This is a genomic window from bacterium, assembly GCA_030647555.1.
In the GTDB taxonomy this organism is placed as follows: domain Bacteria; phylum Patescibacteriota; class Andersenbacteria; order UBA10190; family CAIZMI01; genus CAIZMI01.
In genome coordinates, this window is record JAUSJG010000008.1 from 57,197 (window position 1) to 172,539 (window position 115,343).

Annotated in this window: 93 protein-coding genes and 1 riboswitch; of the genes, 46 read left to right on the forward strand and 47 right to left on the reverse strand. The window is 42.1% G+C overall.

From position 1 onward, the window contains the following. The first annotated feature begins 3 nt into the window (after nt 1–3). Both Q7S57_02400 and Q7S57_02405 read left to right on the forward strand, forming a co-directional pair. A complete protein-coding gene (locus Q7S57_02400) occupies nt 4–1,110 on the forward strand; it encodes a hypothetical protein (protein MDO8512097.1) in 1,107 nt (368 codons plus the stop codon). A gap of 109 nt (nt 1,111–1,219) precedes the next feature. Continuing rightward, entirely contained in the window at nt 1,220–2,605 is a 1,386-nt protein-coding gene (locus tag Q7S57_02405) for a Glu/Leu/Phe/Val dehydrogenase (GenBank protein ID MDO8512098.1), read from the forward strand. 95 nt (nt 2,606–2,700) lie between these two features. On the opposite strand, the gene Q7S57_02410 is transcribed toward Q7S57_02405, so the two are convergent. The 6 genes from Q7S57_02410 to Q7S57_02435 form a co-directional block, all read right to left on the reverse strand. Further along, on the reverse strand, nt 2,701–3,096 hold the full coding sequence (locus Q7S57_02410; protein ID MDO8512099.1) for a four helix bundle protein: 396 nt from the start codon (nt 3,094–3,096) through the stop codon (nt 2,701–2,703). Between the two features lie 54 nt (nt 3,097–3,150). Then, nucleotides 3,151–3,864, reverse strand: coding sequence for a polyprenol monophosphomannose synthase (locus tag Q7S57_02415; protein MDO8512100.1), 714 nt, complete (start codon nt 3,862–3,864; stop codon nt 3,151–3,153). A gap of 60 nt (nt 3,865–3,924) precedes the next feature. Then, nucleotides 3,925–4,989, reverse strand: coding sequence for a hypothetical protein (locus Q7S57_02420; protein ID MDO8512101.1), 1,065 nt, complete (start codon nt 4,987–4,989; stop codon nt 3,925–3,927). 1 nt (nt 4,990) lies between these two features. Beyond that, nucleotides 4,991–6,154, reverse strand: coding sequence for a hypothetical protein (locus Q7S57_02425; protein ID MDO8512102.1), 1,164 nt, complete (start codon nt 6,152–6,154; stop codon nt 4,991–4,993). Nucleotides 6,155–6,169: 15 nt separating this feature from the next. After that, nucleotides 6,170–7,756 (reverse strand): lipid II flippase MurJ, encoded by a 1,587-nt coding sequence (locus tag Q7S57_02430; protein ID MDO8512103.1) that lies wholly within the window; start codon nt 7,754–7,756, stop codon nt 6,170–6,172. Nucleotides 7,757–8,136: 380 nt separating this feature from the next. Continuing rightward, entirely contained in the window at nt 8,137–10,230 is a 2,094-nt protein-coding gene (locus Q7S57_02435) for a glycosyltransferase family 39 protein (protein MDO8512104.1), read from the reverse strand. A gap of 170 nt (nt 10,231–10,400) precedes the next feature. Between Q7S57_02435 and Q7S57_02440 the strand changes: the two genes are divergently transcribed. From Q7S57_02440 to Q7S57_02450, 3 genes are all read left to right on the forward strand, one after another. After that, nucleotides 10,401–12,929 carry a hypothetical protein gene (locus tag Q7S57_02440; protein MDO8512105.1) on the forward strand — a complete coding sequence of 843 codons (2,529 nt, stop codon included), beginning with the start codon at nt 10,401–10,403 and terminating at the stop codon, nt 12,927–12,929. Nucleotides 12,930–13,036: 107 nt separating this feature from the next. Then, complete coding sequence (locus Q7S57_02445) at nt 13,037–13,186, forward strand: hypothetical protein (GenBank protein MDO8512106.1); 150 nt, start codon at nt 13,037–13,039, stop codon at nt 13,184–13,186. 113 nt (nt 13,187–13,299) lie between these two features. Continuing rightward, on the forward strand, nt 13,300–15,555 hold the full coding sequence (locus Q7S57_02450) for a hypothetical protein (GenBank protein ID MDO8512107.1): 2,256 nt from the start codon (nt 13,300–13,302) through the stop codon (nt 15,553–15,555). A gap of 283 nt (nt 15,556–15,838) precedes the next feature. Here the strand turns inward: Q7S57_02450 and Q7S57_02455 are convergent, their stop codons facing one another. The 5 genes from Q7S57_02455 to Q7S57_02475 are packed head-to-tail and all read right to left on the reverse strand — an operon-like array spanning nt 15,839 to nt 25,337. Continuing rightward, nucleotides 15,839–17,371, reverse strand: a complete 1,533-nt coding sequence (locus tag Q7S57_02455; protein ID MDO8512108.1) for a DUF2079 domain-containing protein — start codon at nt 17,369–17,371, stop codon at nt 15,839–15,841. A gap of 5 nt (nt 17,372–17,376) precedes the next feature. Beyond that, on the reverse strand, nt 17,377–18,858 hold the full coding sequence (locus Q7S57_02460; protein MDO8512109.1) for a glycosyltransferase family 39 protein: 1,482 nt from the start codon (nt 18,856–18,858) through the stop codon (nt 17,377–17,379). Next, the gene (locus tag Q7S57_02465) at nt 18,851–20,332 is read right to left on the reverse strand and encodes a glycosyltransferase family 39 protein (protein ID MDO8512110.1); all 1,482 of its coding nucleotides are present in this window, start codon (nt 20,330–20,332) and stop codon (nt 18,851–18,853) included. The genes Q7S57_02460 and Q7S57_02465 overlap by 8 nt, the downstream gene beginning before the upstream one ends. Continuing rightward, nucleotides 20,332–23,109, reverse strand: coding sequence for a hypothetical protein (locus Q7S57_02470; GenBank protein ID MDO8512111.1), 2,778 nt, complete (start codon nt 23,107–23,109; stop codon nt 20,332–20,334). Before Q7S57_02470 ends, Q7S57_02465 begins: the two co-directional genes overlap by 1 nt. Nucleotides 23,110–23,123: 14 nt before the next feature. Beyond that, nucleotides 23,124–25,337 (reverse strand): hypothetical protein, encoded by a 2,214-nt coding sequence (locus Q7S57_02475; protein MDO8512112.1) that lies wholly within the window; start codon nt 25,335–25,337, stop codon nt 23,124–23,126. Between the two features lie 280 nt (nt 25,338–25,617). Between Q7S57_02475 and Q7S57_02480 the strand changes: the two genes are divergently transcribed. Then, on the forward strand, nt 25,618–26,271 hold the full coding sequence (locus Q7S57_02480) for a hypothetical protein (protein ID MDO8512113.1): 654 nt from the start codon (nt 25,618–25,620) through the stop codon (nt 26,269–26,271). Between the two features lie 266 nt (nt 26,272–26,537). On the opposite strand, the gene Q7S57_02485 is transcribed toward Q7S57_02480, so the two are convergent. From Q7S57_02485 to Q7S57_02500, 4 genes are read right to left on the reverse strand one after another with little or no spacing between them, the layout of a single operon-like run. Next, complete coding sequence (locus tag Q7S57_02485; protein MDO8512114.1) at nt 26,538–28,049, reverse strand: hypothetical protein; 1,512 nt, start codon at nt 28,047–28,049, stop codon at nt 26,538–26,540. Between the two features lie 34 nt (nt 28,050–28,083). Next, entirely contained in the window at nt 28,084–29,064 is a 981-nt protein-coding gene (locus tag Q7S57_02490) for a GDP-mannose 4,6-dehydratase (protein ID MDO8512115.1), read from the reverse strand. A gap of 2 nt (nt 29,065–29,066) precedes the next feature. Continuing rightward, nucleotides 29,067–29,450, reverse strand: coding sequence for a DUF2304 domain-containing protein (locus Q7S57_02495; protein ID MDO8512116.1), 384 nt, complete (start codon nt 29,448–29,450; stop codon nt 29,067–29,069). After that, a complete protein-coding gene (locus Q7S57_02500; GenBank protein MDO8512117.1) occupies nt 29,447–30,148 on the reverse strand; it encodes a glycosyltransferase family 2 protein in 702 nt (233 codons plus the stop codon). The genes Q7S57_02495 and Q7S57_02500 overlap by 4 nt, the downstream gene beginning before the upstream one ends. Nucleotides 30,149–30,239: 91 nt before the next feature. On the opposite strand from Q7S57_02500, the gene Q7S57_02505 reads away from it, so the two are divergent. From Q7S57_02505 to Q7S57_02530, 6 genes are all read left to right on the forward strand, one after another. Next, nucleotides 30,240–32,357 (forward strand): hypothetical protein, encoded by a 2,118-nt coding sequence (locus Q7S57_02505; protein ID MDO8512118.1) that lies wholly within the window; start codon nt 30,240–30,242, stop codon nt 32,355–32,357. Next, a complete protein-coding gene (locus Q7S57_02510) occupies nt 32,342–33,541 on the forward strand; it encodes a glycosyltransferase family 4 protein (protein MDO8512119.1) in 1,200 nt (399 codons plus the stop codon). Before Q7S57_02505 ends, Q7S57_02510 begins: the two co-directional genes overlap by 16 nt. Next, the gene (gene asnB, locus Q7S57_02515; protein ID MDO8512120.1) at nt 33,541–35,433 is read left to right on the forward strand and encodes an asparagine synthase (glutamine-hydrolyzing); all 1,893 of its coding nucleotides are present in this window, start codon (nt 33,541–33,543) and stop codon (nt 35,431–35,433) included. Before Q7S57_02510 ends, asnB begins: the two co-directional genes overlap by 1 nt. Beyond that, complete coding sequence (locus tag Q7S57_02520) at nt 35,430–36,536, forward strand: glycosyltransferase (GenBank protein ID MDO8512121.1); 1,107 nt, start codon at nt 35,430–35,432, stop codon at nt 36,534–36,536. The genes asnB and Q7S57_02520 overlap by 4 nt, the downstream gene beginning before the upstream one ends. After that, complete coding sequence (locus Q7S57_02525) at nt 36,526–37,269, forward strand: DUF2334 domain-containing protein (protein MDO8512122.1); 744 nt, start codon at nt 36,526–36,528, stop codon at nt 37,267–37,269. The genes Q7S57_02520 and Q7S57_02525 overlap by 11 nt, the downstream gene beginning before the upstream one ends. A gap of 107 nt (nt 37,270–37,376) precedes the next feature. Further along, nucleotides 37,377–37,991, forward strand: a complete 615-nt coding sequence (locus Q7S57_02530) for a class I SAM-dependent methyltransferase (GenBank protein MDO8512123.1) — start codon at nt 37,377–37,379, stop codon at nt 37,989–37,991. Nucleotides 37,992–38,031: 40 nt separating this feature from the next. Here the strand turns inward: Q7S57_02530 and Q7S57_02535 are convergent, their stop codons facing one another. Genes Q7S57_02535 through Q7S57_02565 form a run of 7 tightly spaced genes read right to left on the reverse strand, consistent with a single transcriptional unit; the run spans nt 38,032 to nt 45,921 of the window. Further along, complete coding sequence (locus Q7S57_02535) at nt 38,032–39,570, reverse strand: PfkB family carbohydrate kinase (GenBank protein ID MDO8512124.1); 1,539 nt, start codon at nt 39,568–39,570, stop codon at nt 38,032–38,034. A gap of 50 nt (nt 39,571–39,620) precedes the next feature. Continuing rightward, on the reverse strand, nt 39,621–40,919 hold the full coding sequence (locus Q7S57_02540; protein ID MDO8512125.1) for a glycosyltransferase: 1,299 nt from the start codon (nt 40,917–40,919) through the stop codon (nt 39,621–39,623). Then, a complete protein-coding gene (locus Q7S57_02545) occupies nt 40,916–41,629 on the reverse strand; it encodes an FkbM family methyltransferase (protein MDO8512126.1) in 714 nt (237 codons plus the stop codon). Before Q7S57_02545 ends, Q7S57_02540 begins: the two co-directional genes overlap by 4 nt. Nucleotides 41,630–41,673: 44 nt before the next feature. Then, nucleotides 41,674–42,972, reverse strand: coding sequence for a TIGR04372 family glycosyltransferase (locus Q7S57_02550; protein MDO8512127.1), 1,299 nt, complete (start codon nt 42,970–42,972; stop codon nt 41,674–41,676). Next, a complete protein-coding gene (locus Q7S57_02555; protein ID MDO8512128.1) occupies nt 42,962–44,242 on the reverse strand; it encodes an ABC transporter ATP-binding protein in 1,281 nt (426 codons plus the stop codon). The genes Q7S57_02550 and Q7S57_02555 overlap by 11 nt, the downstream gene beginning before the upstream one ends. Before the next feature lie 3 nt (nt 44,243–44,245). Continuing rightward, a complete protein-coding gene (locus Q7S57_02560; protein ID MDO8512129.1) occupies nt 44,246–45,076 on the reverse strand; it encodes an ABC transporter permease in 831 nt (276 codons plus the stop codon). Continuing rightward, a complete protein-coding gene (locus Q7S57_02565; GenBank protein ID MDO8512130.1) occupies nt 45,073–45,921 on the reverse strand; it encodes a glycosyltransferase in 849 nt (282 codons plus the stop codon). Before Q7S57_02565 ends, Q7S57_02560 begins: the two co-directional genes overlap by 4 nt. A gap of 125 nt (nt 45,922–46,046) precedes the next feature. On the opposite strand from Q7S57_02565, the gene Q7S57_02570 reads away from it, so the two are divergent. Then, nucleotides 46,047–46,943 (forward strand): hypothetical protein, encoded by an 897-nt coding sequence (locus Q7S57_02570; GenBank protein MDO8512131.1) that lies wholly within the window; start codon nt 46,047–46,049, stop codon nt 46,941–46,943. Here Q7S57_02570 and Q7S57_02575 read toward each other — a convergent pair. From Q7S57_02575 to Q7S57_02595, 5 genes are read right to left on the reverse strand one after another with little or no spacing between them, the layout of a single operon-like run. Then, the gene (locus Q7S57_02575) at nt 46,940–48,025 is read right to left on the reverse strand and encodes a zinc-binding dehydrogenase (protein MDO8512132.1); all 1,086 of its coding nucleotides are present in this window, start codon (nt 48,023–48,025) and stop codon (nt 46,940–46,942) included. The two genes, Q7S57_02570 and Q7S57_02575, sit on opposite strands and share 4 nt — an antisense overlap. Further along, nucleotides 47,965–48,618: a class I SAM-dependent methyltransferase gene (locus Q7S57_02580; GenBank protein ID MDO8512133.1), complete on the reverse strand. Its 654-nt coding sequence runs from the start codon at nt 48,616–48,618 to the stop codon at nt 47,965–47,967. The genes Q7S57_02575 and Q7S57_02580 overlap by 61 nt, the downstream gene beginning before the upstream one ends. 38 nt (nt 48,619–48,656) lie before the next feature. Continuing rightward, nucleotides 48,657–49,547 carry a sugar nucleotide-binding protein gene (locus Q7S57_02585; protein ID MDO8512134.1) on the reverse strand — a complete coding sequence of 297 codons (891 nt, stop codon included), beginning with the start codon at nt 49,545–49,547 and terminating at the stop codon, nt 48,657–48,659. Beyond that, a complete protein-coding gene (locus Q7S57_02590; protein ID MDO8512135.1) occupies nt 49,531–50,205 on the reverse strand; it encodes a class I SAM-dependent methyltransferase in 675 nt (224 codons plus the stop codon). Before Q7S57_02590 ends, Q7S57_02585 begins: the two co-directional genes overlap by 17 nt. Next, a complete protein-coding gene (locus tag Q7S57_02595) occupies nt 50,202–51,188 on the reverse strand; it encodes a GDP-mannose 4,6-dehydratase (GenBank protein ID MDO8512136.1) in 987 nt (328 codons plus the stop codon). Before Q7S57_02595 ends, Q7S57_02590 begins: the two co-directional genes overlap by 4 nt. A 125-nt stretch (nt 51,189–51,313) precedes the next feature. Between Q7S57_02595 and Q7S57_02600 the strand changes: the two genes are divergently transcribed. Further along, nucleotides 51,314–51,697, forward strand: coding sequence for a hypothetical protein (locus tag Q7S57_02600; GenBank protein MDO8512137.1), 384 nt, complete (start codon nt 51,314–51,316; stop codon nt 51,695–51,697). Nucleotides 51,698–51,739: 42 nt separating this feature from the next. Here Q7S57_02600 and Q7S57_02605 read toward each other — a convergent pair whose 3' ends face one another. From Q7S57_02605 to Q7S57_02625, 5 genes are all read right to left on the reverse strand, one after another. Next, nucleotides 51,740–52,834: a transketolase C-terminal domain-containing protein gene (locus Q7S57_02605; GenBank protein MDO8512138.1), complete on the reverse strand. Its 1,095-nt coding sequence runs from the start codon at nt 52,832–52,834 to the stop codon at nt 51,740–51,742. After that, the gene (locus tag Q7S57_02610; protein MDO8512139.1) at nt 52,827–53,813 is read right to left on the reverse strand and encodes a thiamine pyrophosphate-dependent dehydrogenase E1 component subunit alpha; all 987 of its coding nucleotides are present in this window, start codon (nt 53,811–53,813) and stop codon (nt 52,827–52,829) included. The genes Q7S57_02605 and Q7S57_02610 overlap by 8 nt, the downstream gene beginning before the upstream one ends. Before the next feature lie 2 nt (nt 53,814–53,815). Further along, a complete protein-coding gene (locus Q7S57_02615; protein MDO8512140.1) occupies nt 53,816–54,820 on the reverse strand; it encodes an SDR family oxidoreductase in 1,005 nt (334 codons plus the stop codon). A 266-nt stretch (nt 54,821–55,086) separates the two neighbouring features. Then, nucleotides 55,087–56,376 carry a nucleotide sugar dehydrogenase gene (locus Q7S57_02620; GenBank protein MDO8512141.1) on the reverse strand — a complete coding sequence of 430 codons (1,290 nt, stop codon included), beginning with the start codon at nt 56,374–56,376 and terminating at the stop codon, nt 55,087–55,089. After that, nucleotides 56,373–57,311: an SDR family oxidoreductase gene (locus Q7S57_02625; GenBank protein MDO8512142.1), complete on the reverse strand. Its 939-nt coding sequence runs from the start codon at nt 57,309–57,311 to the stop codon at nt 56,373–56,375. The genes Q7S57_02620 and Q7S57_02625 overlap by 4 nt, the downstream gene beginning before the upstream one ends. A gap of 311 nt (nt 57,312–57,622) precedes the next feature. Between Q7S57_02625 and Q7S57_02630 the strand changes: the two genes are divergently transcribed. The 11 genes from Q7S57_02630 to Q7S57_02680 all read left to right on the forward strand — a co-directional run bounded on the left by Q7S57_02630 (nt 57,623) and on the right by Q7S57_02680 (nt 73,117). Then, nucleotides 57,623–58,789 (forward strand): hypothetical protein, encoded by a 1,167-nt coding sequence (locus Q7S57_02630; GenBank protein MDO8512143.1) that lies wholly within the window; start codon nt 57,623–57,625, stop codon nt 58,787–58,789. A gap of 32 nt (nt 58,790–58,821) precedes the next feature. Beyond that, entirely contained in the window at nt 58,822–59,556 is a 735-nt protein-coding gene (locus tag Q7S57_02635) for a glycosyltransferase family 2 protein (protein MDO8512144.1), read from the forward strand. Beyond that, the gene (locus tag Q7S57_02640) at nt 59,553–60,131 is read left to right on the forward strand and encodes a methyltransferase domain-containing protein (GenBank protein MDO8512145.1); all 579 of its coding nucleotides are present in this window, start codon (nt 59,553–59,555) and stop codon (nt 60,129–60,131) included. Before Q7S57_02635 ends, Q7S57_02640 begins: the two co-directional genes overlap by 4 nt. A gap of 801 nt (nt 60,132–60,932) precedes the next feature. Next, a complete protein-coding gene (locus Q7S57_02645; protein MDO8512146.1) occupies nt 60,933–61,970 on the forward strand; it encodes a virulence RhuM family protein in 1,038 nt (345 codons plus the stop codon). A gap of 278 nt (nt 61,971–62,248) precedes the next feature. Continuing rightward, nucleotides 62,249–62,557 carry a hypothetical protein gene (locus Q7S57_02650; protein ID MDO8512147.1) on the forward strand — a complete coding sequence of 103 codons (309 nt, stop codon included), beginning with the start codon at nt 62,249–62,251 and terminating at the stop codon, nt 62,555–62,557. Beyond that, entirely contained in the window at nt 62,547–64,634 is a 2,088-nt protein-coding gene (locus tag Q7S57_02655; GenBank protein MDO8512148.1) for a hypothetical protein, read from the forward strand. Before Q7S57_02650 ends, Q7S57_02655 begins: the two co-directional genes overlap by 11 nt. A 338-nt stretch (nt 64,635–64,972) precedes the next feature. Next, nucleotides 64,973–69,397 carry a carboxypeptidase regulatory-like domain-containing protein gene (locus tag Q7S57_02660; GenBank protein ID MDO8512149.1) on the forward strand — a complete coding sequence of 1,475 codons (4,425 nt, stop codon included), beginning with the start codon at nt 64,973–64,975 and terminating at the stop codon, nt 69,395–69,397. A 101-nt stretch (nt 69,398–69,498) separates the two neighbouring features. Next, nucleotides 69,499–70,620 carry an ATP-binding protein gene (locus Q7S57_02665; protein ID MDO8512150.1) on the forward strand — a complete coding sequence of 374 codons (1,122 nt, stop codon included), beginning with the start codon at nt 69,499–69,501 and terminating at the stop codon, nt 70,618–70,620. Between the two features lie 63 nt (nt 70,621–70,683). After that, a complete protein-coding gene (locus Q7S57_02670) occupies nt 70,684–71,526 on the forward strand; it encodes a hypothetical protein (GenBank protein ID MDO8512151.1) in 843 nt (280 codons plus the stop codon). A gap of 63 nt (nt 71,527–71,589) precedes the next feature. After that, nucleotides 71,590–71,892, forward strand: a complete 303-nt coding sequence (locus Q7S57_02675; protein ID MDO8512152.1) for a hypothetical protein — start codon at nt 71,590–71,592, stop codon at nt 71,890–71,892. Between the two features lie 235 nt (nt 71,893–72,127). Next, nucleotides 72,128–73,117 (forward strand): virulence protein RhuM/Fic/DOC family protein, encoded by a 990-nt coding sequence (locus Q7S57_02680; protein ID MDO8512153.1) that lies wholly within the window; start codon nt 72,128–72,130, stop codon nt 73,115–73,117. Between the two features lie 301 nt (nt 73,118–73,418). Here the strand turns inward: Q7S57_02680 and Q7S57_02685 are convergent, their stop codons facing one another. From Q7S57_02685 to Q7S57_02700, 4 genes are all read right to left on the reverse strand, one after another. After that, entirely contained in the window at nt 73,419–73,982 is a 564-nt protein-coding gene (locus Q7S57_02685) for a hypothetical protein (GenBank protein ID MDO8512154.1), read from the reverse strand. 108 nt (nt 73,983–74,090) lie between these two features. Beyond that, nucleotides 74,091–76,043: a prenyltransferase/squalene oxidase repeat-containing protein gene (locus Q7S57_02690; protein MDO8512155.1), complete on the reverse strand. Its 1,953-nt coding sequence runs from the start codon at nt 76,041–76,043 to the stop codon at nt 74,091–74,093. Between the two features lie 3 nt (nt 76,044–76,046). Beyond that, nucleotides 76,047–76,607 carry a DUF4430 domain-containing protein gene (locus Q7S57_02695; GenBank protein MDO8512156.1) on the reverse strand — a complete coding sequence of 187 codons (561 nt, stop codon included), beginning with the start codon at nt 76,605–76,607 and terminating at the stop codon, nt 76,047–76,049. An 80-nt stretch (nt 76,608–76,687) separates the two neighbouring features. After that, a riboswitch (cobalamin riboswitch) is annotated at nt 76,688–76,824 on the reverse strand. Between the two features lie 137 nt (nt 76,825–76,961). Then, nucleotides 76,962–78,608 carry a DUF2079 domain-containing protein gene (locus Q7S57_02700; GenBank protein MDO8512157.1) on the reverse strand — a complete coding sequence of 549 codons (1,647 nt, stop codon included), beginning with the start codon at nt 78,606–78,608 and terminating at the stop codon, nt 76,962–76,964. A 134-nt stretch (nt 78,609–78,742) separates the two neighbouring features. Between Q7S57_02700 and Q7S57_02705 the strand changes: the two genes are divergently transcribed. Continuing rightward, nucleotides 78,743–79,207, forward strand: coding sequence for an isoprenylcysteine carboxylmethyltransferase family protein (locus tag Q7S57_02705; protein MDO8512158.1), 465 nt, complete (start codon nt 78,743–78,745; stop codon nt 79,205–79,207). Nucleotides 79,208–79,321: 114 nt separating this feature from the next. Here Q7S57_02705 and Q7S57_02710 read toward each other — a convergent pair whose 3' ends face one another. From Q7S57_02710 to Q7S57_02735, 6 genes are all read right to left on the reverse strand, one after another. Continuing rightward, complete coding sequence (locus tag Q7S57_02710) at nt 79,322–79,669, reverse strand: hypothetical protein (GenBank protein MDO8512159.1); 348 nt, start codon at nt 79,667–79,669, stop codon at nt 79,322–79,324. Further along, the gene (locus Q7S57_02715; GenBank protein MDO8512160.1) at nt 79,666–80,523 is read right to left on the reverse strand and encodes a hypothetical protein; all 858 of its coding nucleotides are present in this window, start codon (nt 80,521–80,523) and stop codon (nt 79,666–79,668) included. The genes Q7S57_02710 and Q7S57_02715 overlap by 4 nt, the downstream gene beginning before the upstream one ends. Further along, nucleotides 80,520–82,022, reverse strand: a complete 1,503-nt coding sequence (locus Q7S57_02720; protein MDO8512161.1) for a flippase — start codon at nt 82,020–82,022, stop codon at nt 80,520–80,522. Before Q7S57_02720 ends, Q7S57_02715 begins: the two co-directional genes overlap by 4 nt. 12 nt (nt 82,023–82,034) lie before the next feature. Then, nucleotides 82,035–84,398: a hypothetical protein gene (locus Q7S57_02725; GenBank protein MDO8512162.1), complete on the reverse strand. Its 2,364-nt coding sequence runs from the start codon at nt 84,396–84,398 to the stop codon at nt 82,035–82,037. Then, complete coding sequence (locus tag Q7S57_02730) at nt 84,395–85,564, reverse strand: glycosyltransferase (protein ID MDO8512163.1); 1,170 nt, start codon at nt 85,562–85,564, stop codon at nt 84,395–84,397. Before Q7S57_02730 ends, Q7S57_02725 begins: the two co-directional genes overlap by 4 nt. Before the next feature lie 601 nt (nt 85,565–86,165). Next, complete coding sequence (locus Q7S57_02735; protein ID MDO8512164.1) at nt 86,166–86,906, reverse strand: SIMPL domain-containing protein; 741 nt, start codon at nt 86,904–86,906, stop codon at nt 86,166–86,168. 75 nt (nt 86,907–86,981) lie between these two features. Here Q7S57_02735 and Q7S57_02740 point away from each other — a divergent pair, with 75 nt between their 5' ends. The 4 genes from Q7S57_02740 (at nt 86,982) to Q7S57_02755 (ending at nt 93,334) form a co-directional block, all read left to right on the forward strand. Further along, a complete protein-coding gene (locus Q7S57_02740; GenBank protein ID MDO8512165.1) occupies nt 86,982–88,721 on the forward strand; it encodes an FAD-dependent thymidylate synthase in 1,740 nt (579 codons plus the stop codon). 179 nt (nt 88,722–88,900) lie between these two features. Further along, nucleotides 88,901–89,674, forward strand: a complete 774-nt coding sequence (locus Q7S57_02745; GenBank protein MDO8512166.1) for a helix-turn-helix domain-containing protein — start codon at nt 88,901–88,903, stop codon at nt 89,672–89,674. Between the two features lie 2,715 nt (nt 89,675–92,389). Beyond that, complete coding sequence (locus tag Q7S57_02750; protein ID MDO8512167.1) at nt 92,390–92,734, forward strand: hypothetical protein; 345 nt, start codon at nt 92,390–92,392, stop codon at nt 92,732–92,734. Between the two features lie 351 nt (nt 92,735–93,085). After that, nucleotides 93,086–93,334 carry a hypothetical protein gene (locus Q7S57_02755; protein ID MDO8512168.1) on the forward strand — a complete coding sequence of 83 codons (249 nt, stop codon included), beginning with the start codon at nt 93,086–93,088 and terminating at the stop codon, nt 93,332–93,334. A 168-nt stretch (nt 93,335–93,502) separates the two neighbouring features. On the opposite strand, the gene Q7S57_02760 is transcribed toward Q7S57_02755, so the two are convergent. The 4 genes from Q7S57_02760 to Q7S57_02775 are packed head-to-tail and all read right to left on the reverse strand — an operon-like array spanning nt 93,503 to nt 96,641. Further along, entirely contained in the window at nt 93,503–93,691 is a 189-nt protein-coding gene (locus Q7S57_02760) for a hypothetical protein (protein MDO8512169.1), read from the reverse strand. Nucleotides 93,692–93,731: 40 nt separating this feature from the next. Continuing rightward, nucleotides 93,732–94,826, reverse strand: coding sequence for a glycosyltransferase family 4 protein (locus Q7S57_02765; GenBank protein MDO8512170.1), 1,095 nt, complete (start codon nt 94,824–94,826; stop codon nt 93,732–93,734). 7 nt (nt 94,827–94,833) lie between these two features. Then, nucleotides 94,834–95,817, reverse strand: coding sequence for a glycosyltransferase family 2 protein (locus Q7S57_02770; GenBank protein MDO8512171.1), 984 nt, complete (start codon nt 95,815–95,817; stop codon nt 94,834–94,836). 59 nt (nt 95,818–95,876) lie between these two features. Beyond that, complete coding sequence (locus Q7S57_02775) at nt 95,877–96,641, reverse strand: PrsW family glutamic-type intramembrane protease (protein MDO8512172.1); 765 nt, start codon at nt 96,639–96,641, stop codon at nt 95,877–95,879. A gap of 79 nt (nt 96,642–96,720) precedes the next feature. On the opposite strand from Q7S57_02775, the gene Q7S57_02780 reads away from it, so the two are divergent. The 4 genes from Q7S57_02780 (at nt 96,721) to Q7S57_02795 (ending at nt 102,018) form a co-directional block, all read left to right on the forward strand. Next, on the forward strand, nt 96,721–98,106 hold the full coding sequence (locus Q7S57_02780) for a SpoIID/LytB domain-containing protein (GenBank protein MDO8512173.1): 1,386 nt from the start codon (nt 96,721–96,723) through the stop codon (nt 98,104–98,106). A 165-nt stretch (nt 98,107–98,271) separates the two neighbouring features. Next, on the forward strand, nt 98,272–99,423 hold the full coding sequence (locus Q7S57_02785) for a glycosyltransferase family 4 protein (GenBank protein ID MDO8512174.1): 1,152 nt from the start codon (nt 98,272–98,274) through the stop codon (nt 99,421–99,423). Continuing rightward, nucleotides 99,420–100,859, forward strand: coding sequence for an oligosaccharide flippase family protein (locus Q7S57_02790; GenBank protein ID MDO8512175.1), 1,440 nt, complete (start codon nt 99,420–99,422; stop codon nt 100,857–100,859). Before Q7S57_02785 ends, Q7S57_02790 begins: the two co-directional genes overlap by 4 nt. Further along, nucleotides 100,849–102,018, forward strand: coding sequence for a glycosyltransferase (locus tag Q7S57_02795; protein MDO8512176.1), 1,170 nt, complete (start codon nt 100,849–100,851; stop codon nt 102,016–102,018). The genes Q7S57_02790 and Q7S57_02795 overlap by 11 nt, the downstream gene beginning before the upstream one ends. A gap of 52 nt (nt 102,019–102,070) precedes the next feature. Here the strand turns inward: Q7S57_02795 and Q7S57_02800 are convergent, their stop codons facing one another. Beyond that, the gene (locus Q7S57_02800) at nt 102,071–102,547 is read right to left on the reverse strand and encodes a hypothetical protein (protein ID MDO8512177.1); all 477 of its coding nucleotides are present in this window, start codon (nt 102,545–102,547) and stop codon (nt 102,071–102,073) included. 213 nt (nt 102,548–102,760) lie between these two features. Here Q7S57_02800 and Q7S57_02805 point away from each other — a divergent pair, with 213 nt between their 5' ends. The 12 genes from Q7S57_02805 to Q7S57_02860 all read left to right on the forward strand — a co-directional run bounded on the left by Q7S57_02805 (nt 102,761) and on the right by Q7S57_02860 (nt 115,261). Further along, the gene (locus tag Q7S57_02805; GenBank protein MDO8512178.1) at nt 102,761–103,894 is read left to right on the forward strand and encodes a glycosyltransferase family 1 protein; all 1,134 of its coding nucleotides are present in this window, start codon (nt 102,761–102,763) and stop codon (nt 103,892–103,894) included. A gap of 12 nt (nt 103,895–103,906) precedes the next feature. Next, complete coding sequence (locus tag Q7S57_02810; protein ID MDO8512179.1) at nt 103,907–104,788, forward strand: glycosyltransferase family 2 protein; 882 nt, start codon at nt 103,907–103,909, stop codon at nt 104,786–104,788. Next, nucleotides 104,752–106,185, forward strand: a complete 1,434-nt coding sequence (locus tag Q7S57_02815; protein ID MDO8512180.1) for an O-antigen ligase family protein — start codon at nt 104,752–104,754, stop codon at nt 106,183–106,185. Before Q7S57_02810 ends, Q7S57_02815 begins: the two co-directional genes overlap by 37 nt. A gap of 107 nt (nt 106,186–106,292) precedes the next feature. Further along, a complete protein-coding gene (locus Q7S57_02820; protein ID MDO8512181.1) occupies nt 106,293–107,288 on the forward strand; it encodes a glycosyltransferase family 2 protein in 996 nt (331 codons plus the stop codon). Nucleotides 107,289–107,301: 13 nt separating this feature from the next. Then, nucleotides 107,302–108,105 (forward strand): glycosyltransferase family 2 protein, encoded by an 804-nt coding sequence (locus Q7S57_02825; protein ID MDO8512182.1) that lies wholly within the window; start codon nt 107,302–107,304, stop codon nt 108,103–108,105. Further along, a complete protein-coding gene (locus Q7S57_02830; protein MDO8512183.1) occupies nt 108,092–108,811 on the forward strand; it encodes a segregation/condensation protein A in 720 nt (239 codons plus the stop codon). Before Q7S57_02825 ends, Q7S57_02830 begins: the two co-directional genes overlap by 14 nt. Then, nucleotides 108,804–109,403, forward strand: a complete 600-nt coding sequence (locus Q7S57_02835) for an SMC-Scp complex subunit ScpB (GenBank protein ID MDO8512184.1) — start codon at nt 108,804–108,806, stop codon at nt 109,401–109,403. Before Q7S57_02830 ends, Q7S57_02835 begins: the two co-directional genes overlap by 8 nt. Beyond that, nucleotides 109,400–110,326: a serine hydrolase gene (locus Q7S57_02840; protein MDO8512185.1), complete on the forward strand. Its 927-nt coding sequence runs from the start codon at nt 109,400–109,402 to the stop codon at nt 110,324–110,326. The genes Q7S57_02835 and Q7S57_02840 overlap by 4 nt, the downstream gene beginning before the upstream one ends. A gap of 19 nt (nt 110,327–110,345) precedes the next feature. Next, on the forward strand, nt 110,346–111,422 hold the full coding sequence (mraY, locus tag Q7S57_02845; GenBank protein MDO8512186.1) for a phospho-N-acetylmuramoyl-pentapeptide-transferase: 1,077 nt from the start codon (nt 110,346–110,348) through the stop codon (nt 111,420–111,422). 274 nt (nt 111,423–111,696) lie between these two features. Next, a complete protein-coding gene (ftsW, locus tag Q7S57_02850) occupies nt 111,697–112,806 on the forward strand; it encodes a putative lipid II flippase FtsW (protein ID MDO8512187.1) in 1,110 nt (369 codons plus the stop codon). A 203-nt stretch (nt 112,807–113,009) separates the two neighbouring features. Further along, entirely contained in the window at nt 113,010–114,206 is a 1,197-nt protein-coding gene (locus Q7S57_02855) for a UDP-N-acetylglucosamine--N-acetylmuramyl-(pentapeptide) pyrophosphoryl-undecaprenol N-acetylglucosamine transferase (GenBank protein MDO8512188.1), read from the forward strand. 809 nt (nt 114,207–115,015) lie between these two features. Further along, nucleotides 115,016–115,261 (forward strand): hypothetical protein, encoded by a 246-nt coding sequence (locus tag Q7S57_02860; GenBank protein ID MDO8512189.1) that lies wholly within the window; start codon nt 115,016–115,018, stop codon nt 115,259–115,261. The last annotated feature ends 82 nt before the right edge of the window (nt 115,262–115,343 follow it).

A 115,343-nucleotide genomic window follows, 5' to 3' on the forward strand; every position in this document is an offset into this window, starting at 1 on the left:
CCGGTGGCGCGTTTACTTCGAGAGATGGGGCACGATGTTTCGGTATGCTTGCAGACTGGGCAATCGGCTTACGATTCGTGGAAGTCGAGTGGCAAGGTTTGGCAGGAGCTCAAATGGTTCGATGTCGCCGGAAAGAGCGGTGCATGGCCGCAGCTCAAGTCAACGTTTGATGCAGTGCTTCTGGCAATGTCGCCGGTCATTGGAGCCAATTCTGAGATCGGTGCGTTGATGATGGCACATGAAGACGGGGTTCCGGCTTTTGGGGTATCGGATTTTCCGGGGAGTTTGCGGAATCCGGGCTGGCGTGATTATGTTCGTCACTTGACCACGCTTTTCTCCCCGATGCCCGAACCGAATTTTCCTGGAAAGTGTGTCGTCTCCGGCTGGGGTGCGTTGGAAAAATGGCGCAACAAAGATGTTGGCGCCATGGCTTATGCTACACGTCTCAAGCTCGGTATCGGTCATGAACCGGTGCTGTACGTTTTCTTTTCTCCGGAGCGCGAATCGCCATTGGCCTTGGAACACTTGGCGATTTTAATTCGAGAAGTGGATATCGACGGCATTACGATAGTGGTCAATCGTCACGGGCGTGAAAAAAGTACGCCCGTTGATGGGAACGCTCGAAGATTCCGAGTGGCGCTTTGCTTGCTTGGTGAAAATAATCGTGTTTTCGATAACAGCCCGGAGTATTCCGAATTTCTCAGTTTGGATGAACGTTCGATTTTGCCACAGTTTCGACCGGATGAGTTTCTTGAATATCAGGAGGCCTTAACTTTGGCCAGAGGAAATGGGGTTGCCCTAACGATGTTCGGGACGGATGGTTTACTCGCACCGTATCTGGCTTCGAGTGGGATTCTTTCGGTGTGCTGGCTTGATCCTGTTTATGGTGGTGCCGTTCTAAAACGTGAGAAGCAAGTTGAGCGGCTCGATTTGCCTATCCTTTGGCAGCCGACGAATGATCTGGATTTGCTCACATGCATCGACAGTGGGTTGCGTGGACGTTCCGATGCACGTGAGAAGCAGATTGAATTGTTAGAACAACAGTATCCGTTTCCGAAATCGTCTGCACCGCAGATCATCGTCGACGAGATCTTGCGACAACTGGGTTAGTTTGTAAGATGTCTGACACCTTCAACTCGTTCTTTATCCCGACACATGCGTGTCGGGATTTTTTTGTTAAGTTTTGCGAACCTGTGTCCGATCACGGAACGGAGCAATCTTGCTCCGTTCCATGATCGGTGTTGGTTCGTTGCTGGCAGAAAAAGAAATAAAGAGTATAACTAAGAACATGACTAACAAAATTTCTCCTCTAGAATCGTTTCGAACAACTCTAAGAGAAGTCGGTGGCAAAATGAATTTGCGCAAAGATGTAATCGAAATATTAAGTTATCCGCAACGGGTGATAGACGCGTATATTCCAGTTGAAATGGATAACGGGTCGATGCGAATTTTTCACGGGTATCGCGCGCAGCACCAAAATGCGCGTGGGCCATATAAGGGAGGCATTCGTTTCCACCCGGATGTAGATGAACAAGAAGTGCAGGCATTGGCGGCTTGGATGACCATGAAAACAGCAGTTGTAGATATTCCGTTCGGCGGTGCAAAAGGTGGTGTGGCTTTGAACCCGATGGAGTTGTCGGACAGGGAATTACAACGTCTTACTCGGGCCTTTGTGCAAACATTAGGTGAAGCCATTGGTCCAAACGTTGATGTGCCGGCGCCGGATGTAAATACGAATGGGCAAATTATGGCGTGGGCGGCGGACGAGTACAGTCGTCTGCATCAAGGGGCACCGCACGTTGAAGCAACTTTCACGGGTAAGCCTATTTCGGTGGGTGGTAGCTTGGGCAGAGAAGAAGCAACCGGTTACGGCGGAATCTTGGTTTTGCAAAACTTCCTGACGCGCAAAAATATCGCCAAGGACGGTCTAAAAGTGGCAGTACAGGGTTTCGGCAATGTGGGTTCCTATTTCGCGCGGTTTGCCCATAATAACGGCATGCACGTGGTGGCGGTTTCCGACTCGCGTGGTGGAATCTATAATTCCGATGGCCATGATGTTGATGCGGTGGTGGCCGGTCAAAAACGCGCCGGTCATTTGGAAAAGAATGTTTGTTATCCGCGGATTGGTGTTGCTGAAGCGGGTCAAAAAGCCAGCGAGTGTTCTCCGATTACCAACGCGCAATTGTTGGAATTGCCAGTAGACATTTTGGTGCCGGCGGCATTGGAAAATCAAATTACCGCCGAAAATGTCGAAAAAATTCAAGCAAAGATAATTATCGAGATGGCCAACGGACCAATTACGCCGGAAGCGGATGTGATTTTAGCGCGTCGTGGCATTATTGTTATTCCCGATATTTTAGCAAATGCCGGCGGCGTCACAGTCAGTTACTTTGAATGGGTACAAAATTTGCAGAATCTTTATTGGACCAAGGAAGAAGTGAATTCTCGGTTGGAACAAAAAATGGCCACTTCATCAAATGATGTTTTTGATATTGCCGATAAAGAAAAAGTTACAAACCGCGAAGCGGCATACCGAATTGCTCTGGCACGCGTTCAAGAAGCGATGGTGCTTAAGGGTTGGGTACCGGCGCAGGTGAAGGGGTAAGGATAGAAGATTTTTTGGGTTTATTAACCTTTGGTTTCTTTGGGGTTGTTACGCTTACCTCTTTGTATATGGTATTTAGTATATAGTATATGGATTTATTGACTCTGTTCTGGTTTTGAGTTTGAACTCCTTATTAGGCCGTTTATTAGTTTTGACACATCAACGGTTTTCTTTGCGATGGTGTTAAAATCATCCTTTGTTATATAACCCAAATCTCGACAAATGATGTATTGGTTTTGAAGTTCTGTTAGGGATCCTTTTGCAATCGCATAAAACTGTTGTTTGTCTCGTTTTGTGTTTCGACTAAATCCTTCGGCAATGTTAGAAGAAACAGATACCGCGGCTCTTCTCATTTGACTAGTTAGTCCAAATATTTCTTCTTTTGGAAATGATTTGGATATTTTGTAGGTCATTAGCACTAATGCGTGGCTTTCTCTCCAAGCATCTAAATGCGTAAAAGATGTGATTTTGTTTGTGTTTGATAAATCCATATACTATATACCAAATACCATATACAAAAAATTTTATTGAGCAGTGGATGCTGTTTATTTTAGGTGGTGTCTATTGAACCGAATCGCCCACACCAACCACAGAGCCTCCCAAATTATTGACTTACTGATTTTTGATTTGCCTACTCTTCTATCAATAAACACGATTGGCATTTCGGAAATTTTTGCTTTGAGGGCGGATGCACGGGAATTCATTTCAATTTGAAAACCATAACCATCGGCATGAACGGTAGCAAGATTCATTTTCTTCAACAACTCTGTTCTCCAGCACTTAAAACCGCCTGTGAGATCCGAAATTGGAACGCCAGTTACTAGGCGTGCATAGATATTGGCCCACTGGCTTAAAAGCCTGCGATTGGTTTTCCAGTCGGAGACTTTTCCACCTTGCATATAACGTGAACCAATAACTAAATCGGTGGTTTTAATTTTATTTACAAATCGCAGGATATCGTTTGGGTCGTGCGAAAAATCCGCGTCCATCTGGATAATTGTATCGGCACCACGATTGATCGCCTCTTGAAAACCGGCCAAGTATGCACGCCCGAGACCCTCTTTTTTCGCGCGATTAAACAATGAAACTGGAGGAAATTTTTGTGAATAAGATTGAACGATTTGGCCGGTACCATCGGGTGAAGAATCATCAACCACGAGAATTGATAGGTCCGGAATCTGTAATCCAATAATTGTCTCAATTAAATTACCGATATTTTCCTTTTCATTATATGTCGGTATTACAACTGTAGTTTTCATTTGAGAGAAAAGGTTAATAATTCCATATACTATATACTAAATACTATATACAAATATTGATTAAATCAAACTTCTTGTTTTTAACGCGCTGACTAATTCCGCAAAAACCGTATCGACAGGTATCGTGGCAACGCAACTTTTGTCGGATTGTCGGCCTGGTTCTTGCCAGGATCGAAATTTGGCAGATTTGGCTTCAGTAGAAGAAAGATTCTTGCAAGGTTTTTCGCGTTTAAGAAAACATGGTTCATTGCATGTCGGTCCTCCGATTGTAACATGGTATTTCTTGGGGTCAGATATATGCGGATTCAGGAAGAAACTTGGCGCGGCACGATGTAATGGTTGCCCACCGTAGAGACAAATTGTCTGCAGTCTTGCTGAAGCGGCAAAATGCAACGGGGCGCTCATAACACCAATACCGATATCGCAAGAGCCGGCGAATGCGATATTTTCGCGTAGCGTTAATCCTCGGTCATCATATGTTTTAGGATATTTCGCACCAAACCAAATTGGTGTAATTCCTAATTCGTTTTTAATTTTATTCTCCAGTTGAGCTGTTTTTTCCGGATCCCAACCGCGCATTGTTTGGCCGTTGATGCTTTCCAGAAAAACAATCCGGGGTCCGGGAAATTGTTCCGCGACTCTTTTGCCGACTTTCCAATCTTCTTCCGACCCGTAAAATGGGTAATTTCCGTAAGAAATATTTTTAAGTCCAAGGTGTTCAAAAACTTTTTCTACCGGATTATCAAAAATTCCTAAACCGAAATCCAGTTCGGCGACCAAATCGTAATTTTTTTTTACGGACTCATAATGTTTGGGACTCCATGTTGGGTAAGATTTTCCGCCTTCAACGCAAATGGCGCCTTCAAGGGACAATTTTTTATCGTGCCAATGAATCAGATGATCGATATGTGGATTTTCTTGCATCAGGGCGATACAGAAACCGTCTTGATTTCTCTCGCCCCAACGCCCTTTTTTGTCTTTATAACCCCAGGCGGTGACTAGAGTGATTTCCGCCTCCGGATATTGTTGTGCTAAAACTTCCAAGGCCGGACCAACTAAAAAAAGGTGGTCGCCCATATTGCCAACGTGTTTAAGTAAAATTTTCCGCGGTGAATTTTCCAGCATATTATTTTTCCACAAGTACGTTATTCACCCAATGAAATTCGGGGAAGTTTTGAACTTCATCTTTCTTGATTAAATCGACGAGTTTTGTAAAACGCGTCACGGTGTTTTCAAAATTGTAAGAAAGAATACGGTGTCGGGCGCGTTCGGTTGTCTCGCTGTAAAAAGAATTATCACCCAATAGGTGCGTACCAAGCTTGATTGCTGTGTGAAAATCTTCTACGTCACGCACCATAAGTTCCGGAAAAAGTTCCGTTTGCGCGTCGCTGGGGCCACCAATTGAAGCCGTGCCCACCGCGGCGCAGTCTGCTTGCACCCGTCCGCGTGTCCACCACGTATCCATATTTAACACAATTTTTACTCCGGCCAAATATGGCAGATATTGGCGCCACGGACGGAAGGGAACGATCTCGTGGATGGTGCCTTTGAGTAGTTGGGTGTTTAACGGCGAATCGGGCGTGGCAGTAACGTGAATAATACTGTCGCGGAATTGGCGTTGAATTTCTTTGGCCGCCAGATGGCCGGCTAAAATATCCGGACGGGAAGTTTCCCCGGCGATAAAAATAATCGATTCTTTGTCTGCCGGTTCGCGCCAAGATTTTTGGGCATATTCGGCCGGGTAGGGTTGGGGAATATAAACGACAGGTGTTTTCGTAAGTGATTGTTGGTAGGGAACTGTCGCTCGCACAATCGAAAGAACGGCATGGCAGGAGTTGTAAAATTCAATTAAAGAAGAAAGATGTTCCGCGCCTGAACGCCACTGATCGCGCAATTGTCCGAATGGTTGCGTTGGTACGCCGACAATCACCATTGCCGGATATGTTGCACGCAAGCGTTTCACGAACTTCGCGAGCTCGTTGCCGCGTTTCCAGTCGTACACAACTAACAATGTGTCAAAATTTTTGAAATAACCAAGAGAATAATTTCCCCAGGTGGCGAGTAGTCGCCAATGCAAACGTTGGTACAAACCTTGCAAAACATTTCCATCCAGTTGTCCTAAAATTGCACCAGTGAGGGGAACATGTTGTCCATTAAAGGCTGTTGTGTAAGAACCAAAAGAAGTGGGATCGATTTCGGAAAGCGGATCGCCAAGATAGTTAGGATGTTCTTCGGAAGGAATCCAAATTTTATGGCTTTTAGTGGTGTATTCTACGCAGGCAAATTTCATAGGATTGAGTTAAAATTATTTTCGCTTAATTGCATAATACATTATTTCGCGAATTGTGCTGAATTCCGGCACGCGCAGCACATAGGCGGTAACTAAATAGGCCGTTAAGCCGAAAGTCGCACTACCCAGAATTGTCACGATATCGTTGGTAATGCCTGAAGTGAGTCCGCTGAAAATATGGCGACCCAGATAGGTGCCGGCAAACAGAACCGCACCGCTGATTAGTATTTTAAATAAACTGGTATCGGCAAAAATTGTCCAAAGATGCGGGACGCGTTTTGAAAGCCAGATCGCGTAAAGCGACGTTAAGATAAACGGCGAAATCGCGGAACCTAATGCCAGTCCTTTTACACCTAACCGCGGAGCAAACACGTAAAAAAGTACCATGGTTAAACATTGCGTAATTATTGTGACAACAACAGAAACGCGCGTCACTTTCATCGCGAGCGCAAGGTGACCGAGCAGTGAACTTAAGCCGTTTGCTAGAAGACCGAGTAAAAGAATTCCCAAAACGGCGGAGGTCATGCCCGTATCGATGGTGGTGAAAGAACCGCGTTCGTAAAGTAAACGAATGACGTTGGTGCGAAGAAGAACGATACCAATTGTAAGCGGAATGCCGAAGAAAACCATAAAACGAAACGCTTGTTTTGTTGTTTTTACAATCTCACTTTCCAAACCCGTGGCGACCGCGCGCGAGAAAGCGGGGAACGAAACAACAACAATGTTGGCAAGAAAAAGACTGTTGGTCATCTGAGCAATTTTGTCACCAAACTTAAGCGCCGAAAGGGATCCCTCCGGAAAATGGGAAACCAAAATGCGATAAACAATTCCCGCGCCTTGCGCGGCGATGATGCTTAAAATAAACGGAGAAACCAAAAGCAGTACTCGAATTAGGTCTGGATCGGTGAAAGAAAGAGTTGGGCGATAGGGCACGCCTTCACGATAAAGTGCCCAAAGAATTAATGATAATTGTAAGAGCCCGCCGATGAGCGCGCCAAACGCCAAAACGATAATGCCGTAGCGATCGGTCAAAAAGACGACGAAGAAAAAAGAAAGAAGTGGAGAAATGAGGCGCGCTGCCGCCGGCAAACCGAAAATGTGCAACGAATTAAGCATTGATGCGCCTAAGTCTAAAAGCATCGTAAAAAAGAAGGCGGGCAACATGACGCGTAAAATTTCCACCGTGACGTGGTGTACCTCCGGCGAAAAACCGGGAGCAATAAATGAAACAATCGGATTGATAAACAATTCCAAGATAATCAAGGCGACCGTAAAAATAATCGCCGAGACATTAAATAAATTATTCGCCAGTTTCCAGGCGCGGTCCTGCTGGCCACCGGTTAAATATTCGACAAAAATGGGCAAAAAAACGGAAGTGATAGATCCACCGAGTAAAATTTTCGCCAAAAGTTCGGAAGTTCCCTGCGCCATAAAATAGGCGTCCGTACTACCGGAAGCGCCGAATTTATAGGCAATGGAAAGTTGCAGCAAAAAGCCCGCCAAAAGCGCTCCAACAGTAGAGATGCCGATGGCACCGCCCGCCCGCGCCGCCTTGAAAAGCGGGGGCGGTTTTATGACTGATTCCGTTGTGCGTGAATCCATGAGTAACTGTTGAATAGAATAGCCCAAAAAGGCCCAAAAGTCTATTGAATTAAGGCTTGTTTTGAGTGTTTTTTGGGTCACACGCAATAGTGGGATACTGGAATAAACAGAATTAGCGTCAAACCACAGAAGACGGCGTCGTTACCCTCCTTTTTCAAATTGCACACGCTTTGGCGGTGTTTCGCCGATGCTCAAAGGGCGAGGGTGGATTAAGTTAAAAAACTGCGATGTTCTTATTGTCACAATCCCTCCCCGCCTTTAGTCCATCAGGGCAACACCGCCGAAGTGTGTGCAACCTTTAAATAAAGGGAGGAATTGCTGTGTTTACCTCAAATGACCCACTATTGCGTGTGATCCTGTTTTTTTGGTAAAAAATGTTCTCATTCTTTTTTGTTGGCAGGATTGGAAATTTCGATGATCTTATTATTTTCCGGCATGTATTTGAAAAGGTAGGTTTTTTCATCAATGTCTTTTGGAATAATATCCGTATAGGCGACGCGAATCGAAGCATCGCGATATAAAAGGTTGATCGCCGCAAAACCTAAATTTTGTTGTTTGTCTTTTGGAAAATTCAGAAAATAAAAGCGGCTGTTGGCGGGGACGGTGGAGTGGTTGGCACTAATTAGCGTTAGGGCGCTCATTGTGAGCGCGGATTGTTGGCGCGCAAGCAATAAATCCGGATGTCGATTGATGAATATAAAAGATTGTGCGCCGGCAAAAAATATAAGAATGATTACGGCGATTTGCTTGAATCTGTTGGGGATGTTTATTTTTGGAAGAAGAGATTGAAAAAATATTCCAAACGTTAGGACTAATCCGATAAGAGGGAAATAGAGCCATCGTTCTTGCCGTTCGTTGAGTAAAATAAGAAAAGGGATACTCATTAGAATATAGAGGCCTACAGAAAACGTGGCGTGCTTGGGACGTTTAATAAGGGTGATGATTAATAATAGAAATACCGCGCTGATTAAGAAAAGAAGATAAGGTGGCAAATTTAGCGACCAGCCTTTGAGAGAAGTGGCTTGTTCGTAGTAATTACTGATTTTTTGGGATGCCGGGATAACGGTAAAAATGCCTCTAAACGAAAACGCAAGTGATGTTTTTAGGTTTCCGGCCATTACGGCGGGATTAAAAGATGTCTTGTATGACGGGTCGAGATAAGCTGTTTGCATTCCGGGATCGTTTAGCATTGCCGTATGGATGGTTAAAATAATGGCGGCAACAGCCAAAAAAGGAGCTAATACGCGCATCTGTCGACGCACGAAAAATAAAAAAGAAAGTTTGTCATCAATCGCGAAACAAAACAGCGGTATTAAAGCCAGTAGGATAAAGGAGTTTTCTTTGGATAAAAGAGCGAATGTAAAAAATACAAGGCTCCAAATTAAATAATTATTGCGCCGGTTTTTCCAATAGGCGCCAATCGAAAGAAGGGTGGCAAGAATAAAAGTGGTCGCGAGCACTTCTTGGATGGAACTAAGCCATGCCACAGTAATCCAAATTGCCGCGTGCGTGGCCCAGAATATTGATAAAACGATAGAGAGACGTCTTTTAAGGAAAAAACGGAAAAGCAAATACACAAGCGCGCCGTTGAAGGCGTGGATCAGGTTGTTGAATAAATAATGTGGCCAAGCCGTTAGTTTTGCTAACTGATAGAGCATTGCGGGAATAATGGAATTGGTGATAGGGCGGTAAAAGGCGATTTGTGACTTAAAGTCGGAATGAGTTGGTTCAACAAAACCGCGATCCGTGAAAAGTAGGGCCGGATTGTTTTTTAATAATACGCGCGCTCTTTCCAGTAAAACAAAATCATCTTGTCTGAAATAAAGCGTCAGTGTTGGTAAAAAGATGATAAAAATTACCGTAAATACTAAAAAAACGGGTTTTAATTCGGGTAGTAACATTTTTTTTAGGCTAATCTGTTCAGTCTCGGCAGGCTTTTTTCCAAATAGCCAAAAAAATGGAGCAATGATTAACAAAGCCAGCGCCAAAGCAAGGGGTGGAAATTGCCGTAAATATATATAAATCAGACCGTAAAGAGGTGGAGAAGAATATGCCGTAAAAGCAAGGTCGCCGTAGGAAGGTTGATTTTTCTGAAAAATTTGTCCTTCCGGATATTTTTGACTGTCTATTTGGTATTGCAGAGCGACGCAATCTTTTTCGTTTAGTGTTGGAGCAGAAAGTTCAAAATAGATGTTCTTTCTACTGATTGGCTTAAAACTAAATACTAATTTGTCATCTCTTTGTGCATTGCCGAGAGTGCTATCGATTTGTCTTAATACTAAACTATCGTTTGATGTTTTCTTTATTGACAGTCGTATCGGGGTGTTATCGGGTAATACTTTTTTATTTATTTTAACTTCTATTCCCGAGATGTAACCCGCGGGGACGTGTATTGTCTGTCCAATTCTTGATTCACCAAAAACTTTTCTGACGTGGAGATTGTTTTGATCTGCTTCGTTAGTTTGGGAAATCATGGAAATCGGTTTCCACACAAATAGAAACACTAGCGCAAAAAATAGAATTGTATAAATTATTATTCTAATTTTACGGCTAATCATATGTGGGAAGTTTATCTGTAGATGAGCATATATTCAAGCTGTAAAAGCGAGACACATATTTATAAATAATCTTGTATAATCAGGGCATGGTTGATGCGGATACAGTTTACGGTCAAAGAAAATCAAATTGGGTTTGGGTAATTATGCTTGTTTCTGTTTTATTGTTTGCGGGCATATTGATTTTTCAGACGCGAGAAATAATTGTTAATAATCCGATCATAAGTGAAGGCGTGGCGTATGCGCCGGTTGGTACGGGGAATGGGATTGATGTTTATGATAATCAAGCGTTGGTTCAAGAGTTTATCGCGACGGAAACAGAAATAACGCATATTTCCGTTGGTTTGAAAAATTTCAGAGGTGCAGATGCTGGTTCTTTCGTTTCTGTGGGGGTTTACGATCATGAGGGTGTTTTGTTGGGAAAAGAAGAGTTGCAAATTTCCGAATTATGGTCTGATGATTTTACTAGGTTCAAAGTGTCGGCCAGACTATTGATTGGCGGGAGGTATAATATTTTAATAACAACAAGGGGCGTTGGGGAGGAAAAAGCGTTAAGTGCTTTCTATGAACCCAAAATTTACTCACTTCCGGGAGTTCAATTATTTTCCAAATCAGGGGAAAATGGTGCAAGTCGGCAAATAGTTGGTCATATCGGTTTCAAAGTTTTGCGCGAATCGACTCCTTCAGTACTTTGGCATATTGTATTGCGTGGGTTACAGTATCGCGTACTACTTTTTTACGCATTATTAATTCTAATAGCGACGCTTATTCGTCCAGTTAGAATATTTATAAAAAAAGTAATTACGACACAACTGAAGTTGAGTGTCGCGACGTTATGGTTTAGTAAGCGCGAAATATTTTCTGTTTTGTTTCTTGGAGTAGTATTGGCCGGAATTGTAACGGCGCCATATTACTTACTATTAAATAAAATGGATTCGATGGGGGATGTTCATCGTAACTTGCTTTTTCGCGCGCTTGGGCGGGAATCAATTCTGAAAGACGGAACGATCGCGCAATGGGACCCTTATACTTGCGGTGGTGTACCACTTTTGGCCAATATCGAATCGGCACATACGGATCCTTTTTTCTTGCTCTCATTGGTATTTGGTGAAAATTTAGGATTGCGTTTGTCGGTGACGCTGACGCTCGCATTCGGTTTTTTTGGAACGTATTTATTGGCGCGTCGTTTTCTTGGGGTAAATAAATTACCGGCGATATTGGCGGGAGCAATTTATTCTTTCTCCGGTTTTCAGATGTTGGCGTTTTCTACGGGTGTTTTTGCGTGGATTCCTGTCGGATTAATTCCATTGTTTGTATATTTTTACCTGCGAAGTTTGGAAAAAAATATTTATTTAATACCCACGGCGGGAATGTTGGCATGGATCTTTTTAGGTGGCGGACCCCATATGCCTGTTTTTGCCGTGATTTTAGTAGGTCTTTTGGCGATTGGCGTTGCGATTGGTTTTCGAAGCTTACGACCAATACTGATGTTGTATCTTGTTTTGATTACGGCCGGCTTGTTCTCGGCAGTGAAGTTATTGCCGGCCGTGGAGTTGGTAGTAATTTTTGACGCCTTTAATCGTTTACCTTCGTTTATCGCGTCCCTCTCATGGTTGCCAAAAATGTTTATTGATCGCCACCAGGACGCTTCTTTTGCCTGGCATTACGCGTTAACGGGAGAAAATTATCGCTGGTCGGAGTTTGGCAGTTATGTTGGTTTAGTACCGGTATTGTTATTTTTATTTGGCTTGCCGTTTATCGTGCGAAAGAAAATGGTTCTGGCGTGGTTAATTATTGGCTTGATTATTCTTGTAATGGTATTTGGATTTTTCCCATGGACGTTAATTCAGCAAATACCTGTTTTGAAAGAAATTGTCCGCAATCCCCAGCGACTGCGCAGTATTTTCTTTTTGCCGTTTGGATTGCTTTGTGCGTATGGGCTAAACGCGGTATCCGAAAAGTTAATTAAGAAAACTTTAATCCGGAACATTGTTGTTGGGCTGGTGGTTCTTTTTGTAATCGGTGATCTGTTTGCCGTTGGCGCGCCAAATTTTTACAATTTATTCAATTTATCCCGGCCCAAACTTGAGCGACAGGAAAAATTTGTGCGTTTGAATGGCGGTTATACTGATGAAGATAGTAGTTATTATAAGGCGGGCTATTTGAATTATCTCGCGCGGGAGGGGACGACGGATTTGTGCGTCCCCAATATGGTGATTAATAGGCCGATGATGGCTTCGGGTAAAGGAACCACGAGTAAAACAAGACCCTATAAAGGGGAAGCGTATATTCTCAATTCGGATGTAAAGGCGGATGTTGTTTCTGTTTCCCCGACAAAAATTATCGTACAAATGGAAAAACTTGAGCGGGATGGTTGGCTGGCCATCAATCAAAATTATTATCCCGGTTGGAAGACGGTGCCGAAAAGGGAAGTAGCACAAAAAAACGGTCTTGTGGCGGCGCGCGTGCTTATGAGTGATAAAAAAATTGTTTTTAAATATTTTCCACTTTCTTTTTACGTTGGTTTTTGGATTTCTTTCGTATCGGTGTTAATTGCAGGGGCTGTTATGTTGCAACGATTTTTCTTATTCCGAAAGAATAAGTTTCGTAACCGCTAACAGGTCGAGAGATTTGACGTAACGGCCACATCGGAGGTGGTGCTCTTCGTCCCGCGAAACCTTGGTGAAGTGGGATCAGCACCTCGTGCCTGCCCCTCGTAACTTTAGTGAAGTGGGGCGATGTGGAAGACGGTTCGTATCTCGACGCGCTAACCAACGCCACCTCCGAAGAAGAGCAAGGTCGGACTGCCGAGCGGTCCGACCTTAATTGGTGGCAACGTGTCGTCGGCCAATGCGGGTCGGACCTTTATGAATAAAAGTCCGACCCGATAACCTGTGAGGGGTTACCAAGTTTATTAATTTGTTTTACCGGAGAGATTCTTTGCCTATACAATCCTCGCGGTTCGGGCTATGTTTTAAGGGCAATAAAATGCTGAAGAAATTTACCGAAGATAAGTATATTATGCTCGCGGTCGCGGTATTGATTGCCGTGGTGGTTGTATTAGGGATTATATTTCTTCCTCTGGGTGAACAAACTCGTTTTGTTGTTCGCGTGAAAGACAGCTTGATCAAAGAAACGCTTGTTCCGTCTGCCGAATATAAACAAGAATTTAAGGCACCGGTAAAATCGGTGCGAGGACTTACTTTTTATTTTGATAAAATCGCTAAGATTGCTGGCGTAGAACTGCAGATATTGGACGAGGGTGGAAAAATAATGGCAAGTTCCCGCAATGCTAAAATAACATATACGGAAGTGCGAACAGACGCGAGTTTCCGTTTTCGGAAGGTTGATTTGGAAAAAGATACAAAATATTTCATTCGACTAGCTAATCATGGGACAAAGCCGGTTAACTTGTGGTCGCGTGATGTAAACGGAGAAAATTTGATCGCATTTTCAATTTTGTCTCCCGCGAAAATTGATTTTCGATCGAGCGCCGGCGCGCTTACGGGGGTAATATTTTTGCTGGGGTTGGCTGTTGTAAAATTCATAAATGAAAAATATAGATTAGTTGGTACTATTATTCTCTTGGCGGTGATTACACCGCTGGCGTTGGGTGGTTTTTGGAAAATGGATAAGTTTGGGATTTCTGATTGGGATTATTATATGTCAACACACAGTGCTTACCGGCAGGCAATTTTAACCAATCACGTTTTTCCGTTTTGGGAGCCGTATACGGCGGGTGGAACAGCCGGCTTAGCTGATCCGGAGTTTCCTGTTTTATCGCCATTATTTATTCCGGAATTGATTTTTGGGGTGCCGATTGGAATAAGAGTGGCAGTAATGCTTTCTGTTTTAGTGGGCGGGCTGGGAGTATTGGCGTTGTCGAGGAGTGTGAAATTAAGTCTTGAGGCCTGTACGCTTACGGCAATCGGCTATATGTTCGGCAGTGTTAATTTGTTGGAAATTGTCGAGGGGCACACCAACATTTATATGGCGATGTGGATACCATGGATTTTTTGGGCGTGGTTAATGATGATTCGTGGAAATAAAAAACCAATTATTTGCGGAATATTTTTGGCGCTGACTTTTTATGGCGGGGGAATTTATTTGCTGATGTATACGGTGGTTGCTTTTATCGGGTTGGGATTATTCACAAAGAAGCCATTACGGACATTTGGGCTGACGGTAAAAGCGGGTTTGTGGGCGCTGGGGCTTTCGGCGTTAAAATTAATCCCGGTCTTTTTGTGGTTGAAAAATTATCCGGATGCGATGTACGCGAGTTCCGTAAATACGCTACCATGGTTAAAGCAAATTTTTCTAGAGCGAATTTCTCACGGGGCGCAGGCAATTTTTAATCAAGGAGGAGGTTGGCACGAATATGGCGCATATCTTGGGTATTTTTTACTGGTGCTGGCTTTGCTCGGGCTTCTTCGATTACGTACTCAAAAGTTTGTTAGATTGTTGAGTATTGCCGCGGTTGTCGCTGTTTTGATTTCCGCGAGCGGGCCACTGTTTAAACCGTTCTTTGATATATTTCCATTTATTCCTCGTTCGAACATCTCGCGTTTCGTGTTGTTTGCGGTTATTCCCCTAGTATTACTGGCCGGGTTTGGCGTTGATTTGATCAGAGAAAAAATCAAGTTGGGAAATATCCTGGCACTGATTATTATTGGTTGCGTGGCAGTGGATTTAATGAGTTTCTCGTATCTGCTTTCTACACAAGCATTTGTCTTGGATCCAATCGTTATTTCCACAAAGTCGGCATATCCAATTGAGTTTACCGCTGACAATTATTCAACGACGACTGTTGATGTGAACGGGAATGATGTTAAGTATTCACGTTCATATGCCGCATTTTTGGCCGGTTATGGATCTACGACCTTCCCATCTGTTTTAGGACCCGATGCGCGCGTAAAAACCATTCAGGATGAAAAACATCCGTATTTGGAGTTGGAAAACGGGTGGGGTGAGGCGAAGTTGCTAAAATGGAGCCCCAATTCGGTGATAGTGGCCGTGGATGTAAAAGAGAGTGATAATTTGATTATCAATACCAACTTTGCGCCCGGCTGGTACGCGAATGGTATGCCAGCGAAGGATATTACCGGACGTGTTTCAACACGGATTTCGTCGGGGCAATCGGAGGTTCGATTTGAGTATATTCCCCCCGGATTTTTTACCGGAGTATTGATTACTCTTTTTACACTTGGCTTGGTGGGATATTTCAGAATCAGGAAGAAAAAATAAGGATCACACGCGATATTGAGTTAGATACAATCAATTGACCGATATTTTTGTCATCTCTTGTTTTGTAATAATGACCAATACCCAATACTCAATGACCACTGAATAACCAATGCGTTAATGACCACTCTAGATACGAATACCGTGATAACAAAACGTCCGCATAGTAATTGGTCATTTAGCTTAGTGGTCATTCAGTGGGTATTGGGTAGTGGTCATTGGACATTATTTGAGAATAAAAGAAACAGAGGGATTATCAGGAATAACCACGCTTGCGTATGTTACATTAATCTTCTGTATCGGGTGTGGAAGGATTATTTTTCGGTGCGGAAGATTCACTCGCAGAAATGCGTTTAAAAATATATGTTCCGTCGCCACTCCAAACTTGCGAAAAATTTTTATCGTTTTGTAAAACAGTGATCTCATGTTCCATTGATCCTTGCTGGAGTGGCCATGAACTAACGAATTGACTGACAATCAGCCACTGGGTTGAGCTATTTATTTCCGGATATAGTTGGAGGTTCCGGCGGTTGGCAAAACGCGCCGTAAAACCACTGGAGACGGCCACTGTATCGTCGGTCGGAATAATTTCCAATGCTTTTGTTACCGCCTCGTTGTGTTTAGTAATAAGTTCCGTTGGCATAATGTGTCTGGCACGCGCCCGGTAGAGGGGCGCTTTTTTATCACTCCACGCGTTTTTTTGCACGCTGAAAATCAGAAGGGCGCAAATAATTACGACAAAAACATTTTTAAGTCTATTCAGGCGTACTTTATTTAATAGCCAAAACAAATAGCTAATCGAATAAATTCCGCCAATCGCCAACAATGGAAGAATGTTGCCATTGGAATAATTGTTGATCAACCAGCGATATTCGTTGGGGCTGGCAAAACGCGAATAAAAAATTGTTAAACCGGAAAGATACGTAAGGGGCGTAAAGGCCGGTAAATAACCGAATGATGAAAAAAGCGTATTGATTGTGTTTCGTTTTGTTTCCGTATCGGTCATATTTTGAAAAATGGCTTTCGGGTAGACAAAAAAACCGCGTACAACACTATAAGGATCTTTATTGCCCGTATCGAGGTAAGTAAGCGCGTCACCACCCCTGGTCCATTGGGGCATAATGATGTAAGCGACCACGCAAAAATAGGTGAAGGAAATAATCATCACGCTTAGCCAGATGAGTATTTTCTTTTTGTCGAAAGACTGTTTGCGTATTCGTGCGCGAACGAACACACCAATTTGTTGAAGGAAATAAAACAAGCCGAGCATAAAAAAGATCGGTGGCGCGTCTTCGCGGGTAATAAGACCAAGAACAAGTGAAATCCAGAAGAGAATTTTTTTGTCAAAATGCCAAGCGTAAATAAACCAAAGAATAATTCCACCGGTTAAAACCGACGGATGGAAATCAACGTTAAGAGCGTATTGTGTGCCGATAAATGCCAAATAGGCGTAGAGAAAAGCCAAGCCAAGTAGGGAACTGTTAAGAATTTTTTGCGCAATTTTATAGAGTGGATAGCCGGACAGAGTGACGACCAATACCTGCGCGACCAATAAAACGCGTGCGTCGGGAAACAAGCGATAAATCGGAGCAAACAACGCGATAATAAAGTGCGCGTGGTCGCCCCACATCACCATATTTTTAAATGTATTAAACGGGAGACGGAAGTGACTTAGGTTAAACAAAGCTTGCGCATAGGCACCTAAATCCAAACCTGTTTCAAATAAACGGAAATTGGAAAAAACCATTTGCAAATAAAGCACGGTGAAAATTCCGATTAAGACAAACGCGACGGTGTTGAAAATTCGGTGGCGGTTCATTGTCCTTAGTCTTTTGGCCAATCAATTGAACCCATATCGTTTGTCGGAGTAACACGGAAGTTTTTCAGGTATGGACATACTTCATTTGGTAAAATTTTATCATTGGGCATTCTGTAACTAATAAGCCACCGTACATCTTGTTTACGCTTAGCAACCCTAATTTGGGGGTTGCCGTCGGCCAGGTAATACAGTCGATTGCGAATGTGAACATTGTTAGAGAATATTTGATCGAGAGAACTTATGCAACCAATTAGTGGTGCGGTCGCCACGCGTCCGGAGGCGTATTCAAAACGGCTGGTGCCGATAATTGGAAATGTGTCGTTGCTCCCACTTGTTGCCAAGAAGGGAATAATTATTAGCGATAGATTTGTAATAATAAGAACGACTGACAGGATTACTGCAAATGAATAGCTGATTTTTTTGCGGAGTCGTCCGATTATTTCTCCAAGACCGATTCCCGCCATAAGCCAAGTGCCCAGTGTAATAATGATAAAGTAACGAATGGCGTAATACTCAATCATATAGACAAGGACAAGATAACTTATAGAAAGGCCGATGAGCCAACCCGCCATCGCGAATTTGTGTTTGCTGAAAATAAAGCCGAAAATTATCAATAATAAAAGAATGATGGTGATTAGCAGTGCCATGCTGTCATTAAAAGTTCGTGCCGTGTATTGCGCGATAAATAGCGAGCCGGAAAGAAAACGCGGGGCGATTGAAAATAATTCACTTAATCTTGTAGAAAATAGTCCGGCAGTTTTCTCGATATTTCCTTGATCGAGATTGTTGATTAACAGATTAACAAATTGAACACAAAATATCGCCCAGAAACCGATCAAAAAAACAAAAGTTTTGGCAAAAAGTTGTTTAATTTTTTGTAACGAGAAATTGGGTACCAGTTTGATAATCCCGAATACGCATAAAATCGCTGTTAGTACCGGTAAAAACAGAATATGCGTGCTTAGGCCGAATCCGGCAGAGATGCCCGCCAAGAGTGGAGACCAGTCTGTTTTTTTACGAAATAAGTAGATTGTGAGGATAGCGAAAAAAGGCAGGAGGGTGATTGCCCAACCGATGCGCATTTCGGACCAATAAATAGGAGAGAATGCAAGGGCGATGAGTCCGAATAGGCCGGGGATTTCCCCAAAAATTTTAAGAAGGACATCGTAGGCAAGCCAAAAAAATGCAATTGAAAAGAGGAGAGCAATAATGCGCAGTGACAAGGTATTGTGACCGAAAACAAAAACAAACGGAATCCGCAAATAGTCGATCCAGACGCCGATATATGATCTTTCACCTTGAATAGCCGGTTTGGTTTTGTTGAGTAATTCTTGGACATTGTGTCCCTCATCGCCTTCGTCTCCTAGTAGTCCCGGTACACTGGAAAGATACGCGGAGTTTGTGACGAGAAATAAGCCGAAAATGAATAAAACAACCCATTGTCGTAAATTTAATTGTTTAATTGTGCGGGAAATATAATTAAGCATTGTTTTTGTTTTTTGGTTTTGGCGGAATATATTCGTCGTTTGGAATCACAATGAAGTTTCGAACAGTGGGACAAACTTCGCCCGGGCGAAGTTTTGTCGGATCGTCCAAGTCGCGTGGCCCGCGGTAATCGACAAACCACTTCGCTTTTTTTCGTTCGTCGGCAACTTTGATATGCTGATCCGCTTCGCGTAAAAATTTCAAACGGTTACTAATCTTCGGTTCTTCAGAAAACACAAGCCCGATATTTTTTACACAGTTCGCCAACGGCTGGATATCGGCAAAGTGACCGGATTTGTCCCAAGAATCGCCGGAATCTTGAAAATTAAGAGTGGTACCACCGGTTTTTTCGTAGGGAACGAACACGGCGCGGTATGTCCAAAAGGATAACAGTATCGCACAGAGGAATGAAATGGGAATTAATACCTTCTTGCTCTTGAAAGTATTTAATAGAACTTTGCCGAAGCCTAATCCCGCCAGACCCCAAAGCGCTATCGTTGTCACGTGTAAATAGCGAGTGCGAAAGTAGCTTACCATTATTACGGTTGCGACAATGGAAATAACAATCCCAATCAGCCAATATAAAGCGACTTTTCGATGGGGTTTGATCAGTAACGCGCAAAAAACAAAAACAAGCAGTAAAAAAATAATAATCCGGGCAATGTCGTGAGAGACATCACCGACATATTCACCCCAATAGCTGATTCCTGAAAAATAATTAAAAAGCGTCGGGTACAGAATTTCAAGACGCCCGATAATTAGCGAAAAATGGCCAACGCGCGCGCTCTCCACGCTCATTTCCAACATAATGGCAAGCTGTAATCCAAAACCCGCTAAAAAACCAATCAAGGTGGGCCACCATGTAAAAATCTTTTTTAGATCGCGATATTTTGCCAATAGATACGCGCCAAAAATGCCGGCTATCGGCGCAGTAAAAGTAACGTGCGTACTAACACCAAGGCCGGCGATTAGTCCGGCAATGACAGGCTTGGAACGAAAATTTCTTGTAAGAACAAAAAGCAATAGAAACGCAAAAAACGGTAGAAAGTTAATCGGCCAGCTGATGCGCTGGTAAAGAATGTAGGGTGGGGAGAAAAAACAGGCAACCATCACAAAAAATGCCAATCGAATGTCAAAAATACGGCGGAAAACAAAATAAGCCAGCCAGAACGTAACGCAGTTGGCAATTATCAAGGGAATGCGCATCGCGAGCGCGGTTTCGCCAAGCCAAAGCACAAAGGGTAATCGAACATAATCACTCCAGAAAGCGACATATGATTCACGGCCGATGATAAATGGTTTTTTGTCCTGAATATGATCGAACACGCTTAATCCTTCATATCCCTCGTCGCCGACGAGGCCGGGAAGGGTGGCAAGGTGATATGTTTGGACGAAAAGAAAAAGAAAAAACAGAAGCCAAATCGAAAAACGCAACCAAAACTTGCTTGAAAATATATTGTTACAGGCGATATTCATTATTTTCGTTTGTTTTTGTTAAATTTTATTCCCGCAAAAACGAGTAATGAGATGAACAAGCATATCCATGAAATTATGCTGATCTTTATTGCCTGTAATGTTTTTATAGGAGTGTACTTAAAAGTTACCGTATGTTCACCGGCGGGAACGATAACGCCACGGAAAATCCATTCGGACGGGAAAATTCTTGTTTCTTTGTCGTCAATGTAAGCGTGCCAATCCGGATAATAAGTGTCGCGTAATAATAGAAATCCATCGCCTGCATTCTTTGTTTTTAATACTACTTCATTTGGTTGATAGGAAACAAATGAAACTTCTCCGGGGCTCAAGGTTTTGTTTTTTAACAGGGTGTCGTCTTCAACAGGAACGGCATCGGACGGTTTTTGCGCATTGAACAAATCGGCGCGCGCGCCATCGGAATGCGTTACTGATGAGACACTAGTAACAAATTGCGCTCTTGGGGCAGTTTCAAGATTTTTATAAAGTCGCACCGTTTGTCCTTCTGCTTGATTTTCTTGAAGCAGTTCCGTGTTTTTAAGGTTGCCCAAAACGCGATTATTTTGATATGAACCCAATAAGTAGCCAACGCCAAGGCGATTTAGTAATTCACGTCGTTTTTCGAGGAATGGATTAAAACCATCCGCGTTTTCATTTTGATCGCCGATTTCATATAAATAGCGTTTTACTTCTCTTAATTGCAGTGCGCCAAGCCATTGTGTGCTGGGGATGCCCTTACTTGCGCCGATATGTGGCGAAAGAATATCTTGGGAAAGTTTGATGCGATTAAAATCCGCATAGAGCGGTGTTAGCGCAATATCGGGTTCCACGGCCGTCTTGAAAGTGGGTGTTTCACACTTGTCCTGAAAACAGAAGCTGGCGTGGCCACCGGGCAAATAATTGAGTTCACTATTGTTGGGAAACCCGACATACGTTATCCATGGTCCGGTTTTAATTTCTTGTTGAGAAAACGAAACAGAAAAAATATGTCCCGTTGCGTTTTTAAATGTTTTTGGAAAAATAATTTCCAACGGTTTGGCAGAGTTAATGTTTATCGTTGAAATATTGATTGTCTGTGCTTCTTTTGTATTATCGTCCTGAATTTGTAAAACAATGTTGGTGTTATTTTGTTGTCCCTTACTCCAGCGTAAATCCAGGGTGATACCACATAGTTCTGATTCTGTGCCGGTGAATGTTTGTTTAACAATTACTCCTTGATCGAGGCGTTTAAACTGGTGGAACAGTTGCTGTGGTTCTTGGTCTAGCGACAAATCGCGTTGCGTGAAGAGGCGCGGTCCCCATGCCGGTTGGTTTTTCAGGATGGCTTCGGATTTTGTGACAAGAAAAGGCTGACTAAACGGCACGCTGACGTTTCTGGTTAAGTTGGGGATGAGAATTTCTGCTGTCGCCAAAATCATCAATAAATAAATTTGTTTTTCCGAAATTTTGCGTCCCAAATAAATTATAAAAGGAATAGTAAGGAAGGGGATTAGTGTGCGGAAATAATTTTGAATGAGATTAGCTTTTACTTGCGAACGAATGCTTGTCGGGATACTTAGTAAACTAAAATAAGTAATCGCTAAAATAATTAAAATCCCCGCGACCAACATAATTGTTCTTTTCTTTTTGTTGGCGCGTATTAACGCTTCTGCGCCAAAAGCGCCAAGAAACGAAAAGGCGATTATTAATAGTAGAATCCAGCGGGCGGGAATTCCCAACGAATCCAGCCAATGGTTTTCCACCAAATAGCGATAGAGAGGCGATGATTCTCCCGTAATCATTAATAAGGAAAGAATTGAAAGAAGAATTACAAACAATAATGACCGCTTCGGCATGCGTCTAATACTGAATAGTCCTACGAGAATAATTGAAAGAACGGTTAGGCCGAGCCACGAACTTAGTTCAGTTTCGTTTTTGGCGCCGATATAGTTTTCGTGATAACCAAAGCTATGTGGAAATATCCAAGAAGAAAGGTGTGAAAAAGGAAGATTGAATTCGTAGAGTTCGGCAGGTAACATGGCGTCCGCACGGTCCGAAAAAGGAACGATGGCGAGTGTAGGGGAGATTTGCATGTATGCCAGCAGAATCGTGAGGACGGCGGCGGGTACCAGTGGGATTAAACGCCACACGGTGGTTTTTGGCGCCACGGCAAAATGTGCAATTGCATAGAGAACTAAAGCAAAAGTGCTAATCAACGCCGCTTGTGGCTGACCAAGCAAGACTTGCAAAGCGATAGCGATGCTTAAACCCAGCAACGATTTATAAGATTTATTTTTCAACCAATTGCCGAGCAACCACAAACAAATTGGTGTCCAGGCCAGTGGGAGTAAAACGTTAGTGAGATAATACCGACCGACAAAAAAGCCTGTTCCGGCAAAAATAAAAGCACCAAAGGAGGCAGATTGTTTTTGAAATTTTTCTTGTCTCAAGAGTAAATACATTCCAACCGTCGCCAAAATGGTATGCAAAAATAGCGAAATATTTAATGTGATAACTCCGGGCAAAAATTCGCGTAAAACTAGATGCAATGGGTAAAAGAAACCAAGATGCGAGATTGCGATGAGTGGATAACCCATTTGCAGTTCCGGGGCCCACAACGGCAGATGGCCCGCTCGCTGATAATGCGCAAACATATCCTCAATCGGCGCGGTGATAAACGTCATATCGAAGTCGTAAAAAAGTCGGCCTCTTAACCAAATAAAAAAGAAGGGAATTAGTACGATTAGCACAGTACCAATTATTGTTTTGTTGCGGTTAAAGAATGATTTTAGTTTCAACATCGTTCTTGAGTCAGTTAGAAAGTAATTTCCTTCATTTTGTCACGATGGACGGTGTAGATCATAACACGACTGTCTCCGTAAATTGTGTCATAAGTATGCAAACGTTCAAAGACATCGGGGAATCGCTGGGTGATTTGCCAGTTTTCCGGACGATTTCGTTCCACAAGATATTTGATGTCGTTGCTTTGGATCCAATCCAATTCTTGTTGTGCGATGTTTTCATTGTTTTTTGGCGAGAAAAACTTTCTTCGTTCACGCGACAGGTATATTTGAATTGACTGTTCCTCCTTGGTGCGAAAGGCGACAATGCCATACTGACTACGTAAATATCTCACGGCTTGAATCATCACGCTTGTATCCTGCGAATGATTGTTATATTTTTCAAGGCGCCCTTTCAACGAATCGTGGCCGTCGACGTAAAAAAAGCCGGCCAGCAAACCGATAACCGACAAGGAAATGGAAATCGATAAAAAATTGTTTTTCTGTTTCCAAAGTTGATAAACTCCGGTTGCCATAAAAAACGCTGAAAAGGGGATAATCTGCAGATAATACCGAGATTTTGGAATAATAAGAGTAATAAAAAAAATCTGGCTGATAATGATCAGGAGGATTACGGCCGTTGTTTTGGCGTTTCTTTCTAAAAGCCAGGCCAGCCCCACACCACACAGAAACAAAGGCAGTCCCGCCACATAAGTGCGTGCAGGGATACTGACGCTTAGGACGAGCATCAATACGATTAATAAGGAAGGGGCGCCCAAGGTCAAAAAATTAAAGAATTTTTGGAAGTTTGCATTTCGGTTGCGAAACGCTAATAAGGAACCGGCAACAAGGCCGCTGACCATACTTAACACTGCATGTCCGCTTTTACCGGTCGTCACCCACCAATTCCAAACATATGAATTTAATCGGGAAAAATTCGCGATCAAAACTTCTTTGGAATAGGCAAGCGATAGACCCTGGTCGTCGTTTATGTCTGAAAGCGTTCTTATACCGGAATGTCCCGACCAAAAATATGAAATTTGCGGCAATCCCACTATTCCAATGGTGATTGCCAACAACAGTAATATTTTTTTTAACGGCAACCTCTCTCTGACAAACAATGCCGGATATAATACAAGTGCCAATAAAGCGCCCTCGTACCTTGTTAAAAAAGTTAAACCAAGAAGGATGGCGAAAATTGCCTGACGGCGCAGATTGCGGGCGTATAAAAATGAAAGCAAAGAGGCGCATGTCGTAAACGCATAAAGTGAATTAGCCAAACCATTCGGCGCTTCCCAAATGAAATCTTGGTTGACGGCAAGCAGTAATCCGGCACCAAGGGCGATTGCCCATGGCAAACGAAAATATTTGGCAATAAAGGTAATCAAGGCCACTGTTCCGGCCGCGGCCATAATGCCGATCCACCTGGACCAAAGAAGTGGATCGGCGGTTATAAACCCAGGGATAGCTAAAATGGACAACAAGGGCCCCTTTCTGGGGTCGGTGGCAAAAAAATCTTCAAAATGCAGGAGTGCTTCGGTTTTTGAAAGATAATTGAAGGCATCACCGCCAAAAACTCCTTCAATTAGTCGTGTGTAGGGGGCGTGCAAAATGATCGCGAGTAAAATTAATCCAATAGTTGGTAATATGTAAATCATCCATGATTTAGTTTTATTTTTTAATAAATGTGTCGCGACAAAAAGCAATGGTAAAAATATCGCGGCAAAAATGGCGGGCCGGTTTTGTTTAATTGATTTGTCAGTAATACGGCTCCAGACGATTGCCGCTTTCCAGAGTGGCATTTTTTCGTTCAGTCGGAAGGCAATATCGCCGTAGGAATTATTACCACTGACAAGCATATTGCCTTTGTCGTATCTTCTTGAATCCGGTTGATAATGAATCAAGATCGCCGACTCTTTGTTGATTTCTGTATCGGTTTTCAAAACCAGAGATTGTGTTCCTTGGGGCAACGGTTGGCTAAATTTAATTCTGACCCATTGTGGTTTGGGCGATATTTGTGCCTGGGTACGGCCTAATTCTTTTCCTGCGGTATCGTCCAGAATTATCAAAGAGGGATGTTTTGACGTTCCGCTGATCATTATGTCTAGAGAGTCCGTGGTGTAGTCACTGTTGACGATTTGCCCTACGGTGGAAGTGCCAAAAACTCTTCGGATGTATTTTGAATCCAAATGCGGTAAATTGTTATCGTGTTTTAAATGGAAAGGCGTTAACAAAATTACAAGAAGCACGCAAATAGGTAGGAGGCACAAAACAGTCTTCCATATTCTGGTGCGTTGGAATGGTCGAGTGGTAACAATTTCCATGAAAATGATATGCTTACATAATGCTGAAAATAAGTAATTTGCGGAAGGGTGTGGAGTCAATCTACCTCCCTTTATCCAAAGGGGTGCGGCGGATTCCACGAGAACATCCAGTGGATGTTCGAGAGGGTGCCAGCACGGGAGGGATTACGTCGCAATTCCCTCCCTTATTCAAGGGAGGGCGGGGGTGGGTTATAACGTACATAGTATGAAACACACCAACCTCATCCTTAGAATAGTAGCCGTCCTCGTCATCATCCTCGTCTGGGGCACCGGCGTAAAAATCGCGTACGATAGATATTCGCAATGGCTGAACACTATTGTCGAAACAACGGTCTATCGTTCTCCAACGCGAATCGACTCAAGTTCCGAATATGCAGTTTATGAAAAACGTAACGCGTCGCAGACGTTCCATTTTGACAATCCAACCAACATTGAAAAAATTGCAATACCGGTGATGTTGCCGAATAATGCGAAAGACAAACAGAGATTAAACGTGACAATCAAAAAAGATGATATGACCGTAGTGGAAGATTATGTTTTTGAACTTACGGCCGGCAGAAATGATCTCACGTTGCAACCAACTAAACAATTTTTATCCGTAAAAGATCTGCGCGTAATTTTTACCACGCCCGGATTCAATGATATTGCAAAAGCCCCGCGTGTTTATCGAGAAGAAGGCGGTAATATCGCCATGCGGTTTTATTCAAGCGCCGTCAGGAGAGATATCATCTTCAAAAAATCGGCTACGCCAAAAGATTATGTCGGTTGGTACAAGTTGGCTTTACTTGCTGGACTTGTCGTGATCTTTCCCGTTGTGCTTATTGATCCGCTGATTCGAAATAATAAGCGTGGCGATTAGAAACAGTCCTCCAAAAATTGTTGCGGCAATAAGGGCGCGGGCACCGGGGACGATGTGTAATTTTGGGACAATCGGGATCACTATTGCTGTCGCTAAAGCAAAAGCGGCAATATAAAATAAAGACCAAAGGTCACTGATTAGAATTGCAAAAATTAGCAACGTGGCACCATAAAACAAAATTGAGAGATTGTTGATGTAGCCAAACCAAAACGCAACCGCGGAGAGTAGGAGAAGTAATGCAACAAATTGAAAAGCAATATTTAATATCAGTTTGCGCATAATGTGGCAGGTTTAATTTTTATTTGTTCTGCGTTTTGAGCTTGTTTAACCGGTAGTTCATAGATGACCGCCTCTTCCGTATCGTAAACCTTTTTGAATAACAATGGATTTGTTTCGTATGCCGTAGACATAGTCTCGAACTTTTTGAAATATAACATATACGTGGCACTGGATTGGGTCAAAAGATTCATTACGTCCGCACAGGAATTTTTATTCAAATATCCGCCATTCGTTGTGCCTCGATCCGTGAGGACTGGAAGCCACCTGATAACGCCATCTCCCAAAGAATCGTTTTGTGCGATCACTGCGTTGCTCGGCAAGTTCTGTTTTATCCATCCAAAAACTTCAACTTGATTTGGTTGAAGTTGCTGATAGGTTTTGTCTATTCCCGGGTTGGCAAAATAAGCGCCTGCGGTATGCCAGCCTTGGAAAATGGCAACGGCTAAAATAACGGTAAGTACCAAGTAGCGCAACGGGCCAAAAGCAAATGCAGTTTGAAGAACCTTCCAAATACCAATTGATCCGAAAATAATTATGGAAATAATTGCGAAAGGGAAAAATCGACTTTCCAAAATTCCTATTCCAAGCAAGGAATTAAAACCGAGAACAATCGACAATGCTCCAAATGTCACCAAATATAGACGGAAAAATTTTGATATAGAATTTAGACGAGAAAAAATTATCAAACCGATTGGCGTAAAGGGAACAATTATTCCGATTTGGGATTTTAGTATTTCAGAAATGGTGCGAAAAACGTTAAATTCTGTTTCTAGTGCGATGTAGGAAGGCCAGCGCTTGAAAGCAATAAAGAGAAGGATCAGTAACAGCGCGGAGGCGACTGAAACGGTAACGCGCTTCCAGGTACAAGCGGTTTCGTTGACACGATCTAATTTTGAAAAAATATACTGTGGCAGGGTGATTACCAGTGCTAATGCACAAACAATAAATGTTCCCGGGTGCGCGAACCACATCGCTATGAGTGACAGTCCAACTCCAATTTTTGATTTTGCATGCAATTTTTCAAAAAACAAAAGCAGAAAAATCATACTCCACAGTTGAGGCATAAAGCCAATTTGAACAAACGATAAGACACCGACTACGGATATCGACCAAAAGACCATTCCGATAAAAGCGGGAATCAAACCGGCAAATTTTCTTAGTAAATAGCCCAAAAGCAGTCCTGTGAGAAGGTGACCAAGCGCCATCCAAATCATAAAGCGTTGAGGCCAGGAGAACGGCAAAAAACGAGCTAGCGCAAACAGGCTACTGGATAGTCGGTAAGTTGTTTTAAAAGGTGCAAACCTGTCTGCGACGGTGCTAAAGGGTGGTGCGGAAATTGGATAGCGCGCATTTTGGATGTGTGTTGGTGCATCGTTCCCAAGCGGTAGTTTTGAGGTTAGGGGGTATTGAAATGAAAAAACAGACAAAATTATAATTGCCACCAAAAAAAAGCCGACATTAGTGCTGTGTGTGAATATTGTTTTAATAGCTTTTTTCACGAACAATTTTGCGGTAAAAAACGAGGTGTGTGGTTCAAACGGTAATATGATTATTTTCCGTACAGTATTTGGTAACTTTCGTGATAATATTATCAATGTTGCTTTGTGGCGCAAAATTCAACAGCTTTTCAATTTTATCGGTATTGGGTTCTCTGCGCTCGGCGTCTTCAAAGCCGACTTTGTACGCCTCATTGTAGGGAATGAACAGTTTAATGCTTTTACTTCTCGTGTAATCAATAATTTTGTCCGCCAGTTCCTCTATTGTAATTACTTGTTTACTGCCAATATTATAAACTTCTCCGTTTGTCTGCTCATTGTCCATTAGAAGTTGCATCGCCTTAACGACATCTTTTACATAAATAAAACAGCGGGATTGTTTGCCGTCGCCATGAATAGTAAGAGATTCATTTCGCAAGGCTTGCTTAATAAAAGTTGGGATGACCATGCCGTAAGCGTCTGTTTGTCTTTCGCCGACGGTGTTGAAAAGACGAACCACGGTAACGGGTAGTTTTCTCTCATTGAAGTAGGCGAACGACAAATATTCATCGAGTGCTTTCGAGCAAGCATAAGACCAGCGACTTTTGATTGTTTCACCCATTCTTAAGTCATCGTTTTCCGCTGAAGGCTTTTGGCTGTTCTTTCCATATACCTCTGAAGTAGAAGTAAGAAGAATTTTTTTGTTATACTTACTCGCAATTTCCAGCAGTTTCGCGGTGCTGTCAATATTATTTTTGATTGATGAGACAAGGTTGTCCATTATGTTTTTAACGCCAACTGACGCCGCAAGATGATAAATCGCGTCTACGGATGCCACTAGACGATCGAGGTCGGGAGATTCTGAAAGTTCGCCCGCAACAAAATGAAACATTGGGTTGTCTTCCAGATGCGCGATATTGGTCATTGAACCGGTTGACAGGTTGTCGATGGCAAATACTTCGTGATCCAAGTTCAATAAGTGTTCCGCAAGGTGGGACCCGATAAAACCGGCGCCACCTGTGATAAGATATTTATGCATAATCAATTTTTGGGTAAATTATTTTTTGCTAAATCCGCTTTTAGAATAGCATGTTCTTGCGCAAGCGCGCGAATTTTTTTATCGTAGCGGGAAAAAAGAAGGGAAAAATGAATGGCCAAAAGAAATAGACCGATGACCATTGCGAGAAGTAGCATTGCGGGAGCATAGGCAATACCGATGGTTTCGGCTAAATAATCCATTAGGCCTTCAAAAATAGAAAGTACGACCATAGTAAGTGCCACGATAAACCAAACAATGGAATACCCTTCCTTTAGTCTGCCTTGCTTAATCAGGAAGATTATGAAAAAAAAGAGAGCCAAACTGCCGATAATTGCGATAATTTGTAATCTTGGTGGAATTGAACCTTGGAACGCGAGGGAAATCATACTCTAGGATGTTTAATTGCGCTGATAAGAATGGCGATGGAATTAGATGCGACAAAATAGGCTGCTTTTATTGGTCTTACAGAAGACACACCACCTTGTCGTTCTTTCATAATAACTGGAATTTCATTGAGGCGAAACCCTCTTTGAAACATCATAACGATCGATTCCGGTTCAGGAAAATCAGTGGGGTAGTGTTTTGCCGCGTAGGCAAGGGCTTGTTTGTTGTATAGGCGAAAACCGGAGGTTGAATCAGAAACGTATTTTCCGGTGACTATGTAAATTAAGAAAGAGAAAATTCTTATACCTAAAATACGCATCGGAGAAGAAGTAAAACCCTCGCGCTTAAGAAAGCGACTGCCGATTACCATATCCGCTTTGTCATTATTTAACACTTCTAATAGGTTTGGTATAAAAACAGGATCGTGTTGTCCGTCTCCATCCACTTGCATCGCAATATCGTAGTTGTTTCTGTGAACATAAGTAAGCCCTGTGCGCATTGCACCGCCGATTCCTAAATTGATTGGTAGATCTAGGAGTGTGATGTTGGGAATGGATAACGCGATTTCTTTTGTCTTGTCCGTAGAGGCATCGTTAACCACAATAATGTCTCCCTGTGGACAGGACACTTTAATTGCATCAATAGACGCTTTGAGGCATTTTTCTTCGTTATAGGCCGGAATGATAATCGCAATCTTCATATTCAGTAGTATAGGACAATAGTTGGTATTGTATAGTGTTTTTGTTTCGTTTCTCCTTTAACTATTGGGGCATTGTTGGTATAAATAACGAGTGAGTAATTATTACGATATTTTGAAAAGAGTTTTTAAGCTCAATGTGGTGGTTTTTTCGCTTTTTGCCCTTCTTTTTGTGTGGACGCGTTTTATTGAGATTCGTTTGATCAACTATGTTTACTCATTTATTGTGCTGTTCATAACGTTGGCGCTTGGTGGAATCAACTGCGTTCTTCTTTTACAGTGTTGCGTTAAAAAAACATTTAACTGGTTGGAATTTATAAATATCGCCAGTATAAGCGGTTTGCTTATAATGCCGGCATTCTATTTTCTGGAAATAACTTTTCTTGATAAAGATTACATTTGGCTTCCTGTAATCAATACATTGTTCTTGTTTATTGCTGTTTTATTTTTTTGCTTAAAGGGAAGAGCGTCATTTATTGAAGAAGACAATAAGGCTGATCAAGAAAGTGTAACAAAGTCATATTTATTGTTTGGAGTTATTGCGGTGCTATTTTTCATAACTGTTTTATTAATAATTACTTCGTATTTTCCGCTACTTGAGCAAGACCCTTATCATTGGATGAATAAGTATAGAGAATTGTTTGTTGACGGAAAATTGGCACCTTTAGTTGATAGGCCACTTTTTTTAGTTTTGACGAGAATCTTCATAAATACTGCTCGAATTGATACATACGCGTATTTTAAATATGTTTTGCCGTTGCTCTCTTGTCTTATTCTTATCCCAACATGGCTTGTGGCGAGCAGATTTAAAAGCAGGCTTCATCAGCTGGCGATATTAGTAATTCCGTTGGCAAGCCCATCAACAATTCTCTATCAAATTACTCCAATGCCGCAAATGATAGCGATAATAGCAACATCAAATTTTATTTTTTGGTTATTGTATTCTCGATTAAGCGGAAATAGATATTTTTACTATCTTGCGGGGTTTTCTATTTTTCTAGCCAGTTTTTATTATGAAATGGCTGTTATTATATTCTTAATTTGGATATCAGTAACGATAATTAATGATAGAAAAAAAATCACCTTTATTATTAATTCAAACAAACTCACGGTTTTTTTATTGATGATTATTCTTTTGCCGTATTATAATTTTGTAAATAATTTGTTAATTTTTGTCATTTTTTGGATAAATAAAGTTTATCATTCTATACTACTTTTTCAGATAAATTGGCTGTTTCCGGCGTTTTACGAGAATGTGGATCAAAATCAAATGGGTTGGCCTGGTTTTTTGGGTGTCAGTAAGTATTATCTTTTTTATGTGGGCCCACCACTTTTATTTACTGCCGGAGTTTTTTGTTGTTTTTTCCTTTTTAGAGCGTCCTTTCGTCGTCGAGTATTGCGTAGTAGTGTTGGTAGTCCTGAAGCAGTAATATTGTGTCTTGGGTTTGTAACATTTTTTATTATCTCGGATGTGTTGCCAAGAATTGCCAATGTCGCATTGCTTCCGGAAAGAGCTTGGATCTTTGGAGGTATATTCTTATCGGCTTTTGTTGTAGGAACAATGAAACATTCCGAAGATAATCATTATCATAATCATAATCATTATTCTATTTTGCTCGTATTTTTAACATTGATAAGCGTCGGAGCAGCTATTTATATAAACGATCTTAAAAAATATGTTGTTCCCGATTATCAGTTGCAATCGGCAGAATGGATAAAAAATAATTTGTCAGGAAGAAGAGTTATTTTATCTGTTGGTAATTATAATTTACTAAGGTTTCATGCAAATTCAGTTATGTATAATATGCCAGCGAATTTCTATTGTGACAAAGAGTTGGAACAATCGGAAAATTTATGGCGTATAGTTGAAAGTACTAACCCTGTGTTTTTTCCCAAAAAAATTGTGGCACGTCAGACACTTGGTAAACTTGAAAATTATCTAACGCAAACCAATTCAGTTGATTCGGGTAAATTACATAGTATAATTGATGAAAATGTTAACGATTTGAAAAAAGGAATTGAATTGCGAGAAGGTTTGAAAAAGAATGTATTCATATATTACTATAGCGACGATCCGCGTAATCCTTACGCTCAAAGGCCTTATCGCGAGATGACGGCGCAGTGTTTTCCTCTTGTTTTTGATACGAACAGCGACGCATATGAGAGGATATATTCAGATCAAGACAGGGTGATAATATGGCGCGTGAAATAAGGGGAATCAGTATGGATGAGAAAAAACAAAACAAGAGAATTCTTGTTTTTTCGCCTTTATACCCCCCGCATATAGGCGGGTTACAGTCGCATGCAAGAGAATTTAACAAGTATTTGTCTATGTTGGGTTACGATATTACCGTTTTTACACCACAATTACCGTTTAGTGCTAAAAACGAGGAGTTGGTTTGTGAAAATAATTCTTCGCGTTGCGTAAGGGTAATCAGGTTTCCGGCATTCGAATTGATATCCAATTATCCGGTGCCCAAATTTTGGCAACCGCTTTTTTGGCGTCAGGTGGCAACCGTACGAACTAATAAATATTCAATAATCATTTCGCGCACGAGATTCTTTTTCTCATCCTTGCTGGCTGGCTGGTACGCCAAAACAAACAAGGTTAGATGGGTACACATAGAACACGGTTCGGATTTTCCCAAGCTTGAAAGTGTCTGGAAAAATTTTGTCGCTGTTTTGTATGATAAAACATTGGGGAAGTTGGTGCTCTGGAGCGCGGATGTTGTAGTAGCAAATTCTCAAGCCTCGGCCGGTTTTGTTAAAGAAATGGCCGGGCGAGAGTGCAAATTTATTTATCGAGGAGTAGATAAAGCAGAGATATCTGTAACCGGTCCTGTTGCTTTGAATTTGCCACAAGGGTCGTTATTGGTTGTTTTTGTCGGGCGTTTAATTTCCGGTAAGGGTGTTGCTGATCTTTTAAATGCGTTGAAAGTTATTGATCGCAAAGAAGTATTTTGTTTTATTGTGGGAGATGGTCCGCAGACCAACGATTTGAAAAGTATTGCTCAAGGTTTGGGGTTGGACAAGGTAGTCTTTTTGGGAGAAAAGGTGCACCATGATACTATTGCCTTAATCAAGCGGGCGGATATTGTAATCAACCCCAGTTATACAGAAGGTCTACCAACATCGATAATCGAGGCGGCGCTTTGTGGTAAGGCGATTATTGCGACGGACGTCGGCGGGACGAAGGAGATCGTCGATCACAATCTTAGTGGGCTTTTGTATAAACCAAGAGATGTATTTGCGCTTGTAAGCTTGTTGCGTGATTTGTTGGATAATCCTGCGAAAAGGGAACGTTTGGGTAATGGTGCGTTTCAGAAGAATAAAGACTTATTTGACTGGGAAAAAGCATCTTTGCAATATGTTCAACTTTTTAACACAATTGAATAATGTGCGGTATAACGGGGAAAATTAATCTTTCAGGAAAGGCAGTGCTTCCTGACGATATTGAAAAGATGAACGAGGCGATTAAACATCGTGGTCCGGACGATGGTGGGATTTATATTTCTCCTAAAAAGAATGTCGGTTTGGGACACCGGCGATTATCAATCATTGATCTTTCCCCGCTTGGCCATCAGCCGATGCGCTATTTAGATAGATATTGGATTGTTTTTAACGGCGAAATATATAATTTTCAGGAAAAAAGAGATCTTCTTGAAAAAGACGGATATATATTTAAATCAAAAACTGATACGGAGGTAATTCTGGCGCTTTATGATAAATACGGAAAAAATTGTCTTGAACATTTGCGGGGCATGTTTGCTTTTGCGATTTATGATGAAAAAGAAAATACGATTTTCTGTGCACGCGATCGGGTGGGAAAGAAGCCTTTTAAATATTATTTGGATGATAAGGTATTCATTTTTGCTTCGGAGTTAAAGGCAATTCTTACTCAGAAGGATTATGAAAAAAAACCGGATTATGTCGCGATTCACCATTATCTAACCTTACAATATTGTCCCGCACCATTAACAGGATTTAAAGATATCAAAAAACTTGAACCAGCGCATTATCTTTTTATTGATCTGAAGACGAGGAAAGTTGAAATTAATAGATACTGGATCTTGGATTACACGCAAAAACTGAATTTGTCCGAGGCAGAATGGAAAATTAAGATAATGGAAAAACTTGAGGAATCTGTTCGGCTGAGGATGATTTCGGATGTTCCGTTGGGGGTGTTTCTCTCTGGTGGCGTAGATTCCAGTGCAATAGTCGGGCTGATGAGTAAAATAAGTGATAGGCCGGTAAAAACATTTTCCATTGGGTTTAAGGAGCAAAAATATAATGAACTTTCATACGCAAAAATTATTGCTGACAAATTTAAGACTGATCACAGGGAATTCATAGTTGAAGCCAAGGCGATAGAAATTCTTCCGATGTTAATTAAGCAGTATGAAGAACCATATGCCGATTCAAGCGCAATTCCGACATATTACGTAAGTAAATTGACGCGTGAGCACGTAACCGTAGCTCTGAATGGTGACGGCGGCGATGAAAACTTTGCCGGCTATGGCAGTTATCGGTATTTCAAAATAACTCTTTTTTATGATAAATTCCGTTATTTTCATAAGTGGGTGGTTTTGCCAATTGCAAAGATTTTGTCAGAAAATATTAAAAGTGATCTGACACACAAAATCTATCACTTCGCAAAAATTCTATCTCAGGAACCGTCAAGACGATTCACTTATTTTATGTCACATTTCGATAGTGAAATGAAAAAAGAATTATATACTGACAATATGAAGAAATTAACTGTCGGCCATGATTCCTTTGACATGCTGCCGCACAAGATATCAGAGGCAAAAGTTGTTGATCCTCTAGATTGTGCCATGTGTATGGATTTGAGCAGTTATATTCCGGATGGGCTAATGGTAAAAGTTGATATTGCCAGTATGGCAGTAGCGCTAGAGGGTAGATCTCCTCTGCTTGATCACGAATTTATTGAGCTTGCTTGTCAGATACCTAGTACCCTAAAACTGAAGGGGCTAAATAAGAAAAAATATATTTTTAAAAAAGCGCTTGAAGGATTTATCCCAGATGAAATACTGAATCGTCCCAAAATGGGTTTTGGTATTCCGCTTGATATTTGGCTTAGAAGTGACTTGAAGAAGTATACATATGATAATTTGCTTTCGGAGCGCGCAATTAATCGCGGAATCTTTAAGAGAGAAGAGGTGAAGAAGATACTGGATACGCACACAAAAACAACGATTAACAAGTGTTATCAGATCTGGAATTTATTGGTTCTCGAGCTTTGGTTTCAGGAGTTTTTTGATCAATGAAAAAAAAGGTTTTACATCTTATTACTGGTTTGGGAGTAGGTGGGGCAGAGATGATGTTGCTCAGGACGCTTCCTTTGCTACAGACAACTTTTGACAACGAGGTTTGTTGCGTCATGGGCAGGGGGCCTGTTGGTGAAAAAATAGAAGAAAAAGGAATTTCAGTGCATTATCTGGATCTTGGGAAATATAATTTCCCCATAGTAGCCTGGAGATTTGTTAAAATATCTAAACAGTTCAAATCGGGTTTGTTGGTTACCTATCTTATTCATGCCGATATCTTTGGAAGAATTTTGGGGAGATTGGCAGGTGTTAAAAAAATAATAAGTAGTCAGCGTGGTTTTTATGTGCAATGGAAATTTCTTAAGAAAATAGACAAGTGGACAAGCTTTTTGGTTGCCAAGTATTTTGTTCAGACAAGTTTTGCCAAAGAGGTGCTAATGAATGAATTATCTTTGTCCGCGGATAAATTTGTGGTTATTCCCAACGCTATTAAGCTTGTTGAATACCAATTTAATTTAGATGTCGAAAAAAAGAAAAAAGAACTTGGGATACCCAATGATAATCTTTGCATTATTTGCGTGAGTAATTTAAAACCGGAAAAGGGTTATGAAGAATTGTTGGAGGCGTTTGAAAGTGTGTATTCACGGAATAAAAAAATAAATCTCCTTGTCGTTGGCAGCGGTAAAGAAATGACCAAATATCTAAATCAAATTGAAAATTATTCTTCAGGGAACAACATCATTTTCCTGGGACAGAGAAGTGATGTTAAGGAAATTTTGAGACTAGGAGAAATATTTGTTCTTGCGACATACTCAGAAGGAATGAGTAATGCTATCCTGGAAGCCATGGCGAGCAAATTGGCGATCATTACTACGGATATTGAGGTAAATAGAGAAGTGATAAAAGATAATGTATCCGGGCTACTTATACCCCCAAGAGACGCGAAGAGTATTGAGGAAAAGATTGATTTTCTTGTTGGAAATTATGAGAAACGCAGAGAATTGGGTGAAAACGCCTATCGTGAGGTGTTAGAACGATTTGAATTAAATAAGGTGGTTGACCAAATTAAGGATAATTATGAGCTCGTTCTGTATGGGCGCTAAGTACGTTATTCGTTTAGATGACATTTGTCCCACAATGAACTGGGATAATTTCCTAAAACTAGAAAGTATTTTTAGAAAATATAATGTCAAACCAATTATTGGCGTCGTGCCGGATAATGTGGATAAAAAATTAATGGTACAACTGCCATTGGAAAATTTTTGGTCCATAATTAAGGGATTATTGCAAGAAGGATGGGTGGTCGCCCAGCATGGTTATCAGCATAAATACATTAATCAAGAAGGAGGCCTACTAAAAATTAGCAGACAAAGTGAATTTGCTGGCTGTTCTTACGATGAACAACTGATCAAAATACGGGCCGGTAAAGAAATATTGGAACGCGAATTAGACACAAAGATTGAATGGTGGATGGCTCCGGCACACAGTTTTGACGAACAAACTTGTAACGCGTTAAGAGAGGTGGGATTTAAATACATAACGGATGGAATTGCAGTGTATCCTTTTAAGAAGTTTGGTCTTATTTGGGTACCGCAGCAATTATGGAGACCCAGGAAGAAACTGATTGGTGTGTGGACAATATGTGTGCATCCGAACACAATAGATGATATTTACATACAACAACTGGAATTTTTTATCAGGAAAAATATAAATAATATTCACACTGATTATGCAAAGTTAGTTGTTAGCGGTAATAGTAATATAATAAATAAGGTATACAGATATTTTTGGACCATAGGGTTTAGATTATATAAACTTTTAATCAAAAAAACATGAGCGAAAAATATACGCGGAAAGACTTTTTTTATACAGATCCTGCCGCATATGACAACAGAGTAAAATTACCCATTGAAAATTTTATAGCCTCTTGTTGGAATCCAATTTTGTTAAATTACTTAGAAAAAGAAATAAAAGACGGGATCACCGTTGCAGATTTAGGTTGTGGGACGTTTATTCATACAAAACATATGGGTATGGCCGCACGTGTTTACGCAGTCGATATTAATCGCGAAATGTTAGATTATGGAATGCCAAAAATCGAGACGATTAAAGAAAAGGTAACTGTGCTTTGCGAAAGTGGAACCAAAACCAGTATTCCCTCCGATTCTTGTAATTTGGTTTGGATTGATGGTTTGTCTGAATTTATAAATTTGTCTGATCTTTTTATTGAGGTGAGAAGAATTTTAAAAAAAGACGGAAAGTTTATAATTTTATATCCAAACTTGTTGCATCCAGAAAATATTATTGTGGTCGCTTATTATTGGTTTCTAAACCGCGACGGAAAAAAATACAGAACTATCTATGAGTTTAAAAAAACCGGTATCGCAAACGGTTTTGGCCTCATTGATTTTCAAAGCACGGCGGTATTTATCTATTTACCGGGATTCATTCAAAAATACCTCTTGGGACTATGGGGATTTATGACAAAACTATATCAGCCATTTCAGAAAAAGTTTCCAATTGGAAATAATATCATTTGCACCTTTGTTAAAAGATAATTATTTATGAAGTGGCCAACTTGTGGATTAAACGAAGATATTATTGGTTTAGTAATCGTGTAATAAATTTTAACAAGTCAATTTTTTTGACTGTTTCGCGGTTACCGACAATTTGTACGGCCATTGCGCCAACGGCATTACCAATGAATGCCACCATATCGTGTGGTAGGCCAGCGGCATAGCAGGGTGCGGCAAAGGCGAAAAAGGCATCTCCAGCACCGACTGGGTCGACCACATTGGTGGCCAGTGCCGGTGTTTCCATAAAGCCATGTTTTTTTGAAAAGGAAAGTGAACCTTTTGGGCCACGTGTCGCTAAAAGCATCTCGCAATTCATTGTTGACTGTGTTTGTGATACTAGTTTGGATAAATTACTAAAACGATCATGTGTGGCGTATCTCAATTCCATTTCATCAATGCAGATCATGTCTGCGTGAGGATATTTCGTAATTAGATTGAAACCGGTATTGGCGCTATTAGTCTGAACATTTAGTGCGAGTTTTTTAGCAGTATTACAAATAATATTAATTAAATTTGGCGTGATAAAACCATGGCCAAAATCGTTGATGATTATAAGATCGAATGATTTCGCGTTTGTGACAAGATATGAAGCGACATCGGACTCGATTTTTTCGGATATCGGGTTATCGTTAAAAAAACAAATTTCAAAAAGTTTTCGATTGTGGGCATCGCTTATATAGCGTCTCTTGGTTGTTGTTTCAGCATCCTCGCGATAAAAGAAGTTTAGTTTAATTTCGGGGTGCATTCTTTCGCGAATGAATTGTTCTCGGGAGTTTAATCTGCCAAGAATGGTAAGTAGCGAGACGTTATTGCAAATATTGCTCACGTGATTGGCTGTTGCTAGTACTCCGCCAGCAAAAGATTCCTCGGAAAGATACTTGTTGGTTATAATGGGTTCCTTGCCCGATTTATTAAGAGGTTGACAATAGTGGTATTCATCAATGATTGCGTCGCCAATAACCAGGATCCTAAGATTATCAATTTTTTTCATCTCGTCTGAAATTATTGCGGCTGTGTAACGTTGTGAAAAATCTCTCAAGAAGATGCGTTGTTCGGGTGAGTAAACATCCAAATAATTATTGATGAGTTTGGATGAGCTGAATGATTGGTCGTCTGTAATAACAAGTTTTCCTCCAATCGCCGTTATGTTTTTTTCATCTTCAGATATTTGTCCAGTAACATCTTTCGATTTTTCTTTGTAATCCGGTCCTTTGGCGTAAAAATTCGGACGAACTTGTTTTATAATATTTTCTGCCGTTGCTTCGTTTACCACAACAACAAAATCAATAACGGAAAGTGCCGCCAGGGTTTCAGCGCGAATAATTTGGTTGAAAATAGGCCTGCCAGGGCCTCTTTTAACAAATTCGTCTGCCGTAAGCGAAACAATGAGAACGTCTCCGAACTTTTTTGCGGATTGAAAGTGTTTAATATGGCCGGGATGAACCAGGTCGAACACGCCATGGCAGTGCACAATTTTTTTATTTTGCTGTCTTAACGAGTCGGTAATTCCGGCTATTTGATCAAAATCTTTAATTTTCTCCTCGAGATCCTGATTGGTCATGTTGTGGAGGATAAACAATAGGGACAATTTAGGCAATAGTGCATGAAACGCTATAATGACACGAAAACTTCGTGTATTTTTAGGCAGCGATTTTGTGCCGTATGATCTCGTAGTGTTCTTCTTTTTCCCGCATCGGCAATTGCCTGCCTTTGTTTTTCATCGTGTAGTAAAAAATTAACTTTCTCAATTGCTTCGGGGATAGATTCATAACTTACGATTTCTCTGTCTTTTTCAAAAAGCGAGGCAGCTTCGTTTGCTCTGTCTGTTAATAAACAGGCACCCATTCCAGTGGTTTCAAAAGTTCTAATATTGGCGAATTCTGTTTTATCAACACGATGTCTGTTAAAAACAATGCGGGAATTATAAATAAGTTCGAAATAATCCATACCAAAACGAGGGGGAAAACAACGTTCCGGATAAAGAGAACTTAAGGGTTTGTGTTTTTTCCAGTTAAATAAACAAGAACCGGACGGATCTTGTTTTTTGCGGATTGAATAACCAATGAGGTGTCCGATTCGTTCATCGTGTCGTGAAATTTTTAATGATAGAAAAAAATTGAGGGTGTTCAGGTCAAGATGTGTTAGTAAAGAGGCGGCTGAGCGAATTAAATTTGTTTTTAATGAAAGTGTTTCTTCTTTAGTCCAGATTTGCAGCGGTGTTTTGTTGAGTAGTTCTTTTAGATCAAAGTATCGATCTCTATGCTCGTCGATTCCATAGCCAGTTGTTCCTGGGAAAATAAAATCATTTTTTTTGTGTGAAACATTATTTGGGATTATACGTTCACTAAGCGTATCATCAAAACATAAATGATTTAAATGACTGTGTATGCCGATTTTTTCGAAAGAGTATTTTAGGGCTGGGTAGGTACAAAAAATCAGGTCGAGATCATTGAAGTCGGAATATTGATGATTTCCGTTCAACTCGTCACCCCACAAGCCCGTAATAATTTTTACAAACGGGAATAGTTGTTTAATGTTTTTTCTAAGTGCATGTGTGATCGTGAGAAAACCGCCTCTTTCAAAATAAATAATGTCAGGACGATAGTATTTGATTTGCATAAGAAAAATATCGGTCAAAGAATATTTTTTAGAAAAAGTAGTTAATCCGGCGTTTTCTTGTATCCATTGCTCTTGTAAAAGTGTAAAATCTGGAACGACGTCAATTGCTTGATTACCAAGATTTTGTATATGAGTTGACCAGCTACCTGGTGTTAAAAAACCGGATGTTTGAAAAGCAGATAGAGTGCTAGCATAATCCTTTGAGTTGGTACTTTTTTCGTTAAAGTATTTGTTAAATGAAAATAGGTATGGTTTTGCCGCACAGACGCGCATGATAGAATAATTCTTCATTGAGCGGATTGATCAAAAAAGAAGACTGAATTTACGGTTTTAGCAAATGGAATGTAGGCTTGGCCAACAAGAAACCTGGTAAGTTCATCGTTTAAAACTTCAGTTAGCGGCAAGTTTCCACGGCCTTCCGGTCCAAGGCATTCGGCGACAATTATTTTTGGTCGATATTTCTCCCAATTGTTTGAAGAAAGAGCGTTTAGTTCTCCCCCCTCAATATCGATGGAAAGAAAGTCGATTGTGGTGTCTGGTGGCAGATGTTGAAAAAAAATATTTTCCAATGTTGTCTCATTAACGCTGATAATACGATCAAAATTGTATCCCTGGTTTTTGCGAAATTCGGCCATATTACTATCAAGAGTGTTTATTGCTCCATGGCTTCCATTAAACCGATAAAAATTCGTCACGCCCGTGTTTTTTCCAACTGCAAAATGCAAATTAACGTCACGCCGACGGCAGGTTTTGAACTTCTGGATAGTTGATTCATTTGCATCAACATTGATGCCTCGCCATCCTTTTTTATAAAATAAATACGTATTTGATATTTTTTTGGGGTGATAAGCGCCAATATCTACAAAAAAACCCTTCTTCTGATTTTCAAAAACTCGTGCTAAAATCGCATCTTCACCGTCTTGGGAATAAAACTTTTTGGCAGGACCTTTTATAGTATCCCATGTTTTTCCAAGCACTGTTCTAATTTTTTTTGTATTCATATATTAAGTATTATTTATTAAAGTTTTTAATAGCAATAAGAACCTTAGTTAACTATTTTAAGAAAGGAAGATTCCAGAAGTCCCTTGTGTTTCATTAAAAAATTTTGGCTAATACGAGATTTTGCGTATTTTAACCAGCCATTTGGATCTAATTGATTAAAAAGTTTTTGTTCATTTGTGATTGGTAATAATTTTTCGTTAGAAGAAATAAGTTCTTTTAGACCGGTTAAAATCTCTTCTGATGAAGCGTTAATAGCCATGAATTTATCTTTTGGAAAAATTTCATTGTATTTATCTGGTAAACTATGATAAAGATTGGCTTGGTCGACAAAGTCAAGCAATTTGCCTGTAGTATCGGCGATTAATGTCGGTATTTGAATACATGATTCTGAAAATGGGGGCTTAAAAATATGCCACGAATTAAGAAAAAGACAAGGAGTATTAAAGCAATCCGCCAAATAAGAAATACCAGAACCGGCCGTAATGGCTAGTTTGGCCAGACAAAAAAGGGAGAGGTCGTTTTGAAAGTTCGCTTCGTTGGAATTGGCGTAGTTGTAGATATTATATTGTTTAAAAATTTCCGGCATTTTTTCGCGACCGACAAATACTATAAAAAAGTTATTATTTAATAAATAATTGATAGCTGGTAAATACGTATCAGGGTTGGTCACGCAAGCTGTCGCGTTAACAATGTCTGTTTTAATGTGAATGAGGGCGATCTTCTTATTTGTCGTATCAAAAGAGCCGTTAAATTTTATTTCCTTGATGTGGGATCTTAATAAAAAAAAATTGGGGGTTAATGAACGTCTTCTGTACCAATCAATCCAATATTGATGAGTTTCTTTTTTTGAAACTAGATATTGATTAGTTTGCCAACGAGGTGGCAAAGAATTGTGCTCGCGATCAGGTAAATACCACTTACAGCGAGAGAGCCCAGCGTCTAGTGTGATATTTCTGTAGCGCATAAGCATCGGCAAGATCAAACAATAAAAAATATTAGATGAGGAAGAAAAAGCAAAAAGATTACCATACAGTTTAACAATAGTACGACAAAAATCATTATTTCTTCTAATCATAATATATTTAATTTTTGGATTCAGTTCTTTTAAAGTGCGTGCACGAAAAAAATTGTCTAATACGGGAATATTGTCTCCAACACCATCCGCAATGTTGAATAGAAAACGATAATTAGTTTTTAAAAAGAATACGTAAAACGGCCAATAAATAAAGAAAAGATATTTTGAAATAAATGGCGCAATAGTTACTTCAAAGTAATACATTAATAAAATAATTATGCGACTTGGTAGTTTTTTAAAAAAAGATTTATTAATTTCAATTTTCATAACCATTGATCTTCCATGAATGATCGGCGACGATTAGGTTTTGTTTGCCCGCAATGTGGCCGGTTCCAAAGTAGTCTCCCGGCTCAACAGAAAACATTCCGGCCTGAAGGATATAGTCTTCAACCTCCTCTCCAGATCTTGTGGTAACAAGTAAACTGTAATAAAAATCCCCACTATTCAATCCTAGTTGAGGAATAATACACTCAATTTTGCCATGACGCGGGATCGTTTTTAAATGATCATTGCCTAAGGTAGCAAGAGTATTAAAGTTGGTAAGTAAAGTATTGTGTGCGGTAAAAACGCAAAAACTGAATGAAAAATTTGAAGCGTCTATTTCATCTCGCTGGTTATACAGAGCGACGATTTTCATGTTTTCTCCTGATATCACTTGCGTTACTCTTCTATTGGATCCGTTTTCAACCCAGGTTTCAGTAAAACGAATTCCGCCACGGCCTTTGCGGTCGTGACGATCATTCAAACTTACAGAAAGCGAGTTTTTTATTCTCGAAATATATAAATCTATTATTTTTCGTGATGCTCCGTCAGCAATTAATTCGCCTTTGTCAAGCAGAAGGCACCTATTGCATAGCAGTGCCAAACTTTCTAATTGATGGCTTACATAAATTACAGTGCGTCCGTTGGCGGCAATATTATCCATTTTTCCCAGACATTTTTTTTGGAACTCAATGTCACCAACAGACAAAACCTCGTCTACTACGAGGATTTCGGGGTCAAGGTTGGCGGCAACCGCAAAAGCTAAGCGCGTATACATACCGCTCGAATATCTTTTAATGGGGGTGTCAATAAATTTAGTTATTTCAGCAAATTCAACGATTTCATCAAATTTTTTATCAATTTCCCGTTTTTTCATGCCCAATACCGAACCATTGAGATATATATTTTCCCGTCCGGTTAACTCCGGATGAAACCCTGTTCCGACTTCCAATAAACTGGCGACTCTTCCGCGCATAATGATTTGTCCGTAAGTGGGATCGGTAATTCTACTTAGTATCTTTAGTAAAGTACTTTTACCGGCGCCATTGCGACCAATAATACCGACAGCTTCTCCGCGTGCGATTGAAAACGAGATGTCTTTAAGTGCCCAAAAATCTTCAGTTTTTTTATTTTGGTTTTTGAAACCGCTTTTTAGGTAATTAAGAGGTTTTTTAATTGTGTGCAATAGTGAATCGCTTAGGGTGTGATACATTTCACGGTGTTCACCGATTTTGTATCGTTTTGCGATTTTTTCAGCGGAAATAATTGGTTCCATAAATCAAATAATGTCGGCAAAGGATCTCTCTTTGTAGCGAAAATACAAGAGTCCAACGAAGAACAATATCACGGCGCTTAAGAAAGAAATAAGCAATATGGGGGTGTCAAATGGTTTATTAAGGATTGCCGAACGAAAACCCTCGATGACGCCTGTCATTGGGTTAAACGCAAGAAGCCAACGCCAAGTTTTTGGTACGATTGTGACGGGGTAGAGAACAGGACTGACGAACATCCACAATTGAACCAGAAACGTAACAACATAACGAAAATCTCTGTAGGCGACTGTTAGGGCGGAAAGAATCAGTCCAACACCTAAAGCGGATCCAATCATAATAATAACAAGAAGGGGTAATAATAAAATGCCAAGAGTTAGACTAATTTTATAATAGAAAAGCATTGCTATTAAGATGATAAAGGAAATACAGAAATCGAGCAGTTCTACACCAACAACAGAAGATGGAATAATTATGCGTGGAAAATACACTTTTGTAATAAGACGTTCATCTTCGATAATACTGGTGCCTGAAAAACGGATTACGTTGGAAAAAAAAGTCCAAGGAAGTAAACCGGAATAAACAAAAATTGGATATGGAACCGAATCTGATGGTATTTTTGCTAGAGTTCCAAAAAAAATGCTAAAAACCACCATTGTGAGAAAGGGTTGTATTATCGCCCATGTCGCTCCGATTGCAGTTTGTTTGTAGCGTACCTTAATATTGCGTAAAGCAATAAAGAGTAGTAAATCACGGTAATAAAACAGCTCGTGCAAATCAAACGCGGCGAGGCCACGTTTAGCTTTTATTATATAGTAACTTTTTTCTTTATTGTTCATAAAACAAAACTGATAATGTATCTTGCGAAGATGTATAATCGATATCGACGATGCCATTTATGTACGTATTTTTCAGGAAAAATATCTCTATAAAACCCAGTTCGCATTTTTTGGGTTGCCAGTTTTAAACTGCTAAAATATTGTTTTATGTCATATCTTAGCCCGCCTGAAAAACTTTTTTCCACTAACCGCCAAGCAACCGCTTTTTCCGAAGAGTAACACACGCCATGTTTTAAACCTATGGCTCGTATTGCAAAAATATCACTGCATGGGCCTAATTCTAAAGGGAAACCAGCTATTTCTTGTAGGGCCGATCGTCGATAAATCGTTGAGGCACTCCATGAATGCGAGGGTGGTTCTATTTCCAAGCATTCTGTTAAATATACAGTGGGTGGCGCAAAGCGTGCAGTTTTCCATTTGCGGACTGATGCGATACTTATTTTTTCATCCTTTTCGTTAACGGTAACCATATCGCCGAAAACGATACCTGCCTTCGGATATTGATAAACCAAATTTATCGCTTGCTCAAAAAAACCGGGTAATACATAGTCATTGGCAGATGCACCGTAAACATAATCCGTGTCGAGTGACTGCCAACCTTCCTGCAGAGATGCTAACACCCCCTTGTTTTTATTGTGGCGTATCAACTTAATTTGAGGATATTTATTGATATATGTATTGATAGTGATGATACTGTTATCGGTTGAACAGTCATCAATTATCAGAAATTTGTCAGGGGGGGTTGATTGCCTCATAATTGCTTCAATGGCGCGTCCAATTGTCGTCGCGTCGTTGTAATTGGGCATAAAAATCCCGAGCGTTGGCTTAGGATGAATAATAGACATATGGGAATGATAGTGGATTCCTATCGTCTGGCAAGTGTGAGTCCTTTTTTTGGCAAGCCTTATCTTAATAAATTATCATAAATAGTGTATTATTGCTCTATGTATAAATTATCAAAAACCTGAATATGGGTCTTGCGTTACCGGCTTTAAAGTATCTCGTAGAGGAGTATAGGAGAAAACCGTTTCCTGGTCCTATTTTGACGCTAGGAAGGCAATGTATTTATGCTACTGAAGGTGAGATACGTCAGTTATTGATCGAGATGGAAGTAGTGTTAAGAGAACCACCTATTGGGATACAGCGAAATACTAACATCACGGCCTGGAAGAATATTCCATATGCAAAATATGCCAGTGACCAGCTTTTTTTTGGATTGTTGACTGGTCAAAATGTAGAAACTTTGGATATTTCAAATTATGAAGATGCTGAATATGTTTGGGATTTAAATCAGCCGGTCCCAGCGGAATGGCGCGGAAAATTCGGAACAGTTATTGACGCTGGCACGAGCGAGCATATTTTTGATGTACGACAGAATTTACAAAATGTTAATATTTTGCTCAAAAATGGTGGTAGATTATTTCATTTATCACCCGCCAACAATTATATGGAGCATGGATATTATCAGTTTAGTCCTGTAGTATTTCATGATTATTATGGTGTAAACGGATTCGTTGATATGCGATGTATTCTGGTTGAACAACGACCATGGGCATTAATGCGCGGGCATTGGCAAAAATGGGATTGGAGTACCAAACGTCCGGCGACGAATATTATTTCGCATCAAATGCTAGAAGTTTTTTTTACAGCTGAAAAGGTGTCCAATAGTACGGTTGACAAGACTCCACAACAAGGGTTTAGTTACGAAATTTCCGATTTCAGCAGGACGCGAGCCGGTCATTTGGGTGGTTTGAAGGCAAAATTATACTATTTTTTGCCGCAAAGTTTAGTAATATTAGCTAAACGTCTACTTGGTTTTGATAAATCCGTAAAGCCGTGGGGCCTTCGCTTTCGCGGTAAACTCTAGAATTTTATTAGTATACGTCCCGCTTTTCCCGTAGCGAGTTCGGAGAAGGCTTCGTTTATTTTATAAAAAGAGAAACAGTGTGTGATTAGTTTTTCGAGCGGAAGGATCCCACTCCGAAAGGCTTTTGTATAGATAAGTAAGTCACGTTCAGGTATTGTGTCGCCTCCCCAAGTTCCGATGACTTTTTTACCCTTTATAAATTCGAAAGGTGTAAGTTCGATTTTAATACCATCCTTTACATTACCAGCAATAGCCAGTATGCCATGCGATTGAAGAGCCGCAAAAGCTGTTTCCATTGTCTCTTTTGTGCCGGCTGCTTCTAATGCATAATCAACTCCTTTGGGTAGAATGTTTTGTATTTGTGATAATGTGTCGCCCTTGCTTGCGTTAATGGTATGCGTGGCTCCGATTTTTTTTGCAAATAATAATTTTTGATCTGTGATATCGATAGCAATAATAAACTTACACCCCGTCATTTTTGCCGCCATAATTGCCGCGGCGCCTATTCCACCCACGCCAAATATTGCAATAGACGATCCTTTTTGAGCTTTTAACGTGTTAATTACCGCCCCCGCACCTGTTGGTACGGCGCACCCTAAAAGTGCGGCAACGTCGGGTGAGATATTTTTTGAAATCTTGAAAACACGATTTTCTGAAACAACTGTATACTCGCCAAGCGTCGTAATAGCACCGGCATTTAGCAAAATTTGGTCTTTTGAGTAGGTTGACGAAGGTACGTCGATTCCACGTCCTTTTATCCAGCTTAGAACAACATAATCACCGTTTTTGACTTTTTTAACGCCAGAACCGATTTTTTGCACAATTCCCGATGCTTCATGTCCCATTAAATGGGGAAGATATTTATCTGTACCTTTATAACCGCGTATTTCGTTGCGTTGGCTGCCGCAAATGCCACTATAAAGCACTTTTACAAGAACTTGTCCTTTTCTTAGTTCTGGGACTTCTATTTCCTCGATGACGAGGGGTTCGTTAAGTCTATAGAGAACAGCCGCCCTGGTTTTCATGGAATAAACCAGTAGTAGTCGCCGGTATAGCCCACTTCCGCGAATAATTTTTGCCATTCGGGAACGCTCATGTAAGTGAGAGCAGTTAGGTTCCACATATCCATGCGTTTTTTTTCTTCCTCGGTTCTATAAGCGTCAACCGTAATAAACGCGTTTTTTTTGCTCACTCGCTGTATTTCTCGCAATGCTTGTTTGCATTCGTCGAGGGGCAAGTTGTGGATAGTGTTAACCGAAATTACGAGATCAAAGCTTTTATCCGCGTATGGTAGCTTTTTTGCGTCCGCAACCTTAATAAATGGTTTGATGTCTGGTAAAGCGTTTTCGATCGCATACTCAGAAATATCTATGCCGGCAACAGTGATTCCCGGGATTAATTCACGAAAGTCGTGTAGCATAAAACCCTTCGCGCAACCGACATCAAGAAGACTGCTTTGTCCTGTTAATTGGTATTTTTTTTGGAAATCAGGAACCACCGGTTGCCAGAAGCGTGACTGGTAGGAAAACCCTCCGTAGCCAAATCGTCTTTCGCCATCAAAATATTCTTTATCGAAGCGACGGCCAATTTTTCGATCTGCCTCGGTTTTTTCCTGGGCACGTTCGTCGAGGTTTCTTTTGGTTTTTGGGTAGTTTGCTAGTAGATCTATTTCCATAAAAGTGGGCTGAATGATAAGACGAGTGTCATTTTACACTAATTCGAATAATTGCAGAATACGTCCGAGGCTTTAGTGAAACTAATGCCCGGGAGGGCAGTTTCAATTTTTTGTGTTGAGAGGGAATTATATAATGGTCTCTTTTCCAATAAGTCCAAACTTGAGGCAGAGACGCGCTCAATTAATTTTGAGGGTTTGTTTAAAAAAGTCGCGAATTCCGTCGCAAATTCAAAGTAGTTTTTGATTTCTGGTCCTGACAAATGGAATATTCCAAACTGCTTATTTACGATTAGTAGTTCGATTATTTTTATCACGTCTTTTATATATATCGGTGCAATAAAAGAATCACAGATAGCTGATATTTTTTGATCATTTTTCCAAGACTGGTACCATGATGAAAAAAGAGATTTATCGGTTGGGTCGGTTCCATAAACTTTTGTCATTCTAATAATAAAAAATTCATTAAATGTTTTTTGAATCATCTCCTCCATTGTTGCTTTTTGACGCCCGTATTCCGTTATGGGGCAAACCGTGTCGGTTTCGACGTAATCTGGTTTAGCACCGGAAAAGACCATATTGGATGAAAGATAGAATGGTATGCCACCACTTTCTTTGACGCTTTTCAAGAATAGCTTTACCGCGTCCACGTTTATTGCCCGTGTTTCAGTTGGATGTGATCTGCAAAAGTCGATGGAGCCAAAATTATTACAAAAAACATAGTAAGCACCTTTAGAGGAAAATGCCGGAGCATATGTGTTGGGGTTTGCTAGATCCATAAAAAAAGTCCCCGGTGTTTTTATTTCACGGTTATTATAATAACTGCCCGCGGTGTTATATCCTCGCAGGGTTAGGTAATGATACAAATTCGTGCCGATGAACCCATCGGCACCGATGATTACAATATTTTTCTTGTCAGTGTTTTGGACCAATGCCTATCGCAAATAGATAATGCGCCATACCCGAAAAACCCGTATGTACAACTTCATCGTTCATGGAAAAAGTTAATACGTTATTAAAAAATTGTTGCATTAGATTTTTTAATTCTACTTCTCGTTTGCAATTGATGTGACCCTCCTTGCTTGGCTTTGAAGCATAGATTTGCGATTCTTTGCTGGGGGTGCCTAAAACCAAGATGCCATGCCTGGTTAAACTTTTGCAAATATTTGTCAGAAATATTTTTTCCTTCGATGGTTTTATGTGCTCTAAAACATCCAGTGTGTATGCTCCATCATATTTTTTATTTAAAGGATTTTTTAGGATGTCGTGAATAATAAATTTAGCATTGGAAATATTATTATTTACTTTTTTTGCGTTCTCTATAAAAAGGGGATCAAAGTCATACCCGTCCAAATTGCCGACGCAAGTACTGATTAGTCGTGAACCAAATCCATCGCCACAACCGATATCGGCGACACTTTTTTTATTATTAAGTATTTTGGATACAAATTTATATCGCGACAGTGTAAATAAAATATGTTTCGGGTCGTTGAGCCAAAGGTACGAAGAGGTCAAACCCATCAGGCCGGGGCCAAATTGATTCTGGTGTTCTAACTGGCCATTATATTGAGGTTCTTTGGTTGTTTTCATGGTCGATGAATATATTCCAATGGTTGTTTTTGAATTTCTGCCCAATATTTTTCCACCCAGGTGATCGTTTCTTCCAATCCTTCGCGTAACGGCACGGTGGGATACCAGCCAAATTCTGTGTGTGCTTTTTGTGAATCAATAACATAAGCTTTGTCTTGTCCAAGTCGTTCGGCAACCATTTCTGTCGATTCTTCAAAATTCTTTCCCATTATTTCGCAAATTGTGCGCACAACATCTTTGACTGCCGTACCGGCATCGGGAGACAGGTGGTAAATCTCTCCAGGTCGACCCTTGAACATGCCGTCAATATAACCTTGTGCCACGTCATGGATGTGAATATATGATTTAACGGCACTTCCACCGCCGTGAAGTTGTATTTTCTTGCCGGTTTTTAGATAAATTACGGAACGCGGGATGATTTTAAAAAGTTGTTGGTGAGCGCCATAAACATTGGTGGCGCGCATTAACACGGCTGGAAATTGAAAATTCTTATAAAAAGTCATGATGGAAAAATCCGCCGCGGCTTTGGAGGCGGCGTAGGGTGTGGTGGGATTCATACAGGCATTTTCTTTTACCGATCCTTCGCATGTGCCGTAAACCTCGGGTGAAGAAATGTGGGCATATTTTTTGAGCGATTTTAGATCTTTCAGAAAATTTACTAATTTGGTGAGCGCAACGACATTGGTCTCAAACCATTGTTCCGGATGTTGCCAGCTGGGCGCGACCTCGCTAAGTGCCGCAAGATTTATAATATATTCAGGCTTCTCTGTTTGTAAAAGATCGCAAAGTATTTGCATATCTTTGTTAAGATCCATACTAAAAAAACGGAGTCTTGAAGTATCTTTTTGCAGATAAGGCAAGAAAAGTGGGCCTTTCATTTCACGGCTGATGCCGATAATTTCGTTTTCTGAATTCTCCAAAAGCTTGTCTACGACGAAACCGCCGGAAAATGAGTTACAACCAATAATCGCAATTTTGCTCATGTATGGCAGTCTATTTTGCTTGCAGGATAGTGTCAAATTGCGGGTGGTTGACGTAAACGGCGCTTTGTTTTTAACTTGGAGAGCGTTCGTGTTTTTTTTGATAACCTGAAAAAAGGATTTATACGATGCAAAAAGGAACGTTGGTTGTCAACCAGTCGGAGTTGGACATGCTTGAGTGCTTATTTTGCCGCCACGTTTTTGACCGGGCGCGGCAGGAATTGGGGATGGGAACGAACGATTGTTCGGATCTGCCCGACGATGAAATGTTGAATTTTGTCGGAGAAATGTCGCCATACATCGGATGTACGTTGCGACAAGGGTATAGGGATTTGATTGAATATCTTTTACAGCTTGAGGGAATGGATCCTTGTGAAGCCAGCCAGCAGGCGTACGGTTTATCGGACGTCGAAATTGCTCAAGGAATTAGAGATATTGCGAGCGAGTTTGATGATTTCTCAGATTGGGTGGCGCATTTGTCACCAAGAGCGCGCGCGGCACTTAGCGTTTGAAGGGCTGTGGTCCGGGGTGAAACAACCCCGGCATTTTTTTGTTTAAAACGGGCCGGAAAAAGTCGGATCGGGGATGTCGTGGGGAAGAGGGGATTCTGTTGTTTCTTCATGAAATTCTTTTGTCAGCGGTGTGGGATCTTTTTTGAGTAATCGAAAAACACTCTCTGATATTTCCTTGTATGTCGGGTAATAATTTTTACTTAATGCAAAACTGGTGGGTGCCGGATAGTTGGGACAGGCGACAATTACCGGTGCCGCAAGAAGTTGCCCGAAAATGTTTGTGGTAATTTCCGCGACAATATTTTCGGCGATGCTTCCCGTTTGGGGGGCGTTATCAATGACAACGACACGGCCGGTTTTCTTGATCGAAGAAAAGATTGTTTCTTTGTCTAGTGGTCGAATTGTTCGCAAGTCAACAACTTCAGCACTAATGCCGTGTTTGGCCAGAACATCCGCTGCGCGCAATGTTTCAATTGTCGGATAAGAATGAGCGACCAGTGTAACATCGGTGCCTTCTCGTGCGATTTTTGCCTTTCCGAGTGGTACTTGATACATCTCTTCCGGCACAAAACCTGTGATATTGTGAATCCAGCGGTGTTCTAGAAAAATGACCGGATTGTTGTCTTGGATGCTGGCCAAGAGGAGTCCTTTTGCGTCATATGGGGTAGTCGGCATAACAACTTTTAATCCCGGCACTTGGGCAAAAAGTGCTTGTAGGCTTTGGGAGTGTTGCGGGCCTTGTCCCCAACCCATTCCGATCATCATTCGGATAACAATCGGAACGGTTTTTTTGCCGCCGAACATAAAATGCCATTTGGCGGCATTGTTGATAATCTGATCAAGAGAAAGCAGGGAAAAATCGGCGCGTTGGTGCGTTAAAATGGGGCGTAGTCCATTCAATGCCGCACCAATACAAATACCGGTAAGAGCGTTTTCGGAAACAGGCATATCGAATACACGGTCTTTGCCGAATTTTTCGCGCAAACCAAGTGTCGTTCCAAAAATACCTTTTGGATCGGGTACGCCTTCCCCGATAATAATCACACGACGATCAGTGGCCATTGTTTGGAGGGTGGCCTCGCGGATGGCCTCACTGACTTTAATAGTGGCGCGCGGGTTGGTTGTTTGTTCAGCCATAACAATTTTCAGGGGTTAAGGGTTTGTTTGGGAAGGCGCTTTGTTTTGCATAAATTAGCGCCGCCTCAATTTCCTGCGCGATAGCGGTTTTTGTGTTTTTTAGTTCGCTGTCATTAATAAAACAGTTATTAAGGGCATATTGTTCGATTTTTTCTAACGGATCATTTTTCTTCCAATTTTTAAATTCCTCTTCCGAACGGTAGCCGATATTATTGTCAAAATTGGGTCCACAATGTTCGCGCCAGCGGTATGTTGAAAATTCCAAAAAATGGGGACCTTTTCCGGATCTAATTTGTGTTACGGCGGTTGTTGTTTTTGAATAGACCTCGTAAGCGTCGTTGCCATTTCCCTCAAGTGTTTGTAGGCCATGGGCACTGGCAATATCGACGATTTTTCTTTTTGATTGTCTCTCGTTGAGAGGAGTGTAAACCGAGTACAAATTATTTTCACAAATATAGATAATTGGTAATTGATGCAGGACGGCGAAATTCATACTCTCGTGTAGCACTCCTTCCTCTGTTGCGCCATCGCCAAAAAAAACCGCCGTTACGCTTGGTTCGCCGCGTAATTTTGCCGCCCAAGCAAGCCCTGTGGCAATCGGAATAGTACCGCCAACGATCGGTGTAGAGCCGATAAAATTGATTGATAAATCGATGAGGTGTTGTGACCCGCCGATCCCCGCACAGCAACCGGTTTCTTTTCCATATATTTCGGCAAACATTTTTTTCAGATCTCCGCCTTTGGCCAAATAATGACCGTGGGCGCGGTGGGTGCCCATGACGTTGTCGAATGTGTTTAACGCCATGCAGGCTCCTGCCGGCACCGCTTCTTGACCGGTGCAGAGATGCATGGGGCAGCGAATTTCTTTTTCAGAGTAAATCGCAGCCATTTTTTCCTCTGCCATTCTAATTCGTGCCGTATGATAAAAAAGTCGACGAATAATCTCAATGTCTTTTATTGTCGGTACAAACGAAGACATTTTTATCGATTCTCGTTTTTTAATATATACTTTTGCATTGTTTTTATGTTGTAATAACGAGGATTGGAAAGTGCTTCAGGAATCAAATTGCCTTTAAAAGCGTTAACTAAATCTTCAATTGCGTCTTCCACTGTCCTTTTTGCGGAAAAATTCAGTTCCTGTTTGATTTTTGAGGAATCGACGCGATAAGATCGTTTATCGGCAGTATCTTGTTTTGTTATCGTAACGTGTTCGCCAACAATTTTCTTGGTCATAGCGGCAATTTCATTAAGCGGGTAATTTTCGTAACCGGCATTATAAACTTTTCCCGCAATTTGTTCTTTCGGGAATGATAGTGTTTGCACATATAGGTCAGTCATGTCTTCGATGTGGATATTGGGGCGCGCTTGCTCTCCGCCAAAAACAGTGATCACACCTTTTTCTATTGCGTGGCACGTTAAAATATTTACAGTAAGATCAAGACGTAATCGCGGTGAATAACCACAAACTGTGGCGGGGCGTAAAACGAGCACCGTAAAATCATCGCTATTTAAGGGCAAGAGATAACGCTCGCAAAGTGCTTTGTAGCGCGAATAATCGGTAAGTGGTTCTAGTGAAAGATTTTCGGTGACTTTTTCTTCCTCTTTTACGCCATATACGCTGGAACTACTTGCATAGATAAAACGCTTGACGCCTATTTGCTTAGCTAAATCAAAAAGCTGGATACTGGCGTCGTAGTTGATAGATTTTCCCAAATTAGGATTCAGTTCGAAACTGGGATCATTGCTAATACATGCGAGGTGAATAACGGCGTCAATGTTTTGAAGCGCGTCGTGAACAACTTTTTTGTCGCGCAAATCGCCTTTAATTTCGTGCAGTTTAGGATCATTTTTTACTGCGGCAAGCGTGTCGCCATAAAGGTATAAATCTAGAACTGTAACCTCAAAATCCGCCTTTAGTAGTTTGGGGACTAAAACCGATCCGACGTATCCGGCACCACCAGTAACGAGCACCTTCTTTATTTGCATGTCATTTCTTATCATATTTTGCGGCAAATATTCATTAGTTTTTTGGGTGTTTTGTTGTAGGTTTTCGAATGCGTCAAGGTGCACTGCAATTTTTTCCGCCAATATGCAAAAATCGATTGTTTTCGCGTTATCGTTTTGAGAAGCAGTGGAATCGAAAAGTTGCTGTATTTGGGCGCGGTATTTGGCTATTAGGCTTTCTTGCATAGCAATAAAAATTATGAGTCGTTCCTCCAGACTAAGCAATTTCTACCCTAGTTGTAGTTAATTTACAAGTTTTTGTAAATCAATTGTTTGTTGGATAATAATTTCGGGTAAAGAGATTTAATATCGATAATAACACCTTGTTTTCCGGAGCAATTTTTGATTTGTTTTTCCATCTCTGAAAATTTCTTGTGCGGTGTTGCGACGATGATTGCGTCGAAGTGATTTGAAAGTTTATCGATAGAGGGGATTTCAAAATTGCGTTTGATTGTTTCTGAATCCAAAAGTGGCTCAAATCCAATTACTTCTGCTCCTAATTTCTTTAAAACTTTTATTGTGACTCCGATTTTTGAATTTCGATAATCTTTTACGTTTTCTTTGAAGGTTAGGCCCATCACTAAAATTTTGGCGCCTTTGATTTCTTTTCCAGCTTTTTTGAGGCCATCTACTGTTAATTGGGCGACATATTCGGGCATATAATCATTTATTTTACGCCCCGCGGTGATTATTTGGGGCTGATGGCCAAGTTGTTTTGCTTTGAAAACTAAATAGTAAGGATCAATGGAAATACAATGTCCGCCAACCAGACCCGGGGTGAATTTTAGAAAATTCCACTTGGTTCCTGCTGCTTCTAGTACGTCGCTGGTGTTGATATCCATCTTATGAAAAATCAATGACAGTTCGTTCATTAAGGCGATATTGATGTCGCGTTGAGTGTTCTCGATAACTTTTGCGGCTTCGGCGGTTTTAATGTTGGGGGCAATATGTACGCCGGCCTTGCAAACTTTTTTATATGTAGTAGCAATAATTTTTGTCGATTCCGGTGTATCACCCGAAACGATTTTGACTACCTTTTCCAGCGTATGTTCTTTGTCTCCCGGGTTAATTCTTTCCGGTGAGTAGCCGACATTGAAATCCTTTTTCCACTTCAGCCCGGATATTCTTTCCAGAACCGGGACGCAGTCTTCTTCTGTCGCACCCGGATAAACTGTTGATTCATAAACGACAATGTCGCCTTTTTTCAGGTTTTTTGCCACTGTCTCGCTGGCTTTGATCACTAATGACATATCCGGATTATTTTTGTCGTCTACTGGAGTTGGTACGGCAACAATGAAAAAGTTTGCTTCTTTTAAGGTGTTGTTGTCGGAAGAATAGACGAGCTTGCTATTTTTAACTTCCTTGCGTGTTAGTTCGTCCGTTGAGTCGATCCCTTTCTTGAGTTCGTCGATTCTTTGTTGTTTTACGTCAAAACCGATGGTTTTAATGTTTGTTCTGCCGAAAGCCAAGGCGAGCGGAAGACCGACATAACCTAAACCGACGACGGCGACTGTTGTCTTTGGGGAGGGTGTTTTCATATGTTGTTTTTATACCATAATAATGTTTTCTTGAGACCACTCTCAAAATTTATCTTTGGCGCATAGTTTAAGTATTTATTTGCTTTGGAGATGTCGGCAAATGAGCGGGGGGTGTCTCCTTGTCGTTGGGGTTTTTGGGTTGGCTTAATATTCTTTTTCAAATCTTTCTGAATCTGGTTGTGAAGTTGTTGGATGGATGTATTTTGTCCCGCGGCGATGTTATACACTTCGCCGAAGATTGCTTTGGGTGATGTGGAGGCTTTGATATTGGCTTGAACGACGTTTGCAATATACGTGAAGTCGCGGCTTTGTTTGCCGGTGCCATGGATTTCGGATGGACGGTCGTTCAATGCGTTTTTCACAAAAATTGGAATCACGGCCGCGTAACTGTCGTCTGGGTTTTGATACGGGCCAAAGACATTGAAATAGCGGAGTGAAATTGTTTTGAGACCGAAGATCTTGTAGAACAAACGGCAGTATTCCTCGCCGGTTAATTTTGTTAGGGCGTATGGTGATTCCGGTTTTGGCGGGAGGGTTTCAATATTTTTTTTGTTGCCAATTAAGCCGTAGACCGAAGAAGACGATGCAAATACAAAACGTTTTACTTTTGCGTCACGGGAGGCAACCAAAAGATTAAGTGTACCAGTGATGTTGGTTTCGTTAACGGCTTGTGGATCTTTGACTGATTGGTAAACACCGCGGAGTGCCGCTTGGTGCAATACGTAATCAACACCGGTTACCGCTTTTTTAACCGTCTCAAAATTTCGGATATCACCATTAATAAATTCGACCTTATCCTTAATATCCTCGAGGTTGGAAAGACGGCCGGAAAATAGATTATCCAGGATAATTACTTTGTGTTTCTTTTTTACGAGTTCGCGAGCGATATTACTGCCGATAAAGCCGGCACCACCGGTGATTAGGTATTTGGCCATCCCAGTATATCAACTGCCAATACAAGCGATTTCGAATCGCTTGTAAATGACGTTGATTAGGTTTGGTGAATTATTGGGCATGGGTGTCGTATAAGGAAATAGTTTAGTTATCGAAACTAATTGGCAGTTGTATTACTGGGCATAACGTCAATAATATGGGGAGGCGCGTAAGTTGTCCATTGTCAGTTTCATGCGCTTGTGCAATGAATAAAAAGTGGATTAGATTTGATCTCTGTTGCTTGGTGGACGAAAATAATGGTGTGAAAATTTTTTGACTTATTCTGTAAATTGCAATCAAATAGTCGAATACAATGGGAAATAAATTATTCATTCTAATGCAAAAACACAAAGTAGTTCTTGTTATTTGTATTGTTTGGCTAATGATTCAGTTCACACTTTTTCATTTTTTGGGCGTAGCTTACGGGAGTGATTCTACTAGATATATTGATGCGGCTAATCATCTTGTTCATGAACGAGTTATTCCACAAGGAATGGCTTCCGCATATATGGGATATAATTTGTTTGTTGCAATAATATATTCATTTGATTTGGGGGACAGTGAAGTGGTGTTTGTTCAGGTGGTATTAGTTTTAATTTCTGCTCTTTGTTTGTATCACATTACTTTTTCTTTATGTAAAAATAGATTAGCTGCTTTTTGTTCCGCTATTCTATATCTTTGTCTTCTGGATATTCATACTTGGGATTTCTATATTTTGACCGATTCATTTTTTTCAAGTATGACCATTATTTCTCTTTACTTAATTTTGCGTTTTAAAAACTTTTATCAATTATTCTATGTAATTCCGATTGTACTTTGGACTGCTTTTATTAGGCCAACAGGTTTTGTTTTGTTGATTTCATTGATAATTTATGGGGCGCTATATTTATGGAACAATAAAAGATATGGAATTCTTTTGTTGTTGATTGGATTATCTGTATTGAGTGCACCAATTTCGTTTCATGTGGTTGATAGTATGGCTAATAAAATGGGGGTTGTGGACACTTTTTTAAAGGGTGAGATCATTTGGGGATACAGTGAAAAAAGTGTTTCTGTGCCACAAAATATCCAAATTAATAATTATTTCGAACGGAACTCATTGTTTGAAATACTGCTTTTTGTTAAGAATAATTTCATTTTTGTAATCAAATTGGCAGGAATGAAGTTATTTTATTTTTTATTGCATGTAAAACCGTTTTATTCAAACGCTCACAACTTATTGATAGTAATTTCATATTTTCCTATTTATGTTTTTGCCGGAATAGGTTTTTTAAGTAAAATTGATTTTTCCAAAAAAGTCTTAATTATGTCATATTTATTAGGGCAAACAATAATAGTTATGTTAACATTCGAAGATTGGGATGGTAGGTTTCTAAGTGCAATAATGCCACTAGTAATTATTTTTGCGGCAATTGGATTGAGAGAATACTTGTATCATTTTGATAAAATCAAATTGGTTCAAAAAAGTGTCCTTAGTTGATCGGTGGTTTAATGTTTTAAGTGGGAATAATTATGAATGAAAATTTGTGCAATAAATTCAAAAAGATCAGTATTGTGGTGCCAATATTCAATGAAGAAAAAACAATTTCCGAAATTATTAGAAAAATCGAGACAGCGGATGCTTGTGGATTAGAGAAAGAAATTATTCTAGTCGATGATGCTAGCACCGACAAAACTGTGGGAATATTGAATAATTATGTAGGCAAACACAAGGTCATACTTAATAAAATTAATCAAGGCAAAGGTGCCACACTGAAAAACGGTTTTAGGAATGTCACTGGTGACGTGATAATCATTCAAGACGCCGATTTAGAATATTCACCCAGCGAATATCCCATTTTACTTTCGCCGATACTTGCTGGGGACGCTGATGTTGTGTACGGTTCCAGGCTTATGTCCGGGCGTCCCCATCGGGTTTTGTATTATTGGCATTATGTACTCAATAAAATATTAACGAGATTTTCAAATATTTTAACAAATATTAATTTAACGGATATGGAAACGGGTTATAAGGTCTTTTCGAGAGAGATTTTAAATGAAATATTACCGGGACTAGAGTCAAAGCGATTTGGTTTTGAGCCGGAATTTACCGCCAAAGTTGCTAAAATTGCCAAAAAAAGAAAATGTAGAATATATGAGGTTGGTATTTCATATAATGGGCGAACATATGAGGAAGGAAAAAAAATCAATTGGGTGGACGGAGTGGAGACAATTTATTGTATAATCAAATATACATTATTCAAATGAGGGCTGGTTCGCATTGTCAGGGAAAAGAGGCCTTCTTGGAGCGACCGCTTCGTTATTGTCGATTTAATAAAATAAAAAAACATATTAATAAAAACTCAAACGTTTTGGATTTGGGTTGCGGATATAATGGTGATTTTCTAAAGTATATTGAAACTGATTTGGGGGCTGGAACAGGGGTTGATATTTCCGTAAATGCGAGTAATTCGCCAAAAATTCGTTTAGTGAGAGGAAACTTAGAAGACCAACTGTGTTTTGCAGAAAATGTTTTTGATGTTGTTGTGTCATTGGCTAATTTAGAGCATTTATCTAACCCAGAAAAAATGTTAAAGGAAATAAAAAGGGTTCTTAAGCCCGGAGGTATTTTGCTTCTTACAACCCCAAGTAAGCGCGCTAAACCCGTTCTTGAGTTTTTATCTTTTGGACTTGGGATAATCAGTAAACAAGAAATTGCTGATCATAAGCACTACTTTGACGAAAAAAGTTTAAGAAAATATATAAATGATGCAGGGTTTTCCTATTGTCAACACAAATATTTTCAACTTTTTATGAACAATTTTGTCATTGCCCATAAATAGATAATAGTGGTTAAGAATATTTTATTACGCCAATCAGGGTCCGGCCCCGGCTGAAGCCGGTGACGGACCCTATTGTTTTGCGCGACGATGCGGATTCCCGCCATCAGGCGAGGCTCGCCCCGATGGGTGGCCCGCTTCCCGCCGGTTGGCGGAGCTAGTTTTTTGGAGGTGTGTTAAGATTCTAATATCTAATTATGAAGAAAAAAATCGGGAAAAATAAAAATTTGTTAATTTATCAAGCGAAAAATGGCGCCATTGAGTTGCGTGGTGATTTTTCACAAGTTCGCGAGCGATATTACTGCCGATAAAGCCGGCGCCACCAATGATTAAGTATTTGGCCATCCTTGGTATATCAACTGCCAATACAAGCGATTTCGAATCGCTTGCAAAAGAGGTGGATTAGATTAAGTAAATTATTGGGCATTGGCTTATAGTGTGGAGGGTTGATTTACTATGAATAAATTGGCAGTTGTATTACTGGGCATGAAGTGAATATTGTGGGGAATTGGGGTGGGTGTCTAGGCACGGTTGGTCCGTTCTAGCCAAAGGGTTCTATAAAACAGACGTCGTCATTGCGAGAAGCCGAAGCGACGAAGCAATCTCCTCACGATATACGGGAGATTGCTTTATCGACAACCCTCGCAGGGTCTGCCTCGCCTCGGGCGATGGCTCGCAAAGACACGAAAAGAGACAGAACAGGCCAACCGTGCCCTCGTCCAGAGTCCGTCGCCTCCAAAAAAACATCCGCAACACGCCTCTTGCAAACAAAACACGAACGATTTATAATTATTTCATAAACATATGAAAAACAATAAGCGAAAAAATATCCCAAATAACAGTTTTACGGAATTTATTCTCTATACTACGCCGAATGGTAACGTAAAAGTTGAAATATTTTTACGAAATGAAAATATCTGGCTGACGCAAGACAAGATTGCTTTATTGTTTGGTACGCAAAGACCGGCGATTACCAAGCATTTGAACAATATTTTCGAGAGTGGTGAGTTAAGAGAAAATTCAGTTAGTTCCATTTTGGAACATACTGCCAATGACGGAAAAATATACAAGACAAAGTTTTATAATCTCGATGCGATTCTTTCGGTTGGATATCGGGTAAATAGTAAACAGGCGACACAATTTCGGATTTGGGCGACAGAACGACTGAAAGAATACATCATCAAGGGCTTTACGATGGATGATGAGCGATTGAAAACTCCCAACTACACTTTTGGCCAGGATTATTTTGAAGAGCAACTGGCTCGTATCGCGGACATCCGCAGTAGCGAGCGTCGATTTTACCAAAAAATCACCGATATTTACGCGCAGTGCAGTGTGGACTATGACAAAAATAGCACTGAAGCTCAACATTTTTTTGCCACCGTACAAAATAAATTACACTTCGCCATTTCAGGTAGCACGGCTGCAGAAATCATTACCGGTCGCGTAAGTAGTGCTAAGCCAAATATCGGTCTCACTAACTGGAAAAATAGTCCGCAAGGCGCAATTCGTAAAACTGATGTGGTAATTGCTAAAAATTATCTAGATGAAGAAGAGCTCGCGGGTCTCAATAATATAGTTGAGCAATATCTTATCTTTGCTGAGTCGCAAGCGAAGCGTAAGCAAGCAATGTTCATGCTGGATTGGGATAAAAAGTTAAGTGAATTTTTAAAACTCAATGATCGTAATATCTTGGGGGATTTGGGTAAGGTAAGTCATGCAGTGGCTGAAGTTTTGGCGCTGGGAGAATACGAAAAATTCAGAATAGAACAAGACAAAAACTACGTCTCCGACTTCGACCGCGAAGTAAAAAAGTTATTGGAAATCAAAAAGAAAAAATAGTCGCATATCGGTGTGGTTTCATCCTGATATGAGGGAGGGAATACGACGGGTTATACGCAAAACATAGTTCTGTAAGAAGGTTGTAAAAGATTACGTCTTTGCGAGCCAACGCCCGAGGCGAGGCAGACCCTGCGAGGGTTACCGATAAAGCAATCTCCCGACTGTTCATAAAATAAGACGGCGTTTATCGGCCATCTTTTAGATGTGTGAGTAGCCATTGTCGTTTTCATAGTCGTATCTGATTTGGTTTGTAAAATAATTAGCGGTATAATTTAAGTATGATTGTGGATATGTTGTTGAGGGTATTTGGTGTTGATCCTAGTCAGTTTCAACACAATAGTGATAAGTGGGTTAGTTTGTCGATATATTTTGCAGATGTAGTTTATCTTATTCTTCCTTATGTTTTGTTTTTAATCCCGTGGGTCTGGCTTGGAGTAAGAATGTGGAAGAAAAAAACAACAAATCGGAGCACTATTATTAAGGTTATCGTGGTCAGTTTATTTTTACTTGGTATTGGTTTTATTCTTCCGGGAATAATTGAATACGTTTTTGCAGTATTAGCCATTCGTAGTTATTATGGCATGTAAAAAGTTAAACTTTGTGTTTTTTGCATTATTAAGTTTTAGTTTTTTCTTTACTTCTTCTTTCGCTTTTGCTACAGAAATTCAACGTCCGGTTATAATAGTTCCCGGCATGTTGGCTTCCTTTAATAAACCATTAATGAATGAGGACAAAAGTGGTGGTAAGTGGGGATTTGTATTTGGTGGAAATTACTATAAGGATTTAATAAAACTACTGAAGAAAAATGGTTACGAAGAAGGAAAAACCCTCTTTATTGCTTATTATGATTGGCGTAAATCTGCGGAAGATTCAGCCAAAAACTATCTTGTTCCGATTGTCAAAGAAGCGAAAGAAAAAAGTGGCAAAAATAAGGTTGATATTATTGCGCACAGCATGGGTGGTCTTGTAAGTCGCAGTTACATTCAGAGTAGCGGCTATGGTTATGATGTTTTACGATTGGTTATGCTAGGCACTCCAAATCTTGGTGCAGGGAGTGCTTATGTGGCTTGGGAAGGTGGGGAATATCCGAACGACTGGAACTTTTTTGTTCAAAGATACGTAGGTACCATTGAAAAAAATCTCAAAAAAACTCATAACAAAAAAGATCTCACTCGCCCGCAGACTTTCCGCGAGTTCTTTCCCGGACTAAAAGACCTTCTGCCAATTTACTCGTTTACGAAAAAGGACGGTGTAGCAGTGACTGCCTGGGATCGAAAAGAGCAAAATACGTTTCTTAATTCCTTGAGCAATGGTCGTAATCTTCTGAAGAGTCGAGATGTTGAAGTTACGACAATTAGCGGGGCGGAAATAAACACTCTTGATAAAATTTATCTAACAAAGGAAAGTGATGATGATAAAACAAATCTTCGTTGGCGCGATGGAAAACCGATTGATTCCACAAGCTACATTAATACCGCAAAAGGTGATAAAACTGTTTTGTTTTCGAGTGCATCTTTGGAAAGTATCGAGCCATCTATGTACAAGGCTGTAAATGTCGAACACGTTGATTTGCCAAACTTCGCGCGAGAGGAAGTGTATAAAATCGTCAGTGCGCCCAAAGACGATGATTTTGTGTTAGTGTTTTTCGAGTTAAGTAAAAAGTATTTTGCTAATATATTCTCATCTTTTACGGCCAGGGCAGAGGATGATGGTATTTTATTGGCCGGTGGAATTGAAAGTGCGTCCTCAATCCCTGCACCGGAAAGTTATGAGCCTTACGTGGAACCCGATTCAGTTTTAGGTTTTACTGTTTCTCCGAACGTGACGTTTGAAATTATTGATCCAGATGGAAAAATACTTTCGCGTGATAAGAATGATCTTGGTGAAGACAATGCCAATTTTGATGATGATCCTACAGATAATGAAGATATTATCCTTGTGACCATTCGTAATCCAAAAGTGGGGAAGTATACTCTGAAAATTACCGGCAATACGTCCGGAGATTATTATGTTGATTCAACTTATGTGAATGATAATGGTGTATTTGATGATGAAAACACGGGAACTATTAAAGAAGGCGAAGAAAAGACACTGGAGGCTACCGTTTCGGAAACCACTGGAGTGAATTTACCGTCGAGTGAAACCGATAAAGGTTCGGATGATACAACCACGACGGACGATAATAATACAACGGAAAATAAAACTGGTGATTCATCTGGTGCTAATACTTTCCGCCATCAGGCGGACCCGCCGTCGTGGCGGGCAAAAAATGTTCAAGGTTCGGTGCTGGGGACGGCGACGGTGCGGGTGAAATTGTCCGCACTTATTTTTGGGGTTAAAGAACGACTGACGCGGGAGATTGCTTCGGCGCCAACGGCGCCTCGCAAAGACGAACGGCGTATTGGCGACGCACTGAAGAAGAAGGATTATATTTTATTGATTGGGCCGGTGAATGAAATGCTTTCGCGGGCGCGGGCTTATGAAACGGCTTTGGCAACTAAGAAGGCAAAAGTTGCCGCGAAATTATTGCAGGAAATAAAAGGCGATTATGGTGATTTTGTTAACAAGGTTGAGAAATTAATTGCCACTGGGAAATTGAATCAACAAACCGTGAATGTTTTGACGACCTTGGTGCAACGGTTGGGGAACGCGGGATTGCGGTGAGGACGACGGATGCCGATCAGGGTCCGACCCTGGCGTGCAGGGACGGACCCTCTACGACTTACGCAGCGGTTGGGGAACGCGGGGTTGCGGTGAGGACAGAATCCCTCCTCGCCTCCCTTTAACGAAAGGGAGGTAACGGCTACGCGGATTCCTGCTTGAGGCAGGAATGACATGATGTGACGCTAAGGCGACTGACGTAAATACCCTATCCATCTTATGCTCACTACATCTCTGACTGTGAGCGGTTACCACCACCATGTTTGGCAGAGAGCTCGCGTAATTTGACAATATTAACAAGAGGGTAATAATAAAGGTAGAATTGTTATTAACATAAACAAATGAAACTAAATATTTTAAGATTCGTGATTAAAGCCGTCGTCGTTTTTTTTGTCGTGGTTTTGGTTGGTGGTGGTGCGTATTTGGCAAAACAGTTTATTCGTCAAGCCGGGGCCGCGGCAATAACCGTATCGGCGTTCAGTGTAAGCTCGTCGGTGGCATCCGCGCAGAATGTCACCTATACTTATACGTTTACCACAGCCGCGCAGTTGCTCGGCGTTGATTCCGACTATGTGACACTGGGCTTGCAGAGAGATTGGGGAACTTCGGTGAATTTTTGCAATGCCACCGTCGTTAGTATTGTGAATGGATCCAGCGAAGACATTTCCGGCCAATTCGGCGCGATCCAAACAAATCCGAACAATTGCGATAATGTTAACTTGCCCGTCAGTGGCACGATTTCCGCCTCGACGCAAATTACCGCGCAACTTAGCGGAGTGACGAATCCGAGTGTCGAAGGAGCTTATTGGCCATACGTTGCGGATTCCAAAAATAATCAAGCAACGACGGCGACGGCTCCACACCAACCAATCGGAACACCGATGTTAAAAGTGAAGGTTGTCCAGCCAGATGGTTCAACGGCTTCGGCCAACTCTAATGTTTGGATTCATACGTCAAATTACACGGCGAGCGGGGGAAAAAACACCGGCATTGATGGCAAAGCTTATATATTCGCGAGCGACATTTACGGGGCGCAAGGAGAATCGCGTAATGGAACTTATATAATCGAAGCATTCGCGCCGGACGGCAGTACTTATTCCAATGCCGTTTCAGTAAGCAACGTGGCGCTTACGGAGGGTTCCACCGTTGATTATACCCAGGCGCCTTTGGGAGCGGTCGCGCTGACGCGGGTGCAAATTACGGGGACGGTAAAAGTGCCGGCCGGTTGCACAAATTGCGTGGCGGCGGCCGGAAGCGCGGTGGCTGACGCGTCGGTGAATCTGATGGACGCGTCCTTCAATCCGCAACGCTCAAAATACACGCAAACCAACGCCAACGGCGTCTTTCGTTTTGGCGGTTTAGTGGCGGGTTCGTATCGGTTGGAGGTTCGTCTGCCATTTAGTTCCGCGAATTATTTGGGTTTAAACGAGCCGAGCGCGATTGAATTTACCGTCAACGAAAACGGTTCGGTTACTTACGGAGAAATCACTACGGCAGCGGCGAGTTTACCGCATAATTTGGGCAATGTCGAATACGCCTTGGCCACAAAGACGATCTCCGGTACGGTTACTAAAGACGGGGTGGCGCTTTCCGGCGCGTCAATACGTGCGTTCAAAATGATGGGTTCGGGGATGGCGCAAACAACAACGGCGGGAAACGGAACATATTCGTTGCAGGTGGGCGGTGGCGCGTGGATGCTGATGCCGGACGTAAACTATATGGCCAATTTTAATGGCGACCCTAATGATGACGTAACGGCGGACTGGATTTATTGCGATAAATCCAAAAGCGTGTCTTTTGCCACTGGCAATACGGTGGAAAGTTCGACCGGTAATAATTTCGATGTCAAAGGGACGGCCGCGACGATCACCGGCCGTGTTACTTATCCGAACGGCAGTCCGGTGTCGGGCAACGCTTCCGTGGATCTTTTTTCCAAAGATGGTTGCAGTTCCTACGCTTCGGTAAATTGGCAAACGGGTGCGTTTTCGGTGGCGGTGCCGTCCGGCACGTATAATGTGAAAGTTAACACGTGGGATCAAAGTTACGGAACGCCTGCTACACAGACAATCACGGTGACGTCGGGAACCAACGCTTTAGGCGATCTTGCTTTGGTGGAAAAAGCGGCGCGGATTACAGGAATGGTTTGGGCGGATGCTAACGGCAATAATTCATATGATGCCGGCGAGGGTGTTGGCAATATGCGTGTTGAAGCGTTTAAAATGGGACGGAAGTTTGACGAATCGTCCGGCGGAATGGGCGGGTCGATGGGCGGTGGGGACTGGGCGAATACGAATTCTTCCGCCACCGAGGCGACGAAAGGGCAATTTACCTTAAATGTCACTAGGGGTACGTGGGTAGTGAATGTGATGGCGGATAGGGGAATGATGGGTGGCGGATATTCGCAAAGTTCGACGAATTATATTTATAGCGGTGCGCCGACGACGGTGAATATCACTTCCGATAGCGCGTCCAGCGCGAATAATAATTTTAAAATGTCAATTGCCGACGCGACAATCACCGGACGCGTGGTTGCGGCGGGCACCGAAACGGTTGTGTCTAATTTGTGGGGTTATGCTTTCGCGGAGTCTAATTCCGCGTATAACGCGGGGCCGATGATGGGCGCGGGAATGGGCAGTCCTATTTCTAATGGCACATTTACTATTAAGGTGCCGGCCGGTACATACCGCGTCGGCGTGGATTTTCCGACGGACTCCGCCGGTTACACGCCGGCTAATATGACAACTGTGACGGCAGTTTCCGGACAAAATACCAATGTAGACGTTTCCGTGCAACCGAATAATGCTACGGTGCGCGTGCGATTTAAAGATGGCAACGGAAATCTAGTTACGAATTTAAGTTTCGCGGAAGTGTTTATGGATAATGGTAATGGTGGCCATGTTTGGAAAATGTTTAATTCTGCTAATTTGACTACCGGTTATGTCGATGTTGTAGTGGCCGCGGGAACATGGCGGGTCGGTTACCATATTGATCCGGCGAGCAATAATTATATGAGTATTCCTAACACGGAAAACAACGTGACGGCCGTGGCAAACACAACAGTAACTAAAGACGTTGTTTTGCGCTCCGCGGATTCCACGGTTTCCGGTACGGTCTATAACCCGAGCGGTTCACCGCTCGCTGGCGTATGGGTGTCGGTGGATAACCGCAAGTCGTCTTCTTTCCAACCGGGTATTGGGCCGATGTTCTCCGAGGGGAAGATGACCGGTTCTGATGGCACATATTCGTTAAATATGCCCGCAGGTACTTATAAAATTGCCGCTTTTTTCCCACCCGAGGCGATGGTAGGCGGTACGACCGTTAATTATTTGAATCCGCAGGCCACGGAGGTGACGATTTCTGCCTCTGTCCCGACGACCACCAATTTCACCTTCGGCCGGGCGAACGCCACTATTTCCGGCGCGATTACTTTGAATGGTGCCAATCAAGGCGGTTTTGTGACGGCTTATTCCAGTTCCGGTCGTTACAACGAAGTTGTTAGCGGAAATGGGAGTTACAGCCTAAACGTAACGAGCGGAGAAACGTGGTACGTGAGAGCGATGTATGAAACCGGTAATTCATTTTATCTTTCCGACGTTTATGAAGTGGATTTGAGCGGAACAACTACGGCGACGCAAAATTTGGCATTGGCGGCCGCTTCCTTTACTGTTCCCGATGCCGTGTCTGCCACATTTAATTGCGCCAATGCGAAAAAGCTGTCTTTGTCAAACGGAATGGAAGTTTCTATTCCCGCAAACACGATTGTTCCTTCTTCGGTGGATACTTGCGATTCGTCCAATTCGTCCAGCAATATCACGTTAACGGTCACCCCCACGGCGCAAATGTCTTTGCAAGATAATTCGGTGCCGATTGGCGTGGGTTATGAAATTAGCGCGTTGGATTCCAACGGCGCGGAAATCACCGGAACGTTCAGTAATTCCGTGACGATCACGATTCCCTATACGGACGCGCAAATTTTGGCTTCGATGGGAGGAAGTTTGTCCGCGGAATCACTGTTGGGCAACGGTTACTGGGATACGTCTACGTCTACGTGGCGAACCGTCGACGGGCAAGTGTTAGATACGGAAAATAATACTTTAACCATTACCACGGATCACTTCACGCTTTATGGCGTGTTGGCTTCAACCAACCCATCCACGACGCGACAGACTTCGACATCGTCGTCAACTTCGGGTAGTAGTGGCGGCGGATCGGACGGAGGTTCTGTTGTGGAAAAGTTTGTGCGACCCGGACAGAGATTTTCATTGACGGTAACGCCAAGCGTTTTGAAAGGAATAGAATACATCACGGCAAACGTGTTTGGTAAAAAATACACGTTAAAAAAGTCCGGAAAAAAATATTTTGTCGTCCTTACTGCTCCGCAAAAAAGCGCGCGTTATAATGCCGCGATCGTGACGCGTTTCGCTAAATATTCAACTGACGAAAAACGAGTGATGGTGGTGTCGGGTAAGTTGGTTAAAGCAAGCGTGCAACCAAAGTCGACGCCGGTTTTGGACACTATGGCTCCCTTGTCGGCAAAAAAGAACTCGGTGTCAAAGAAAATTTCTTCGTTGTTTAAAAAACAAAGCACTTTCGTTGCCACGCCAAGCCCGTCAAATGGATCTTCGGAAACAGCTGTCACGGAACCGGTGATTGTCGCGCCAATTATTGCGTCGACAAATTCGCCGGAGGCGGAAATAAAGACGGAAAATAAAATTCAATCCGTAAAGGTGCCGTGGTATCGCAAAATATTGCAGTGGTTTTATTGAAAACCGCTTTGTTTATGGATGGGGGGGTAAAAGGGTCAAAACTTGACTTAGTGACGTAAAAAGTATATATTTAGGTTATTATACTAACCTAAATAGCATATATGTCGGTTACTAGACACATTCAAAAGGCGATAGAGGGGGCTTTGTTTCAAGGTAAAATAGTTGTAATTTACGGTGCCAGGCAGGTTGGAAAAACAACCTTAGTGAGAGAGATTATGTCAAAGCATGAGGGGGCTTTGTATTTGAATTGTGATGAACCGGATGTTCGAAATGCTTTAATTGACAAAACCTCTACTGAACTCAAGTCTTTTATCGGTTCCCGAAAACTTGTTGTGATTGACGAAGCGCAACGGGTTAAAAATATCGGGCTGACTCTGAAGCTTATTGTCGATACTTTTCCGGAGATCCAAGTGATTGCCACGGGGTCGTCTTCTTTTGAGTTGTCCGGAAAGATTTCCGAGCCCTTAACCGGTCGAAAAACAGAGTTCTTTCTTTATCCTTTTTCTGTGGAAGAACTATTTCAAATCCATTCTCCGGTCGAGGTTGGCAGATTACTTGAGGAGCAACTTGTTTTTGGGATGTACCCGGGGGTTGTTTTTGCGGGGCCCGATCGTGAAAAAATTGTGAGAGAGTTGGCGACAAGTTATTCTTATAAAGACGTGCTTGCTTATCAGGATATTCGGAACCCGGAACTTTTGGAGAAACTTTTGCAGGCATTGGCGCTTCAGGTTGGCAATGAGGTTTCTTTTTCCGGGCTGGCGCAAATAGTTGGTGCCAATAAGGTTACGGTGGAAAGCTATATTCGGATTTTAGAACAAGCTTATATCATTTTTCGCGTTGGTCCGTTTTCGCGAAATTTACGAAACGAATTGAAGAAGAAACGCAAGATTTATTTTTATGATCTTGGTTTACGGAATGCTTTAATTAATAATCTTAACCCGATTTCACTGCGTTCGGATGTCGGCGCATTGTGGGAAAATTATATGATGAGTGAAAGATTAAAGCGAAACAATAATCATGGGATTTCCGCGAATACATATTTTTGGCGGACCAGTACGGGCAAAGAAATTGATTATATTGAGGACGTGGGTGGTGTTTTGTCCGGTTTTGAGTTTAAGTGGCAAAAAAGTAATTTTACTAAGCCAAAAGAATTTTTAACGGCTTATCCCAACAGTACGATTGAGTTGATAAACAAGGATAATTATTTGGAATTTCTGCGGTAGGGTTTCTGAAATTTGCAAGAGGAGTGGGTTTGTACAATTATTGTGTAGTGCTAAAATATAATTATGATTGTGGATATGTTGTTGAGGGTGTTGGGGGAGAATCCTAGCCAATACACTCAGAGTATTGATAAGTGGATAGCCCTGGAAACAATTATTACTGATAAAATATTTTTTGTTTTACCATACGTGTTGTTTGTCGTTTGTTGGTTGTGGGTAATAAAGGACAAAAGAAATGGAAAAGTTATTTCAAAGAGAAGAATTGTAAAGGTGTTATTTATTAGTGTCTTGTTGTTGTTGGTTGGATTCAGTATTCCTGGAATATATGATGGAATTTTATTGGCCGGTGGAATTGATAGTGCATACTCAATCCCTACGCCGGAAAGTTATGAACCATACGTGGAACCGGATTCAGTTTTAGGTTTTTCTGTTTCTCCAAACGTGACATTTGAAATTATTGATCCTGATGGAAAGATTTTATCGCGTGAGAAGAACGAGCTCGGGGAAGACAACGCCAATTTTGATGATGATCCTTCTGACCCTGACGATATTATTCTCGTTACCATTCGTAATCCAAAAGTGGGGAAGTATACGCTCAAGCTAACCGGTAATACCGCCGGTGATTATTATGTTGATTCAACTTATGTTAATGACAATGGGGTGTTTGATGATGAAAATACGGGCACCATTAAAAAAGAAGAAGAAAAGACGCTTGAGGCCACGGTTTCGGAAACTGCCGGCGTGGATTTACCTGCAAACGAAACCGATAAAGGTTCGAATGATATAACCGTGACGGACGATAATAATACAACGGAAAATAAAACCGGTGATTCATCCGGACCCAATACTGCTAAAATAAAAACTGGAACCGTGCTGGGGACGGCGACGGTGCGGGTGAAATTGAGTTAGACGATTTTATCTGTTCGACAACGACTTGAACGGGAGATTGCCGCGCCTCCGCCAAACGGGCGGATGGCTCCAGCCTTCGCCGAGGCTACGGCCGGCAGGCGCAAAGACGGCGGATTAACAAAAAAAGATTTTAATTTATTGGTTGGGCCGGTTAATGAAATGCTTTTACGGGCGCGGGCTTATGAAACTGCCCTGGCAAATAAAAAAACAAAAACAGCTGTAAGTTTGCTTGTTAAAATTAAAGAAGATTTTCAGGATTTTGCGAATAAGGTCGAGAAATTAATTGCCACTGGGAAATTAAATCAACAAACAGTGAATGTTCTGACGGCCTTGGTGCAACGATTGGGGAACGCGGGATTGCGGTGAGGACGACGGAATCCATCCCCGCCCCTCGAAGCGAGGTTCGCCTCGATGGGCGACATCCCTTGAATCCCCACGTCACACAAGGTTATGTGGGGCGCTGAAAGGGAAGGAATACTACGGCGAAAACTTTATTGATACCAATCAGGGTCGGACCCTATTGCTTTGTGCGACGGCGCGGATTTATGCTTTCCGTCTGTTGGCGGGGCTAGTTTTTTGGAGGTGTGTTATAATTTTAATTATGAAGAAAAAGATCGGGAAAAATAAAAATTTGTTAATTTATCAAGCGAAAAACGGCGCCATTGAGTTGCGTGGTGATTTTTCACGAGAAACAATTTGGGCGACGCAGGCACAGATCGCATCGATTTTTGACGTAACACCACAGAACGTCACTATTCATTTGCGCAATATCTTCAAAGATGATGAGTTAGAAGAAAAAGCAACTTGTAAGGATTCCTTACAAGTTCAAAAAGAGGGTGGTAGAGAAATTGAGCGTACGGTAAAGCTGTATAATCTCGATGTAATTATCGCTGTTGGTTATAGAATCAATTCTCTTGTAGGTACAAAATTCCGCCAATGGGCCACAAAAACACTGCGAAGCTACGTTGTTGACGGTTTCGTAATTAATAAAACGCGTATTGCAAAAAATTATTCGCATTTTTTGAGTGTTGTTGATAGTTTAAAAGGGCTTCTTCCTGTCGATACCGATATAAAAGCCGGTGATGCTGTTGAACTGGTATCGCTTTTTGCGGACACGTGGTTGTCACTCGATGCTTATGATAGAGAAGAATTACCGAAAGGAAAACTGACCAAAAAGAAAGTTGCGTTAACGATTGAAAAAATATCCGTTAGTCTTGCAGGGTTTAGAAAAGGATTGATCGATAAATCAAGTGCCATGGAAATGTTCGGAGTGGAAAGAAATAGCGGTGCCGTGGCAAGTATTATCGGAAATGTTATGCAAACTTTTGGGGGGCGCGAACTGTACGCAAGTGTGGAAGAAAAAGCCGCGCATTTGCTGTATTTTATGGTGAAGAACCATCCGTTCACCGATGGTAATAAAAGAAATGGTGCTTTTGCGTTTGTGTGGTATTTAAGGCAAGCAAACATCCTGGATGTTTCAAAAATTACACCGTCGGCGTTAACGGCTTTAACAATTCTCGTGGCTAGCAGTGATCCAAAAGAAAAAGATAAGGTGGTGGCCTTGATTTTGAATTTGATTACGCGAAAATAGAAAAACTTGTTTTGATAATGCGGTAAAATGATATTCGAATAGATGCCAATCAGGGTCCGGCTCTGGCTGAAGCCTGTGAGGATCCTAAACGATTTACGCAACGATTGGCGCGGGCGGGATTGCGGTGACGACGACGAAACCTATCCCCGCCTTCCCTTGAATAAGGGAAGGAATCGCAACGACGCTGATTCCCGTCTTCAGGCGAGCCGTCGCATGCGAGCCTCGCTCTGAAGAGCGGGGCTCGCCCCGATGGGCGGCCTGCTTCCCGTCTGTTGGCGGAGCAGGAATGATACTTCTTGTTTTATTGGGTGTCCGTCTTAGTTTCTTCTATTCTTGAGGAAATTATCGAACTGATTTTGATTAATGATGGTGATGGCAGATAATTTTTTACTAATGTGAATATTACAATTGTATAGGTCATGTCTCCTATGATTGTGTTTTTCAAAAATGGAAGGGCGTTGATGTAGCAATATATTAAACCGGCGAAAGTTGGTTGGTACATTCCCGACGTTAACCAGACGACAAAATTTGTGATGACGTAAAAAAGCAGGGAACTGGCCAGAGCTACCGCCGGGATTTTCCAGAAACCACGCTTGCGGAGGAATGTTCCAAGTAATGTTGCTATGGCGAATGAACCATAGACGGCCAACGTGATGGGCCACGGGCTAAACCCGATGAAGAAGTCGGAAATTGCCATTGCAACGAGCGGTAGAATTAGTGATTTTGGAAATTTGTACATTGTGCCACTAAGTAGGGCGACGGCCGCGATGGGGGCCAAATTTGGCGCGTGGGGGATAAGACGGGCCAGAACGGCTAAGGTGATGAGGCCGATTGGTAGGATAAGTGGTAATATTTTTTTAAGCATAGGGTTGATGATAATGGTTAGGTTAAGATTTTGGAAGGACGGTAACGACTGAATCCCTCCCAGCCTCCCTTTGAATAAAGGGAGGAGACGACTCGTAAAGACTGGTGATTAAAACATTGGGCGGAGTTTACCAATTAGTCTGGTAAGTGCGACACCGATGCCAATGTTGGTGAAACTTAATCCCAGCATGAAAGCGCTATTATTTTCTTTCTGTTTTTGGGCGGGCTGAACCGGTGTGGGCGCAACAGTGGTACTCGGTGTTGGGGTGGCGATAATTTCCGCACCAGCAACACGGCCTGTTTTTGATGAATTATTTTTACGCGTTAGAGGCGCGGTGGCGGGTATAATTGTTGGTGTGGCGTTGACGTTTATAATTGGGTTGATAATTTTTGGAGAAGCGGATGGTGTCGTAGCTGGAGTGGGACTTGGTGATGCAACAGTGTTGCTTGTTGTGACGCGAAGTTTTGTGACTGGTAATGGTGTATACAATAACGCCGGAATTGCGTAAGCCGTCATAAATGCCGAGACGTCATCTTTTGTTTTCCACCCAAAACCGCCGTTGGAATTTTGGTAAGAAACTAACGCGGTGATTGGATTTTTGTTTGATTTATTCCAATCTGTCGGATCTTCGTTCAAGGCGATGATCGCTTGGATTCCCCAAGCGGTAGTGGCGGAATTTTCTCCGAAGCCACCGTTACTGTCCTGGTTGTCTTTTAAATATTTTTTTGCTTTGTCAATATTATTATCAATGTTTACATCGCCGTCGTTTTGTTTATAACGTCTTAATGCTTGAATAGTCGCGGCTGTCAGATCGATGTTTTCCCAACCTCCGTTGCTGTTTTGTTTTTTTAATAATGTGGATATGGAATCGTTTAGATAACTGGAATTTGCCGGTTCGTCCGCGGCAAGCAAAGCGAGGATGCCAAAAATATCATCATTTAATAAAGTTGTTTCTCCGAATTGATTGTCGTGATATTTGGTTTTGAGAAGTTGTACATAATCTATGCCTTGATAATTGCGTGGATTTTGGCCGGTGGCGCGGAGCGCGAGGATTAATCTTTCGATGTCTGTGGCCGATTCCGGTTTTGTTTTTAATAAAGAAGAAAGCAACGACGCCCCATCTCTTTTAATTGTCTCTCCGCGGTCTTCGTTGGCACCAAAAGCGATCGCGCTCCAGATTGAAGTTGTAATTCCTTCTATGCTTCCGTCATTTTCTTGGTGGTCGCGTAAAAAGGTTAACGCTTTTTTTGCTGTAGCAATGCGATCAATTGTTTCTGGGGACGGCGTGGGCGTAGGTGATGGCGTTGGACTTGGGGTGCTTGTGGGTGACGGGGTGGGTGAAGGTGTCTCGGTTGGGGTTGGCTGAGGACCGGCCTCGGCAATCAACGTATGGGTGCTACGTACAAAACCCTCGCCATCCGCCCACATATCATTGCTTGTGTCGGAAAGGGTCGCTGTCAATGTTCCGCTTTCCGGAATAATAAGCGAGAGTTTATTAATATGGAGAGTGGCTCCTACAGCGGGTTCCCATGTGCCGTGCCAAACATAGTTTGCGTCGGTTGTGCCGGTGCGTTTTTCTATTTTTATTGTTATTGGTTGGCCGACTTTTGCATCACTAGGAATAGTGACGCGCAGAGGAACTCCCGGATAACTGGAATAAGCGAGAAGGATATTGTCGTTCGCGTTTGGGGCGTATGAATCAAGGCCCATGCTCGCAGAATCGTCATTAAGCCAAAAACCCCAGGATTTTGAGAAATCAGTTGGCGTATCGTCCGTGCCAATCTTGGTTAGGAATAAGCCAAAACCATAATCTTGAAAAGAGTAATCAAAATGATTTTTATTGGCTGCTTCAAGAACACCACACGCGGCCGATTTTGCGTATATATGTTCTTTGCCTGCTGAATCGGTAATGACGCACGCGTCGATTGAAACTGGTCCGTCGAAATAGGTTTGGGTACTGCCTTCAATACGGAGGTTAAAAGTGGTTTGTGCGTTAGTCGGAGATGCCAAAAAAGCGATAAAGGATAAATAGAGGATTATTAAAGGAGAAAAACGGCGCATATTTTAGAGTGTCGTGTTTTCGAATTTCCACGTGATTGTGTCGCCTGGCAAAACTGTTGCGGTGGATGCACCAACGGCAGAGCGAACGTTGTTTACATAAAGTGTCCAGTATTTCTGATTTTTCGTGTCATTGGAAATATTATTAATTCCTTCGATTAATAATCCAAGCGGTGCCCCGTAATCTTTGGTCTTTAAAATTAAGCCTTGTTGTTGAGCAAGTTTCATTGCCTCGATTACTGTGATCTTTTTTGACGCCGTTATTTTATAAGAAAAATTATTAGTTGGTCCCTGAAAGTTTAGGGTGATGATTTGACCGGCTGGTATCGGGGTTGTGCTTGGTTTTGTGGTAACAGCAATTGCCGGTGGTTCAATGCTTGAAGCGGGTGTAGGAGTTGCGATTAGCTCTATTTTGTCTGCAACGCTAGGAGTTGGTGTGGACTGAATTTTAGAACTTTCTTGTTTGTGCCAAATTCTTGTCGCGAGAAACAGGGCTAACGGAATTAATATTATGAGCGTGATAAGTTCAATACTTAGAGCGCGAAAACGGTTTTGTTGTTGGGGCATATTGTTCGATTAATAAAAAAATACCGTTCTTTCGAACAGAATTTAGTAATGTATTTGGACACAAATACATTCTTTTCCTGCTCGGGAGAAATTGATCTAGCTAAGGACCGGACTTCCCAGGACAAACCTGGGTATACCGTTGCGGCACAGCGCGGGATTTTCACCCGCTTCACTTAAATAGACTTTGAGTTTTTAAACTACAAAACTAGTTTAACGAGAGTTGGGGAAGTCGTCAAACGAGTTGCGATTTAAACATTGAATATTGGAAATTATTTGAAAATTGAAAATTTGGGGGCTTATGTAATCGAACACACTAAAAATCAGACAAGAATAATATTTAGAGAGTGCTGTTTGTTATTTTTCCAGTGGCTTATTGTTGATTTTTTTGAAGGCAAAAATGCCGAATTCGCTATAGACCATTTCATAGGCTTTGTCTTCTTTATATCGATCGATGTATTCGGTCATTTCGCCTTTATGTAATGGCCAGGTGTTAAATTGGTCGCTTAATACTACCCATTGTGGTTGCTTTGGTAATGGGTCGGGGAAATTGTAGATATATTGGCGGGTACTTAATTGAGGAACGAGCCCGCTGGCGGCCGAAACCGATTTGTTTTTTGGAATCATTTCTTTAACGATATCAAGGGCACCGGCGGCAAGGCGGGGTTGGTAACGTGTTTCGGTGAATTCGGGACGACCAAGTTGGTGAAGTGGTAGATCACTGTCTTTCCAGGAAGAATAATAAGTGCCGGTTAAAAGTCCGACACAGATTAAAACTATCGCCAAAAATTTAATATAGATATTTGTTGAAAAATGCTTGAGTACTTTTAAAATGTTTGATGCGCCGAGAATTGTTGAGTAACAAAGAATACTGGCCAGGCTGGCGTTGTAGTGAAAATCTAAGAGATGGCGTTGATATTCCGGACTCAAAAAGCGCGCGACCAGATTTGGTGCCGTCATCAAGTAGGCCACTGGGCTTAATAATGGCAGATAGCCGTATGATTGAAGCAGGTGGCGGAATGTGTTGCGGTTTACTTGAGTGGCAAAGATTTCTTTTACAAGATTAATCGGATGCGAGATAAGCCATATTGCCAAATGTAATGGTCCTTTTTCTGATCCGGCGGCGTCAAAATAGGTGAGGGCACCGCCACCGGGTGTCCATTTTGGCATTATTACGTATGTGACGGCGAAGAAATAGATGAGGGAAATAATGATAAGAATAAAGGCGGGGGTGGAGATTTTGTTGAAAAAATCTCGCGGGTGGACCACCCATCGCTCTCTTGAGCTACGGAGTGGCGCGGCGGGGACGTCCGCCCCTACGTTATTACGTTTCGTAAAAACGACGCGATTTATGTATCGATATATCGATACAATTATTTTTTTCAGGAAACCTGTTTCAAATAAAATAATATAAATGCCAAACATTACATAAAATAAGGCCGCGTCTTCGCGGGAAATTAAGCCCAAAATAACGGTGAACCAAAACAAAGTATGTTTTTTGAAATACCAGGCATAAAAAGACCACGCTAAAATTGCAGACGTTAGGACATTGGCGTGAAAATCAAAATTCAAAGCGTATTGAATGCCAAAAAACAGTAGGTATGAAAAAAGAATGCTCAAAGAAAATAAAATATTTTTAATTTTATCTTGGGCAATTTTATATAGTGCCCAGCCGGCGGTTGTGATCGCAATCGCTTGTATCATGATTAGCATTCGCGGATCCTGCCAAAGCGCGAAGATTGGTGCCAATAAAAGCATAATGAAGTGGGCGTGATCGCCCCAGGCCACCTGACCTTTTAGGGTGTTGAAGGGTGGGATATTGCCGTTGTTGATGTTGTAGAGGATTTGGGTGTAGGTGCCCAGGTCCACGCCGTTATGGAGGTGGATTTCGTTGGTGATTCCGAGTCGAATATATTGGATGGTGAAAAACCCGATTAGAATCCAAGGCAACCAAGGCAAAATATGTTTTCCAATATTAACCGCGATAACGCGTATTTTAATCATTATGGTAATGGTAGCAAGGGAGTAGGCGATTATCAATCAGGGGTCGTCCCTTTTTTCAAAAAAGGGACGACCCCTGATAAAAACAACGAAAATGTTGTATAATTCCTTAAGACTATTAATAATTATTTACCACTATGCTCAAACGTATTTTTATGGTGCCACCGCTAATTCTTCTGTTGTCTTTGCTTGTTGCGTTGATATTTTCTTTCTATTTACCGCTTTATCGTATTAATAATTCTGTCTATCAAGGGTTTGGTTATGTTTTTATTTTATTCGGACTAATTCTGGATTTTTGGTCTCTGTCGGAATTTAGGAAAGCTAAAACAACTATTATCCCCAGTGGTAAGCCGACTTTTTTAATTATGAGCGGGCCGTTTGCTTTCAGTCGTAACGCGATTTATCTTGGGTATGTTTTAATTCTTGTTGGACTTGCAATTATTATTCAAAGTCTTGCGGCGTTTATTGCGCCAATTTTGATGTTCTTGGCGATGAATATTTACACTATTCCGGAGGAGGAAAAAATTCTTTTCAATGAATTTGGGGTTGAATATAATACATATAAAGAAAAAGTTAGACGTTGGTTTGGCGCGGGGAAGTAGGAGGCGAACCGAGTGTGTAAGGTCGGACTTTGCGAAAAGGTCCGACCCTGTCTGGTGGCGCCGGCGACCAATGCGGGTCGGACCTTTATGAATAAAAGTCCGACCCGAGGCTCATTATTTAATTATCACCCAGGCGAGTAATACGGAAATTAGTATCAGAAACCAAGAGCGGATATCGCCTTGAATTAAAACGACGGAGCAGAAGATTGGGGTTGCGATTAGCAAGATAGTATGTATGATTTTTCCTCCGGTCGGTTTTGTTTGTTCCGGTTTGTTGTTTAGTTTTACAGTTTCTGTAATGTAGAAAATAAGAAGTGATATGGCGAACAAAATTACCGCAAACTGATTTGTTTCACTGGTGTAAGAAAAAAGCGCGGTGAAAAAGAACACAAAAATCGCACTGATAAAAAGCCCGGTTGAAATACCTAAAAGCATTGTTCGATTGTATTTAATCAATTTCATATTTGTGGAAATGGGCGAAAAATAAACAGCTTAAGCGTTTCTTTGAGGGATGTGGAAATTTCCGAAAAACTTGGCGGTAGTGGGGAAATTGTGGCGTTGATGTCGCGGTACATTACGACCGGCGTGATATCTCCCTGTGAAAAACTGAAATACATTATGTCGAACGAGCCGTCCGGATTTTGGTAAGCGTTATCTAGCGCAAAATTGAGTTTACTGGTTTGAAAGGTAGTGTCTTTAATGGGGATGTAGTCGGCGTAAATGGCGTGGTAGGCTTTTAAATCTGTCCAGTATTGAAAAGGAATGGTGTGGCAAGTGTTTTCCGGGCATTCAAACTTAGTTGTTCCGTATAACCCTATGGCGCCTTCTTTTGGCGGATTGTTTATGAAATCGTCAAACGTCGCGTAGTCGTTTCCGTAAAACGGACTAAGGAAAATTGTTTGACCGTTTTTTTCTAACGTTTTCCACTTTTTCTTTGTATTGAAAACCAGATCGTCCAATATTTTATTACGAATGGGTTTGCGTTCATAATCCAGCCAAAAAGAACTTTTGCGTAAACCGGCCTCAAGAACGGACGCGCCGTCCAGTTGGTAGTTGGTGCTTAAGGTTAGTTCTTTGCCAATTTTGTAGGCACTGTAGGGTACGCGCAGGTGAGCAAGTCCGTCATTAACAGTTATTCTGCTGTTGCCGTAAACATATGGAACACCGTTCACTGTTTCCAGTGCTCCAAAATCGGATTTATTGTTTGCAAAATCAGTTTGATATTTACGCAATTTGGCGAAATTGAAAAAGAAAATCAAACCACACACAAGCAATGCAACAAAAGACGCGTGCAGGATAATAATTATTTTTTTCATGGTGATATTATTGTCCCCTCATTCTCGGAATTAGCAGTTTTGTTTTTTGGAATTAATGTTTTTACGTGTTTCAGATCGTCTTTGCTTAGTTCACCGAGGGCAACCAAGACTAGAATGTATAAAATAACCAGAGCAACATAAATGAGTGGCATAAATAACGGTCGGACATTAATAAAATAGGTTGGTAATACCATTATAATTGTCGCCGTAAGTCCTTTAAATAACGTATTGAGCGGGAAGGATAAGCGGAAACGTTTGATCATATAGCCGGCCATAATCGTGGTGCCGATAACGGCGGTAATAATCGTTGAAAGCGCTGCTCCTTCAAGACCAAAGCGAGGGATTAAAAATGAGCCAAGCACTATGTCGAATGGCAACATTGACCAAGCGATAATTAGCGGAACGCGCGCTTTGTTTGCCCCGGCGGCGATTGTGGAAAGAAGATAAAAAGCGGATAGCAGGCCGAGCGCCACCATTAGTAAGGTGAGGGGTTGCGCGGCGGGTTCGTAAACTTTTGAATAGAAAAGATGCACCAAACTTTTGCTGGTTGCGGCGGCAAGGACGGTGACGGGAAGCAGTAATAGATATAGATAACGGAATATTACGCGAATAAAGTCGCGCGCCAAGTCTTCATTTTCTTTCATCAGGCGAGCGATGCTCGGCAAGAAAATAAAGCCGAGGGCTTGTAAAATAAAATATGGAATACGGGAAAGCGTGGAGGCGGCATTATAGTAGCCAGCCAGCGTGTCGTCGTGTAAAAACTTTTTTACCAAGAAGAGATCGGTGCTCATAAGAATTTGCAAAGCAATAGCGGTGCCAACAACCGCGCCGGCGAATGTTAATAATTTATTTAGCGGAAACGGTTTTTGGAAGTGTTTGCGGGTTGCTCTGTAAACAAACGGCGCACCGATGAGTGAAGCAATTGCGCCACCGACGGCAAAACCGCTCAATGCGCCATAAACGCGAAACGGCACGAGTAGGCCGACAGATCCCGCCAGTTTCGCGAAAGAATATAGAAGAACGATTGATGCTTGCAAAGCAAAAGCATGGAGACCGTTGAAATAATTTGTGATGACGGAATAAATAGCTGTTAACGGATAGACGATGGCCGTGAAGGCGATAATGGGCGCGAGGGAGGCATCGCCTAATATAGAGGCAATCGGTTTGGAAAAAATGATCGTTCCAAGGGAAAGAATAATTGCGAGACACAATTGGCCGATTAATGCCGATTTGAGAATGGCGCCACTGTTTGCTTCGTCTTGGGCGACTTCTTTGGAAACGGCAATGGGAATACCCAGTGTTATTAACATATTTAGAATTGTCATAAAAGAGAGGACGATTCCATAAACGCCGTAAAGCGAAGGTCCGCCAAGTTTTCCGACTAAGATGTGGGTGATGTAGCCAAGGCCCAATAACACCGCTTGTGCCGATGAAAGGAGGAGTGCGCCGGATAACCGAGAGGTGCGGTGTATTTTTATGGTGTTTTGGCGCTGATTCATGTGTGTCGGCATTTAGTTGGTGGGCCCGGAAGCGATAAGATCTAAAACCAGTGGGCCGTGCTTGATGTTTAGATTTAGATCTATAAAGCCCTTGTTATTGTAACTTAATGTGTCGGCCGGAATAATAATAGATTTGTCGGCGTATTGATTATTCTTTTCGGTTTCAAGGTTGGTTATTTCTTGGCCATTGTATTTTATTATCGCAGTTGCGCCGTTATTTTGGAGACGAATTAGCAGTTTTAGCGGTGTGTTGATTTTTTTCGTATCCGATGGATCCCAAAGTGGTTTAACGTATGTGCCCACGTTTAAGTGAATGGAACCATCGTTACTTTGAATTTCGCGCAGTGAACGGTCGTCACGGAACAGGGGGTCGGAAATTCGCGTGGCCGTTACGGAAATCGCGGAGTAGGCTTGGGTGTCTTCGGAATCTCCCAGTTCATTGGCGATCGTTGCCGGTTGAAGAAGAAAATCGGATTCGTTGTCTTTAGGTTCGTTTGCGTCGGGGGCTTGGAATGAATAGATTGTTGTTTCGGTGTTGGTAAAAGCGGATGTTAAATATGGGTTGTACTTGAACGTGTCGGTCGACGCGCCCACCGCTGTGCCGATAAGTTTAATGTTTTGTTTTACTAGCAAGTTTGCGATAATGGGGTTATTGCCAAGCATAAATATTTTTTCGTAATCAAGGCCTGTTTCGTACAGTTTTTTACGTAATGGCGATTGCTTGGATTCTTTTCCAATGACACCAAAATCTCCGCCAATGCGAGTAATCATGTTAAACGGTGAAAGAATGCCCCAGGTTAGACGGCGCCGATTCCAATCATCAATGAGAAAATTTTCTTTTTTATCAGTGGTTGTTTGCTTAAGAAAAGAAAGCATGTCGAGGGTTTCTGGCGTGAGACTGGCATTTACGCGCGTGGAGTGATTTGTGGCTATCAGTTGCTGGGATGCGGAGTTGGTTTGAGTCGCAATAGCTATGGCTATTGCGAGAATGATGAATGATGAATGATGATTTATGAATACGGAACTGCCGATTTTGTTTTTACCGATTGCGATGATTTCCGATAAAAATATTCCGGCGAAAATCGAAAGTGGTAAGCAGGCGTAAAAAAGTGTGCGCGCTGAAGGAATGTCAATAAATAATTTTGAACCCTGGCCAAGAAACAGAAAAACGAGACAAAAAGTTGCCAGCAAAACTCGGAAGATATTTTTTCTTTCTTTTGCAAAAATATATGTCACCAATAAACCGACTAAACCAAACAGAAAAACGGTTACACCAAATGTGGAAGGATAATCCAACAGTGAAATGGTGAATGGTTTTAGATGCGGATGCAGATTAAAGAGAGCCGATAATTTTTTGGTGAGTGGAGAAAAGAAAATAACAATAATTGCCATTGCCAAAAATAAAACAGTAATAATGGCCGAAATTTTTGGATTGTGCTTAATAAGGACAAAAATACTTGTGCGGAAAAATATTAAGAGTGTGATTATTAATCCAAGGGCGACAAAGGTGGCGAGAAACGCGGTAAATTGGTGGACGATGGGGAGGAGAAGCAAGCAAAAAAGTGAAACTGCCAGCGGGGTGATTAGTTTTTTATAGTTATGAGTGATTTGCCATTTACTTATGGTGAATAAGAATAAAAATAACCCTGTTACTAGTAAGATTTCGCCAATTAAGTTTTGGTAATGATAGCCCGGGTAAAAAACATAACGGAGAAAGCGGATATTGGTGGAAGCAAAAAAGAACACCAGCAGTTGTGTTTTGGCGTCGGTGCTGATGAGTGCGGTGATGGCGACGCCCAGTGCGGCGAGAATAATTCCGGCCCAAAAAGAAAACCAGGCGGTTGAAACAAATTGGTCGCCACCCGTTTTAATTACCACGGCCGTTAATGAGTGTAATCCCGGTGTAAGAAAATCTGAAGGATCGCGATTGAGGTTGAGAGAACTTTGGTAGTTGGGGAGGCGATTGTTTTGGAGAATATTGTTTGCCCAATAGATTGCTTTTTGAACATCGCCTGTTGGAAGTTGATGATGAACAGTGAAAATCGGCAGGGTGAGGAATAAAATAATCAGAACATAAAGAAACGCGAATCTTTTTTGGGGCCAAGAGATTGTTTTAATAACGACTAAGGCGTGGCGGCGATAAGGGGGGACAGCTAAACAAATAATGATTGGCAGTACTGAAAAAATGCCGATGACCGGCACGGAAAGTCCAATATGAACAAAACTGATAACAAATGAATAAAAAATTGTCCAAGCGATACCCAAACTTCCGGCGATACCAAGCAAGCCGACAAGCGGGGTTTGTTTTCGCGATAAAGCGGTGGCCAATGGCAGGCCTGGGATAAAAGCGATTAACAAAAGTGAGAGGATGGTCATTTGATGAGTCCTTCTATAAGAGAGCTAAACTTAGCGCCAATTGTGTCCCGTGTCCACTGTTTCCAGAGGCCATCGGTGGCTTGGGTGAATTTTCGCTTTGCTTCGTCCGTAAGACCGTATTTGATGCATTTTATCAGAGTTTCCGGTTGGTTGGGGTCATAAAGTGTCCAACTGTGAATGGATTCAGGCAAAAGAAGTTTTCTGATGCCCACGTCGCCGGTAATGATTGGTGTGCCGGACTTTAGCGCCAACATTGTTCGTGACGATGATTTTGCCTGGTTGGCAATGGAGTTATCGATTGGATCAATCAGTAGATTGGCCTGACGCGCAAAATCTTCGGAGTTGTTGCTTTGGAAACGACCAAAAAAATGAATGCGATTGCTGTTGCTTAGAAGTTTTGCCTGTGCACGAATTTTATCGGCGTCGATTCCGTCACCGGCCAAGATGAGATGTAGTTTTAGATTCCCGATCGATAGTTCGTTCCAGGCGTTTAATATTTGATCAACCCGATGACCGGATGAAATTGCTAAGCTGCCTAAATATAAAATTATTTGCGAATCCGCGCCCAGGTCAAAATACCGTCGCAAATTAATCGATTCATTCTGTGTGGATTCCGGAATAGCGGTTGGAATTAATTCAATGGGTTTGTTGAGGGATATTTTTTTGTATTGTTCGACCAGGTAAGGTGAGCAAGCGGTTATTAACTGACTTTTTGTGGCGGCTTTTTTGTTGATGTGGTTGAGCCACATTCGTTCCAGTGCATTACTGCGCGATGAGTGCCCTTCGTCGTCATCGGAGTCAAGAATTATTGGCGTGGTGATTTTTTTAATGGCGGAAAAATTTTGTGGATGCGCTTTTACCAAAACAATCAAATCCGGATTCTGTTTTTGCACAGCATCACGCAAACCTTTTTTTGCCGCTAAATAGCGCAACAGTAATTTAAAAATATTTGGTTTTTTTGCTCCATCTCTAAAGCTCGGCCCGGCGATGGTTGTGGGGATAAGCGAGCTTTCCGGCGCATCCATTATTTTCCCGAGTGTGATGAGGTTCACTTCGTGTCCTCTTTTTTTAAGTTCCAGTGCGAGGGGGATTGTGCGGCCGACGATGGTAGAGCTGTTTAATGGCAGCGTCGCGAGAAAAGTAACACGCAAAGGTTTTAAACTCATAGCAATTACAGTAAGGATACATTTTATTGGGCAAATACGTAAGGCAATAAAAAACCGTCGGCAGTGCGAGCTAACGGGGAATCGTGGTGTTTTGTGACGGGTTGTCAGTGGCGATAGTCTTCGATACGGAAAACGGCGGTTCTTGCGATCTTGCGGTATGTGCCGTTTTCGGAGCAATAGCGGTTATGCTCCTTAATCATAAAGAGGATGCATACAACCAACATTAACCATCCGGCCAAACCGACCAGGAGGCTGTAAAACCCGATGGACTTTACCAGCAGGAGACTGGCGAACATTGTGATAATGCCGACGTAAGAGATAATCAGGCAAAAGATCTTCATGTGAAACCTCGAGTGTTGATTGCTAGGAAGGAACGGGAAGGCACGTTTTGTTCAACGTGTTTTGTAATACTATTACTATTTCATTATTGTAAGCAAGCACGTATCGCTCTCAAAGAAATTATGACAAAAAATCTTTATTTGTCTTGCGTTTTATATTTGTGTATAGACGGAAATAATTTTCAAGAAGTTGGTGGGGTATATTTAACGTGGATTCCCGCTTTCGCGGGAATGACACGTCTGATGTATTGTTTTTGACTTCGCTATTTTAGTTCGTAAACAATTGTTACGTTAGCCGTTATTTCCTGGGTACCGGTTGGGACTTCTGGAGCTTTGGCTTCCATTGCGCCGGCGCCGAGGGGTGTGGCGTTGCTGAAAGTGCGATAAACGTCTGGTGAAGATGCTGACGAGGAAAAAGTTTTTACTCGGCCTAATCCAACTCCCAGTGTCCTGGTTAGTTCTTTGGCTTTGTCTTGCGCGTCGGTAATCGCATTTTTCTGCGCTTCTGTTTGAAGTTTTTCCGGATCATCAATAGTGAACTGCAAATTACCGGCTTGATTAGCGCCTTGAACGGCACTTTGTGCAAGAATATCGCCGACCTTATTAAGGTCGCGAATCTTGATTTCGATATTTTCGGATGCTTCAAAACCTTTCAATGTTTGCTTGCCATTATTCCAATCATAAACGGGATTAATTGATAGGTTTGTTGTTTTGATGTCATCCGCTTTTACGCCTTGGCTTTTAACCGCCGTCAGCACAGCATTAAATTTATCGGTTAGTATCTTTGTGGCGATGCCGGCGGATGTTTGCGTGCCCGTGGTTACACCAATCGAAAATTGCGCGATATCCGGTTTAGCTTCAACTTTTCCTGTACCCTGCACGGATATTTCTCGATTTGCTTCGGTTTCTTTCTGGATACGCTGTGGTTGCGATGCAACGTATTGTCCTCCGACATATAAAAGACCGCCAATTACTACGGCTGTGATGATGTGTTTTTCATTCATTGGTTTAGTTTGTTAATTATTTGTTGCCATTATATCATGATTATGGAGGGCTCGTTACTTTTCATATAAACACTCATGTTCACTGAAGGAGTCCTGAATTCAGCGCGCCAATTTATTAGCACCCCGATGGGGTGGAATTATACGTCTAACGAAACGCGTGCGATTGATCCATTTTTCACAAACCGTGATCGACGGGTGTTTTTCATGCACACGCTTCCAGCTTCGGTTGGCACGACCCTGTTGGCTATGTTTTCACGCATCAAAAACCCGCGCGGTGTGCGTGGTGTTTTTGTCGATGCGTTTTTACCGCAGTTTTTGGCGACGCAGTTAACGGACGTTGAGAAAAGTTTCGGCGGTGATGAAGCAAAATTTATTAGAGACAGAAAAATTGGGACACTGGATTCCTTTGTAAATTACTCAGAAGAAGCGAGAAATTTGTTCGAAGATTTTCTGAAACGTGGCGCACTGGACCCGGAATATCTGAAAGTGTTGGCGCAATCCAATAAGGCGCAAAAATTCTTAAGTGTTTGGTTGAGTGAAAAATATGGTCACAATTCCATTGCGCGTGTTGGTTCGGTCTGGCTATGTTGTGAAAAAATTTCTATCTTGGCGATCAAGACAATGGAGTGGAGTCGTCCCGGGGCAGGGTATATTGAGCTTTCTACGCGCTATGTTGATATGTCATCGGCCGGTTGTTATCCGATTGAGAATGAATTGAAAGAAGGTTGGAAAGTGGATCCTGAAATTGTGATTTCGGCGCGCAACGATGCTTTTGCAACATATGATGCGTTGGCCGGTGCAAACTTTGACGGGCCGTTCCCAAATTTTTTGCGGGAAAAATTTGGTTCCGCATTTTCCGCTGTTCCAAAAGATTTGGAAATGGGTGTGATCGGTGAAACATGTGACGTATTGGGCAATTTGCTTCCTTCATCTTCGTTGAGCTCTGTTGGTATGTGTTTGAGCGGGGAAGCCTTTGGTGAAGTTTTGTCACACCTATTATTGGACGTCACGCCGGAAAACATTGTTTTAGTGGAAACTATTCTTAAAGAAACCGATCAAATTGGCGTGCGCGAGTTTGCCAAATATTTTGTGCCAACAGATTGGAAGAAAACACATTGGCAATACTTGGACACGCAGAAGTTTTTGGATTTAGCCCAGGAGGAACACACCCAGGCAAAACCCTTAGTGGGATACAATCGGTTTGCTGTCGAAACATCAATAATGGCTGCTTTGCAATTGCGTGACGGCGTGAAGGCGAGTGGTGATTTTGCAACAGTTTTTGCTAATGCCGGAATGGGTACAGTACGCTCGCCATTTGATAAATTACCGGCGGAATTTGAATCATTTACCATGGCGATGCGTGGCATGATGACCTACCGTGGTTGGCGCGACTTGCAGCGGATGGGTTTTTGCACTCACTTGCGAACCTATGTGACAACCGATCTTGGCTACTATAAATATGACAAAGTGGATTACTCACCACTGAAGAAAGCCTTTTTGGCTTCGGCAAAAGATGGTGTTTGGTTGGAACACGAAATGAAACGCAAGGGTGTGCCGGCAATATTGCGACAGTATCCTTTAGCTTTGGGTTGGAATATTGGTTTTTCCGTTGCTGCCAATTTAAGGCAATGGGAATTCTGTGACTGGCAGCGTTCCAAATACAGTGTTAATCATGAAGTGCGCCAAGCATTTTTGTCCGCGGAAAATTATTTGCGTGAACTTTTGCCTTGGTGGAAAGATGTTTCGAGGGCAGACATTACTCCTGCATACATATTTGCACGGGGTAGTACGGCGATTGCTCTAGAAAACAAATGACCAATAACCAATACTCAATGACCATTGAATGACTAATTTTGCAATGACCACTGACGTAACGCAGTAATGTAATTGGGTATTAAGTCATTGAGAATTCAGTGGGCATTGGTTATTGAGTATTGGTCATTAATGGGGTTGACTGATTTGAATTAATATATTTTCACAAGTACAATATGACTATGGAAAAGAATTTAACCTACGAGCTCCAGCAAATGGGATTGGAAAAAAACGAGGCCGTTATTTACATGGCTTCTTTGGAACTTGGGCCATCGCCAGTACAAAGAATCGCCCAACGCGGAAAAGTCCCGCGCGCGACAACCTATTTAATTTTGGAAGAACTGAAAAAGAAGGGTTTGGTTGCCACGCACGAGCACGGCAAGAAAACGTATTTTACCGCGCAACATCCATCGCAATTGGAAGGTCTCATGAAATTGCAAGAAAACGAGCTAGAAATTCGCAAGAAGACGATTGAATCGCTTATTCCTGAATTAGAACAAAGGGGTCAGTTCGCGGAATCAGTACGACCACGCGTTAGGTATTACGAAGGAAAAGAATCCTTTCCGGCTTTTCGACGTGATTTGTTAAGTAAACGGAAAGATCAGAAGTTGGTGAGAGGAATCGTGGAACACGATAAATTTGAAAAGTTTGTGGGGAATTTGGGTGAGTTTATCAAGAAGAGGACAAGTGAGGGTGTTTCAAGTCGCAGTATATATGCGTCAGAAACAGTAACTTATCCTGAAAATGATCCGGAGAAAAAGAAAGAATCACGCAAGATCGATGGCAAAAAATACCCCGTTCCGGCGGACATCAGTATCATTGGAAATTGTGTCGGTTTGATGTCATACAGCGAGCCGTTCCGGGCGGTAATTATTGAAGATAAGGATATTTCGGAAGCAATGGTTTCGATTTTTGAGTTGGCCTGGAAAGGCGCAGAAGCGGAAAAAGGAAAGTAGAAAAAATTTGTTATTGACGTTTATTAGGGATTATCCTTTAAAGGATAATCCCTAATAAAAGGGCCAACAATAGCCAATAATTGTGCGAGCACATTTTCGGGTGCCATATTTTATGTTTCCAAACCGCCACGGATATTGACAAAATATACAAAAAGAGTACAATTATGTTCATCCCGAGTGCTGTTTCGTGTCCCGAAAGGAGGTGGTGTATGGGTTCATAACCCTTCACGGTGCGTTTCACGCATGGTGAGGGGGAGTAGAAACCCCTCACCCATCCTCAAGGGAGCAGTTACTCGCGCGATGTGTTGTTTCTCTATTTTTATTCTTGCGCCACTAGCTTCACGGACGACTCCGTGGGGTGATTGTATGGGCAAGAAGAGGAGGTGCTCCGATGTCCGAATGTCCGCTGTTGTGTTCGTGTTTTGAAGAAAAATATTGTGTGATGTTCGACGGCGCCGCGGCCGACTTGTGACCCCAAAGAAGTTCGGGGGTCGTGAGGTCGCCTCTTTTTCTTGAGTGCCGATGCTGTGCATCGGGTTGACGTGACAAGGTCCAATTATTAGGGGCCATCACCCTCAAGGGTTTCATTCACAAATGGAGATACGATGGAGAATTTCGGGTTAGAGGATTCCCTGAAATTAGCCCCGAGCCGGCGGATCCGGAACTGTTGTTTTGAAAAATTGGTTTTTAGAGAAAGCGCGATTTTCGTAAATAGCTCCATGTGTAGGGCATATTGCGGGATCGCGGTCCGGCCGACGGCCGGATAGTTGAGGGGAGTTCGGCCAGTCTGGCGTGTGCATGGGGAGGCGAATATGCCTACTCTGAATCGCGCGCCACGTTTGGACTACTCCCGAAATGCGGAGTCCGCTTTTTCGGCGTTTCGCTGTCCAGGTTTCCGAGAGCGCTCGGAAATCGTCTGGCTCCAGCGGGGGCTGGAAGAAACGTGCCCTCGAGCCCCACGGCTCGCACTCCGGCTCGTTCTTCCACGGCCCATTTTCCGGAAGCGGATTCCGCCAAGTTGGGAGTGTCTAGGTTGCAGACCTCCCAAATCCCAGCATCAAGTGGATCTTGCCCACGGTACCAGGGCGCCACTCGCGGGATCATCGAGAGCCGGTGCGCAATGCACTTGCACCGCCTCTCACCTTTAACCCGGTGTCCTGTCAATCAAGCGTCGACACGCAAGATTGACAGGCCCGGGCCTTTTTTATTTGCGGAAGTTATTAGACCAGGGTTGAACCTTGGACAGGTTTGTCCAAGGTTCAACCCTGGTCGGCGTATTCCGACACAAAGCGTAACGAAAATTATGATTATAAAAATGGCTTGTAAAAGAGCATAAAAGCACACATCGAAAAAGCGTTTGTCACAATGCTTGACAAAAAATAAAGGCGGGATTATAATACACCCTACTGAATCGACGTCTCCGCCAAGAGTTAGTTTGCTCACTTCACTCACCTCAAATAAATCAATCGTACCGAAGCCGGTTGGTTTAATCACGAGGAACAACCAAAAAATTGCGTTTAGTAGGAAGAAGGCACGGCCACTTTTTGCGAACTATTCTTTTGTTCGCCTGCCGTTATTGCCACTTTCAAACGACGTAATCATTGGTTTTGAGTGATGACGGGTTCCGTTCCGTCAGACCTTTTGACAATTTTCCCTTGAATGTTCGACATGATTAATGAATGATGATTTATGATTCATGAAGTCGAATATTGAAGGGAAGGCGTGAAAAATTTCGCGCTTGAATATCCGTTCCCCTCCTTCGTTAGATCCTTTGTGATGTAGCGAAAGAGGGGAATAAGAGTGGACTGATTACATTAGCAACATCGGCAGTGCCGAAGACCAGATAATGCAACCCAAGATCGTTGGGTTCGCTGAAAGGTCGTTGCTAACAAAATCAGCAAACAAGTTTCTTGTTTGACGATCACCACTTGAGGTTCCCGCCGTTGATTATTTCAACGGTTTCCCTCAAATTTTCGAAACAAACCAATCGGTGACCGACCCTGGCCTGCCCCGCGTAGCTTTAGCGAAGTGTGGGCGTGCAGGGACGGTCCCCGAGCTTGGAAAATTTGAGGGGAAATCCTATGGCGTAAGGGTGTGTGCCGGTTTCCGACGGGCTGTGTCCGTGAGAGAAACCGAACCCATGCGTCATTCAGCTAGGGGCAGAAAATGGCCCATCGCTTCACACCGGCCACTACCGAGTGGACCGAAAAGCAGATCATAACTCTTTGATCTGTGTGTGGGGTGAGCGCTGAAAATTTCCACTGACGAGTGGGGAGAAAGTTGGCTGGTTTGTTTGGATGGGCGAGCCCTAACTCGCGCCATTTCAACCAGTCGACATCCGGAAGTTAGGGTCCGGAAAGCAGTGATGTAAGAGGTCATTACATGCACACAATTCCGCGGTCGGCAACGAGGGACGTCCTTGTTGTCGACCGCTTTCCTTCTTAAATTATATTTATATGGTTTTATAAGAGGGCAATTCATGAATTGCCCCTACACGAAACTACAAATAATATAATTTAAGAAGGGAAGTGTCGTACGAGAAGAGAAATTAGTTTTCTCTTCCGTTGGTCATCAATTCCGTTTTATTTTTAGAAAACAGAAGAATTTGTTTCTTCTCGCTTTATGTCCGGCGTTAATGGACTGTTCTTTTGGAGCTCCTCTATAATATCTGGCTCAAACCTCTTAAGGCCGGAGAATAAATGAGGAAATTTATATATGCGAAGTTGGCAAGTATGGATATACGCTAACGATTGGCGACTGCTGGGTTTAGTCGAAGCAGAGAGCAAAGAAGAAGCCGCGAAAAAGCTCGGTTTTGACCGAGTTCTGCCAGGTGGGCGTCTCTTCAACTCCAATTTTTGCTTTGCACACAAATACCAGCTGAATCCGAAAAAGTGGTGTCATGACTGGCTTTCTCAGGTTCAAGTGTTTTTGAAGGATCCGCCAACAAGACTCTTGGACGACGAGAGTTTGCATGAAATGTTGGCTGGAGAATTCGAATGGATATACGCATTTGGACGTGAAAGTGCAGGTATGCAACCACTCAATTCGGATAAGTGGTAGCTCGCCAATCATAATAGCGCTGGAGTTTGCGGAACAAAAGCAAACTATGCTTTGTCGGAAGAGGCAAATCTTGGCAAAGCATTCCCCGAGTAACAGCGCGAATAAAATCAAGGGGAAGTTAAGCAGTCGCTCAACTGCTTATGCGCGAATAGAAGAAGGCGCATAAAAAGGAATGAGCAAAGTGTTACACAACGGGCTGAGTCTTGTTTCACAAGTTTCGGCCCAAATTCATTTCAATCTTTGGGAATATTTTTATCAGTGACCGACCCAGGCGTACTGGGACGGTCACTGATAAATACTATTAAAGATTGGTGTGAATTTACCAGTTTCGAAAACCAAAGGGAGATTGTCATGAATATGAATTGCTTCGCCCGGTTTTTCCTGGGCACCCCGCGGCGTTTTCTGGCCAGTGCGATTTTCGCCGTCATTGGGATGGTGATTGTCCACTTTCAACCGGGGTTGGTGTATCGGTCCGCCGATCGACTGGCGTGCGAGTGCATGCCGGTGATCAAGGCCGTCCTGACCTGCGTCATCGTCTTAGCCGGCTTTCGGATGATTGTCGCTGGCGGACGTGGTCGCGTCGGAGGCGGACGGCACTGACCACCGGGCCGGCGGGGCCAGTTCAAACCTATTGCGACGGACAACCATAGTTGTCCGTCCTTTTAATTTTGCATAACTATTTTTATATCTCTACGCCCAATTTTTCTTTTATTACTTCTTTGATGCGATAAATATCGGCTATGATCATTTTTTGTTCTGTTCTTTACATCACCAAAATTTTATAAAACCATCGATTGTGTTCGTTAAATTTCCGAGAATGTTGTCTATGTTCGATAACTGCTTTTCAATATTATCTATTCCGGCCGATAAATCATATTTTACTTCCTGAATTTCGTCAGATAGTTTCTGGAATTTTTTATTGAGAAAATAAATGAGTTTCGCATCCATATCAATCATTATACGCTTGATAGTCCAAGTCGTAATTATTTGGGGCAATTCATGAATTGCCCCTACGCAACTCGCAAATTTCGGAAAATTTGTCCATGTACTGTTGTGCGATTTTGGGCCATGCGAAGTTTTGCATCGTGAACTCTCTGGCTTTTTTGCCAAATTCTTTTCTTACGTTTTCGTTTTGCAGAAGCGAATTGATTTTATCGGCAAAGGCATCTGCGTTTTCCGATTCGACAAGAATGCCGTTTTGGTCGTCAATAACCGCATCGGTGATTCCTTCGAGTTTTGCGGCGATTATTGGTAACTTACAGCTCGCCGCTTCCACTGCGACCAACCCAAAACCCTCGGCGTCATTTTTCACTTCAATGTTGGGCATAATGAAAAGATCAGCAGTGTTGTAGAGCAATTTAACTTTTTCTCTTGGTACATCGTGGAGAAAAATTACCTTGTTCTGCTGGTTTGTTTTTTTAATTGCCTGATCAATTTTTTCTTTTTCTGGACCATTGCCAATGACAACATAAATAATATTTTCGGGTAGTTTGGGTAAAACATTTGTGATGAACCATTCAACACCTTTTCTTTTTATCAAGCGACCAACTGTCAATAGTATTCTTTTATTGGTAATTTTGGAACCCAAATATTTTTCCAGATCATCGTGTTTGATGCTTGGTTCATAAAAAACATCCTTAATTCCCGGGGTTATTACAACGGTGTTGTTTCCGGGAAATTTTTCATTGACCAAACTGGCTACGTAATTACTGATACAAATATAGAGATCGGTACCCGAAAAAAACTTTTTTAAATACCATTGGTAAATTTTCGATGGATATAAAATATCTAAACCGTGTACTTCTACCGCAACAGGTTTTCTTGTTACTTTTTTTATCATCCAACCAATTAAACAAAGCACTGGGTCGCCAATGTGGACTACGTCATAATTTTTTGCAGTGAAAAGTCCCTGAATAGTCGCGGTCACGAAAAAAATAGGAAGAAACTTTTTTCCGTATCGATTAGTGATAACCTTTGTTCTTGTTAGTTTTCCAACTTCCGTTGTGATGTCGTAACTTAATTGTTCCATTCCGCCACGGATGGGCGGATAGGTGCGCGTGATAAATAGAATAGACGGCGCGTTATTCATCATTCGTCAATCATTCTTCATTATTCTTTTTATATGTTTCTTTGCGAGCGTGGTAAAGCAGTTCTTCAATTAGAATGCGTTGACGGCGTAGCATATCAGCCAAGAGCGCGATAGTCATCAAAAAAGTTCCCAACAAAATAAAGACGGCGGAAACAGTTACCAATGAACGGTAGGGAAAAGTTTGGCCTGTTTGAAGCCAATGAATCAAAAGAAAAAGTCCGATAAGAAAACCCGTACCACCGGTTAGTGTAGCCAATACACCAAAAACCTGAAACGGGCTGGAGTCGCGCAGTGTGCGAAAAAAAATGGCGAGCCAGCGAACACCATAAATGAAAATGTTTTTAGCAACCCGCGATTTGCCGACGGCGCGTTCGCCGCGCACTTCCAAACGAATTTCTTGAATGCGTAGTCCCTTTAGAACCGCGTCCAGAATTACTTCGTGGGTGTATGTAAAACTGCTGAAAAGCGTAAGGCGTAAAGCCGCTTCACGACTGTATGAACGATAACCGCAGGAGACGTCGGTGAAATTTCGATCGACGGCGCGGTTAACGATGTATCGCACAATTCGGTTACCGATTTTTTTTAGCATTGGCATTTTTGGATATCTTTTTGGATCGGAAAAACGGGTGCAGGTGACAATGTCGGATGCGCCGCTCAAGATTGGCGCGATTAGTTGCGGAATGTCGCCGGGATTGAATTGGCCGTCGCTATCGATGTGGACAATAATGTCGGCTTGCCTACGAAGCGCTTCTTGAATGCCGGTACGGAAAGCGGCGCCCACACCGCGGTTTTGGCCGTGAGAAACAACTGTCGCACCGAGTGAGCGTGATTTTGAAGCAGTGTCATCGGTTGATCCGTCATCAATCACGATAATTTCTTGTTCGTTAAAGCCGGCGATTGCTTTGGGAATTCCGTTGATGACTTGGGAAATCGTTGCCGTCTCGTTCAGGGCGGGAATAATGACGCAGAGCTTTTTTTGTTGGGTGGATAGCATGTGTATTAACTGAAAATTATATTATTAAAATGGATTAATGTCAATAGTAGCGTAGCTGGTTATTCTTGGATATTCGTTGTCAGTGCGCGAATAGAAAAACGGGAAAAAATATAAAAGAAACCAACGATGACAATTATGCCGGCGATTCGCGGTTCTTTTAAATAAATAAATACCTGATAAGCGGTGTGGAGAAGAATGGCAACGGCAAGGCCCTCCATGATTTCCGGATTTTTCCATGAAGTTTTAAGTTCCCATTTTTCAATTCTTCCGTCTTCCAGCGCGCGTTTGTAAATGTTGCCAAAAGCGAAGCCGACAATTCCGGCGCTAACACCAAGCAATACCGATTTAAAGATAAGACTGAAAATCAGAAAGGGGATGCTTTCTTTGGGTTCATTGGTTGTAGAAAAATAATTGATGCAAAAAAGTATGTTTTCTGTTAATCCGGCACCAAGTGCGATAATTGAAAAATAAACGATTCCATCTACAACCTGTGAAAACGAGCGTTCTTTGGCAACCAGTTTTCTGGCCAATACAAGTGTGATATAGGTGTGCGTTACCGCCACGAATGCACTGGCGATAAAAAATGAGGCTAAGCTATCTTTTTCAGAAAGGGCGTTGAATGGCAGAAATGTGCCGGACGTCACAAAAATAACCTGGAATAACATGAGTGCTCCGGCGATAAAAAACCCCATCAGCATACCGGATAGAAACAGTTTTGCGGTTAATAATTTTGGTTCCGGTTCTCCGCGATCCCACCAATAACAAACAGCGATCCAGCAGATTGGTGGCAAAATAGTTGCCAGAAGTACTAGTATGACCTCCATAGTGATATTATAGGACGAAATTCGGGTCTTGGCTTGTTGTTGAGGTTTTTAATTGCTATAATTTCAACACGTGAAAACAATGGTGGGGAAAAAATGTGTTCTGTTAACGGCAGTGGTTGTCGCAAGTTTTTTTGTGGCGATAATTCGTTCGGCAGATGCGGCGACGGTGCTTTCATTAGCAGAAATATCGTCTGAATTTCATACTGTTTATGGTCGCAATCCAACTAATGCTGAGTTGGATTATTGGAAATCACGGCGCGCGGATAAGAAAACAGCGGTGGCGATGTTGGGCGCAATGTATTCGGCCAAAGCGGAAGTAGCCAATATTGGTACTGGTACCGTAACGGCAACAGGAAAAGATTTGGCGAAGTATGTTTCTCGGGCCTTTCAAGAGGTTTACGGGCGCCTGCCAAAACCAGCGGAAAAAGCGTGGTGGGCAACGCGCGCGGTTTGTGGCGGTTTCAAAAAATATTCGGACATGATTGGTTCAATGAAGTTTCATAAAGCAAGTAAAGTGACGATGGGAGCCGGTGGTAAGGAACAGTTTTGTGCACCAAAGTCTACCTCCGAAACCGTTGGTTTGAATAGTAATTTGGGAATAAGTGGTAATAAGTCCGGGCCGTTCGTGCGAATTGGCGTTTATTTGGCGCCAAAATATGTCACTATCGGCTCATCAAATAAGTTTACTTTTCAATATAGTGGTGGAAAGAAAGTTTTTGCGTCCGGAGAAACCGTGAAGGTTGTGCTAAGCGGTGGTGATTATATCGTTACTGGTCCGAAGGGGTTCAAGAAGGCTTTGGATAATTCCCCAAAATTTGCTCCGAGTAGCGGAACAATAATGGAAGTGGTTAATTATATTGATAAGGGTGCTTCGGGTACTAACTACAATAAATTCCGCGGAAATATTATTGTGCAACGCGATAGTGCGGGGAAAGGTCTTTGGGCGATCAATGAATTAAGAACAGAGGATTATGTCAAAGGCTTGGCGGAAACATCGGACAATGCGCCAATTGCTTTTCAAAAAGCCCTGGCGGTTGCAGCGCGCACCTATGTTTTGAATCACACAACGTTGGGTGGTCGGCAACCACATAATGGTTTTGATATAACTAATACGCCAAATGATCAGTGGTATCGCGGGTATAACAATGAAAAAAATACACCGGAATTTTCCAGTTCGGTAGTGGCAACGGCCGGGCAAGTTCTTAGTTATAACGGAAAATTAATTCCCGCATTATATTTTTCCGGAAGTGATGGACGCACTCGTAGTGCGCAAGAAGTCTGGCATTCTTCAAAGTTTCCCTATTTGCAAAGCAAACCGGATCCGTATGGCGGTAAAACCTTGCGCGGGCATGGAGTGGGGATGAGCGGGGACGGCGCGGTTAATTATGCCCGCAAAGAAAACTGGGACTACAGAAAAATCCTGCATTATTATTACACCGACGTAAAACTCGAAAGAGGATATTAAGAATGGGAACAGGCTATCAGGCCGCCCATTTGGGCGAGCCTCGCCCCGATGGGCGGGGGACAGGGTAAAGGCGAATATAAATAAAAAAAACCCGGCGCGGTTGCGACGGGGGATATGGGTGTTTGTAAATTTGAGAAATATGTCAATATCCTATACCATACTAAAATGCAGGTGTTACAAAATCGACGCGTGCTTCTGCTTACAGAAGAATATCCTCCGGCTACCGGTGGAATACAAAATTATCTCTCGCAATTGATGGCGCAGCTTTCGCCTGCGCATACTTTTGTAATTACCCAAAAACGGGCTGATTCAGATGTTTGGGATCGGGAGCAAAAATATAAGATAGTGCGGGTTAATATGCACGGATTTTTCTGGCCTCGTTGGCAACCGGCATACAAAGCTTTAGAGAAGGCAGTGAAGGAATTTCAACCGGAAATAATTGTTTGCGGGAAAGCGCTATTTGAAGGACGAGCGGCGTTAAAAATTTGGAAAAAATATCAGATTCCTTATGTTGTTATGACATATGGAATGGAAGTGAATACATGGTTGGAGGGTGGGAAGACACGTCGTGATTTAAAAAATGTTTTAACAAATGCCACGCGTATTATAGTTATTAATGATCTGATCAAAAAGACGCTGATAAAATTTTTGGGGTCGGAAAAGGAAAATAAAATTGTAAAAATTTATCCCGGTGTGGGCGCGATGTTTATTGAAGAACTGAAGAAAATTAATCATTCCGATGCAAAAATAATTATTACCGTCTGTCGCTTGGTATCAAGAAAAGGCGTAGATGTTGTGATTCGGGCATTGCCGGAAGTGCTGAAAATTTTTCCACAAACAACTTATCAGATAATTGGCGATGGTCCAGAAAGGTCAAAACTCGAAGATCTTGTAGGTAAGCTCGGATTAAAAAAACAAGTAAATTTTTTGGGAAAAGTTACTGATAGTGAATTGTGGAAATCATTAAATGATGCTGATCTTTTTGTGCTTACACCGCGTGACGAGGCCGGCAATTTTGAAGGTTTTGGTATCGTATACCTTGAAGCCGCAGCGGCGGGGACGTGCGCTGTTGCAAGTCGCTCTGGTGGTGTGCCGGAGGCTGTTTTAGATGGTGTCACAGGTTTGCTTTGTGAACCTGATAATCCAAAAGACACAGCAGACAAAATAATTAAACTATTAAAAAATGACGAATTGCGAGAAAAGCTTAATGAGAATGCCCACAAAAGAGTCGTGGACGATTTCACATGGGAAAAACGCGCAGTGCTTTTTCGTGGTGTGGTGGAATCAGTGGTAACATCTAATAGGTTAAGGCAATGAGTGAACTCCGCACGACGCAAATCTGGGGCAGCTTGACCAAGGTTGTGACTTTAACACTGGGTGTTTTGCAGACTGTAATTATTTTGCATATTTTATCGCCGGCGCAGTATGGAATTATCGGAATTGTTACTGCCTTAGCGAGTCTTGTTGGTGTCAGCCAAAATGTTGGTGTAACCGACGCGACAATTCGGGAAATTGCCATGACAGATGATGTGAAACACCGTGCGCACATTTTTTGGGTTTCACTTTGGTTTAGAATGTTGTTCACTTTGCCAATTTCATTTGTGTTGGCATTGTTTGCAGGCTTGATAAGTACGTATGTCTATAAATTGCCTGATATGCAAACACTCATCTATATAATGAGCGTGGTTTTGGTTTTGCAGGGGATTCAAGGCGTGCTCGGTGGTGTTTTCTCCGGATTGCGCGTTTTTGGTTTGCTTTATGTGTTTCAAATGATTACCGCTGTTCTTAACATTATTATTTTTGCCACGCTGACTTATTTGTATGGCGTGACTGGATTTTTTATGGCGATGGTGCTATCGACAATCATCTTTATATTAATGTTGGCTTTTTATCTTCCGAAGGCGATTGGCGGACGGCTCGAACACCCGGGTAAAAACGATTTTATTATTGTTTGGAAAGATATTTTTCATACAGGATTTTGGACTTACTTGGCGCGGATTTTTTCCGTGGCATGGCAACAAGCGCCAATGCTCTTATTGGGAAAATGGACAACACCCGAAGTTGTTGGCTTATATAATGTGGCGTTGAGTTTTGGTTCGAAGCTGACTGTTTTGGCGGCCGCCATTGGTGAAGTGAATTTGGCATTCTTGAGTAATGCTTTTGCTAAAGGAAAAGAAAATTTCAAAGCATTGGCTGAAAAAACCTTGGACGAGGTAGGTGTGGTTTTATTATTAAGTGCTGGCGCGATGGCGTTGCTCTCTGATTTGTTGTTAAAAATTTTTGCCGGGTCGGCTTACGCACCTGCCTTATCTGTTACTGTCTTGGTTAGTTGGGCCTACGCTTTTTTTGCTTTCTTGGATATTTCAACCAACACGGTTTTTGTGCCATCGCGTCGTTCCCAATTACGCACACTTTCATTTGGTGTGTTAATCGTTGTAACTTTGTTGACGATGTTTGCTTTGCGTCAAAATCCGCTTATAGCCGCCGGGTGGGGTGTGTTTGTCGGCAGTACTTCTGCGGTAATTCTTGCCACAATTCTTTCACGAAAGTATTGTGAAGTTTCGATTGTGCCAAGTAAATTGATATTTGCGTTTATGTTTTCAATTATTCTTTTTGTGGGATCGCTTGTTTATCCGTCCTTGCTTCTTCGGGTGATAATGTTGATTGTTGTGGGAGCGATTATTGTTTGGGTTACTCTAGGACACTTGATTATAGGAAGATACAGGAAAGAAAGGATAAAGAATGAAGCGTGATGTAATTATTTTTGCCGGGGCGCTTTATGACAGCAAGCTTTGGACGAATCGCCAACAGATCGCGACGCGTCTGGCCGAACGTGGTCACAAGGTTTTTTACGTAGAGCCGAGACATTTTTGGTTAACAATGTTGTTGGGCCAATTTCCGGGCAGTGGCAGTCACTTACATTGGCTGTTCCGTAGTCACTGGCCCCACGAGGTTAGAAACAATCTTTGGGTTATTTCGCAATTCAATGTGATGCCTTGGTCGCGGGAAGTAAATTGGATTTCTTTACTTAACCACTGGCTAAACGCGCCAACGGTTCATCTACACGCATTTCTTAGAGGTTTTAAAGATCCGGCAATTCTCATTTATGACACAGAAGCGGCGCAATATTTGGGTCGTTTTCCCAAATCCAGAATTGTTTATGATTGTGTTGATGACCATCGTGTGCAAGCGGGGGTCAATCGTAATTCGGAAAGAGTTGAAGCGGAAGAAGTTTTGATTGCCAAGGCCGCGGATGCGATTAGTGTTACGACGGAAATATTATATGAGCGTTTTTCGAAACTGAATAAGAATGTAGTTCTTATTCCCAATGCCGCCGATATTAATCTGTTTAAAAACTTTTCGGGAAGCGAACCGGAGGATCTTAAAAATATTCCGCACCCAAGAATCGGAACGGTGGGCGCGTTGGACGTTTATAAGGTGGATTTTTCGATGTTATTTAATGTTGCCTCCAAACATCCCGAATGGCATTTTGTTTTGGTGGGGCCAGTGGAACACATTGGCGTTAGGAACGAAGGTTTGGGGATTACAAAATTGAAAGAACTTGCGAATGTGCATTTTTTGGGTGAAAAAAAGAAAGATGATGTTCCGGCTTACGTCCATAATTTCGATGTAGCAATTATTCCGTACGTGAAAAGTGATTATAATGATGCCTCATTTCCCTTGAAATTTTGGGAATTCATGGTGAGCGGAAAGCCGGTGGTGGCGACGAATTTGCCCACATTGTCGAAATACCAATACCTCTTTTCGCTGACACGCAATGAAGAAGAATTTGAAAAGGGAATCGTTGTGGCTCTTCAAGAAAATGAAAAAAATAATGTTCCTCGCATTGCCGAAGCTGAACTGCATGATTGGAGTAAACGCGTCGACGCGATAGAAAAATTATTGCAATAAAAAACCGTCCAGCGAGGGACGGGTGGGAGTCTGGTGACTGTGGAGCAAGCGCTTATGCGGGTTTTTGGGTTAAGGATTCGGCCAGCGAAAGAAAAGAGTTGCTCCAGACAACAGGGAGAAGCAGGTCATCCGTTTGGACGATGGTGACACCGCTGGTCTTCAAGTCGCGATACAACTTTTCTTCTTGAGGATTGATGGCAGACACGTTGATAACAACGGCAAAAGGAACATGGTTTGCAATGCAATGCAGAATCATTGCCAGTTGCATTCCGATATTTTTCAGTTGGGCGTCAATGATATACGCTCCAAATGAAATTTTTCCAGCGAGGATCTCATCCCACGCCTGGTACGAGTTGAGTCGTGTTACGCCCTCATTGCCAGTCAGTTCCTCAAAATTCTGTTTAGCGGTGACGGACACCGCTTCCTCATCAGTTACAAGACAGATACTTACCCTAAGTAACGCATGAATGGTATTTTCAATTGCCACTGGAACCTGTTGCCGTCGAAACAAAGGGTTGCGTATGTCCATGTTTTATCTCCCATGTTGGATGTTTTGGAAACGATCAAACGCCACGGCATTATAATTTAATAATAGAAAAAGTCAATATTTTTTTGGTTACAAGGTCGGACTGCCGAGCGGTCCGACCTTGATTGGTGGTAATTAAACGTCCAATGCGGGTCGGACCGCTAAGCAGTCCGACCCGGCCTTTAAATAAACCGAGTTTCGGATTATATTGAAAACGTGCATATCGCTCTAGACGGTTCAGACCTTTCAAGTACCAAATTCGACGGCACTACTGTTTATGTGCGAGAGCTTTTGCCGCGGTTGGCGCGTTTGTTGCATACGGCTGGTCACAAGGTGACAGTTTTTTCGCATTCGCCAATCGCACCCGAAGTTTTTGGTGATACAGCGGAAATTAATGTCACGCGCGGGCGGCGTTTTTGGACGCAGACAGTGCTTTCGCGCGCGCTTTTTCGTGTAAAACCGGATTTACTTTTTTTGCCGATCCAAACAGTCCCATTGTACCGACCGTCAAACCTGAAAGTAGTTGCGACAATTCATGACCTGGATTTCTTGGCATATCCAAAAATGTACGAATGGAAAAATCGTCTTTTATTGCGCTGGTTTTCGCGTGTTGTTGTCAGAAATGCCACGAAGCTTATTGCTGTTTCGGAATATTCGCGAAAGGAAATTATGAAATTTTATGGACGCAGTCAGAACGATATTTCTGTTGTTTACCACGGATTCGATCGAAAGAATTTTCGGCCACCGGTTTCAATGGAAGAAAAAGCGATGGCGCTAAATAATATTCAAAGAAAATATGCCATCCCCGGCAACACTGTTTTATTTGTGGGTGCGATGCAACCACGGAAAAATATTAACCGCTTAATAGACGCCTTCGAGCTGTATAAGGCGAGCGGTGACAAAGTAAATCTGGTTCTGGTTAGTGGCAATGGTTGGCGTGAAAAAGAAATTATGAAACGGATTCAAAATTCATCGATGTTAAAAGATATTCACGTGTTAAGAAAGGTGCCATATCGCGACTTAACGGCGTTGTATTGGAATGCCTCGGTTTCGGTGCTGGTGAGTATTGCCGAAGGTTTTGGTTTGCCGGTGCTGGAAGCAATGGCGTGCGGTGCGCCCGTGCTTACGTCAAACACGACAGCTTTGGCTGAAATTGCGCATGGTGCCGCGCTGTTGGTTGAACCGAAAGATGGTAACGCAACCGCGAAGGGTTTGGAAAAAATCCTTACCGATTCACAAACAAAGAAGCGTCTTATTGAGGCTGGTTTTGATAGGGTGATTAGTTTTTCTTGGGACAAGTGTGCTCAAGAAACAGCGGTTGTTATTGAAAAAGCGCTCGAAATGGTATAGTGTGATTAACCAATGAACGCATCAATAATTATCGTAAATTGGAATACCGGACCAATGTTGCGGGAATGTTTAGATTCGTTGCCTGGCGCGTTTTCAAATAATGAAGAATATGAAGTATTTGTCATTGATAACGCTTCAGTCGATCAAAGTGTCGCCATCGCCGAGGGGAGTCCGCAAAAAATTCAACTATTTAAAGTGAAAAAAAATCTGGGGTTTGCGAAAGCAAATAATATCGGAATTCGTCAATCAAAAGGGGATTACGTTATTCTTTTGAATCCGGATACAGTGGCGACGGAAGGGTGTTTTACCAAATTGATCGCGTTTCTGCAAGAAAAACCTAAAGTAGCGGCGGTTGGTCCAAGACTACTTAATGCAGACTTGTCTTGGCAACCTTCGTGTCGGAGTTTTCCGAGTGTTGGGGTGCTTGCGGCAATGTTTTTGAAACTTCCTCATTTTTTTCCAAATATGGTTGGTTATCGAAAATATCTGATGAAAGATTTTACATACGAATCGGAGACAGTAGTTGATCAAATTATGGGAGCATGTATGGTTATTCCTCGAGATATGCTGGATCGGATTGGTTTGTTGGATGAAAAATATTGGATTTGGTTTGAAGAAGTTGATTGGTGCCGGCGCGCCAAAGAGTTGGGATTAGAGATATGGTTTGCACCTGTTTCGGAAATCGTTCATTATGGCGGGGTATCATTTAAACAGGCATTCGTCCCGGTTCGGAAAGAATGGCGGTTTATGCGCTCGGCCTTGCGTTATGTACGAAAGCATATTGGAATCAGGCATTGGCTATTACTTTGCTTGATTGCTCCGTTGGGTTTGATTATTGACTCACTAACAATGATTGTATGGCTCAAGCCGTCGGCAAAAAATTCAACAAAGTAGGCGGACTGATAGAAATAGTTCTCATTGGTGTCGGTGCGCTGGCGCTCTTTTCGGCATTATTTTTTAGTGCGCAGGCGGGAATATTTATTTTGGGTGGTGCTTGGGCGGTGGCTTTATCTTGGAAATATCCTAAACAGGCATTTTGGATATTGTTGTTTTTTGTACCGCTTTTGCCGTTATTGAAAATAACGCAAACTTTGAGCGCGGTAACACCACTGAAAGATTTTATCATCGCTGCGTTATTTGTTCGGGTTGTCATTTATCCGATTTATCTTAAGCGGGACCCGTATCGTCGTAATAATGTGCTATTGCCAATAATTTTTCTTGTTTGTTATGCGGTGCTGGCCGTATTGCGCGCGGATAGTCACGTGCTTGGTATACTTCGTTTAAGAGATATATTACTTTATATTCCAATGCTTTGGATTGGTCGCGCAATGATTGTGACGCGGAAGGATTTTACTGATTTTCTGAAAATTATTTTCGGTAGTGTGGGGCTGGTTTTGGTTCTTGCGTTGGCGCAATTTATATTTTTTACAGATGGAATGGTGTTGCGGTTTGATCCTTCGGACAGTTCCTGGATTACCAGAGCATCAAGTGTTTTGGCACACCCAAATATTTTAGGCAGTTATTTGTTGTGTTTCCTGCCACTTACATTTTCTTTTTCGTTATTTAAATTTAAACCTGGCTGGAAATCAAAGATTGTGCTTTTGTTAAGTATTTTTGGCTTGATTACGGTTTACGCCACATATTCGCGTGGCGTTTGGATCGCCTTTATTGTCGGGGCTTTGTCTGCGGGCGTTTTGGTTGTATATCAAAAACGACAGTTATTTTATAAAGTTGTGTTGCCGATAATTTTAGTCGTTCTAATTTTGTTTCTTGCGATTCCCCGTACGCGCAATCTCTTACGGACAGTTGTGGATCCAACATACGCCAGCAATCAGGCTCGAATTGGAATTATGGCATCATTGGTTTCAGAAATGTCTAATGTAGACGCGCTTTTGGGGCGTGGTTTAGGTGATATTTTTGAAAGTACAGATCGAAACATCAATATCTCAATTTCCGATATTGTTGCTAATAATGTGCAGAGTGTACAAACAGCAAAGGCACAGACTTTTGTGGATGATGCCGTGTTCAAGACCTGGATTGAAACAGGACTGTTTGGTCTTTTGATTGTCGGTTGGTTGGTTTGGAACATTGTCACAAATTCCTGGCGGTTAAATGTTGGGGGAAAATCGGTGGAAGAAAAATATTTTGGCATAGCGTTGTTTGCGACAACTGTTGGTTTGTTTGTATTGTCATTTTTTCTAGATATTCCGGAAACTTTTCCGGTGGCATTGTATTGGTGGACGTTGGTGGGAGTGGGGCAGGCGGTGCCGTGCTTAAAGAATGATGAATAATGATTATTGAATGATGAATACTCGCGGTGTTGCGACAAAAAGTCTCAATGGCGCTTGAAGGAGAATACGTGTCGTTGCCAGAAGTAGTTTGTCAATAACCGTTATTTGTGGCTAAATATAGAACAGAACATCAAATGAAAGCCCATATCCAAATTGTTGGTTGGAATCATTACCATTACATCGGTACGTGTATTTTGTCGTGTCAAAAACAGACCGTTTCGGTACCGATTATTTATATTGATAATGATTCAAAAGACGAGTCGGTGGCATATATTAGAAAGAATTATCCGGATGTTGTGATTGTTGAAAACAAGGAAAATCGTGGGTATGCCGGTGGTCACAATGATGGTTTTAAAGTAATTAGCGACTCGGAAGTGGTTATCTGTCTTAATCCGGACGTTGTTCTGGAAAAAGATTTTGTCGAAAAAATATTGCAAAAATTTGAATCAGAAGGAAAAGTGGGTGCGGTGGTTCCGCTCTTGTTCCGCGGAAAATCGCGGGACAAGGAAGGCAAGATGCGAATTGTTGTTGATTCCTACGGGACAAGGTTACGAAAAAATTTGAATGTGGAAAATATTTTGGAAGGAGAGTTTTGGGAGGAAACTACTGCTAATCAGGGTCCGACCCTGTCTGCAGGGACGGACCCTGGCGCAACTAATTCGTTGCCACAACCTTGGGGTTTTACGGGTGCGGCGGTGGCTTTTTCCAGAAATGCGATTAACGACCTGAAAGACGAAAAAGGAAATTTTTTTGATGAGGATTTGCATTCCTACCGCGAGGATGTGGATATATCATGGCGTTTGAATCGAAAGGGCTGGAAAATTGTGGGTGCGTCGGATGTGCGGGCTTGGCACGCGCGCGTGGCGCGCAAAGGCGAAATGAAATCGGCAAATATTGTTCGCCTGTCGTGGCGGAACTATTTTCTGGTTGTTATTAAAAATGTCTCCACAGAAATGATTAAAAAGAACTGGTTTCCGTTCGGCGTGCAGATATTGGCGCGTATTGGTCAGTTTGTGGTTACGCCACAACTCTGGGGCGGTTTGGTGACGTTTTTAGGGCTTATTCCTTTATTTCTCAAGAAGCGCAAACGGGCGTTAATATAGGAGTTACACTCAAATGCCTAAATTTTCCATTGTTATTGTGAATTTTTATTCCGGCCTTCTTACAAAGGCTTGTATTCAATCGGTACGAAAGACGTATGCCGGTTCTGATTATGAAGTAATGGTGGTGGATAATGATTCTAAAGATGATAGTCGCGAGATCCTTACTTCGGAGATTGATAATATAAAGGTGAAATTTACCGGAAAAAATCTTGGTTATGCCAAGGCGGTAAATATCGCGCTACGGGAAACGACCGGCGAATATATTATCTTGCTTAATCCGGATATTATTGCGTTAAAAGGAGGTATCGCTGAATTGATCAAATTTATGGATGAAAATCCTAAGGTGGGAATTGCTTCCGGTCAATTAATAAATCCCAACGGGAGTGTTCAAGACTCCAGTTTTCGTTTTTATAAACCGATGACGATTTTGTATAGACGTACATTTTTCCGTTATTTGCCTCTTGCCAAGCGTCATTTGGATAAGATATTTATGCGCGATGTGGATTTTACAAAGAATCAGAAAGTCGATTGGGTTCTGGGGGCTTGCATGTGCATTAGACGATCGGCTGTAGAAAAAGTTGGTCCGATGGACGAACGCTTTTTTCTCTATTTTGAGGATATGGATTGGTGCCGTCGATTTTGGGAGCAGGGCTTCGAGGTATGGTATGTACCACAAGCCCGATTCGCACATTATCACAAAAGAGAGTCGGCACAAGAACAGGGGGCATTTGCTTTTCTTAATCCCGTGGCGCGGATTCATATCGCATCGGGAATAAAATATTTTCTAAAATACCGGAAAAAAAATGGAGCTTCATAAAATCGCCGTTCAGGGTTTTGAAGGTCCGCTTAATCTTCTTTTGGCGTTAATAGAAGAAGAAAAGCTTGATATTAATCGTGTCTCGTTAGCCCAGGTTACAAACCAGTATTTGGAAATTTTGCGAGGGTTAACCAACCAATCTCCGGAAGCAATCGCGGATTTTTTGGTCGTCGCGGCGCGGTTGATTTTGATTAAATCGCAACGATTAATGCCACAGTTTGAAATAACTCCCGAGGAAGAAAAAAACATTATTTCGCTGGAAGAGCAATTGCGAATTTATCAGCAGTACAGAGAACGGGCAAAATTATTACAGCAACTTTGGTTAAATAAAAATTCATTATTTGCTCGGGAAAGCTATTTGGGGATAATGGTTTCGTTTTATCCACCACCCAATTTTACGGTTTTAAATTTGCAAGAATTGTTGCAAAACGTCGTAAGGACACTACCTGTTACGGAAAAAACAAAAGATGAAGCTCTCGCTAGGGTAATTTCCTTAGAACAAAGAATTGATGAAATCAAAGATAGAATTAAGAATGTGGCAGTAACATCATTTAGAGAGGCGGTAAGTGGTGCAAAAAAAGCGGACGTAGTCGTTTCTTTTTTAGCGCTACTGGAATTGGTGAAGCAACAAATTGTTTCGGTTGAGCAACAAGACTCATTTCACGATATACTTATTCATAACAATAATATTCAAAACAATGCCTGACGAAATTACACCGGAAGAAGTTGCATCGGCCATTGAGGCATTATTGTTTATTTCGGGCGAACCGTTGGATGTAAAAACTATTACTTCTTTGTTGGAGTGTGATGAAGAACGTACCAATCTGGGGCTGGACGCGCTTACGGCAAGGATTTCTGTTGCCGGTGGTCTTAAATTATTGCGCGCGCCGGAAGGTGTTCAGCTGGTTACGAGCGATAAACAAACTCAATTGGTTGATCGTTTCCTCAAGCGCGGGACGCGGGATCAACTCTCTCCGGCCGCGTCGGAAACGCTGGCAATTGTCGCTTATCGTGGTCCGATTCATCGCGCTGGCGTAGAGGCCATTAGGGGTGTTAATTGTTCTTTTACCTTGCGTTTGCTGGCCATGCGTGGTCTCGTAGATCGTTTTTCCAGTGAAAAGGATAGTCGTATCTTTTTGTATCGTGTAAACGCGGAATTTTTACGTCATCTGGGCTTAGTAAAAATCGAGGATCTTCCCGATTATCAAAATTTCAGGCAACATGAGGGAATGACTAATTTGGAAAAAATGGCCGATATTGCCGTCAATAAACCACCGGTTGAAGAAGAAACAAAATGATCGCTCAAATTTTGGCATTATTTATGGGGTCTTTATTGAGTATCCCCGCACCACAGACCCTTAATGGTCCAGGGCAATTACTTACGGCAGTTTTTCCCGAGGGGCGAGTCCTTTCCGCGCAAACGGAAATTCGTGAAGGTTCTCCTGTTAGAAAGAATGATTCCGTCGATGTGAACGTAACCGCCGATTCGTATGTGGTTGTTGATGTCGGTTCCGGTTCCGTAATATCGGCGCGAAATCCTTCCGCGGTGCATCCCGTGGCCAGTCTTACAAAATTATTGACAGCCTTGACTGTAATGCAGAACGCCGACTTAAAAGATGAAGTGATTGTTGGATTAAATGCTGTGAAAGCGGGAAAAAGTGGGTCGGATATGAAATTGAAAGTTGGTGAAAAAATTAAACTCCAAGATTTGTTGGCAGGATTGTTAATAAATTCCGCGAATGACTCCGCCGTTGCGCTGGCGGAACACGTTTCGGGTACGGAACCAAAGTTTGCCGAAACAATGAATAAAGTGGCGCAGAATTATGCTCTATCTCGTACGCATGTTATGAATGCGACCGGTTTCGACAATAAACAACATTTTTCATCATCATATGATATGGGCTTACTGCTTCTTTACGCGTGGCGTGATCCTGTGTTGGGGGTGTATCTACGTTCATCCGCACTTACCGTAAGTTCAATTGACGGAAACATTCAGCATAAACTCAAGACAACAAATCGCTTGCTTGGCGAAAGAACGGATATTTTGGCGGGAAAAACCGGCTTCACCGATGCTGCGGGGCAAAGTTTGGCGATTGTGGCGGAAAATGAGACGGGACACCCCGTAATAGTTGTGCTTTTGGGGAGCGAGGACCGTTTCGGCGAAGCGGATAAGTTGCTGGATTGGACGTTCCGCACTTTTAGTTGGCCGGAAAATAAATAACTTGTAATATATTAACAATATGATTCGTTTTTCCGACCCGTTGTTAGTTGCCCACACCGCCAAAATTTTGATTTTAACAATTGTTTCATTTGCGGTGGCAATTTTATCGACGCCACTCATGACGCACTTTCTTTTTAAGTACAAGTTTGCCAAGTCGATTCGTGAAGGTTCAACGCCAATTTATACCGCTCTGCACAAAAAAAAAGAGGGAACACCAACGAGTGGAGGAATAATAATTTGGGGTACGGTGTTGGTGCTCGCTATTGGCTTGTCAATTTTAGGATCGATTTTTCCTGAAAGTATTTTTTCGTGGCTATCATTTTTGACACGTCGTGAAACACTTTTGCCGTTGGGCGCGTTAGTGGCGTGTGCTTTGGTGGGATTGGTTGATGATTACTGGAATGTCCGAAAAATCGGTCCATTTGGTGGGGGGTTAAGGATGATGCACCGGATTATTGTTTATACGGTAATCGCGATAATTGGTGCCTGGTGGTTTTATTATAAACTGGGTTGGAACCAAATTCATGTTCCGGCGATTGGTGATTTTATAATCGGTTTTTGGTACGTTCCGCTATTTATCTTTGTCATCGTGGCGACCGCCTTTTCGGTTAATGAGGCGGACGGCTTAGACGGTCTTGCGGGCGGAATAATGCTTTTCTGTTTCGGGGCTTTTGGAATAATCGCATTTTCGAAGGGAATGGTAGATTTGGCGGTTTTTTGTGGTGTGATTATCGGTGCGTTGCTGGCTTTTCTCTGGTTCAATGTATATCCGGCGCGCTTTATTATGGGGGATACCGGCGCGATGAGTTTGGGAACAACATTGGGAGTGATCGCGATGCTCACCGATTCGGTTTTAGTTTTACCAATTATCGGTCTGCCGTTGGTGATTGAGTCACTTTCCGTTATTATTCAAATTACCAGTAAAAAAATTCGACACAAGAAAGTTTTTCTTTCCGCGCCGATTCATCATCATTTTGAAGCACTCGGCTGGCCGGAAACAAAAGTGACAATGCGTTTTTGGATTATCGCCGCCATGTCCGCCACCGTAGGAATTATTATCGGGATTATTGGTGGCGGGAAACAGTCGATATTGTAGGAGCACGAGAAGTAAAATTGTCGATTGAACTGGGTGTGAGCGTGTTTCCTGGTATTATTTATCAACTCCCCAAATTTTCAATTTTCAATTTTCAATTTTCAAAAAATTATCAATTACATAATTATCAATTACATAATTATCAATTACATAATTATCAATAACATAATTATCAATAACGACGTCATTTGATAATTTATGATTTGAAAATTAATTGAAAATTGGTCATTGATAATTGAAATTTATTGTATTCGGTGATTCAGTTCTATGTGCTATTATGAAAAAAATAGCAATGAAAAAAACGCCTGATCTAATTTTGTTACTCGCCATCATCGCCCTTGTCTCCTTGGGCAGTTTAATGTTGGTGTCCGCATCATCTGTATTGGGGTTGGACTTGCACAATGATCCTTATTTCTTTGTTCGTCATCAATTGTATTACGGGATATTGCCCGGTTTGTTTTTACTTATTGTCACGATGTTTGTTCCATATACGTTTTGGCGACGTGCCGTTGTGCCAATTTTGGTTGGGGTGGTTATTCTTCTCTTGATGGTCTTTGTACCCCAGTTTCAGATGTCTTATGGTGGAGCGTCACGTTGGGTGCGTTTGGGTTTTATCTCCGTTCAACCTGCCGAATTTGCCAAACTCGCGGTTATTCTTTATTTGGCGGCATTGTTTTCCAGTCGTGAAGAGAAACATGGTCATGTGCATGATACACTGATTCCATTTTTAATTGTTGTTGGGCTGATTGGTTTTCTCATTATTAAACAACCGGATATAGGTACATTGGTGGTGGTTACTAGCGCGTCCTTGATTATTTATTATCTTGCCGGGGCAAGCTGGAAGCATCTTTGGATGGTGATTGGTGGTGGATTAGGGACTTTGATTGTTTTAATTCGTCTTGCGCCATATCGCATGGCGCGTTTTACCACCTTTCTTCATCCCGAGTTGGATCCAAAGGGGATTGGCTACCAAGTCCACCAAGCATTGCTGGCAGTAGGGTCGGGTGGAATTTGGGGATTAGGCTTTGGAAGAAGTCGACAAAAGTTTCGTTATCTGCCGGAACCGGCGGGTGATTCAATCTTTGCCATTGCTTCCGAAGAATTGGGATTTTTGCGGATTAGTATCTTGTTGAGTCTGTATATTTTTATTATTATTCGGGGTTATCAAATTGCGCGTAAGGCGCCGGATATGTTTAGTAAATTAGTGGCCGGCGGAATTACATCTTGGTTTTTTGTGCAAGCAGTTGTGCACATTGGGGCGAATCTTTCGATCTTTCCCTTAACTGGCATTCCGTTACCACTCGTTTCTTATGGAGGATCGGCGATTGTGATAACGCTTGTGGGAGCGGGGATACTGCTGAATATCTCACGATATTCGAACGATTAATTTGAAATTTACAGTTTTTAATTTGAAATCAATTTGAAATAATTAAATTTGAAATATCTAAAACAGCGTTTTCAAATTAAAATATTAAGTTATTTCAAATTGATTAAAAATTTCAAATTTCAAATTAAAAATTAAGGGTTGGTTTTATGGCATATTACTGCTAATATCAACAAAGAGATGATAAACAGAATAAAAATACAATTATGCGTATCGTTCTAACCGGTGGTGGCTCCGGTGGTCATTTGACGCCTTTGGTTTCGGTTGCCGATACCCTAAAGCGCATGTATCACGAAGGTGAGATTAGTTTTCCGGAAAGCCGAAATAGTGGCCTTGAAATTAGGTATGTTGGCGTGGTTACAGAAATTGATAAGTCGATTCTGGAAAAAGCCGATATTCCATATGAACACATTCCATCGGGCAAAATTAGGCGTTATTTATCGGGCGCGCCGCTTACGGCAATGGAAATGTTTGTTCAACTTCCATTCGGAATTTTGCGGGCTTTTTGGCGGATGTATATTTTGATGCCCGAAGTGGTTTTCAGTAAAGGTGGTTACGGATCAATTCCTGTTGTTATTGCGTCCTGGGTTTATCGGATTCCGATTTTAATGCACGAAACGGATATTGTGCCGGGATTATCTAATAAAAAATTATCGCGCTTTGCATCGGCGATTGTGGTGGGCTTCCGAAAAGCAGAACAATATTTTAAACAAGATCGGGTTTTTGTCGCCGGTACACCGTTGCGCGAAATCTTTTACAAATTACCGGACAGAGAAACAGCGCGAAGAGAATTACAATTACATGATCGCAAGCCGGTGTTGTTTGTAACTGGTGGAAGTCAGGGTGCGCAACGGATAAATAACGTGATTTTAGAAATGCTGATTCGTGTGTTACCGGATTTTCAGGTGGTGCATCAAGTGGGGCAACTTAATTTGGAACCGGTACAGGAGTTTGTAAGAAGTACGCTGGGAAATTTTCCAGACATTAGTGATTATCACGTCTTGGGTTTTATCGACGAACGCACGATGGCGAATTGTTTTTCAGCCTCGGATCTTGTTGTTTCCAGGGCAGGTGGAACAACCCTGGCGGAATTAGCCGTGGCGGGGAAGCCATCTGTTTTAATTCCCTTGGGAGAGTCCGCTAATAATCACCAGTGGGAAAATGCCTATTTCTATCGTGAGGCCGGTGCGGCGGTTGTATTAGACGAAAGCAATGTCTCGCCACCTTTGTTAGAAGCAACAATCCGTCGTGTCTTTCAACGTCAAAGTAATTTAGAATTAATGTCGTCTCGCGTCCGTGAGTTAGCCCGTCCATCCGCGTCGATAGATATAGCGCAATTATTGGTCCAAATGGGTCTTGGCTTCGTGCCAAGACGAAAATTGGAAGCAGTCAAGGAAAAGTAGCAAAGTCCGTCTTTGCGCCTGCCGGCCATAGCCTTGGCGACGGCTGGAGGCGTTTCAACGCCGAAGCAATCTCCCGTGGCGTGCTATAATATGCCAGTCGTGGGCATGCCAAGGTTGGGAGTTCAGGATTATCACCCAGATCTCGGGGGTTCGATTCCCCTCGTGTCCACGATAAAAAAATAATTGTTTTATCACCAACTTTACTCACCAACCTATTGACAAGTTTTTAATTAGTGTGTACGTTTATTGCAGGTGATAATCCTGATTCTCTCACTAAGGTGAGATTGACGAAAAGCCGCTTCAAGCGGTTTTTTGTTTGAGTTAATAATGATAATCGATGAAGCTGGCAGATATTATTGGCTAGTAGTAGCCAATAATTAATTGTATAAATACACTACTCTTGACAATTTCCATTTTTGGGAGTATACTTATCTCTTAAATTAAAAAGCCAAAGCTCTGTACACGATAAATCGCGCATAGCGCTTTGGCGAACAGGAGAGACCCATCCTTCGCTCATGAATGAGCTACGGAGGGCAAGGCGGATCGCAATTTCCACAATTGAATAGACGAAGGGATTATGAGCAACAGCGACCTGGGCAAATATACCAGTAGTTCTCATAATCATCCTTTAAAAAGAGCACGGGGTTCTTCGGCGGCCCCTCCCTTTCGACAAAGGGAGGCCGGGAGGGATTCCGCGCTTCCGTCACTGCACATACTCCTGGCTCAAATTTATTTTATGCCGTATGCAGTATGCGCAGTGACGGGAAAAAATACCGGTGCTGTCCCGGTTAAATCTGTTTCGGTCGCGCATGACAGTAGCGACCAGTCGTCATAATCCGAAAAGGAAAAGACTCATGACGACAAAGACCAAATTTCTGACCGTGGTGGCAGTGGGCCACCAGTATCGAACGCATGAACTGACCGGGGTTGCTGGCGAAGCGAAGGAAATCGTTCGCCAAGTGGCCAAACGCACGGATGCGTTTCGCCAGGAATATATCCTCCGGCGGTTGGTTACGCGCGAGCAACGGACGCTCGCACTGGCGACTACTCGATAATCGTCGCCACGAAAAAACCGACGGCTCTCTGTGGGTGTAGCTGTCGGTGATTAGTAGAAACACCCCTGATCAAAATTTACGG

Coding starts and splice junctions, on each gene's coding strand:
- Q7S57_02410 (MDO8512099.1), bottom strand. CDS start 3,096: ATGGATTTATCAAACACAAACAAAATCACATCTTTTACGCATTTAGAT.
- Q7S57_02415 (MDO8512100.1), bottom strand. CDS start 3,864: ATGAAAACTACAGTTGTAATACCGACATATAATGAAAAGGAAAATATC.
- Q7S57_02420 (MDO8512101.1), bottom strand. CDS start 4,989: ATGCTGGAAAATTCACCGCGGAAAATTTTACTTAAACACGTTGGCAAT.
- Q7S57_02425 (MDO8512102.1), bottom strand. CDS start 6,154: ATGAAATTTGCCTGCGTAGAATACACCACTAAAAGCCATAAAATTTGG.
- Q7S57_02430 (MDO8512103.1), bottom strand. CDS start 7,756: ATGGATTCACGCACAACGGAATCAGTCATAAAACCGCCCCCGCTTTTC.
- Q7S57_02435 (MDO8512104.1), bottom strand. CDS start 10,230: ATGATTTCCCAAACTAACGAAGCAGATCAAAACAATCTCCACGTCAGA.
- Q7S57_02440 (MDO8512105.1), top strand. CDS start 10,401: ATGGTTGATGCGGATACAGTTTACGGTCAAAGAAAATCAAATTGGGTT.
- Q7S57_02450 (MDO8512107.1), top strand. CDS start 13,300: ATGCTGAAGAAATTTACCGAAGATAAGTATATTATGCTCGCGGTCGCG.
- Q7S57_02455 (MDO8512108.1), bottom strand. CDS start 17,371: ATGAACCGCCACCGAATTTTCAACACCGTCGCGTTTGTCTTAATCGGA.
- Q7S57_02460 (MDO8512109.1), bottom strand. CDS start 18,858: ATGCTTAATTATATTTCCCGCACAATTAAACAATTAAATTTACGACAA.
- Q7S57_02465 (MDO8512110.1), bottom strand. CDS start 20,332: ATGAATATCGCCTGTAACAATATATTTTCAAGCAAGTTTTGGTTGCGT.
- Q7S57_02470 (MDO8512111.1), bottom strand. CDS start 23,109: ATGTTGAAACTAAAATCATTCTTTAACCGCAACAAAACAATAATTGGT.
- Q7S57_02480 (MDO8512113.1), top strand. CDS start 25,618: ATGAAACACACCAACCTCATCCTTAGAATAGTAGCCGTCCTCGTCATC.
- Q7S57_02490 (MDO8512115.1), bottom strand. CDS start 29,064: ATGCATAAATATCTTATCACAGGTGGCGCCGGTTTTATCGGGTCCCAC.
- Q7S57_02495 (MDO8512116.1), bottom strand. CDS start 29,450: ATGATTTCCCTCGCGTTCCAAGGTTCAATTCCACCAAGATTACAAATT.
- Q7S57_02500 (MDO8512117.1), bottom strand. CDS start 30,148: ATGAAGATTGCGATTATCATTCCGGCCTATAACGAAGAAAAATGCCTC.
- Q7S57_02510 (MDO8512119.1), top strand. CDS start 32,342: ATGGCGCGTGAAATAAGGGGAATCAGTATGGATGAGAAAAAACAAAAC.
- asnB (MDO8512120.1), top strand. CDS start 33,541: ATGTGCGGTATAACGGGGAAAATTAATCTTTCAGGAAAGGCAGTGCTT.
- Q7S57_02520 (MDO8512121.1), top strand. CDS start 35,430: ATGAAAAAAAAGGTTTTACATCTTATTACTGGTTTGGGAGTAGGTGGG.
- Q7S57_02525 (MDO8512122.1), top strand. CDS start 36,526: ATGGGCGCTAAGTACGTTATTCGTTTAGATGACATTTGTCCCACAATG.
- Q7S57_02535 (MDO8512124.1), bottom strand. CDS start 39,570: ATGACCAATCAGGATCTCGAGGAGAAAATTAAAGATTTTGATCAAATA.
- Q7S57_02540 (MDO8512125.1), bottom strand. CDS start 40,919: ATGAAGAATTATTCTATCATGCGCGTCTGTGCGGCAAAACCATACCTA.
- Q7S57_02545 (MDO8512126.1), bottom strand. CDS start 41,629: ATGAATACAAAAAAAATTAGAACAGTGCTTGGAAAAACATGGGATACT.
- Q7S57_02550 (MDO8512127.1), bottom strand. CDS start 42,972: ATGAAAATTGAAATTAATAAATCTTTTTTTAAAAAACTACCAAGTCGC.
- Q7S57_02555 (MDO8512128.1), bottom strand. CDS start 44,242: ATGGAACCAATTATTTCCGCTGAAAAAATCGCAAAACGATACAAAATC.
- Q7S57_02560 (MDO8512129.1), bottom strand. CDS start 45,076: ATGAACAATAAAGAAAAAAGTTACTATATAATAAAAGCTAAACGTGGC.
- Q7S57_02565 (MDO8512130.1), bottom strand. CDS start 45,921: ATGTCTATTATTCATCCTAAGCCAACGCTCGGGATTTTTATGCCCAAT.
- Q7S57_02570 (MDO8512131.1), top strand. CDS start 46,047: ATGGGTCTTGCGTTACCGGCTTTAAAGTATCTCGTAGAGGAGTATAGG.
- Q7S57_02575 (MDO8512132.1), bottom strand. CDS start 48,025: ATGGCAAAAATTATTCGCGGAAGTGGGCTATACCGGCGACTACTACTG.
- Q7S57_02580 (MDO8512133.1), bottom strand. CDS start 48,618: ATGGAAATAGATCTACTAGCAAACTACCCAAAAACCAAAAGAAACCTC.
- Q7S57_02590 (MDO8512135.1), bottom strand. CDS start 50,205: ATGAAAACAACCAAAGAACCTCAATATAATGGCCAGTTAGAACACCAG.
- Q7S57_02595 (MDO8512136.1), bottom strand. CDS start 51,188: ATGAGCAAAATTGCGATTATTGGTTGTAACTCATTTTCCGGCGGTTTC.
- Q7S57_02600 (MDO8512137.1), top strand. CDS start 51,314: ATGCAAAAAGGAACGTTGGTTGTCAACCAGTCGGAGTTGGACATGCTT.
- Q7S57_02605 (MDO8512138.1), bottom strand. CDS start 52,834: ATGGCTGAACAAACAACCAACCCGCGCGCCACTATTAAAGTCAGTGAG.
- Q7S57_02610 (MDO8512139.1), bottom strand. CDS start 53,813: ATGTCTTCGTTTGTACCGACAATAAAAGACATTGAGATTATTCGTCGA.
- Q7S57_02615 (MDO8512140.1), bottom strand. CDS start 54,820: ATGCAAATAAAGAAGGTGCTCGTTACTGGTGGTGCCGGATACGTCGGA.
- Q7S57_02620 (MDO8512141.1), bottom strand. CDS start 56,376: ATGAAAACACCCTCCCCAAAGACAACAGTCGCCGTCGTCGGTTTAGGT.
- Q7S57_02625 (MDO8512142.1), bottom strand. CDS start 57,311: ATGGCCAAATACCTAATCACCGGTGGTGCCGGCTTTATCGGCAGTAAT.
- Q7S57_02630 (MDO8512143.1), top strand. CDS start 57,623: ATGGGAAATAAATTATTCATTCTAATGCAAAAACACAAAGTAGTTCTT.
- Q7S57_02635 (MDO8512144.1), top strand. CDS start 58,822: ATGAATGAAAATTTGTGCAATAAATTCAAAAAGATCAGTATTGTGGTG.
- Q7S57_02640 (MDO8512145.1), top strand. CDS start 59,553: ATGAGGGCTGGTTCGCATTGTCAGGGAAAAGAGGCCTTCTTGGAGCGA.
- Q7S57_02645 (MDO8512146.1), top strand. CDS start 60,933: ATGAAAAACAATAAGCGAAAAAATATCCCAAATAACAGTTTTACGGAA.
- Q7S57_02650 (MDO8512147.1), top strand. CDS start 62,249: ATGATTGTGGATATGTTGTTGAGGGTATTTGGTGTTGATCCTAGTCAG.
- Q7S57_02655 (MDO8512148.1), top strand. CDS start 62,547: ATGGCATGTAAAAAGTTAAACTTTGTGTTTTTTGCATTATTAAGTTTT.
- Q7S57_02660 (MDO8512149.1), top strand. CDS start 64,973: ATGAAACTAAATATTTTAAGATTCGTGATTAAAGCCGTCGTCGTTTTT.
- Q7S57_02665 (MDO8512150.1), top strand. CDS start 69,499: ATGTCGGTTACTAGACACATTCAAAAGGCGATAGAGGGGGCTTTGTTT.
- Q7S57_02670 (MDO8512151.1), top strand. CDS start 70,684: ATGATTGTGGATATGTTGTTGAGGGTGTTGGGGGAGAATCCTAGCCAA.
- Q7S57_02675 (MDO8512152.1), top strand. CDS start 71,590: ATGGCTCCAGCCTTCGCCGAGGCTACGGCCGGCAGGCGCAAAGACGGC.
- Q7S57_02680 (MDO8512153.1), top strand. CDS start 72,128: ATGAAGAAAAAGATCGGGAAAAATAAAAATTTGTTAATTTATCAAGCG.
- Q7S57_02685 (MDO8512154.1), bottom strand. CDS start 73,982: ATGCTTAAAAAAATATTACCACTTATCCTACCAATCGGCCTCATCACC.
- Q7S57_02690 (MDO8512155.1), bottom strand. CDS start 76,043: ATGCGCCGTTTTTCTCCTTTAATAATCCTCTATTTATCCTTTATCGCT.
- Q7S57_02695 (MDO8512156.1), bottom strand. CDS start 76,607: ATGCCCCAACAACAAAACCGTTTTCGCGCTCTAAGTATTGAACTTATC.
- Q7S57_02700 (MDO8512157.1), bottom strand. CDS start 78,608: ATGATTAAAATACGCGTTATCGCGGTTAATATTGGAAAACATATTTTG.
- Q7S57_02705 (MDO8512158.1), top strand. CDS start 78,743: ATGCTCAAACGTATTTTTATGGTGCCACCGCTAATTCTTCTGTTGTCT.
- Q7S57_02710 (MDO8512159.1), bottom strand. CDS start 79,669: ATGAAATTGATTAAATACAATCGAACAATGCTTTTAGGTATTTCAACC.
- Q7S57_02715 (MDO8512160.1), bottom strand. CDS start 80,523: ATGAAAAAAATAATTATTATCCTGCACGCGTCTTTTGTTGCATTGCTT.
- Q7S57_02720 (MDO8512161.1), bottom strand. CDS start 82,022: ATGAATCAGCGCCAAAACACCATAAAAATACACCGCACCTCTCGGTTA.
- Q7S57_02725 (MDO8512162.1), bottom strand. CDS start 84,398: ATGACCATCCTCTCACTTTTGTTAATCGCTTTTATCCCAGGCCTGCCA.
- Q7S57_02730 (MDO8512163.1), bottom strand. CDS start 85,564: ATGAGTTTAAAACCTTTGCGTGTTACTTTTCTCGCGACGCTGCCATTA.
- Q7S57_02735 (MDO8512164.1), bottom strand. CDS start 86,906: ATGAATGAAAAACACATCATCACAGCCGTAGTAATTGGCGGTCTTTTA.
- Q7S57_02740 (MDO8512165.1), top strand. CDS start 86,982: ATGTTCACTGAAGGAGTCCTGAATTCAGCGCGCCAATTTATTAGCACC.
- Q7S57_02745 (MDO8512166.1), top strand. CDS start 88,901: ATGGAAAAGAATTTAACCTACGAGCTCCAGCAAATGGGATTGGAAAAA.
- Q7S57_02750 (MDO8512167.1), top strand. CDS start 92,390: ATGCGAAGTTGGCAAGTATGGATATACGCTAACGATTGGCGACTGCTG.
- Q7S57_02755 (MDO8512168.1), top strand. CDS start 93,086: ATGAATATGAATTGCTTCGCCCGGTTTTTCCTGGGCACCCCGCGGCGT.
- Q7S57_02760 (MDO8512169.1), bottom strand. CDS start 93,691: ATGATTGATATGGATGCGAAACTCATTTATTTTCTCAATAAAAAATTC.
- Q7S57_02765 (MDO8512170.1), bottom strand. CDS start 94,826: ATGATGAATAACGCGCCGTCTATTCTATTTATCACGCGCACCTATCCG.
- Q7S57_02770 (MDO8512171.1), bottom strand. CDS start 95,817: ATGCTATCCACCCAACAAAAAAAGCTCTGCGTCATTATTCCCGCCCTG.
- Q7S57_02775 (MDO8512172.1), bottom strand. CDS start 96,641: ATGGAGGTCATACTAGTACTTCTGGCAACTATTTTGCCACCAATCTGC.
- Q7S57_02780 (MDO8512173.1), top strand. CDS start 96,721: ATGGTGGGGAAAAAATGTGTTCTGTTAACGGCAGTGGTTGTCGCAAGT.
- Q7S57_02785 (MDO8512174.1), top strand. CDS start 98,272: ATGCAGGTGTTACAAAATCGACGCGTGCTTCTGCTTACAGAAGAATAT.
- Q7S57_02790 (MDO8512175.1), top strand. CDS start 99,420: ATGAGTGAACTCCGCACGACGCAAATCTGGGGCAGCTTGACCAAGGTT.
- Q7S57_02795 (MDO8512176.1), top strand. CDS start 100,849: ATGAAGCGTGATGTAATTATTTTTGCCGGGGCGCTTTATGACAGCAAG.
- Q7S57_02800 (MDO8512177.1), bottom strand. CDS start 102,547: ATGGACATACGCAACCCTTTGTTTCGACGGCAACAGGTTCCAGTGGCA.
- Q7S57_02810 (MDO8512179.1), top strand. CDS start 103,907: ATGAACGCATCAATAATTATCGTAAATTGGAATACCGGACCAATGTTG.
- Q7S57_02815 (MDO8512180.1), top strand. CDS start 104,752: ATGGCTCAAGCCGTCGGCAAAAAATTCAACAAAGTAGGCGGACTGATA.
- Q7S57_02825 (MDO8512182.1), top strand. CDS start 107,302: ATGCCTAAATTTTCCATTGTTATTGTGAATTTTTATTCCGGCCTTCTT.
- Q7S57_02830 (MDO8512183.1), top strand. CDS start 108,092: ATGGAGCTTCATAAAATCGCCGTTCAGGGTTTTGAAGGTCCGCTTAAT.
- Q7S57_02835 (MDO8512184.1), top strand. CDS start 108,804: ATGCCTGACGAAATTACACCGGAAGAAGTTGCATCGGCCATTGAGGCA.
- Q7S57_02840 (MDO8512185.1), top strand. CDS start 109,400: ATGATCGCTCAAATTTTGGCATTATTTATGGGGTCTTTATTGAGTATC.
- mraY (MDO8512186.1), top strand. CDS start 110,346: ATGATTCGTTTTTCCGACCCGTTGTTAGTTGCCCACACCGCCAAAATT.
- ftsW (MDO8512187.1), top strand. CDS start 111,697: ATGAAAAAAATAGCAATGAAAAAAACGCCTGATCTAATTTTGTTACTC.
- Q7S57_02855 (MDO8512188.1), top strand. CDS start 113,010: ATGCGTATCGTTCTAACCGGTGGTGGCTCCGGTGGTCATTTGACGCCT.
- Q7S57_02860 (MDO8512189.1), top strand. CDS start 115,016: ATGACAGTAGCGACCAGTCGTCATAATCCGAAAAGGAAAAGACTCATG.